This is a genomic window from Prevotella sp. 10(H), assembly GCF_000711235.1.
Lineage (GTDB): Bacteria > Bacteroidota > Bacteroidia > Bacteroidales > Dysgonomonadaceae > Dysgonomonas.
The window spans coordinates 634,388-749,730 of sequence record NZ_JOMI01000007.1 but is presented as its reverse complement, the minus strand read 5'-3'; the positions used below and the strand labels follow the sequence as shown (position 1 = coordinate 749,730).

Here is a 115,343-nt window from a genome sequence, read left to right as displayed (position 1 = left end):
GGATTAATAGTTCCGTCAGACTTATTATTACCGGTAATTGTTCCGCTGGCCGGAGTATAAGTTTGTAAAATATTATCCGGATCACTTACTTCTACTTTCCATTTTACATTTGTCTGAACCCCTAATCCATGTGTCTGATTAATGCCATGAAATGTTATCAGGGTATCCCTTGTAGTATTGACAGTAGCTGTTCCTATTTTCATAGCGTAATTTGTCTGGTTGAGTATTACGTCACTTGTTCCGCATTCCGACGTGAAAGACAATTTTGTTTCCTTCGAAAACCAAGGGCTTTCCCAAGTAACTTCGCTGGTTGTATTCATCATATCAGGAAGCAATTGCAAAGGAGTGGTGGCAGAAGGTAAAGTCGCAGGAAGCGGATTAGCTGTGAAATCGATAAGCCCCAGAGAACCATTAGTCAATTGCGATAATGTCGCCGTATTATTATCGGGCCCTACAGTTACATTAACTACTGTAGGTGAAAGCGGTCGCAAGTCCTTTCCACTTGGTAATTCTATAATAGTAGCATTTGGATCAAGCGTTACTCCGGGCAATACCACCTTACCTATTTTAGACCATCCTTTCTCCTCCCATACATAAACACCCTTGCCATGCATGCTACAGTTATCCACATGGAATACTACCAACCCCACGTGTGCGGGATCGATCGTGCTTTTATCAGTGGTGTATTCTGCTGTAGGTGTTACTCCGTCACTTTCGGCAAACATCGGATACAGGTTGGTAAAATCCGTCAGTTTCACACGCGGTAATCCAAGCCCTTTACTGGCATTAGGGCTACCATCATTGACATTAGGATATTCTTTCAGGTCTAACAAAGCACCTGCGTTTGCAGGCTCAGATATACCAATTGTAACCTGAGCCTTAGATCCTGTTGATAAAAAAAATAGAATAAAAAATAGTAATAAACTACAAGTTTTTTGTACACTGATTTTCATATTTTGAAGTGTTAAGATGTATGTATATTTTCAAAAATTGATACAGAGCTTTATGTTAATATGTGTCTGGGATTTTTAGTATGAATATTTGTCTTCTTAATAAAAAAGTTACTTGTTGACCGCAAGGTGTATATAGTATCGAGGGGCGAAATTAGATGATCGGAAAACAATATCAAAGGCTGTGGGATGTATGGCACAGAATCTGGGATACTTTATACAAATATGATTACAGACGGACATTTCAGCAGATTATATACTATTTACTGCTATCTGTATCGTACCTTTTCACAAGATGATATATGAACACTGTAAATATATTGTGAGATTAATCTGTCTTGACTTAAAAGGCAGATTATTTTATTAAGAAAATAGTAGGATAGATAAAATTGTAGTAAAGCCGATAAGGATTAAGAACATATAAAACGGAAAGCTGGTAAATTCAGATATCCAGTTTTTCTTTTATAGCTTTTGTATAAGATTTGGAAACAGGAACTTTTACGTCGATATTATTTAACGTTAGTTGATAGCCATGCGAATTGCCCCTAACATCGGCTATATTCGTAAGATTAACAATAAATGCCCTGTGGCAGCGTACAAACTGTGGATAAGGTTCTAATACTTCCGTTATCTGCTGCAATGTAGTACGTAAAGATTTTTGTTTGACTATATTTTCTTCCTTATAATATATAGAAACGTAGTTTCTTAAAACCTCAGCATATAATATATTATCAGCCGGAATAGTGAGTGAATCTTTCGTGCTTCCCGACAAAGAAATGATATCCTTATCATCTTCGTTATTATTTATGATTTCATTCTTTTTATCACTTAAAACAATATCATTCCGCTGATTCCTGCCTACCAAAAAAAATAGGAATGTAGGAACAGCTGCAACAAAAGAAGCTCTTGCATACCAGACAAACAACCTGTAAAAAGGATGCACATCCATTACTTTATTTTCCTTTACACTAAGAAAATAGACCAAAAAAGCACAAATGGGAGCTATAATAATTACTATTGAAAGAGGGATAGTCAAATACTTGCCGACAGTCCAATTGTCCGGATGGTAAAAGTTTTTAAAAATAAAAGGCAATCCGTACATTACAAACGAAACAACTATTATCGTAACAACTGTAAATATGAATACGATTGCATGCTCATGGTCAGACAGGCTTATCCCCAATGGCCTCAATACAATGGCTACAAGGAAAACCCATGCGGAAGAGATCACTACGACAAGCCATCTTCTGTGAATATATTGAAACGGCTGATTGAAAAATCGTATTAGTTTTCTGGCTTTTTCTGGCATACATATAATAGTAGGCAAACATCCTGCTATCTGATATTTATCATAAATTAGATAAAATACCTTGTTGCTTCGATATGCAAATTTTGTTCTGGTTTATGAATTAGTCCTCACTCAATACAAAGATAACATCAAATTTCGATTGAATCAGAGGTAAATGTCAATTGGGAATGAATGTGTAATAGAAAGGCATGTTTATGTAATTTTCCCTTAATTATGTAAACTGTTTATAATATAGTAAATAGATTTTTCAGTATCACTATATATTGGTATCACGATGAGGACATATACCTACATATGGTGATTGTAGAACATGCCGCCTAATACTACTTTTACGCCTGCAAAAACAACTTCAACAATGAATATCAAACGACCTGCGACTTACACATTTAGCTATTTCTTATTTTTATTTCTCTTCTTCGGAAGTTCTTTTCCTTCATTATATTCACAAAATACTGTAACAGGACGTGTTATCGATACACAAAAAAAGCCCGTCTATTCCGTGGCTGTATCTATAGAAGGTACTACTATTGGTGAATATACTAATGAACAAGGTGAATTTCTACTAACAAACGTACCTGCCGGAAATCGTACTGTTACAGTATCGGGACTGGGATTGAAAACTGTAAAAGCAAAAATAAATGTACTGTCGGGTAAAACTACTGTCATTCCTGACATTGAAATCAGCAATTCACTGGAACTTGACGAGGTTGTAGTTACTGGAAAAAGTGAAGCACGGCAAAAACAAGAACAGGCTTATGCCGTAAGCGTACTTGATTTGAAAAAATCATATAATACGGTTGCCCCGTTGAGTAAGATGCTGAGTAATGTTTCCAGTGTACGTATTCGTGAAGACGGCGGAGTAGGTTCGAATTATAATTTTAGCCTAAATGGATTTTCGGGTAATCAAGTTAAATTCTTTTTGGACGGCATACCAATGGATAACTTCGGTTCGTCTTTCAATCTGAGTAATATTTCCGTGAATATGGCCGAGCGTATCGAAGTATATAAAGGTGTCCTTCCTGTCAGCCTCGGGGCCGATGCTCTAGGAGGTGCCGTAAATATTATAAGCCGCAAGGATGCCAATTATCTCGATGCATCTTATTCTATCGGGTCATTCAACACACACAGGATTTCACTCAACGGAGCATATACCGATCTAAAAACAGGTTTTACTGTACGGGCAAATACTTTCTTCAATTATTCGGACAACGATTATAAAGTATTCGTACCGATAAAAGATTTGGAAAGCGGTAAAACAATTGAAGAAAAGTGGGTGAAACGTTTCCATGACGATTACAAATCGATGGGAATAAAATTCGAAACGGGAATTACCAATAAATCGTATGCAGATTATCTTTTGGCAGGCATCATATTATCAAAGAATGACAAGGATGTGCAGACGGGAGCAGTAATGGATGCTGTATACGGCGGGGTAAGAGCCAAAAGCGAATCGATGATACCATCTATACGCTACAAAAAAGAAGATTTGTTTGTGGAAGGACTATCTGCCTCGTTATATGGGGCATACAGTATGGTAAACTCATTCAGTATAGATACACTTGCACGCAATTATAATTGGCTGGGAGAATGGGCAGAAAAAAAAGCGAAAGGAGAAAGAGCATATACCGATTCGAAGATAAAAAACAGGGAATGGCTGGCCAATGCCAACCTAAGTTATATGATAGATAATCATCAGTCCGTTACACTCAATCATGTATTCTCTTCTCTCAACAGGAAAATCCACGATGCAGTAGACCCTGAAAATGAATCAAACAAAATTCCTCAGAAACTGACTAAAAATATTACCGGACTGGGCTGGCAGATAAAATATGACAGATGGAATGCAAATGTATTCGGAAAAATGTACACCACGAATAGTTCTACTTACAAGATAGAGAATCAATATTTGAGCAACCAAAGTCTGGAGAAATTGACAGACAGTAAAACCAATTTCGGCTACGGGGCAGCTTTTACATATTTCATTTTACCCAAACTACAAGGAAAACTATCTTATGAAAAGGCATACCGTTTGCCCGAAAGTTCAGAAATGTTCGGTGACGGCCTTGTTCAGCAACGCAATCCCGACCTGAAGCCCGAAAGCAGCAATAATGCCAATCTTGGCTTCATATTCGAGCAAATCTTTAAAGAACATACTCTCTATGTGGAGACTAATCTTATCTATAGGGATACAAAAGACTTCATTCTGAAAGATGTATCTACCGCCACAGCCGTTACCAGTTATAAGAATATGGGTAAAGTGCGCACAAAAGGTGTAGAAGGCGGATTAAAATATCAATTCAAAAGACTATTACAGGCTGGAGTAAACTTTACCTATCAGGATATTAAAGATGTGCAGAAATATGAAAAAAGAGAGGGTTCGTATGTAGGAAACGACGTGTTTGAAAATGTAAATTACAAACGTCGGATACCTAATATACCTTACATTTTCGGACATGGAGATATAGGGCTTCGCTTTCAGGACATTGCAATGAAAGATACCGAATTATCTCTGGATTATTCATTAAATTATGTATGGAAATATTATCTCTCATTTCCGGGAATGGGAGCAAAAGCCTCTAAGAAAGTTATTCCGGAGCAGACTTCGCATGACATATCCTTGGGATATACCATGCAGGGGGGAAAATACAGCGTAATAGTAGAATGTACCAATTTCACAGACACGAAACTATATGACAATTACAGATTGCAGAAACCGGGACGTGCATTCAATCTTAAATTGCGTTACTTTTTGAAATAAAACCATTTAGAAATTAGAATGATGAATAATAAATATATAAATAAAACACTTTTACTTGCTTTCTCTTGTTGCATAATGCTTTTCACAACATCATGCGACGAATTCGATGATAAAGGGGAAGATATACCGAACCGGCCCTATGTTTTGGCACTGGGTATAACAACCGGAACTACAACCGCTTACTATATTGTTACCACCGACGACCTTATGTCCGGTACTATAAATGCAGTGAATAAAGGTATCGAACAAAACGGATTCCATGACTATGAACAAGGTAACCAAACTATCTTTTGTGTGGGTGGACTAGGCGTTACCAACGCCACAGGAGTGGTAAGGGGAACTGACGGGTTGCTATATGAAAAAGATCAGTTCAGCTTCGATGAATCTTTGAGATTATTTTCGCAGATAGACAATCAGTCGATGCTTGGCATGGAAATACCGGATAATGCCGAAAGCGGTGACATGATAACATTTTATGAGGTAGATATCGACGGTATCTCGATATCCAAACGCACGAGCACACCTATAGCGCCTATTTCATCACTGGAATGGCCAAGCCCTACAGGACTATGCCGCAGTGGAGATAATATATATATGACCTATTTTCATATGAATCCAAAAGACTATGAAACAAAGTATACCGACACAGCATATGTAGCCGTTTACTCATATCCCGATATGACATTTAAAAAGTTGATGAAAGATACCCGTACAGGGCCTGCAGGTTCGTGGTATGCCCATAACGGCTTATTTAAAGATGAAACGGGAAATGTCTATATCATGTCTAATTCTTCCATTGCAAACGGTTTTTCACAGGCTACAAAGACGGCTGCTTTTCTGCGTATACCTGAGGGAACAACTGAATTTGACGATTACTATTTCGACTTTGAAGCCAAATCGGGAGGATTGAAACCAATACATATAAAATATATAGGCGACGATCTGCTATTTGCGGAAGTCAGTACTATAAAAAATATGACGGCAAAAGAACATCGCTGGAAAGATAATGACTTGAAGTGTTGCATTATCGACTTGAAGAATCAGACAGTAACGGATATAAAAGAAATACCTGTCCATAACGGAAATGGGGGACGCCGTTTCGCTGTTTTGGTAGACGATGGATATGTGTATGTACCTATAACAGAGAATTCCGGCAGGACTTTTATATATAAAGTAGACCCAAAAACAGCAACCGCTGAAAAAGGAGCGGGAGTTTTGACTAACTTTGTCGCCGGATTCTTCAAAGTAAAATAATAAAAATGCCGGTAAACAAAACGTTGCGGAAAATTTCGTTCGAACTTCATCTATGGCTGGGCTTACTATCTGGTATCGTGCTGTTTATTGTCTGCATAACGGGATGTATATATGCATTCAAGGACGAGATAAACGATTTTAACCAGCCATGGAAATTTATTTCGCCACAGGAAAAAGAAATCATAATGCCCACCCGTGTCCTCGAAATTTCAAACAATGAAATAAAGGATGCTACCCCTTCGGCAATTACATACGGTGAAGCATCGGATGCGGTCTTTGTAGATTATTTCAGTCCAAAAACAGGAATGAGTACGGTTTATATAAACCAGTATGACGGCCAAGTACTCAAAACCTTAGAAAAAAAGCCGGATGATTTCGACTTCTTCCGCTTTATTCTCTCCGGACATCGTACATTATGGCTACCGACTAATATAGGGAAACCTATTGTTGGATATGGTGTATTGATTTTTGTAATAACACTTATAACGGGCGTTATCTTATGGTGGCCGAAAAAATGGAATAAAAAAACAATAAAGAAGAATTTCACTTTCAGAAAAAATGCACCCTTATCCCGCATCAATTTCGATATTCATAATGTATTGGGAGGATATTCTGTTCCTATATTGTTGATACTTTCCCTTACCGGATTGATATGGAGTTTCAGCTGGTTCAGTGAGTCGGTCTATTACATTACATCAGGCGGAAAAGAATTGAAACCATATACTTTACCTAAATCCGACACTTTAAATATAAATAACCGTATTCTCGAACCGCTGGATAAGCTATATCTTCAATTACGAAACGATGAGCCTAATGCCACAACTTTCTATTTTGCCCTACCCCGAAAAAATGACGGAGTAATCCGAGTAAGCGTGGTTCACGAAAGAGGTTCATATTATAAAACCGACAACCTGTTTTTCGACCAATATACACTCAAGCCCTTAGAAGGTTCAGGCCCCTACGCAGGAAAGTATACAGAGGCATCCGCTGCAGATAAATTCCGAAGAATGAATCTGGAAATTCATGACGGCAGGATATTGGGTATTTGGGGTAAGATTCTGGCATTTTCAGCCAGCCTTATCGGGGCATCTCTGCCTGTGACCGGATTTATTATCTGGTACCGGAGAATAAAGAAAAAGCGTAAAAAGGCCTTAAAGCTATCATAAAGCTTCGAAAGGTAACTCGGCATCTTTTCTGTATCCTGTTGCATTAAAAGAAGCAATCAGTTCACCGGATTCGTTTGTTATATTGACTTCACAATTAGCGAGGCGATTATGTGAAAACACTTCCCGTGCTTCGGCATATAATACTCCTTTGCTCTCCGATTTAAAGAAATTGATATTAGACGTTATGGAAAATGTGAGCCGTGCATGACTGTTTGTTGCTACGGCAAAAGCAAGATCAGCCAGCGTAAAAATGGCGCCTCCCTGACACACGCCTCCTCCATTCAGATGTGACGGAGTTATCTCCATACAAGCTTTAGCATAACCGTTTCCTGCCTTCATTAATTTAACGCCTGCCTGTAATGCAAATTTATCTTTTTCAAAAAACTCGTATATTGTCATAGTCTCTTTATTTTGATCGCCACACAATAAAAGTGGTATTTTCCAATTCTTCTGACGGGTCGGTTCCGTATTCAGTTTTATTACGCTGTTGGTCGTAATACCAGCCATAGGCATTATTTGTTCCAACAAGATATATTGCCTCGCTTACACCTATGTCTATCAATGCCTGTGCAAAATCGTGGAACGATTCGGCACTTCGGCTCTCTATCATTACCACTTTTCCCGAACGGATAGCTAAAGCCCTGCGGATCGATTTATTCTTCGGATTATTCTCAATTAATTCTCCTTTATCTACGAGCGGATATTGACGGAAGAAATATCCTCCTTCTTCTATAGATTCCTGCAACAATGGTGTTTTATCTGCTACACCGATTGTAATTTCTCCGTTAATTACAGCACAGAAACCTTCTTTGGCCACGCCTCGTGACAAGCGTTTACCTGCTAAAACGAAGTCTCCTACAATATCTTGATTATCACCTCTTATATCTGCAGCCTGCGTAATAAAGACAATCGTAGAATCGGTTTTATCCTGTACTCCCACCGCCAGTGACATTTCGGCATGATGTGGAACATATACAAACATAGGAACGTCATTTACTGTCTCTTCCAGTACTTCGATATAGCTTCTGATTGTATCAGACTGTGAAATGCTATCCGTTTTGACAATAACCGTTTTAATAACCTTTTCCTTTACCGGTTCGAAATAGTATTCTTCAGTCGGTTTACGTAGCAGAAATACAAGCAGAATGATGATAGCCAATACAGCTAAGCATATACCCAGCACCAGCCATTTCCGATTCTTTTCTTTCGGGCTGTTATCTCCACCTTCTTTTGAGCCAAGAAAGTAGACTTCATTTTCTTTGTTTATATCTTTCTTGCTCATCTCTATAATTTTTTATTATTCAAACTTTCTTCCAGTACCATTTTCAGTGCTCTTAAAGCTTCTTTTGATGCCGAAAGAACAAATTTATCAGAGAAACTTATATCGGATAATATGATCTGCTGCCTCGACACACTCACATAATAAATATAATCTGCATTTATTATCAGGCTTTTTCCCAAACGGATAAACACTTGTGCTTCAGAGCCCAACTGCCTTTCAATCACCTTTTCGAACGTGCCCAGATTGAAAGAAAATACATGCTCTTCGCCATTGACAAGCACCATAGTAGAATAGTTTCCGTCGGATGAGATATAGGCTATCCTGTCTGGCGAAACCCTGACTAATTCATTGCTGTTTGTCAATACGAGATACTTTTGCATCTATTTAGTTTGTTTCGGATAAGCTACTAATATTTTTTCAGAAATAGGATTCTGTATTTCAATATTCATGAACCTGAAATTGTAGTCGGGAACCCATTCTTTCAGTACAGCAGGTATTTCAAAGAAATCCTTGCCCGTATGATAAAGGGAAATTAAAAGTACAGGCTTATCTCTTTTTATAGTTTCCTTTCCTCCTTGTATAGCTGAATATTCGGCACCCTCAATATCCATTTTGATAAGACCTACCTTCCGGTCTTTACATTCTTTGTCTATCGTTGTTATATGTATTTTTTCTTTAATGGAAGATGTGGCAGCAAGCGCATCATTGGTCGAACAACTGGACAATTGATCGGGATTAATATAAATATCTATATCCTCTTCCTTATCTCCCATTCCCCTATTTACTACAATGATTCTATCCGTATTATTCATACGTATTGTTTCTTTCAAATGTTCTGCATTCGCAGTAACAGGCTCGTATGCATAAACTTTTTCCGGTTTGTATTTTTTCAAAAGCATTATGGAAGTATCCCCCAGATAAGCACCTATATCCAGAAAGTCTTTACCGGCAATAAATCCATGAACATATGCAGGTAGATATTTTAAGCCATATTCATGTATATAAGTGTGCTCCTGAAACGAGTTGGAAGGCAAAAAATAATCATAGCCGTCCAAGGCAAGAGAATATCCATTTTCGACTTTTCGGGTTGCATCCTCAATAACTTTCTTTTTCTTTAAAATATCTTTATGTTGTTCGTTTGTTTTCAGATAATTGTAGCCCGGTATAACAGATTTGAGGCGGTTGTCGATAAACTGAACGATTTCACTCTCATCTTCTTTGGGATAAAAACTTGAAGGATTGAAATTGATATCTTTTTGAAAGCAATATTTCACGAAATCAACTGCAAGCGGATGCAATGCGCCTAATGCCATAAAATCATTCTTAGATTTATTGCGGCTGGCTTTTCGTTGAAGATACACAGAATACGCCGGGTTGAAAGGATGAAAAACCATAATTCGAAGCCATTTGGGAAAACGCATTTTTATCCGGTACAGTTTATCGGCATTCTCCTTTTCGGCTTGTGCACTATTTTGTTTTTCCTTGATTAAATCATCCAGCCTCTTGTGAATATATGCATTGTCGATGAGCATTCTGTATTTTGTTTTGTTAAAATGCAAATGTACTAACTTTGAGCAATTATAAGACACCTTATCGATCATTTTTATATTAAAATACACCCCGTCAGAGATTTTGAATTCACACCAAAAAAAACTATCTTTGGTCGAGTTTTGAAATAGCTATTAAAATCATATTACACGCATGTTCCCCGAAGATATCATCGACGAACCAGAGAATTTAGACAATGACGAACAAATACAGGACGAGGAATCCGGTAATGACGGCTCCCATTCCGATTATAAAGTTCCGGTAAAAGATACCGGAGACAATCAGCTACACCTTTCGGGCATGTTCCAGAACTGGTTTCTGGACTATGCTTCATACGTTATACTCGAGCGTGCCGTTCCTCATATATCGGACGGACTGAAGCCGGTACAACGCCGTATCATGCATTCCATGAAACGTATGGACGACGGCCGTTACAACAAGGTGGCTAACATCATCGGGCATACCATGCAGTTTCACCCGCACGGGGATGCTTCTATTGGGGATGCTTTGGTACAATTGGGACAAAAAGACTTGCTGGTAGACTGTCAGGGTAACTGGGGAAACGTATTTACAGGGGACGGTGCCGCTGCACCACGGTACATAGAAGCACGGCTATCTAAATTTGCACTGGAAGTACTATTTAATCCTAAGACAACCGAGTGGAAACCGTCATATGACGGACGTAACAAGGAACCGATTACGCTTCCCGTAAAATTCCCGTTATTACTTGCTCAGGGAGCCGAGGGTATTGCCGTAGGTCTTTCATCAAAAATACTTCCGCACAACTTCAACGAACTTTGCGATGCTGCCGTTGCACACCTGCAAGGCGAAGAATTCACATTATATCCCGATTTTCAGACAGGAGGATATATAGATGTCAGCAAATACAATGACGGTGAACGCGGCGGCTCTGTAAAGGTACGTGCAAAGATTTCGAAACTGGATAATAAAACACTTGTCATCAGCGATATTCCTTACGGAAGAACATCTTCATCGGTAGTAGAATCGATATTGAAAGCAAATGACAAGGGCAAAATAAAAATACGCAAGGTAGACGATATCACCGCACAGAACGTAGAAATACACGTACATCTGGCTCCGGGAGTATCATCTGACAAAACAATAGATGCGCTTTATGCATTCACCGATTGTGAGATAAGCATATCTCCGAATTGTTGCGTTATAGAGGATAACAAACCATATTTCCTTAATGTTAGCAGAATATTAAGGGATACAACCGAAAACACCCAAAGGCTGCTTCAACTCGAATTAGAAATACAAAAGAGTGAACTCGAAGAAAGCCTGCACTTCTCTTCTCTGGAAAAGATTTTTATCGAAGAGCGTATCTATAAAGATAAGGAGTTCGAAAATGCTTCCAGTATGGATATTGCAATAGAGCATATCGATAAACGGCTGACAAAATTCGCAAAATTATTCATCCGTGAAGTGACGCGAGAGGATATCCTCAAACTGATGGAAATAAAGATGGGACGCATTCTCAAATTTAATTCCGATAAGGCTGACGAGCTGATCGCCCGATATAAGGAAGAGATAGAAGAGATAAAACATAACATAGAAAATATTGTAGACTTCACTATTTCGTGGTATGTAATGCTGAAAGATAAATACGGCAAAAACTATCCACGCAAAACAGAAATCCGCAGCTTCGATACTATCGAAGCTACAAAGGTGGTAGAAGCTAACGAAAAGCTTTATATCAACCGCGAAGAAGGATTTATCGGCACAGCATTGAAAAAGGATGAGTTTGTCTGCAACTGCTCCAATATCGACGACATAATTATTTTCTATAAAGACGGAAAATATAAGATTGTGAAAGTTGCCGATAAGATGTTCGTAGGCAAGAATGTATTATATCTGAATGTATTCCGCCGAAACGATAACCGGACTATCTACAACGTAGTTTACCGCCATGGGAAACAAGGTCCCGACTATATAAAACGCTTTGCCGTGACGGGAATCACCCGCGACAAAGAATATGATGTTACACAAGGTAAAGAAGGCTCGAAAATCGTTTATTTCAGCGCAAACCCTAACGGGGAGGCCGAAACTATCCGCGTGATACTGAAACCGAAACCCCGTCAGAAAATACTTGTTTTCGAAAAGGATTTCAGCGACATAGCTATCAAAGGACGCCAGTCGATGGGTAATATTCTTACAAAGGCAGATGTGCATAAGATTTCATTGAAGCAAAAAGGAGGTTCTACCCTTGGTGGACGCAAAGTATGGTTCGATCAGGATGTGCTTCGCCTCAATTACGACGGACGCGGCAAATATCTCGGTGAATTCCAGAGCGACGAACAAATACTTGTTGTAAATCAGAATGGGGAATTCTATACATCCAATTTTGATTTGAGCAACCATTACGAATCGGGCATCATCTATATAGAAAAATTCAATGCTAATAAGAATTGGACAGCCGTACTCTTCGATGCCGACCAGAAGTTTATGTATATGAAACGCTTTACATTCGAAGCATCGGCTAAGAAACAAAACTTCTTGGGAGATAACCCTGAATCGAAGTTGAAATTACTGACGGATGTTGTTTATCCTCGCATTCAGGTTACATTTGGCGGACGTGACAGCTACCGTGAAGCATTGGAGATTGATGCTGATGAATTTATAGCAGTGAAAAGCTTCAAAGCCAAAGGTAAACGTCTTTCTACATTCGAAATCGGCGAAATAAAGGAATTGGAACCGCTTCGCTTCCCTGAACCGGAAGACGAAGAGGAAAAGAAATTTGAAGTGCAGATAGATGACGACGACGACGATGTGGATAACCGCCCTATCTCGGATATTATAGATGAAATTACTGGCCAGCAATCATTGTTTAAAGATGGTGATAAGGAGGATGAAGAGTAAATATATATTCCTGTTATTCAGCTTATTGTTTTGGGGTAATTTATTAGCTCAAAACAGAGTGGATACAGTATATATTTATAAAACAGACACAATAATAATAACACCTGTCTATTCTTCTTTTCCAGGCTTGGGTGCCTGCCCTCTCCCTGAATTAAAAACCAACAATGCTATTTCGGCATCGATAGGCTTCGCCAATATGTACGACACCTACCTGTCGCCCCTTGAATACAAAGGATTCTCTATTCACCTGATGTATGAACAGATGCGGCGGACAAGGTGGTTCAACTACAAATTCTACAAACAACAAGTCTTCGAACTCGACTTTTCCAAAGGCGATAATCCAGCCAAAAACGTTACAGAATATTGGGGGCTTCTCTCCTACCGCATCGGCGGGCATTACAGCCTGTACAATACCGATGCATTCCGGCTGGGAGTCGGCGGATTATGGGATATCAATGTGGGAGCGTTATATAACGAGCGTAACGGAAATAATCCAGCGACAGCGCGCGGATACACCAATCTCAACCTGTCGGCTATTGCCTCCTATAAATATAAACGGTTTGCAGTACGCTGGCAATTAGATACACCATTTATGGGGATGCTTTTCTCTCCGCGATACGGACAATCCTATTATGAAATTTCACTAGGTAATACGGTAGAAATAGTGAATTTCGCCTCGTTCCACAATCAGAGGGCATTGCGTAATTATCTATCCGTAGATATCCCGATAAACAAATATACTATACGTGTAGGCTATCTCGGCTCTTGGTATCAAACAAAAGTACACAATATACAAACACATCATTACACCAACAGCTTTGTTATCGGCTTCCCTATCGAGGGTGTCAAACGGTCACGGGAAAAGGCAGAAAACAACTATTGGAATAACCACTGACTATGGTTCTAAAAAAAGAAAAACTAGGGAATATTGCAATCGCAACCTCTTTGCTTATGCTACAATTCCCGATTGTTGGGATAATAAGAAACAGCTTTGAGTATACAGGCAGTGCAATTATCAGTGTAATCTTGTTTGGTATAGGCGCTTGTTCCTCTGTTATTCTATATAGGTATTGCCGATACAATTTGTTATGGAAAGAAGAAAGTATCTGTCGCAAGCCAATATGGATTTTACGCCTGTTCGGACTGATAACATTCATACTGGTTGCATATTGTCATTATTATATTTAATAATAAAATGTTCAGAGAAGTAAGACGACAAAACAGAATACTGGAAGATGAGGAACGAATCAAAGAATTGCTTCTGACTTCTGAATACGGATTTCTTAGCCTAGGCATTTCCGAAAATGGGTACAGCTATGGCATACCTCTCAATTATGCATACGATGAAGAGGAAAACATCCTTTATTTTCATTGTGCACCCGAAGGCGAAAAACTGGATATACTGAAAAAGCATAGCAAAGTTTCTTTTTGCATTGTCGGCGTCACGCAACCGATCCCGGATCAATTTTCTACAAAATATGAAAGTGTAATAGCTTTCGGTCGAGCCGATATAGAATTATCCGATGAAGAAAAACGGAAAGCCTTACGGCTCATTGTCAAAAAATACTCACCCGAATACGAGGAGATCGGAGAGAAATACATGGATAAATCGTGGGAACGGACTATGACTTTCAAGGTAACAATAGAACATCTTACTGCGAAAGCTAAATATTGATAATGAAATTTCATCATGCCTTTAACCTGTTTCGTACAGTAAGAAGCAGATTTCACACAGAGGATAGAAATGCATGATGATTATATATAAATTAGGTTTATTTTTGTATCAGCAGGCAGAGGCCTGCTTTAGGAATTAAGATAAAACAGATTGTGTAAAAGTAAATTATCGGAAAATATTTTTCCATTGCCTTTATTTTTGAGGAAAAGTGACTAGCTTTGCACAGTTTTTATTAAAATATTTCCTAACACAAAAATTTTTGTTTAAATTGCTGATTGTGAGTACATCTAATAATTCGTATTTTGTTAAGGCAATAATATTTGTCGCCTTATCTGTGGTAATCTTCTTAACATTCAAGTTTTTATTGCCAGACCGTCTTTTTTCGGACGAAGTAGGGGCTAATGAGAATATCCTGATGGATAGTATGGCACTAGCTGCCCAAAGCGATACTACGGCTGATGGAATAGTTCCTCTGCAAACAGACAGTACAATGTCAGGGGATACACTACAAATCGATGAGAACCTCGACCCCACTTTATCGATAGACGGCTATAAGAATCTAAAACGTTTCTATGCTAAACTTCGCAAACTCGAAGAAACAGGTACCGGAAAAATAAGAATTGCTTATTATGGTGATTCGATGAACGACGGCGACTATATAGTACAAGATGTACGCAGCGAGTTTCAGGAAAATTACGGGGGTGAAGGTGTCGGCTTTGTAGCCATATCATCATTATCAGCAGGCGCAAGAGCATCTGTATCGCATCAGTTTTCTAAAAACTGGTTTTCCCAATCGTTTGTAAAAGTAAAGAAACCACGACGTCCCTTTGGAATAGACGGGCAGGTATTCTTCGCTAATGATCCCGGACAGACATATTGGGTGAGATATAAGGCGCAATCGCAACCGCATTCGACTCAGTTGAATTCCCCTACTCTTCTTTACGGAAGAGGAAATAACAGTAATGCATATGTGACCATTGCTGCCGATAAAGATTCGGTGATAAGTAAAGGACTGAATCCTTCCAACTTAGTAAATACGCTGTCATTATCATCGCGAGATCCGAAATCGCTGCAGGTGAATTTTAATAAAGCTGACTCTATTCCTATCTATGGCTTTAACTTCGATAACGGAAAAGGTATACATGTAGATAATTTTTCTGTACGCAGCAACTCGGGACTACCTTTATCTATATTGAATCCGTCATTGATGAATGCGTTTGATAAAGTACTGAATTACGATCTTATAATCCTGCATTACGGAGCCAATGTATTAGGATATGGCTCGCTAAATTACAGTTGGTACGAAAAAAATATGACTACTGTCGTGAATAACCTGCATACATGTTTCCCTAACGCTGATATATTAATTATATCTACTGCCGACAGGGCATTGAAAATAGAAGGAACGATGCAGACCGACCCGGCTGTAGTACCATTAGCCAATGCGCAGAAGAATTACGCCCGCAAAACGGGATCGGGATATATTTCATTATATGAAGCAATGGGCGGAAAAGGCTCAATGGTAAACTGGGTTAATAACAAGATGGCCAATAAAGATTATACCCACTTTAACGGAAGCGGCTCCAAAAAGGTAGCTAAGCTTATATATGAAGAAATTGATAAAGGTTACACTAAATTTAAGACAAATCAGTAATAGAAAGATAACGGATTGATGAAGTTCATAACAAGAATAATACGTCTAAGTCTTATTATTCTCTTATTAATGCCCTCGCTGAATATACCGGCAAAATCTATCAAAAATAATAACGATATTTTTGATGGGAAGGGTGATATTTTCGCAAATCAGGCACTTTTATCAACCGTTTTTGAGAAGTTATATAATTTAGAAAATAACAAACAAGGAAAAATAAACATTGTGCATATAGGTGATTCTCACATACAAGCTGATTTTTTCACGAATGCTATCCGTGAAGCCCTCCAACTGAAATTCGGGAACGGCGGATTCGGGTTTACTTTTCCTTACAGACTGGTGAGAACTAACGGCACGAGTCGTGTGAAGTATATTTGCAATGCTTCGTGGCAAAGTCTGCTCAATGTATATCCGGTAGCTGATGTAGGCGTAGGATTGAGCGGAATAGCATTGTATACATCGGCTGAAGATTTTGTATTGCAATTATATACAGAGGAAGGTTACGAATTCAGTAATGTAAAAATAATATATCCCACTGTCGAGCCTCATTACAGAATGTCTGTTACTGCAGATCCACTCGAAGTTTCTTCCAGTGGTACAGTTACCGCTTCTACCATAGGCATGAGATATCACACGGTGAAAAGCGGGGAAGGTCTTTATGGCATTAGCCGTAAGTACGGCGTTACCATAACGCAGATAAAAAATGCAAACGGGTTGAAATCGAATCTTATTAAACCCAAGCAAAGGCTGAAAATACCTGTAAAAGCAGGGGCTAGAAGCACTAAGCTCGTACAAACTAAGGCCTCGACATCGAATATAGAGAAGGATAGTATTGATTATGTGAACTTGGAAACCAAACCTTATTATTCTTCATATACAAGTGATACGCTTCTCAACAGGATTACAATACTTCCCGCCGACAAACAGGCAATGTACAACCTTAACGGGTTTGTAATTGAAAACGACAAACCGGGTGTAATTTATCACTCGATAGGAGTTAATGGAGCAAAGCTATCTGACTATAACAAATATCCGTTATTTTTCGAGCAGCTTCCTATCCTGCAACCCGATTTGGTTATCCTGTCATTCGGTACAAATGAATCGTTCGGCAGGCTTTCTCAAACGGAATATATCTATCAGGTACAGGAGTTCATTGAGAACATCAAGAAATTAAATCCTTTTGCTACTGTCCTTGTAATGACCCCTCCTCCATCCATGTTTCGAAATCGTCGTATAAATACATATATTATCGATTACAGCGATGCCCTGATGGGTATGAATAATGTACCGGTATGGGATTTATATACCCGCATGGGGGGAGCATCGGGCATTGCTCCTAAAGGTCAGTATGCCCGTATGATAGCCCGTGATAAAGTCCATTATACAACCGGAGGATATCAGGCTCAGGGTGAACTTTTTGCTTCCGACTTCATTGACGCATACAATAACTATAAGAAGAATATAAAAATTGAAGACACCGTTGAACATAAGTGATTCATATCTTCCTGATTATATTGCCGGATTATTCAGTGATCTGAATATATCCTCATGGTTTATTTATAATCCGGAACATCCGTTATTGTTCAATAGCCCGCTATTTCTCGGTCTGTTCCTTGTTTTCTATGTTATTTATGTACTGACAAGAACGCAGAAGCATGATTTGTTCCGCAAGATATATGTCATCGTATTCTCTCTGTTTTTCTATTATAAAGCCGGAGGAAACTACTATATACTGCTGGTCATATGTGCGGTTGCTACCCATCTGCTTTCGAAGAAAATGTATGAAACGGAAAAGCAATCATCCCGCAAGTTATTACTGATCTTTATTATTATAGCCAATCTGGGAATGCTGTCGTATTATAAATATACGAACTTTCTTATCGATAATATAAACGCGATATTTAACGGTGATTTGTCATTCCAGAATATCATACTGCCTATTGGTATCTCTTTCTTCGTATTTGAGGCTATCAGCTATGCCGTAGATCTCTATCGTCGACAAATGGAACCGGCCAGATCGACGCTCGATTTCTGTTTCTATATCAGCTTTTTTCCTAAACTGGTGGCAGGCCCGATTATCAGGGCGAAAGACTTCCTGCCGCAGATGTATAAGAAGCTGCACCTGACACGCGAGGAGGCTAGTTCAGCTATATTTCTTATACTTATCGGATTGATTAAAAAGGCTGTGATATCGGATTATATCTCAACAAACTTTGTAGACCGCGTATTCGATTCACCGTTAAGCTATACATCGTTCGAAAATCTGATGGCTGTATATGGTTATACTTTACAGATATATTGTGACTTCTCGGGTTATTCCGATATGGCAATAGGACTTGCTCTATTGATGGGATTCACTATACCTCCCAATTTCCTCACTCCGTATAAATCGCAATCGATTACCGAATTCTGGCGGCGCTGGCATATTTCATTATCTTCTTGGCTGCGCGACTACTTGTATATCTCGTTAGGCGGAAACCGTAAAGGAAAAGTAAGAACTTATATTAACCTGTTCCTGACCATGCTCATCGGCGGTTTGTGGCACGGTGCATCATGGAAGTTCGTCATCTGGGGAGGGCTACATGGCGTTGTATTAGCTGGCGAACGTTTCTTCAAACAATACATAAAGGTACCCGATGACCGTATAACACGTATAATCTGCATATTTCTTACATTCCACTTTGTTGCATTTTGCTGGATATTCTTCCGTGCAGGCAGTTTCGAAGTTGCAGGCGATGTTATTACCAGCATCGGTGATCTGACATTTGCTCCGCACGACTGGTGGGTTGTACTGGAAGGTTACAAGAATGTATTTATACTGGTAGCTATCGGATTTATAATGCACTTCCTGCCTGAGAACTTTGTTAATAAGGTAAAAGCAGGATTCAACAGTAGTCCGCTTGGAGTGAAGGCAGTGATTGCCGGACTAGTTTTTTGGTTGGTATACGCTACAATGTCGAGCGGTCCTCAGCCGTTTATATACTTCCAGTTTTAAAGGTTAGGCTCAACTAATTGCAAATTCCTCATAATGCAAATATAGTCTGTAAATCATAAATTGTATATTTGCCTTATCACTCTAAACAAAACGCATTATGAAAAAAGAAGATATTGCAAATCATCTGATTGCATTGGAAACCGCAGCGCTTGAAGCATGGAATAATGGCAATCCTGACAAATTTCTGAATATATATGCACAGGATTTCACCTATTTCGACCCGCTCACCGAAAAGAGGATGGACGGCTTCGACTGGATAAAAGATTTTTATGAAGGCGCCAGAGGAAAAGTAAAAGTAGACAAATACGAAATGATAAATCCGGCAGTACAAGCTACAGAAAATATGGCTGTACTGACATATAACTTAATCTCACAAGTAGGCGATACTATTTACAGATGGAATTGCACGGAAGTTTACAGGCTGGAAGAGGATAATCAATGGAAAATTGTCCACAACCACTGGTCAATTACCGAATCGTTGAAAAAATAAAGATTGAGTGATTACTCTGCTGTAACATCGAACTCCCGTTCTAAATCTTCCAGTTCTTTCTTTATCTGTTCCAGTTTACGGATGACCTGCACTTTACAGGTTTCTTCATCCATTTTTAGATTGAGGGTTTGCCGCGCACCTTCGAGTGTCATACCTTTTACCTTAACCAGATTGTAGACAACTGCTATATTTTCAATATCTTCTTTTTTATACTGGCGCGTGCCTCCTTCAGTTTTACGAGGACGGATGGTATCGAATTCTTTTTCCCAAAAGCGAAGCAATGATCTGGCAACCCCGAAATGGTCGGCCACTTCCTTCAGGGAATAGTATAAACGGTTACTGTTTTCGAAATCGATTTTCATAAATATCAGTCCATTACCTGTCCGTGATTTGCAGCAATCTGCAGCATCTTATCATACTCTTCAGGCGATAAATCCATAAAATAATACTTTGCAGGATTATCAGGCACGCCTCTCACATGCACTTCATAGTGTAGATGCGGTCCGGTAGATTTTCCTGTGTTACCAACTTCGCCTATCTGCTCTCCGCGGGTTACCCGCTGCCCTACCCTCACTTTATAATCATTAAGATGTGCATATAAAGTCTCGTAGCCGAAGCCATGATCTATCGTTATACATTTCCCGTATCCCTGCTTCCAATCGGCAAGAGTGACTACTCCGTCTCCGGTCACATATACCGGAGTGCCTATATTTGCAGAAAAGTCCATACCTGCATGAAACCGTGCCGTACCATATATCGGGTCTACACGCGTACCATATCCGGAAGCTATCTGCTTCAGAAATTTCTCCGGCACAGGCTGTATACTCGGAATATGCCGTAGGCGATCGCGCTGATTCTTTGCAATATTAAGAACTTCGTCAAAAGAATTCGATTGTATATAAATCTGTTTGGCAATATAGTCAATCTTTTTGGAAGTCTGTATAATCATTTCAGAATTAGACAACTCCATAAGATAATCGTACCGCGCCGGAGCAGCTATTCCCGATGTCCGTATGGATGTAGGAATAGGATCGGCATGAAAAATTGCCCTGTAAAGATTATCGTCACGCTGTTGTATATCCCTGAGCACATTCGACATTTCGTCGGCCCGCTTCGACAATAATTCATACTGTGTACGTATAAGTTGTGTTTCTTTCTTCTGTGCCTCGCCCCAAGGAGTACCGACAAAATAAGCAAAAGCGATTAAAGCACCTATACCTACAACAATTCCCGATATCATATGACGCAGGACAGTAAACACTTTATCCTTCATGCTAGGATAAATTCTGTCATATGTAAGAGTTTGAGGGTTGTAACGGTAATATACTTTACGCTTCATTTTTAGCCATTCCCTGATATTTTACTTCGAGAGTTCGACAAAAGTAAAGTTTTTGAACTATTTTTGCAAATTGTTTATATTTAATTAATATGGCGACGGGGCGATGCCTTGCACGCGAATGATGAAACTAAAAAATTATAACTTGTAACTCGTTTACTTGTAACTTGTAACTAAAATGATGACTTCAAAAGAAATCCGTGACTCTTTCAAATCTTTCTTTGCTTCTAAAGGACACCAGATAGTACCGTCGGCTCCGATGGTAATAAAGGACGACCCCACGCTGATGTTTACCAATGCGGGTATGAACCAGTTTAAAGATATTATCTTAGGCAATGCACCTATTAAATACCCACGTGTAGCAGACTCGCAGAAATGTCTTCGCGTGAGCGGTAAGCACAACGACCTCGAAGAAGTGGGGCACGATACATACCACCATACAATGTTCGAAATGCTGGGCAACTGGTCTTTCGGCGATTATTTTAAGAAAGAAGCTATCGAATGGGCATGGGAATATCTTACGGAAGTTATCAAACTGGATAAAAACCGCCTGTATGTTACCGTCTTCGAAGGAAGCCCCGATGAAGGCTTATCGCGTGACGATGAAGCAGCAGGATACTGGGAGAAATACTTACCGAAAGACCGTATTATAAACGGAAGTAAAAAAGATAACTTCTGGGAAATGGGCGACACAGGCCCTTGCGGCCCTTGTTCGGAAATACATATAGACCTTCGCCCTGATCAAGAACGCTCAAAAGTAGATGGACTTACTCTCGTTAACGAAAGCCATCCGCAAGTGATAGAGATATGGAACCTTGTATTTATGCAATTCAACCGCAAGGCAGATAAATCGCTGGAGCCACTTCCGGCAAAGGTAATCGATACGGGCATGGGACTCGAGCGCCTATGTATGGCTGTACAGGGTAAACTTTCCAATTATGATACGGATGTTTTCCAGACTATTATTAAAGCAATCGGAGAACTGACAGGCAGCACTTACGGACAAGATGAGAAAAAGGATATCGCTATGCGCGTTATCGCCGACCATATCCGTACTATCGCATTCTCGATTACCGACGGGCAGTTACCGTCGAATGCCAAGGCCGGATATGTTATCCGCCGTATTCTTCGCCGTGCCGTTCGTTACGGATATACATTCCTCGGACAGCACAAAGCATTCATGTATAAACTAATCCCTGCGCTGATAGAAACAATGGGCGAGGCTTATCCCGAGCTCATACAACAGCAGACGCTGATTGAAAAAGTTATCAAGGAAGAAGAAGAATCATTTCTTCGCACACTCGATACAGGTATCAAACTGCTGGACAAACAGATAGCTGATACAAAAGCTAAAGGACAGACTCAACTTAACGGAACGGATGCTTTTACATTATACGATACATACGGTTTCCCGCTCGACCTTACGGAACTTATTCTACGTGAAAACAATATGACTGTCAACATCGACGGCTTCAATACGGAGATGCAGAAACAGAAAGAGCGTGCACGCAACGCTGCATCGGTAGAAACGGGCGATTGGGTGGTACTGAAAGAAGGTGACCCCAAATTTGTCGGTTATGACTTTACGGAATGCGAAACTGAAATACTCCGTTACCGCAAGGTAAAACAGAAGAATCATGAATTTTATCAGATAGTACTCAGCCTTACACCCTTCTATGCCGAAATGGGTGGACAGGTAGGCGACAGCGGCTGGCTGATATACGAAAATGAAAAGATTGAAATTACAGATACAAAACGTGAAAATAATCTGGCAGTTCATATGGCTAATAAGCTGCCTCAAGATGTGACTGTTACTTTCACAGCCCGTATAAATACTAAGAACCGGACGGCTACCGAGTGTAATCATACGGCAACGCATTTATTACATGAAGGACTGCGCGAAATACTGGGTAGCCATGTAGAGCAAAAAGGTTCGTTTGTATCTCCGAATGTGCTTCGTTTCGACTTCTCACATTTCCAGAAACTTACCGATAAGGAAATTCGTAAAGTGGAACGTTATGTTACATCTAAAATCCGCGAAGACATTTCACGCATAGAGATGCGTCACGTACCTATCTCCGAAGCAAAAGGAATGGGAGCCATGGCTCTGTTCGGAGAAAAATACGGCGATGATGTGCGTGTGATACGTTTCGGTGAATCGGTGGAGCTCTGCGGTGGAACACATATTTCTTCGACCGGAAGAATCGGCTCATTCCGCATCATCAATGAAAGTTCAATTGCTGCGGGTATACGCCGTATAGAGGCTATTACTGCCGAAGTGTGTGAAGATTATTTCTATACACAGCAGGATATCCTGAACGAAATGAAAAGCCTTTTAAATAACGCTCCCAACCTCGCCCAGACGCTTCGGAAATTCTTTGATGAAAATGCAGAGATGAAAAAACAGATGGAAGAGTATGTAAAGGAGAAGACAGCACTGTTAAAAGCTGCGTTAATAAAGAAAAAGCAGATTATCAACGGTATCGATGTATTTGTACTCAACAACTCCATTCCAGCCGAAGTAGTGAAAGACATTGCATTCCAGATAAAAGGACAATTCCCTGAAAATTCGGCATTTGTCGGTATTACCGATAGTGAGAATAAGCCATTACTCACATTAATGCTGAGCGACGACCTCGTGAAAGACCACGGACTAAATGCCTCGCAGATAGTGCGCGAAGCAGCCAAGCATATACAGGGCGGCGGTGGCGGACAGCCTCATTTTGCTACAGCAGGTGGCAAGAATGTGGAAGGCTTGTCAAATGCTTTACATGAGATACTGGAGAAGATAAAATAAAGGATATTCCATATATAATATTAAAAGAGTCGGCATTACTTGTCCGCTCTTTTTTTGCGTTTTACAGGTATATTTTTATCTATACAATGAAGCCAAAAGCTTATTGTTCTTTGAGTACAGTATTAATATTAGCAAATCAAAAACAGTGCAGAATCTGTTACTTTTGTTACTTTTTAACAGAGCATTTTTAATATATAAATATTGAAAACTAGATTAAAAATGCTAATGGCTAAAAGCTATTGGCTAATAGCTGAAAAACGTTACTTTTGTTACTTTTTAACTAAATATAGTTAAATTGTGTTTAGATTATCTTTCCTCTTGTAAAGGAGAAAGAGGCCGAAAGCAGTAAGTAAGCCATTGAATAACAATATCTCATACCCTACCTTATATTCATAGATACTAAATAAGGCATATTCTAAAAGGTAACTGAGAATCGGGGCAAGAATACATACTACAGGCACAAACTTGTCGCGGATACTTATCTTGGTGAATAACCCGAAAAAGAACAAGCCCAGCAACGGCCCGTATGTATAGGATGCTACTTTATATATAGTATCGAGGATATTATCCTGCTGTATATAATTTATAGCAAGAATAACGAGTAGGAATGCAACTGATACAAGGATATGCACTTTCTTACGGGTCTTCTTTGCTGTGACAGCATCCTCTTTCTTTATATCAAGTATATCCACACAAACGGATGTAGTAAGGGCAGTCAGAGCAGAATCGGCACTTGAGAAAGCTGCCGCAATGATACCTATCGTAAAGAAGATAAGTACAGGCAATCCCAGATATTCTGTAGCGAGGATAGGTAATATCTGATCGGAGTTTTCCGGTATCGCAATATTCATTTGCGCCATGAAGATAAACAGCAGGACGCCCAGCGAAAGGAAAAGGAAATTGATAGGAGCAAAAGCAAAGCCGTAAGTCACCATATTCTTCTGGGCATCTTTCAGGCTTTTGCAGGTAAGATTCTTCTGCATCATATCCTGATCGAGGCCTGTCATAACGATTGTGATGAATACTCCACTAAGGAACTGCTTGAAGAAGTTCTGCCGCGAAGCCCAGTTGTCAAATACAAAGATGCGGGAATGCTCGCTAGTACTGATTGCATCTATCATTTGCGGGAGGTTCATATCCATTTTAGTGGCAACCTGCCAGATGATAAGGATTACGCCCAGAATAAGACAGGAAGTTTGCAGGGTATCAGTCCAGATGATAGTCTTTATTCCACTGCGGAAAGTATAACCCCAGATAAGTAGTATAATGCCCGTCACCGTAACGTAAAAAGGAATACCCCACTGGTCGAAAACTAATGTCTGTAAAATCATAGCCACAAGATACAGTCGCGCGGCAGCACCGATTATCTTGGAAAGGATGAAGAACGAAGCTCCGGTCTTATAGGAATATAAGCCGAAACGTTTATCCAGATAGCCATATATCGTTGTCAGATTCAGCTTATAATAAAGAGGCAACAGTAAATAAGCGACAGTAAGATAGCCGAAGAAAAAGCCGAATACCATTTGCATATAGGTCATGTCGAACTTCCCTACCATACCGGGTACCGACACGAAAGTCACACCCGAAATGGAAGTACCGACCATAGCAATAGCTACGACAAACCAAGGCGACTGTCGGTTACCGAGAAAGAAAGCTTCATTGTCCGTATGCTTCTTACCGGCAAAATAAGAAATGAGGAGTAAGGTTGCAAAATAAGCTGCTATAATAATTAGAATAGAAGTTCCCATATATCAGTTAAATGTATATACATTCAGCGTTTTATTGGAATAGACCGGCTTTCTTTCTACCGTTCTGTCCCACGGTTTATCTATAACAATATAGTCATAATTCCCTTTGAGGGTATCAGTATCTACGAGCCTGAAATCTTCGAAGTCGATGAATATTCTATCGTATTTGGATTTGCTGTAATTATAACCACGCAGCATCATCTCAAACTTATGACTTTCGATATTCAGCCCACTAAGGATATAAAAAGTTTTACCTTCTTCTATATACTTTTCACTTACATCGTGAAAATCGATGTTAAAGCTTTCGTATTCTACAATGCTGTTTTTGAAATTGAAGAACAGGCCGACCTGTAATACTAAAAGAACAATAGTCAATACCAGTTTCGGAACTTTCTCAATATACGCCGATAAAGTTATTCCGATTAAAAACATGACAATAAATCCATAATAAATAAACGTCCGCGGAAAAGGTATTACCGAATGTATGGCCAAAAGAATCACAGGCGCTGCTCCGAACAGCATCCATAAAACCAATATATCCTTGTTCCTTTTAACCAATGCAATAACAAACGATACCACTATTATAAGCAAAGTAAGAGGAAGATACAAACCGAATATCTCATTAAACGTATTCCGGAAGAAAAGCGGGAATAAAGACAATACTCCCAAGCGATCGCCCGGTGTTATGGATAAAACACCAAATCCCTGATGTAATATTATCGGCATATAACAGAGTAATGTTGCAAATGTTATGAACAAATTGAATAATATCTGCTGCTTTATATTCTTATAGTTATATATTAGTATGAGTAAATTTAGTGTGAGGAACGGATATAGAAAGGAAGGCATTGTATAGAAACCGAGAATGTTACTGATAGAGAATATCACCCAATCTTTGTTCCGGCTGCCATACTTTATAATATTATAAGATGCATAAAGAGAAATAACAAAGAATAGAGTGACCAAAGCATATCCTCGCGACATGTAACTGTAATATACAGACATAAACAGCATGGATGCAATAGCTACAGAAAACAGTGCTACTTTAGCAGAGTAAAACCTTTTTACAAAGGAATATGCAATAATCCATGTGGATAAAGATACTATGATAGAGGAAATCCGTAGTTTAAAGAGAATATCGAAGAAAGGCAGATGCTTTGTTATGTGTGTGATTACGGAATGAAAAACATGATTGTTCGGATAAGGATATGAAGATATGCAATACAATATCGGATTGTTGGTAAAGTCTACATATGTCAACGCCTCATCGTAAGATATTGGGAGTACTATTGCGAAATATACGGAAGATATGAGGGGGGGTAATAATATTAGCAAGGCACAGGGGTCTTTCACATCTTTCCATATAGTACGGCAAGCTTTACCTATATAAGAGAAGAATGAGGAGAGATGAACATAAAACAAATTTATCTTTATAATAAGAAAGACTGACAAAATAGCAAAAAGAAGAAATATGGATATTAAAACGAAAAAGCCTGTTGATGATAGTGAATTCTCAATGAGAAAAAATTCTTTTAATGCCGGACTATCTTCATAACTTGATAAAAGGCCGGTTCTTATGAGTAGGAAAACAGAGATTAATGTGATGAAGAATATGGTGACTAATATCAGAAAGATATGTAAAGCTTTTTTCATTCCCTGTTTGGTTGCGAATAGTTATAGTAACTGCTATCTTTATTGTTTTATCGTTCAAAGATACGATATAAAAAAAATTTAATGGATTTCTGTTAGTACATTTTCAGAAAACTGACAAAAAGTCCGACGGATTTGTTAAAATTGCAATAAAGACTTTCATGTGGGTTAAAAGTGTTAAAAATTGGAGTCAACCCGTACTAAGTGTACAATTTTTGTGTTTAAATTTGAAATTAGAAATAAACAGGATAAAATAAATAATTAAAACATACTTGCATATGAAAAAATTTTGGAAAAATATTTCAACCTATGTTGTGGTTGCATTAGTAAGTATCGGGGCAACATACGGTATGTATAGCTTCATGGATCACCAGAAAGGCTACAGTACAGCCGATACTTATAATTACGGAAATGAATTTAACCAGAAGGGTGTACATCTTGCCAGTCTCACAGCTGACGGATACCCCGATTTTACAAAAGCAGCCGAGAGTTCAGTTCATGCTGTAGTACACATCAAATCGACAGTTAAGGCTCAATCCTCACAAGGTCGTCCGCGAATGATGGATCCGTTCGAATACTTCTTCGGATTCGGTGACCGTGGCGGACAAGATTACAGACAACCTCAGCCAAGTGTCGGTTTCGGTTCGGGTGTAATTATTTCGGAAGATGGTTTTATCATCACTAACAACCACGTGATAGATAAAGCCGACGAAATAGAAGTTACATTGAATGACAATAGTAAATACACAGCTAAACTTGTAGGCACAGACCCTCTAACAGATATTGCTTTACTTAAGGTTGAAGGAAAAGGCTTGCCATATATTCCTTTCGGAAACTCCGACAACCTTAAAGTAGGTGAATGGGTATTGGCTGTTGGTAATCCCTTCAACCTTACATCAACAGTTACTGCCGGTATTGTAAGTGCCAAAGGCCGCGGAAGAATCAGCGCAGGCGGAAGAAACGGTGTGGATATGAGTATCCAGTCTTACATACAGACAGATGCCGCTATCAATCGTGGTAATAGTGGTGGCGCTCTTGTAAACACAAATGGTGAGCTTGTAGGTATTAATACCGCTATCTATTCACAAACCGGAGATTTCTCTGGATATGGATTTGCTGTGCCTATCTCCATTGCCGGAAAAGTAGTAGCCGACATCAAGGAATACGGAACAGTTCAACGTGCAGTATTAGGTGTTCAGATAGGTGAAGTTTCAGTTGCTAAAGAAGCTGATCCGGAAAAGACTAAGAATCTTAAGATAAACGAAGGTGCATATGTTGGCGGATTTGCCGATATGAGTCCAGCAAAACAGGCCGGAATAGAAGAAGGTGACGTTATCACAGCAATAAACGGAGTGAAAGTAAGAACTGTAAGCGAATTGCAGGAACAGGTAAACAGATTCCGTCCGGGCGATAAGGTGAAAGTAGATGTAATGCGTGGTACAACAAGCAAGACATTCGACGTTACATTGAAAAATAATGCCGGAAGTACATCCGTAGTGAAAAAAGAAGACGGTATAGCTAGTGTGGGTGCTGCATTCAAAGACCTCACAGCTGAGAAGAAAAAATCGTTGGGTATCAGCTATGGTGTGGAAGTTGCGGGAGTAGATAATGCAGGCAAATTCCATAAAGAAGGAATTATGAAAGGATTTATTATCCAGAAGATCAATAATCAGCCTGTATCATCTGCGAGCGATGTGGAACGCATTATTACTACTACTGCCAATAGTCAGGATAAAGCATTGTTCGTCACAGGTATTACTCCTAACGGATCGAAGAAATATTATGCAGTCGATTTAAGCGAATGATATTAACTTAACTAATAAAAATAACGCTTAAGTAGTAAACATAGATACTTGCTTAAGCGTTATTTATATATAGAACTTGAATATGAACTTTATACTAATTATACCTAACAAGGAAATTCTATAATTGAGTATTATTAACTAAAGCCATCTGTTAATAAGCCCAAACGGATGGCGACGTATAGCAATTTTTTTACTATATTTGCAGACATTTTTGGGACATTATAACATATATATTTATATATGAGGCAGTTAAAGATTACAAAGTCAATTACAAATCGTGAGAGCGCATCTCTAGACAAGTATTTGCAAGAAATTGGTCGTGAAGATCTGATCACAGTCGAGGAAGAAGTAGAGTTGGCCCAAGCCATTAAAAAAGGCGACAGGGCTGCACTTGAAAAACTTACCAGAGCTAACCTCAGGTTTGTGGTATCTGTTGCAAAACAATATCAGAACCAAGGACTGAGCTTGCCCGACCTGATCAACGAGGGAAATCTGGGACTTATTAAAGCTGCAGAAAAATTCGACGAAACCAGAGGGTTTAAATTTATCAGTTACGCAGTATGGTGGATTCGCCAATCTATATTGCAGGCATTAGCAGAACAATCGCGTATTGTACGTCTTCCACTCAATCAAGTGGGCTCGCTGAACAAAATCAGCAAAGCCTTCTCCAAATTCGAGCAGGAAAACGAGCGCAAACCTTCTGCAGAGGAACTTGCCGAACAATTAGACATACCCGTTGATAAAATCGCCGATTCGCTGAAAGTTTCAGGACGACACATTTCGATGGACGCACCTTTCGTTGAAGGTGAAGACAACAGCTTGCTGGATGTACTTGTAAATGACGATGCCCCAATTGCTGACCGTACGTTGATAAACGAATCGCTCCAACAGGAGATCGAACGTGCATTATCGACACTGACAGAAAGAGAAAGTGAAATTATCAAAATGTTCTTCGGTATCGGATATCAGGAGATGACCCTCGAAGAAATCGGCGATAAATTCCAACTCACACGTGAACGTGTACGTCAGATAAAGGAAAAGGCAATCAAGCGTCTTCGTCAGAACTCACGAAGTAAATTATTAAAAAGCTACTTAGGTTAAAAGCTTTTAGCCTACAGTTTAAATGATAAAGAGAGCAGGAATATCTTGCTCTCTTTTTTGTTATTTAAATCCGTGGTAATTGCGGGCATAATTAAGATCGATAGTTCCCTGCTCTATTTGAACAACGATAGCTTCTATTGCAGCATCTTTATCATACGGGTCATATTTAGCTTTTAAGCTATTTCCGAAAAGTCCGGCAAAAGCATTATATACTCCGGCCTTAAGGCTTCCGACCAAGGCTTTTACTATATTATACGAAGAAGTATTACATTCTCTATCGACAAGCTTAACCAGTATCTTACCCTGATTTTTTGTCATCCTCTTCATTTTAGGCTTATACTCATCCATCATATATTTCTGAACGTCTTCCAGATACTTCTGCTTTGCTTTCTCATCAGGCATCGTCTGCATATATTCATATGTTTCGATGATAGAGTACGCTATCTTCTTTGCATAAGGATAGGCGATCTTAACATCGCGAACTAATTTGGAATACTCCTGTCTTTCTTTATTATTCTTAAACTTAATGGGAGCAAATATGTGAACAGGCTTTAGCTGCACCACAGCAATTGTATCACCTTCATATATAGCGGCAATATCTATATAAGTCTTTGGCTTCTCATCCTGCGACTTTACCGTCACCGAAAGAAGCAAAAGAAAACATATAACAGATAAAAGCCTCTTCATAATCATAGGGATAAAACATCCAAATATACTAGAAAAACGAACAGAGAGATTTATTTTAGGATAATTTATCAGAATAGGGATAATATTTTCATTTTTTCAAGAGAGGCTTTTACTATTTAAATCCTTTCAACTTAGAAAATTGCCTTATTCTTTTTGTATGGTAAGCAACTAGGATGCTCTTCGGATAAATAGTTTTTACTACCTCCACTATCCTTTTATCCAAATTTTCCCGGCGGGCCTGACGGTATATCCTCCTATTATTGTAGAAATCTTTGTGCGCTCTGATTACCTCTTTTGCATTTCTGTAATTACCTGTCAGAGTAAACTGAATAGCGGCGACGTAATCCAGAATCAAACGGATAATTATTACCCGTTTCAATCTCTGTTGCGGAAGGTTCTTATAGAGCATAATCAGGTTATTCCTGAAATTGAGGAAAGTCTTACGCGGACTTTCTTTTTTTAGTGTTGCTGCCCCTACATGGTAAACAGTGCTTTTCGGATAACACACAACTCTCCTACCACGACAATTCAACCGCCAACATAAATCGATTTCCTCCATATGGGCAAAAAATGAAGAATCAAAACCACCTGCACCGAAAAAGTCTTTGGAACGAATAAACAGGCAGGCACCCGTAGCCCAAAGTACATCTATCGGAGTATCATATTGTCCTTTATCATGTTCTACCTTCATAAATATCCGGCCACGACAAAAAGGATAACCGTACTTATCGATGAATCCTCCGGCAGCTCCGGCATATTCAAAATAAGATTTATTTCGCTGGGCTAATATTTTCGGCTGCGCAGCGGCAATATCTCTATTATTATCTAAATGTTCTATTACAGGAAAAAGCCAATTATCCGTAACTTCAACATCAGAATTAAGCAGTACGAAATATTCGGCATTAATATTTTCCAGTGCTTTATTATATCCTCCGGCAAAGCCATAGTTTTCAGGCAATTTAATAAGAGTAACCTGTGGATATTGGGCGTAAAGAAAAGATACGGAATCATCAGTCGAGCCATTATCAGCTACTACGATCTCCACATCTGAGTGTGTAGTATATCGTATCACATACGGCAGGAACTGTTCAAGTAATGTCTTACCGTTCCAATTGAGAATGACGACTGCTACTTTCTTCATTTATTCTGTTGCATTGCTTCTACCTGCTCGCGTGTCCGTTTCCAACGTTTGTGCGTCCAAAGCCAATAAGCCGGATTGCGGAGAATCGTTTTTTCCATAGCCCTGATATAAGTTTCAGTGATACTATTTTCCGGTTCATCTTTCGGCTTATCGGTAATCAGGCGAACTGTAGCTTTATAGTGTCCTCTTTTCCATTTCTCCATATCCAGATATATAACTGCAAAGCCTGTCTGTTTTGCAATGCGCTCTACCCCTGTAAATACAGGAGTTTCCTGATTAAGAAAAGGAGTCCAATAATGAATATTCCGCCACGCAGGAGTCTGGTCGGCCATAAAACCGATAAGAGTCTGCTTGCCTTCATTGCGCAATTTGACAATTGCACGCAGTGTATCCTGCTTGGAAATAGCAAGAGAACCGAAACGACTGCGTATTCGCAGGAATAAATCGTCCATTGCCTTATTCTTCAACGGCTTATATATTTCTCCCAAAATCTTATTTTCACCCTTAAAATTAAGGGTTATAGAAGGTATCCACTCCCAGTTGCAATAATGCCCGAGAAACATCAGCACGGAATTACCGTCTTTCATCAATTCTTTTATCTGTTCCACATTTTCAAACTGCATGCGCTTTTGCATCTCTTTATCAGAGATATGAAGCAGTTTGAGCGTTTCCACAAAGTAATCACAGAAATGATGATAGAATTCCCGTTCTATCTTTCTCCTTTCTTTTTCCGTTTTATCAGGGAAGCTGGCTTCAAGATTTTTCCGAACCACCTTCAGACGGTAACCGGCAATCTTATAAACAAAAAAGTAAAGAATATCAGAAAATACATAGAGTACACTGAATGGCAACAGCGCATGCATGTACATCCAAATAAACATTATATAATATAGCAATCTATTCATTATGCTTCTATGAGTGCTGTTTTTACTTTGTTAAACATACCGAGTCTAACTACCTTTATCTCATTCGCCTTATTTTCCTGATAGGGCGTTTCTATTTTAACGTAGTTTTCCGTAAATCCGTACATCATACTATCGTGCTGCGTATGTTCAAATAACACTTTGCGTTCAGTTCCCTGCTGTGACTGATAAAAAGCCTCCAGCTTCTTATCGGATAAATCCAATAAAGTTTTGCAACGCGCATGCTTTATTTTAGGGTCCACTTCATGTTCTATTTTCAATGCCTGCGTATTCGGACGTTCGGAATAAGTAAACACATGCAACTGTGAAAAATCAAGGCTTTCGAGGAATTGACGGGCTTCTTCAAAATATTCGTCTGTTTCACCTCTTGTGCCGACAATAACATCCACACCGATAAAGGCATCGGGCATAATGCGCTTAATCGTTTCCACCTTGTGACGAAACAATGCCGTATCGTAACGGCGACGCATCAGTTTGAGCACAGCATCGGAACCCGATTGTAGCGGAATATGAAAATGTGGAGCAAAGCGCTTCGACTTTGATACAAATTCTATTATCTCGTCCGTAAGCAGGTTAGGCTCAATGGAAGATATGCGGTAACGTTCTACGCCCTCAACATCATCAAGTGCTTTTATCAAATCGAAGAAATTCTCTCCGGTCGTTTTACCGAAATCGCCGATATTCACTCCCGTAAGTACAATCTCTTTACCACCTTTTGCTACGACTTCACGAGCTTGATTAACCATACTCTCTATTGTTCCGTTCCGGCTGCGTCCACGTGCAAACGGTATTGTACAGAACGAACAAAAATAATCGCAGCCATCCTGCACTTTCAGGAAGTAACGGGTACGATCGTCCTGCGAACAGGAAGGAACAAAAGATCTTATCTGATTTGTTTTTGTTGTATAAACCTGCCCCTTATCCTTTTTCTTTAGTTCGTCGAGATGCTCGATTATATCCAGCTTCTGCTCGGAACCCAATACAATGTCAACCCCGTCGATACCAGCAATGTCTTCCGGTTTGAGCTGTGCATAGCAGCCCGTCACTATTACATAGGCACCGGGATTATCCTTTATCATCTTGCGGACTGCCTGCCTACACTTCTTATCAGCAAGCTCAGTAACCGAACAGGTATTGACTACACAAATATCAGCTACCTCTCCCTGCCTGACCTTACGCACACCTACTTGCGACAACTGCCTACCTATAGCAGATGTTTCGGCAAAGTTGAGCTTACAACCTAAAGTGAGATAAGCCGCTTTTTTATTCTCGAATATTGAATTATCTATCATTGTATAAAAGAAAGACCAATTTAATTATAATGAACCAGATACCGTCAGTATATGAAGACCATATATATAAACGAATCTAAAAGAGTACAAAATTACAACAATTGTATCAATTTTAAAGATAAAATACTTGTAGAATATGAACCGACTACTTACTTTTGCACAAATCCATCCAAATTGAGCAATATTTATGATTAAACAAAACCTAATCGAATTATACTCCAATAGCTTTAAAAACAACTGGGATCTGAAAGGACTCTCCGATTATTCGGAACAAAAGACCTTATATTATAAAGACCTTGCTTACGAAATAGCCCGTGTACATATCATATTTGAAGAAGCCAAAATAAAGAAAGGTGATAAAATTGCACTTATCGGTAAAAATAATATCCCATGGTGCGTAACATATTTGTCGGCAATCACATATGGAGCAGTCATCGTTCCCATACTACAGGATTTCCATGCCGACAGTGTACAGCATATAATCAATCATTCGGAGGCAGTATTACTATTCTCCAGCAGTCAGATATGGGACTCGTTGGATGAAGATCACCTTCCTCGCGTAAGGGGTGCATTTTCTGTAAACGACAATAGATACAAATGCCTGTATGAGCAAAAGGGAGAGAAACTGTCTCTCATTACTGAGTCTTTGGACGAAAAAATGACAAAAAAATATCCTAACGGATATACCCGCGACGATATCAAATATGCCAAAGTTGACAACTCAGAGTTAGTACTGATAAATTATACATCAGGTACGACCGGATTCAGCAAAGGCGTGATGCTATCAGCCAATAATCTTGCCGGAAATCTTACGCATGCACATTATCTGAAGTTATTATTCAGGGGCCAGAATATCGTATCTTTCCTACCGCTGGCACATGCATATGGTTGTGCTTTCGAGTTCCTGTATTCACTTACCGAAGGCTCACACACGACACTTTTAGGGAAAGCTCCTTCGCCCAAAATACTATCAGAAGCTTTTGCTGAAATAAAACCGCACCTTATTATATCAGTACCTTTGGTAATAGAAAAGATATATAAGAAATCCATTCTACCGAAAATAGAAAAACCGGCCATAAAAATGGCGCTTAAAGTGCCTATTGTAAGGGATCAGATATATGCAAAAATACGGAAAGGAATGATGGACGGACTCGGCGGCAATTTCCATGAAGTAATTATTGGAGGAGCAGCCCTGAACAAAGAAGTGGAAGCATTCCTTTACAAAATAAAGTTCCCGTTTACAGTAGGCTATGGAATGACAGAATGTGCACCTCTTGTTTCCTATGACCACAACTATGATTTTATCCCGACCTCATGTGGCAAAATACTGGATAACATTATGGAAGTGAGGATTGATTCGGATGACCCATACAATACAGTTGGAGAAATACAGGTACGTGGCGAAAATGTTATGATGGGATACTATAAGAATGAAGAAGCTACGAAAAATGCATTCACTGCTGACGGTTGGCTCAGGACAGGTGATTTAGGCACAATCGATGAAAACAACAGGATATTTATACGTGGCCGCAGCAAAACCATGCTTTTAGGTCCGAACGGACAGAATATTTTCCCCGAGGAAATAGAAGCCAAAATGAATAATATGCCTTTTGTACTCGAAAGTCTTGCTGTAGAAAGAAACGGTAAACTGGTCGCACTTGTACACCCTGACTATGAAACGATGGATGCTGCACATGTAGAACAGGAAATGCTTCCCGCAATAATGGAGGAAAATAGGCGGAATCTAAATAAACAGCTGGCAAACTACGAAAACATATCGGCAATACAAATATATCCGAGCGAGTTTGAGAAAACTCCTAAAAAAAGCATAAAAAGGTATTTATATGAAAATTAAAATATTAAGCTAACGAAAACAGATTAAAAATAGAATTATAAAGCAAAGCAAATAAAAATACTAAAAAAAACATAATTATGCTATACAACATATTCGGAAATATGTATATCTTTGCATTGTGTTATTAAATAACGCATATACATTTACCGTTTAAGTTTTTAATAGAAAAGAAGAAAATGAAAAAATTAGTATTATTTGCTGTTGCTGTTATAGCAATTTCTTTCGCATCATGTGGTAACAAAGCTGCCGAAGAAGCTAAGGCTAAAGCTACAGCTGATTCTATCGCTGCCGTACAAGCTGCTCAGGAAGCAGAAGCTAAAGCAAAAGCTATGGAGGATTCTATTGCTGCTGCAACAAAGGCTATGGAAGATTCTATTGCTGCTACGACTAAGAAGTAATAATCCGAATCGACAGCAAAAGGTTACAAACCTGTATGAGCCATCTCATATAGGTTTTTTTATTAATATATACTCACCCTTTATGGACTAGGAGGATAGGTTTTCTGTTATATAGTTCAGCAAAAAACACTATCTTTGTATGTCGTAACAAGTAGAGGACACAAACAGACATAAATCATACTGAATGGAACCAGAGAAAGAGCATTGGGACATAATAATAAAACCTCGGGGTAGTAACTTCTCATTGAATTTTAAAGAAGTCTGGCAATATAAAGATTTGCTTCAAATGTATGTCCGCCGCGACATTGTTACCATATACAAGCAGACTGTACTCGGCCCTCTATGGTTTGTTATCCAACCGCTATTTACGACTGTGATGTATATGTTTGTATTCGGCAGTATAGCTAAAATCCCTACTGACGGACTACCTCAGTCATTGTTTTATCTGTCAGGAATATTATGCTGGTCTTACTTTGCCGATTGTCTGGGCAAAACATCCGGAACATTTATCAGTAATGCAGGCGTATTCAGTAAGGTTTATTTTCCCAGATTAGTGGTACCCATTTCAGCTATTATCTCTAATCTGATAAGATTTGGAATTCAACTAGCTGTATTTCTTAGTTTTTATTTTTATTACTTTTTCTCCGGAGCACCTATTGCGCCTAATCTTTATTTACTGTTATTTCCTTTATTGTTATTGATGCTGGCCGGACTGGCACTTGGCTTCGGCATTATTATTTCATCGGTAACCACCAAATATAGGGATATGGCTATATTTTTCGGATTTGTCACTTCTCTGTGGATGTATGCTACACCTGTTATATATCCATTATCAGTGATGAAAGAAAACTACGAAAAGTATATGTGGATAATACAGCTGAACCCCCTGACATCAATAGTAGAAGCGATGCGGTATGGCTTTATGGGTGAAGGCACATTCGATTGGTTCTGGCTTGCATACAGTTTCATATTTACAATAGCCGTAGTTATTATCGGCTCGTGGGTATTCAACAAAGTAGAAAGAAGCTTTGTTGATGTAGTATAACTTTGAATAAATAATTATATGTCCGATATAGCTATAAAATTTGACAATATATCTAAACAATACCGTCTGGGAGTAGTAGGTACAGGAACTATTACACATGACCTCAACAGATGGTGGTATACTGTTAGGGGAAAAGAAGACCCTTATCTGAAAATAGGGGAAGTAAACGACCGTTCTTCTAAGGCTAAAAGTAATTATGTATGGGCGCTACGGAATATAACCCTTGATGTAAAACAAGGTGAAGTACTTGGCATCATTGGTAAAAACGGCGCAGGCAAATCTACCTTACTTAAATTATTATCCCGCGTTACATCACCATCAACTGGTACTATAAAAGCAAAAGGACGTATAGCCTCCCTGCTGGAAGTAGGGACAGGTTTCCATCCGGAGATGACCGGAAAAGAGAACATCTTCATGAATGGCGCTATCATGGGGATGACTAAGTCCGAAATAAAGCGAAAGCTTGACGAAATAGTTAATTTTGCAGGAGTCGAAAAATATATCGACACTCCTGTCAAACGTTATTCGTCGGGGATGACTGTGCGCCTAGGTTTTGCCATTGCAGCACATTTAGAACCCGAGATACTCGTAGTGGATGAGGTATTGGCTGTAGGCGATGCCGAATTTCAGAAAAAAGCCATCGGTAAAATGAAAGAAGTCTCAAGCGGCGACGGAAGAACTGTGCTCTTTGTAAGCCATAATATGGCCTCTATCCGCAGGCTATGCACATCGGGCGTTTTCTTTGAGAATGGTACTGTTAAAGAAATCGGGGATATTGAAAAAATTACCGACTTATATATAAGGAGCAATGGCGGAGATAGCAGAAAAACATTTAGGCAGAAAGCTAATCCTCTTAAAGAAATTTCTATCACAGAAGTTTCAGTTTCGGCAGAAAACAAAAACGAAGACGATATTTACGACATCAACGATACTTTACGTATCAAGATAAAATATACAGTACACCGCGATATCAGGGGAACCAACCTGTCTTTTTCTTTGAATAAAGACGCAGCATTATTATTCAGGTCGTGGGATATAGATTCTGATAAAGACCTGTACGAAATGAGAAAAGCCGGAGATTACGAAACAGAGTTAGTTCTCCCTGATCTCCTCAATATTGGCACATATAGTATTACTATAGCCTGTGGCATTGTTGGTGTAGGCCCCATCCAGATATTAGAAGATATTATTGTATTTGATATAGATAATATTATTCAGGATGGTCTGACATTTGGTTATAGCAGAGGGGGAATGATAAGAACTTCAACCTCTTGGAATACAGAAAAGATAAAATAAATACATTTCCTTCTTAAACAAGAAAGGCATTATATGAATACAAGACTAAAGAAGTTATTGAAATATCCGTTAAAAATGGCTATTCAGAATCGGGTAGAAGAACTATCTCTTCCTCATATATTGCCTCATAAAGCAGTAAATACTGCAAAAAAAATCGTTCATTTTACAGCATTTACCTATGGAAATGCCGGAGATGCCATTCTACCTACAAATGTAAAAGACAGTGTCGAATTCGGCCTGCCATATGAATATGAATGGAAAGCTATACATGCTCATAAATTTGTAGATGAAAAAATCGTAAAACTCTGCAACAACAGTAATGGTATAATTATTGGGGGTGGAGGCCTCTTTCTAAAAGATACAAATCCCAACAATAATAGCGGATGGCAGTGGAACTGCTCTGTCGACCAATTAAAAAAGATTACGGTTCCCATTACTTTATTTTCAGTAGGATACAACAGATTCCGGGACCAAGCCGATTTCGAACCTATTTTTAAACAACACCTGAATTTACTCGCTGAAAAGAGTCTGTTCTTAGGGTTAAGAAATACAGGATCTATTAATAAAGTAACTGAATATTTAATACCCTCAAATCGTAACAAATTGAGATACCAGCCGTGTCCCACAACAATTATATCGCAGTTGTATCCGGGATTAATAGAAACTTTTCCAAAAGAAGAGGATAAATTCGTTGCCCTTAATTGCGCTTTTGACAGGAGCCGGCTACGCTATGGAGAGCATATTGGGGATAAACTGACATCGATAGCCCGAGTTATAAAAAAACTTAGTCTTGAGTATAAAATAAAATATTATGAACATGTAGGTACTGATAATTATTTTATTCCATTTCTCGATTCCTTTGGTATTAAATACGATCTTATTAAAATCGAATCTCCTTTAAATATAATACAAGAGTACTCTAAGCCCTCATTAGTAATAGGAATGAGAGGCCATTCCCAAATGATACCTTTTGGCTGTAAAACACCTATTTTATCTGTTATCTCCCACGAAAAAATGAAATGGTTTCTGGAAGATATAAATCATCCCGAGTGGGGATGTGAAATAACGAATCCGCACTTTGAATCCGATTTGTATGAAAAATCTATATATATGCTCAATAACAGAAATTCGGTTATAGAAGATATTAAAAGTATTCAAAAAGATCTTTTTAACATTACAATTAATAATGTCTTAGAAATCAGAAAAAACTATAATCTATGAAACCTACAATTATAGCAGAAATAGGTGGCAACCATAAAGGAGATATGGCTATCGCTAGAGAAATGATAATCACGGCTGCTACATTTTGTAAAGCCGACATCGTCAAATTTCAGAAAAGAAATGTAAAGGAGTTACTTACCGAGGAAGAGTATAATGCCCCACACCCAAACCCCTCCAATTCATATGGGCAGACATATGGCGCTCACCGTGAATTTCTGGAACTCGATCTCGTACAACATAAACAATTAAAGAAATGGTGTGAAGAATATGGTGTTATATATTCTACTTCAGTATGGGATCTTACTTCAGCAAAAGAAATAATCAGTATCAATCCTGAATTAATAAAGGTACCTTCTGCATGTAACCTGAACAAAGAACTGTTAGGCTATTTGTGCGACCATTTTAGCGGAGAGATACATTTGTCTTTTGGGATGACAACATTGGAAGAAGAAGAACTTATTGTACAATTCTTTGAAAAAAAGAACAGAGCAAAAGATCTTATCATATACAGCTGCACATCTGGATATCCCGTTCCTTTCGAGGACATATCGCTATTGGAAATAACACGATTGAAGCACCTGTTTGGCAACAGAGTCAAATCGGTAGGATTTTCAGGTCATCATTTAGGCATAGCAGTCGATTCTGCAGCTGTGGCACTAGGAGCAGAATGGATTGAAAGGCATTTCACTCTCGATCGCACATGGAAAGGCACCGACCATGCCGCCTCGTTAGAACCGGATGGATTACGCAAGCTCGTCAGGGATTGTAATGCCGTATACAAAGCTTTAACCTACAAAGAACAGCAAATTCTGGATATAGAGAAAGTACAGCGCGATAAGCTAAAGAAAAACCAAATAAAATGGTAATAAACAACCCAGAACATTATAGAAAGATGACTACTGTTGCATTTATACCAGTAAGAGGTGGTAGTAAATCCATTCCGCATAAAAACATAAAGCTTTTTTGTGGCAAGCCCCTTGTTTACTGGACGTTGAAATCATTAACAGATTCGCAAAAGATCGATAAAATCATTGTTGCCACTGATTCTGACGAAATAGAGGATACTATCAACAATTTCAATCTGGCAAAAGTAAATGTTTACAGACGCTTAACCAAGAATGCTACCGACACAGCCAGCACAGAAAGCGTAATGCTGGAATACCTGAAAAAGGGTGAACTTTCGGATGAGGATTACTTAATACTAGTTCAGGCAACGTCGCCTTTTACTCAAAAGGCCGATATCGAAGGAGGTATAGACATGATAGAGAAATCCGGCTATGACTCTGTTGTAAGCTGCGTCAGATTCAAACGCTTCTTATGGAACGAGAATGGCATTTCTAAAAACTATGACTATAATAATAGGCCCCGAAGGCAGGACTTTGAAGGCGAACTGATGGAAAATGGAGCTTTTTATATAAGTAAGGCAGGCAACATTATAAAATATAAAAACAGATTGTCGGGGAAAATTGGCATATACGAAATGTCGGAATTTACTGGTGTCGAAATAGATGAACCCAACGACTGGGACATTGCTGAAAACCTGATGCGAAAGCACATTCTAAATAAAGATATAAAGCCTCGCAGACATATAAAACTCTTCCTTACCGATGTAGACGGCGTTCTTACCGATGCAGGAATGTATTATTCGGAAAATGGAGATGAAATCAAGAAATTCAATACCAGAGATGGTATGGCCTTTGAATTATTGAGAAAAGCCGGGATTAAAACCGGGATTATAACTTCAGAAATCACTAAGATAGTTGAAGCTCGTGCAAGAAAAATGAAAGTTGATTATTTATACCAAGGCAAAAAAGAAGGAGGTAAATTACAGGCCGCTTTAGATATTTGTGAAAAAGAAAATATAACTTTACAGGAAGTTGCTTATATCGGCGACGATATTAATTGTTACGAATTACTATCGAACGTCGGATTGGCGGCTTGTCCTTCCGATGCCATAGAGAAAATTAAAAATATACCCGGTATGAAAATTCTGACTAAAAAAGGTGGGCAAGGCGCTGCAAGAGAATTTATTGATTACATATTAGACTTATAAAATGATCGATAAAATAAAATTTTGGTTAATACCCCAAGGCTGGCTCGATTTGTATAGAAAAATAAGATATGGAAATACGTTCTCTAGCCGGAATGAAACAGAATCAAAATATATAAAAGTTACAGACAAACAAAAACTTTCTTTATTAAAGAATAAACATAAAGGAGAAAGATGCTTTATTTTAGCTTCTGGACCTTCTATTAGCCGCCAAGATTTGACCAAGCTCCGAAACGAACATTGTATTGCAGTCAGCCAATTTTTCCTGCACCCGCAGATAGATATCATACAACCCGGATATCATTGTTTCGCACCTCAGCATGCACCATTCGATGACGAAACAAATAAAATAATATTCGATAATTACAAAAAACATTATACATTTCCCGTAAAAACTTTTATCGGCACTACCGATTTTCAGTATTCGTATTACAATTTTCTTAAAAGAAATCCGGATTATAAGGTTGATTCCTATTTCATAGACTATACAGGAAATACAGATATCGATGAAAATAACTATAATAATCCCGGCATATGGGATATAACCAAAAACCCTTTCTCGATAAGGACTGTTATATATGAAGCTATACAGGTTGCGGATTATATGGGATTCCGTGAAATATATTTACTTGGGGTAGACCACGATTACCTTAAAGATATTGACCGCACTACCAATCATCATTTTTATGATGAGGCTAGGAGTTTCAGTGATAATGACCATCTCAAAGCTATCACACTCGAAGACTGGTTTTTGATATATCATTCAAGGTGGAAGCATTACAGGTTGATGAAAAAATATCTGAATTCGAAAAATGTACAGATATTTAATGCCACTCCTGATAGTATGGTTGATGTATTTCCGAGAGTTTCTCTCGAGTCCGTAATTAATAGCTAACAATACAATGGGTATCAGAAGTTTTACATTTAAAATATTAAGAAAGATTATAAAGCCGGTAATAGAGGGGATATATAGCAACAACCCTCGCGTAACTGACCTGCTCAATAGTACGGATGATGATAATTTATTCTTCAATAGGAATAATCTATCAGAATCTGTTTTGAGTAGAAATGTAAAACTAACGCCTCCATATAAAATACAAGCTTCGACTATTGGGGAATACACTTATATATCGCAGAATTCGTTAATAATTAATACGACCATCGGCAAATTCTGTTCGATAGGACCCAATCTTGTTTGCGGATGGGGAATACACCCTACAAACGGCATATCTACGGCCCCCATGTTCTATTCTACACTAAAGCAAAATGGAATAACATTAAGCGATCAAGATAAGATAGAAGAATTAAAAAGTATAATAATAGGCAATGATGTTTTCATCGGCATGAATGTTTCGATATTAGATGGCGTCAATATAGGCGACGGAGCAATTGTCGGGGCTGGATGTGTGGTATCGAAAAATATTCCGCCATATGCAATCGCCGTAGGAAATCCGATGAAAATCCTCCATTATAGATTTGGAGAGGAAACAATCCGCAAAATGCTACATATCAAATGGTGGGATTGGAATTTTGAGGAGTTGAAAAATGTTGAAGAATTGTTTTTCGATATCGAAGATTTTGTAGGGAAATATTATAAAACACAATCAGAAGAGTGAAGCTATCCATCATAACAATAAATTACAACAATGCTACCGGGTTGAAAAAGACTATAGCAAGTATTGTAAATCAAAGTTTGAACGACTTTGAGTATATTATTATAGATGGAAATTCTACTGATGAAAGTCGGGCAATCATAAAAGAAAATCAGGGATTTATTACTGATTGGATAAGCGAACCCGACAATGGTGTTTACAATGCCATGAACAAAGGGTTTAGAAAAGCAAAGGGCGAATATATCCTGTTTCTTAACAGTGGTGATACTCTCCGACCAAATGCAAATCTTCATAGTATTGTAGAACAGCTGTCAGGTGAAGATATAATTTACTTCGATTTGGAGATATGCGATACAATAAATAACAATTCTTTCGTAAAAACCTACCCCGATTATATCGACTTCAAATATATGGTAGAAGACGGGCTTCCGCATATGGGCAGTTTTATTAAAAGAGAATTGCTATTAAAATATGGGGTATATAACGAGAACATGAAAATTGCCTCCGATTGGGCTTTCTTTATAGATGCCATATGCCTGCATAATTGCAAATATAAACACGTCGACGGTTGTTTTTCAACTTTCTATTTAGACGGAATGAGTTCCAATTCAAGCAATAGGAATATACTTATAGAGGAACGGGAAATACATATAGCACAATCATTTCCGTTATATAATTCCATATATAAAGATTGGTTGAATAAAAAGCAAGAATTATATAATCTAAAAACTTCTTCGAGTGTCAGATTCTTAAAAAAGATTGGATTGTTAAAATGGCTAAAACTCTGAATACATCAAATATAAAGCCTGTTATATCTATAATAGTTCCTTGCTATAATCAGGCCGAATATCTTCTGGAAACTCTGCAATCCGTTTTGGAGCAGGATTTTCAGGACTGGGAATGTATTATTGTAAATGACGGTTCACCTGATAATACGGAAGATGTTGCCAAAGAATGGCTAAGCAAAGACTCACGTTTTAAATATTTCAAAAAAGAAAACGGCGGGTTGTCCGATGCCCGTAACTTTGGTATCCAACAGGCCGTGGGTGAATATATACTCCCTCTTGATTCGGATGATAAAATAAGCGCTGAATATATTAAAGAAGCATTAGAGACTTTCAGCAACAATCCTGATGTAAAGGTTGTGTATAGTAACCTTATTCTCTTCGGAGCAAAGAACGAAAAGCTTATTCCTCCTCCGTTCGAATACAAGAAGCTTTTTACCCAGAATCTTATCTTCTGTTCGGCAATATACCGCCGAAGCGATTTTTTTAAAACCGAAGGCTATAATACGAATATGAAAGGAGGACTAGAAGACTGGGACTTCTGGTTTAGCTTTATCAAGGAAAACGACAAAGTTATCAAACTCGATAAATTCCATTTTTACTACCGGATTAAAGAGAATTCCATGCTCTCATCTTTGAATGAAGAGAAAAACGAGGAATTACTTCTCCAAATCTTTAAGAATCATGTACCTTTGTTCTTGGAATACACCAATCCGATGAGAGATCATATTGAGGCGACATATTACAAATGGGAAGCAAATCTCTATAAGAACTCCATCGAATATAAAATCGGGGATATAATTTGCTTTCCGGTAAAATTTTTAAAGAAAGTATTCCGAAAGAAATCTTCCTGAGATGAATCCGGTCGATACAAACTGTTATGAAAATAAACGTTATACTCATTACATATAATCACGCTGCATATATTCGTCAGACACTCGAAAGCATTCTGATGCAGAAGACTGTAAATGATGTAGAGATTATTGTGGCCGACGATTGCTCGACCGATAATACTATGAGTATAATAAAAGAATATGAAGATAATAGTCCATTTACGTTTACATACCTCCCAAAGGCCCATAATACCGGCTATATAAAAAACTATCAACAGGCATTTGCAGCTTGTACCGGAGAATACGTTGCCATTATGGAAGGCGACGACTATTGGTTAGAGCCGAATCACCTGCAAAATCATATCGACCATCTCGAAAGTCATTCTGAATGTTCAATGAGTTACAACAGACATATACGGTTGTTTGCAGACCAGAACAGACAAGAAATATTCGACTGGACTGCCGATAAAGACTATGAGTTGGTAACTACTGAACAACTGGCTACAGGCAACCGCATCGGCAACTTATCTTGCTGCGTTTTCAGAGGAAAATATATAAATACACTCGATGCCAAGCTGTTCGATATGGAAATAGCCGACTGGATGCTAGGCATGTATATGGGACAATTCGGACCGCTGATGTACCTGAAAGAAGTAACTACCGCATACCGTATTCACGACAGCGGACAATGGTCGGGAATGAGTGAAGGAGAACAGAGTATCAGGGTGATAGAACTGATAAATGAATACGACAAATATTTCGATTATAAATATACAGAGGCATTTACAAAACATAAACAAAGGCTCGAAATACTGCTTTACGGCGACAAATCAATAAAAGGCCGGATAAAAAGTATTACACCGGAGTTTATAAGAAGAATATACAGGAAAATTTAGACACGAAGATTATGAGCAAAAAAATAACGGTCACACAGCCCGCACTTCCACCTTTGGAAGAGTTTATCCCCTATCTGCAAAAGATTTGGGATAATAAGTGGTTGACTAATAACGGTCCTTTCCACGAACAGTTTGAAAAAGAACTTGCCGACTACCTCGGCGTAAAATATATTTCGGTCTTTTCAAACGGGACTCTGGCTCTGATAACTGCTCTGCAGGCTTTACGCATCACAGGTGAGGTGATTACAACACCTTTCAGTTTTGTGGCTACAACCCATTCTCTTTGGTGGAATAATATCAAGCCGGTATTTGTCGATATTGAAGACAAGCATTACAATATAGACCCTGAGAAAATAGAAGCTGCCATAACCCCTCAGACTACGGCCATTATGCCCGTACATGTATACGGCAACCCTTGCAACGTGGAAGAGATACAGCGCATAGCCGATATATACGGACTGCGGGTAATATATGATGCAGCCCATGCTTTTGCCGTGAAAAAAGACGGACAATCAGTAATGAACTGGGGTGATTTGTCGATACTCAGTTTCCATGCAACAAAGGTATACAATACAATCGAAGGCGGGGCAATTGTCTGTCAGGATGAAAAGACAAAACAACGCATCGACCTGCTTAAGAATTTCGGCTTCCGCAATGAAACGACCGTTATCGAGCCGGGTATCAATGCAAAGATGAATGAATTGCAGGCTGCTTACGGCTCGCTTCAACTGAAATATGTAGACAGCTATATAGCTAAGCGCCTTGAAATAGCCAAATTATATGACAGTTTATTAAAAGATATACCAGGATTTACGGTTATCGATAAAATGGAGAATGTTACACATACTTATCCATACTATCCGGTGCGTATCAATACGCAGGAATATGGTATGACCCGTGACGAACTCTATTTCAAACTGCAGGAATACAACATTTTCGGCCGCCGCTATTTCTATCCGCTTATAAGTGATTTCCCGACATATAAGGGATTGCCGTCGGCGAGTGCCAGCAACCTGCCGGTGGCTACGCAGGTAGCAAAAGAAATCGTTTGCCTACCTATGTATGCAAACCTCGAATTTGAAGACGTGGAAAGAGTTTGTGACCTGATTAAAAATAAGCCTTGGGAGAAATGAAACTGGGGATAATGCAGCCTTATTTTCTGCCGTATATCGGGTATTTTCAATTGCTGAATGCAGTTGACAAGTATGTAATATACGACAATATACAATATACGAAAAAGGGCTGGATTAACCGAAATCGGATTTTACAAAATGGTAAAGACTTAATGATAAGCATTCCATTGGAAAAGGATTCTGATTATCTGGATGTGAAAGACCGTTTCGTTTCGGCGGGTTTTGATAAAAAGAAGCTACTGAACCAAATACGGGAAGCATACCGCAAAACGCCATATTATAATGAGGTTATGCCTATAATAGGGGATATAATTAATTACGAAGAGAATAATCTTTTTTTATACATCTACAATTCAGTACAGAAAGTATGCGGATACCTCGGTATCGATACTGAAATTATAATATCATCTACTATAGATATCGAACATTCGCTAAAAGGACAGGAAAAAGTTTTAGCTTTATGCAAGGAACTAAAAGCCAGCGATTACTATAATGCAATTGGAGGACAAGAATTATACTCACCGGAAGATTTCAGGAGAGAAAATATAAATCTGCATTTTCTTTCGACAAATCCGATTGAATATAAGCAGTTTTCAAACGAGTTTGTTCCGTGGCTTTCCATTCTGGATGTGATGATGTTCAATACTTTGGATGAAATAAAGAAGATGTTAGATAATTATAAACTAATAAGCCCCCTGACCCCCAAGGGGGAAATATCCTCCCCTTCGGGGAGGCAAGGAGGGGCCAATATATGAAAGAAATAGGCGGATACTTCGAACTCCAGTTACGCAAGGGGGAGCATTACCACAAAGGTGCTGTGCAGTTGAATACGGCGCGTAACTGCCTTGAATATATATTGAGGGCAAAGAAGTACAAAAAGATATATATCCCATACCTCAACTCGGAAGTGATATGGGAACCTATGAAGAAGCTGGGTATTGAATATGAATTCTATTCCGTAGATTTCAGGATCAACCCTATATTCGATAAAGAACTGGTGTCCGACGAAGTTTTTCTGTATTCCGATATATATGGCATAAAGTTCAATACGGTAGGAAATCTTGTAAAACGCTTTGGCAAGCAATTGATTGTAGACAATACACATGCTTTTTACTCGGAACCATTTGACGGTATAGATACAATATATTCTCCTCGTAAGTTCTTCGGCTTACCCGACGGGGCATATCTCTATACGGATATATTGCTGGACGATGACTTCGAGCAGGATATGTCTATCCCTCATATGACACATCTGATGAAGCGGATAGAATATGGAAGTGCCAGCGCCGCATATCAGGATTATCTCGATTATTGTGCCAGTCTGGTAGGTCAGCCGATAAAAAGAATGTCTAATCTGGCAAGTGCCTTATTGGCAAATATCGATTATGAAAATCTGAAGCAGCGGCAGATAAATAATTTTAGATACCTGCATTCTGTTTTAGGAAAAGATAATATCTATCAATTCGATAACTTTCCGGAAGATACCTGTCCGCTCAGCTATATGCTCTATTCGGAAGATGCAAATCTGAGGAAAAGGCTTATAGACAATAAGATTTATGTATCGACTTACTGGAAAGAAACGCTGAATCTGGTTGAAAAAGATTCGGCAGAATACAGGATTGTAAATTACCTGTTACCTTTGCCTTGCGACCATAGATATGATGAGGAAGATATGAAGAGGATTATAGATGTGATTCGTTCTTAAGGATTACATTATAAGAGCCCAAAAGAGTATAAGCAATACAATCAAGGCGCAGGCAAATATAGCAGAAACTAAAGCCGTAAATTGCAGATTTTTAGATCTTGTATTTTTATCTCTCTTTTTCATACTCTAAATATAATAAAAATATAGAAGAAAACCTATGGATAAGTATGCTTAATTGAAGGATGAACGATAGAAAAGATATAATGGTGTCCGTTTCCATGATTACATACAATCATGAGAAATTCATTGCCGAAGCAATCGAAAGTGTAGTGATGCAGAAAACTACCTTCCCTTTCGAACTGGTCATCGGCGAGGATTGCAGTACCGATAATACACGGGCCATATGTATCGAATATCAGAAGAAGTATCCAGAAATTATTAAGTTGAGATTGCCCGAAACCAATCAGGGTATGATGCTCAACTGGATTAATAATATAAACTACGGGCAGGGGAAATACACCGCCCTCTGCGACGGCGACGACTTCTGGACAGACCCTTGCAAGTTGCAGAAGCAGGTCGATTTCATGGAAGCCAATCCCGATTTTGCCATGTGTTCCCATAAAGTACATACACTGATGTGTGGTGTATTGGATGAAAACATAGAAATGGAACGGGATATACTTACCACGGAAGACCTTATCAGCAAAGACTGGGGATTACTCACGGCCTCAATCTTTTTCCGTAAGGATGCCCATAATACACCCGACTGGTATTTTACGGTGAAGAATGGCGATTATGCGCTGCAACTTATTGTATCGTTGTCAGGTAAAATAAAATTCCTGCCTGAATATATGGCAGTTTACAGGCAGCATCTGGGTGGAATGTCGTCTACATTGAAGCCGCTGAACCAAACCGCATGGATGGTATACTTATTGCATGAGTTTGATAAGTATACAAGCCATAAGTATAGAAAGACAATTATCGGACGGATAAAAAGGATGTACCGCATACAGATCTATTATGCCAAGGGCTATAGCTTGCGTAAAGCAGCGGCCATACTCGCTTTGTACCGTAAACTGGTATTTATCAGTCCGTTCTTAATAGAATCGAGAAGAAAGTAATTGAGAGTGGAATATTTAATTCTCAATTGACTTGTAACTCGTAACTTGTAACTCGTAACTAAAAAATGAAACTGTCTATTATTACCATAAACCTCAATGATGAAGCAGGGCTGCAAAAGACAATCGACAGCGTTGTTTCTCAAACATTTACCGATTATGAATTTATCATCATCGACGGCAAGTCTACCGACGGAAGCGTAGACCTTGTCCGCAAATATGAGGATAAGATATCCTATTGGGTAAGTGAAAAAGACAGCGGCATATACAATGCCCAGAATAAGGGCATTAAACAGGCTAAAGGCGAATATCTCTTCTTCCTCAATTCAGGCGATGCCCTATATGAGAAAGATACATTGGAGAAAGTCTTTGCCGGTGACCCGCACGACCCGTTTATCTGTGGCAGTTTCTATATGGAAAAAGGCGGTGAACTTGAAGCAGATACTTCATATAAATATAGGGATTGGCATCTGGCTATCTATGAATTGTTCTCGGGATTCCTTTGCCACCAGGCATTTTTCATTCACCGCAGTAACTTCGACAAATTCGGATTATACGATGAATCATTTAGAGTTATTGCCGACTGGAAGCTATTCTTTCAGGGAATAGCGATAGAACAACTACCTGTGAAATATGTAGATACTTTCATTGTCATTTATAACATGGAAGGTTTCAGCACTCAAATAGGCGGCAGTGTTATCTACCCCGAAAAGCTAAGGGTATGCCGCGAATTACTCAACGAAAGCGCCGTAAAGAAACTGGAACGGCTTTACTTCCTCGAGCAGAATGGCTTCGTTACCGATATTATGAAGTCCAAAAAGTGGATTTACAATGGATTCCGTGCATTCTGTAAAATTGGCCGTTTCTTTGGCTTTGTAAAAGGTTAGATTATTACCCTCAATTCTTCGTTAGGTACATTTGCCGAGCGTATCCGCCATTCCTGTGTATACAGATTATTGGCGCGATTCCCTATATTCTTTACAAAGCCCAACGGAATATCTTTATATGTCAGAAGAATATATCCTTTAGGCTGGTCAGATAATACAAGCGCTTCTTTCCGAAGATAAGTAATAGCAGTTTTCCAGTCTACATCATAAGTCGGAAAAGCACCTGTATTTAGATGATTACTCAATACGAGTGACTGATTAGGGATAAAATCTTTCCCTTTAAACTCTCCGAGGCAAATCCCTTCCGATATGATATTGAGATGTGATTTCAATAGAAATAAATCATGATATAGCTTTGTTGGAAATGCAAACCATGAATCTCCTTTCGGATAAAAAGTAAACTGTTCCTTGTCAGACATATAACTTTTATAAGATGCTGGTAAATCTGCCTTGCTGTATTTCTCCTTATTATTCCTGTTCTTTTTTGAAATTTTTGCATCATCCTCTTCCTCTTTCTTCCTCAACACTGCCATAAAGAACCCCTCGCCTATTGTCTTATGAGGGAAAAAGCGATACGCAGGCATATCTTCCATAAATGAGGGGCTTATCCCCCACTCTTCCTTCGTATCAACAGGCAGAACTTCCGCGCCCAACTCATCACGAATCCACTGCACATTCTCTTCATTCTCTTCCAGATTGTAGGTACAGGTACTGTATATTAATATTCCGTCAGGCTTCAAGGCAGGCCATATATCAGCCAGAATCCGCTGCTGCCGTTCCTTACATAGTTTTACATTCTCTACCGACCATTCCGATATGGCACCCTCATCCTTGCGGAACATACCTTCTCCCGAACATGGTGCATCGACTAGAATAATATCAAAAAATCCTTTCAACTTACCAATATTTGCAGGATCGTTATTTGTTACAACCACATTCGGATTCCCCCATTTAGTCATATTCTCCGCTAAGATATTTGCCCGTGAACGGATGACCTCATTAGAAACAAGTAGGCTGTCTTCACTCAATAAATCAGCTATTAAAGTAGACTTACCACCGGGAGCCGCACATAAATCAAGTACTTTTACATCCCCTTTTATATATTGTTTTATAGCCTGCCCGACAAACATAGAGGATGCTTCCTGCACATAATAATATCCTGCATGAAACAATGGGTCGAACGTAAATTGTGGCCTTTTCTCCATATAATAGGCACTATCACTCCACAGAACGTTGTCTGTAGGTGCTATCCGATTGGTATTGTTCTTCCTTTTATTCAGACGGATACTTACCGGAGCATCACTATCTAATGCTGCAAGGAAGTTTTCCCATTCATCTTTCAGAAGAGGCTGTGTACGCATTATAAAATCGGCAGGTAAATTCATTTAATATTATTTTGAATACAAAATTAAGACAAAATACACATCATCAGCTAACAATATTGAACGTTTTCGTTAAACAATGAGCAGAAGCAAAATAAATTTTGATTATGCCATTGCGAGAAAACGACTAATGTAATTGAATGAATAAGTAAAACAATGCACTGTCAGTAATATTTTTCATATTTTTGTTATTGATTTCAACTCAATATATATAATGATAAAGAAAACGCTGATTGATGAAAAGAACATATTCATTGTTCTGGCTATATATGCTTTCGTGCTGCTTTTCTTCTGTTCATTGATGTCGCCTCTCTATCCGTTTAATGACTGGTCGGATATAAATCTGTACTTCAATATCGGTAAAGCTATATTCCACGGACAAACGCTATATACTGAAGTGTTCGACCATAAAGGCCTGCTAATCTTCGTTATTTACGGATTAGGTTCTCTTATTTCATCCGATTCATTTATTGGGATGTACTTTATCGAATCCCTCGCTTGGGTCTTTATGATATTCGGGGCATACCTTATTGCACGCTTATACCTCGATAAGGCTTATGCATTCATTGTGGCACTTTTCTTTCCGGTACTTATGCTTTCCCATTCATCGGAAGGCGGTTCGGCAGAAGAGTTTATTGTATTATTCGAAGTCGTCAGCTTATACTTATTTATCCGTTATTTTAAGGATAAACACACTTCGGTTCATAAGCCGTCCTGGATGCTTGTACACGGTATGATGTGTACTATTGTGCTCTTAATAAAGATAAACCTTGTCGTATTCTGGTTCTTTCCGCTACTGGCCGTCCTCATTAATCTACTGGTAAAAAAGGAATATAAGAACCTGTTTCATAATATCCTTACATTTATTGCCGGAGTAATGATAGTTATATTGCCCGTCATTCTCTATTTCTGGCTCAACAATGCCCTCTCATATGCATGGGATACTTATATAGTACTGAATAAGACGTATGCACGTCTGGGCGATTTCAGTCGCATCATGGAAAACCTGATTGTCCGTTTCTATCAACGCCTGAAATACGACAACTACGAATTCCTTATCATCCTTATCGGTGCTATCTATTTTCCTGTAAGATATATAGGAAACATATGGGGAAAAATAGGACTGATACTATCCTTTGCAGCTTTGTATATCGTAATATTTATGCCTGCCAACTATGTATTCTACTATTCCATTCCTTACTATATCTTTTGCATAACGGGAATTATAGCTATCCTCGATATTGTCAGCCGATATCAGAAATTACAGTCGCGTTGGTATGTATTTCTTCCTCTTTTTCTAGTCGCTCTTAGTTGTGGAATTGCCACAAAAGGCTTTTTCGGAAAATCCAAAGAGGTAATTTTCAGGGAAAAGGCAAAAGATGATACCGTATTATACAAGTTTTATAATGTAATAGCTAAAGAAAAGAACCCTACTCTGATGATACTTGGACTGGATGCCACAACAGGCATTTTCACCAAAGCCAATATTATGCCGACTGTCAAATACTTTATCTCCCCTAACCTGCCGTATGATATCTATCCCGATATGCGCGACGAGCAAACCCGGTATATCAGGGAGAAGAAAGTACAGTTCGTCATTTTATCCGGTGGCTCATTCAGCTACGATTATTATATGGAACTGCCCGTATTGCAGGAAAATTACGACTTGGTGAGCACATTCGAAGAGAATGGCAGATCAACTTACTTTTTATATAAACGAAAAGACTGACAAACAATATGCAACCATCCCTTTACCTTATTCCGGTAACATTAGGCGAAACAAGCCTCGAAAGTGTATTGCCCTCATACAATAAGGATATTATTCTGCAAATTAAGCACTTCATCGTTGAAAATATCCGTTCTGCACGTCGTTTCTTAAAGAAAGTAGACAGTAACATTAATATTGATGAACTGACATTCTATGAGCTTAATAAGCATACAAAGCCGGAGCAAATAGAAAGCTACCTTCAACCAATGTTAAATGGGCTTCACGTCGGCATCATCTCCGAAGCCGGATGCCCTGCGGTTGCTGATCCGGGAAGCGATATCGTAGCTATTGCCCAAAGAAAGAACTATAAGGTGGTTCCGCTGGTTGGCCCGTCATCTATACTTTTATCCCTTATGGCATCGGGCTTCAACGGACAAAGCTTTGCTTTTCAGGGTTATCTGCCTGTGGACGGACAGGAACGTGTGAAAAAGATCAAACAACTGGAACACTTTATTCACCATGATAACCAGACGCAGATATTTATTGAAACTCCTTACCGTAACCAAAAGCTGGCGGAGGATATTATAAAGCATTGTACTCCTTCTACTAAGCTATGCATTGCCATGAACCTTACCTTAAAGGATGAGTATATCAAAACATTGTCTGTAAAGCAATGGGCAAAGCAATTACCTGATATGGCAAAACAGCTTTGTATATTCTTACTCTATAAATAAATTTACATTTATTAAGAATATATTGTTAAAAGGTAACAAAAGTAACGGATTTTTCAGCTATTCGTTCGTATCACCGATTTCTTTATCCAATAATTGAATTATAGAATCAATCAATCCTCCAACCTGAGTAAAAAAGAGAAATTGGTCAGATGATATCTGCGCAGTTTTTGTATAGATATAGACTGCCTCTTTTTTCTCCATAGCAGTATCAAAATATTTAACCGGATCAATTTCATAAACTTTTGCTTTTTCCTTATCATCATTATAAGTGCCCCTATAATTATCCTGAATCCTTGTGAGCCAGAAATAGCAACTACTTAAGTTGAGTAGCAAATCTTTATTCGGCATTTTTTGTATCACTTCCGAATTTTGAAAAATCTCCCACGCCGTAGTAGTCAGTTCGTGCTGTGGAAATCTTGTGGCAACAAAATAATAGTAATTTAATGTATCTTGCGGAATTGATTCCCATTTATCTTTCGATTCAAGGATCTTACCATATACACGTGAGTCTTCTTGCATGAGTTTTCGTATATCTTCGACCCACACTTTATTTCGGTGCAATTCGCTACTTAATAATGTAAGCATCTCCTTTGTTTTCTTCTTTTCTTCATAGTTTTGCCATAATGTATTTCCACCGAAAGTAATCAGAATACCCAGAATAACACCCAAAAAATTAGGAAAGAATCCGTCCCATGACATCTTACAAAATACTTCTTTTATTTTTTTCATAATATCAGTCTAAATTGAAACAAAGTCTAAATATATTCTTTTTATTTCTTATCGGTCATAAAAATAAAAATTCATTTATATATAGATAAATATATAGTCCCATTATACTAAAGAAAGCAAATCGCATATTTTATTAAACTTTTTATCACCAAAACTTGCCAATTAAAATATTTTGACATATTTTTGTCACCATAAATAATAAAAAGAAACTCCAATACCATTTTTCTAATCAAAAAGAAATAATAAAGAAATCTTTAACATCTTTAAATATTTTTGATTATGAAAATTTCAGATTTAAGTAAAAAAGTTTGTTCGTTTATCATTTTATTCATTTCATTTCCTGTCATTTATACGAATGCCCAGTCGACCCTCGAAGTCGATTTAGGCGCAGACCTCGTCAGTTCATATGTATGGCGTGGTGTTAAACAGGCAGGAGCCAGTGTACAGCCGTCATTAAGCGCCAGTATAAACGGCTTTTCGCTAAGTGCATGGGGTTCGACAGACTTTACCGGAAACGATGGTAAAAAAGAAGTCGATTTTACCGCAGCATTCGAAAACAGCGGGTTCAAAATTGCAGTCACCGATTACTGGTGGGACGGCGAAGGTGCTCATCGTTACTTCAGCTATCCGCAAGACGGAAATAGCGGGCATATGCTGGAGGGCACAATCGGTTATACATTCCCCGACTCATTTCCGCTAAGCATTACATGGAATACTTTCTTCCTCGGAAAAGGTAATAAAAAAGCAGACGGCGACAACAGCTACTCTACTTACATCGAATTGGCCTATCCCTTCTCAGTAAAAGGCGTGGACATGGGGATAGCAACGGGATTCAGTCCGTGGGAAAATGCTACGCTGGGTATAGGTAAAGGTTTTAAGGTTACCTCTGTCATGCTCAATGCATCGAAAAGTATAAAAATAACAGACTCTTTTTCACTTCCCATTTTTGCTAATATAATAGCCAATCCGGCTGTTGAAGATATACATTTCGTATTCGGAATATCAATCCGTCAATAATCAGCAGAGAGTAACAGCCTTCTAAGCTGTGGGTCATAATTACTAAACAAATACTCTATAATTCTAAAAATTTTCAGTATGAAAAAAATCGAAGCGATTATCCGCAAATCAAAGTTCAATGAAGTTCGTTGCGCCCTGCACGAAGCAGACATAGATTTCTTGTCGTGGTGGGATGTTAAAGGTCAGGGCAGTGCCCGCCAAGGGTTAATATTCAGAGGCATAGCATACGATGTAAATGCTATCGACCGCATCTTTATTTCTTTCGTAGTGAGGAATATGAATGTTGAAAAATCAATTGATGCCATTTTAAAATCGGCATATACAGGAGAAAGCGGCGATGGAAGAATCTTTGTTTCCAGCATCGAACAATCCATACGTATACGGACAGGCGACCACGGAGACGAATCGCTGTACGACAAAGAAGACGAAAAATAAAGAGTTTGATTATAAGATTAAATTAGGTAAAAATAAAAGATATGAAACGAAGATTTACAACATATATTATTCCTTTATTATGCATGTTACTTTTTCTTCCCGTTGCCGCCTTCGGGCAAGAATCAGCAGCCGTCGAGCAAACTGCTACCCTCGATTCAGGAAATACGGCATGGATGATTGTCGCCACCATACTGGTGATGCTAATGACAGTACCGGGGCTGGCACTTTTCTATGGCGGACTGGTCAGGCAGAAAAACGTGTTGAGTATAATAATGCAATGCCTCTTCATCACAGGTGTTATCAGTATATTATGGATAGCTTTCGGATACAGTTGGGTATTCGGTACAAGTTTTATGGAGTCTGATAACACCTTGGGGGCAATTATCGGTGGATTCGATAAAGTATTTCTATGTAGTTTATCGCTCGACAAACTCACAACCGGAAATATACCGGAAATACTATTCGCCGTATTCCAGTGCATGTTTGCAGTAATTACGCCTGCTCTTATTATCGGCGCCTTTGCCGAGAGGATTAAATTTTCAGGTTACGTAGTGTTCATCATACTTTGGTCGATTATTGTTTACAACCCGATGGCTCATTGGGTATGGGGTGGCGGATGGCTTCAGGAAATGGGAGCAATCGACTTTGCCGGTGGTACTGTGGTGCATATCAATGCCGGTGTTTCGGCGCTTGTAATGGCAATTATGCTCGGACGACGCAAAGGATACAGGACAATAGGTCATCCGTTCACACCTCACAATATACCTTTTGTATTTATCGGCACAGCTTTGTTATGGTTAGGATGGTTCGGCTTCAATGCAGGAAGCGGATTGGCAGCCGACGGACTGGCGGCAAATGCTTTCCTCGTCACACACCTTGCTACCTGTGTTGCTGCCGTAGTATGGATGTCGATAGAATGGATCATGTATAAGAAACCGACAATAGTAGGCTTCTGTACGGGGGCGGTAGCCGGACTTGTTGCTATTACACCTGCTGCAGGAACAGCCGATGTGCTCGGAGCATTTGCGATAGGAGGAATCTCTGCACTAGTCTGCTTCTTCATGGTCGCTTATGTAAAATGTAAATTGAAATACGATGATTCGCTGGATGCATTCGGCGTTCATGGTGTAGGAGGAATAGTAGGCTCGCTACTTACAGGCGTATTTGCAACGCAGGCCGTTACAGGAACCGATGGTGTACAGGGAGCACTATATGGCGACTGGAACCAACTGTGGATACAAACCATAGCAACGGTGGCTGCTATAATTTACAGTGCGGTACTTACCTTTATCCTGTTCTATATTGTTAACAAGACAATCGGGCTCAGGGTATCGAAGGAAGATGAATCTGTCGGGCTCGATATCTCACAGCACGGAGAGTTTGCCTATAGTGAAAACGAGTAATAAGCAGATAATATTAAAATAAAAACGGGGTATAAGCAATGATCTTATTCCCCATTTTCTTTTATCTAAACAAAAATCATTTCTCAAATTTTTTCATATCTTCCTGTAAGTCCTCATCCCATTTGTCAGTAGGTAATGCAGTATACAATTCGATAAGGTTGCCTTCAGTATCTCTAAGGTGTACGGTACGCATACCCCAACCTGTCATATCTGTAGGCTTGTTTACAAACTCCACTCCTTTCGCCGAAAGTTCCTCATACTTTTTATCTACATCGTCCACTTCGAGTACTATGGCGATCTTTTCCCTGCTATTTGCGGGAAGATCCTGCTCTTTATTACCGACAGCCTCAGCCATAATATCAGACGGGAAAATTGCAATGCCTTCGCCACTACCCACGTCGAAACTGGCATATACTCCTCCTATTTCACCCCATATTACCTTAAGTCCCAGCTTTTCGGAATAAAACCTGAAAGATTCGTCGAAGTCTTTTACTAATAATCTGATACCGTTCAATTTCATAAATAGTATATTTAGTTGTTAATTACTATTACAAAAATATGCAATATAAGATTATTACTTGTGTAAAAAAACGACATTTATAATCATTTCAATCCTATAACGACTCGTGTCAAATGGTCTTCTTCGGGAGTTTCAGGCCCGTTATAGTAATACTCGTAGCATGTGCCACTACTTTTATATCCGTTTTCTTTTATCCAGTTATCCATTTCTGCATACAGTGGAATCATATCTTCATATCTGCCCCGGTACATGCAGAAAATAACATTGCTCTCCGGTTCAGTCATAAACTTTATCTCGTCTTTTTCCGGCAATGGTTTGGATATAGGAAAGCCTATAATAGCTTCAATATTGCTTTCATCCATATTTTCATAGTCCGGAAAAGAGACAAAAGGAAGATCAGTCAATAATTCTCCTTGTTCTTTCAGGTACGTTCCGATTTTCATGAAACTGCTTCCGATGAGAGGGCCAAGTCCGGCAACATCTGTTTTTTCTCTTATATACAAAACCGGTCTTTCCCTTTGTTTCAGCATTTCGATATTGGTTACTCTAGGCATAATAAATCCTCCTTATATTTTTAGTTTTTAAATAATTATTTCTCTTTTGAAACAAATGCGGGAAGCTGATCTTTGGATAACGTTTTCTCCATTGTCTTTGTGTTCACATTCCAATAGCTCGGAATATGTACAAAGCGCAGTTTCCCGTTTTCCAGATAAAACCTTATGTCGGCATCGAACGCCACAGCCCTGTAGCTATCTGCATCTGATGTATTATCACGATAAAGCAGTTGTTGTTCTTTCCACTTTAATTCACCATCTGTCAGCATCACATCGTAAACTCCATAGACAACAGCTTCCATCGTATGATCTCTTACGGTTGCTGACAGCAGCCTCATTACGCCTGTCATCTGCCCGCTGCTTCTTCGTTCTGCCAGTTCGTAATGATATACTCCCGCTCCTGTATAATCCCTTACCAGATCTCCTTTATCACCGGCCTCATCCCGTGTATATATTTGCTCTTCGGTTACTACGGTCATATTAAACTGAAAGCCGTTTTCGGTAACAGCCAGATCGGAAAAAATCATTTTATCGGAATAAATTCCTTGCAGTTTACCTTCTTCCAGTAAATAGGACAATTCGTCGGTAACCAGTTGTTTGCCTAATACATTATTCCTTATAAATTCTATAATTTTATCTTTCATATCGATAATCTGATAATATCAATTTGTTTTTCTAAATTCATTACTTATTTTTTCCACAGGTATATAAACTTCCGTTATTAATTCTTCCGGACGGGCTTCCAGCGGAGTATTAATATAAACTTCGAACGAAAATGTATTTCTCAGTTGGTAATCGCTTACAGGCAGCCATTCCAGATAAATATCGTGATATAGTTTATATAAATCACTATACGCACCTTTATAACGAAAAACAGCATAAAGCCCTTGCGGAATTTGCATTATTCCAAAGCGTCCATTTGCTTTTACATCTTCACAGATAGTCATTCCGATATAAAATCGGCATTGCCTGATCGGAGTAATCGTAGGATCATCGAAGCTGATGCTAACAAATTTACTATAATCATTTTTCAGATTATTACGGTCAACATAGCTCATTAATCTCTGCCATACGCTACGATACCTTGATTCGAAACGGTATGCATCACGAATATTAATATATATAATATCCATCTGTTCAATCTTTACAATACGCGGTATCAACTTTGGCTTTCCGGCATATGGTCTATTATCCGCTGCCACAAGCCCATTCGTTTGACTGCGATAAACCGACGGCGATACACCGAAATGATTTTTGAATGCCCGCGATAAAGTATATACACTATTATAAGAAGTCAGCTCGGTAATTCGGGTAATAGACATATTGGTTGTCAAAAGCTTATGGGCTACATATTCAAGCCGTAAACGCTGGATATATTCTCCGGTATTTTCTCCTGTGATAGCCCTGAATATACGATGAAAATGAAATTCAGAAAGACAGGCTATACCTGATAGCACCTTCAAATCGAGCGCATCGAATAAATGCCCGTTGATATAAGCCGTCACATTATTTATTGCCTGATGATACGTATCTGCCGTTTCACTTTTTCGCCGCCATCTTTTCAATTTCGGAAGCCTTTTCCTCAATAATTCGCCAATCTCTTTTTTAGACAGTTCGCTTTTAGCATAATTATTAAACTCATCCGAATATTTAATCCATATATCAATCATTTCATCCATAGACACATCGACAATATACTCCCCGTCTTTGAGACAATAATAACAATACTCGTCACTTTTCGAAGAATCATTATTAGTCCCCAGCCAGTCGGGGTTATTTAACGGCATTCCGCAACTCTGGCAGTATCTTTTATCCATAGATTATACGATTTTCTGTATTAGCAAAAATAGTAATAGTTTCTAATACGATATTTAGCAAAAATTGCTAATTACATACAAATAAAAAAGCCCCGTGAAATCTAATTCACGAGGCCACTCAATATAGTTATTTTCTCAGATAATCTTTTCCAGATATTCAGCCATTTCAGCCTGTATCTTTTTCGCTTCGGCAGTTGCAGCAAAAGCAAAATCACGCGTATTGTCTGCATAAATAATAGCACGGGAAGAGTTTACAAGAAGTCCGCATTGCGAATTCATTCCGTATTTTACCACTTCTTCGAGGCTGCCACCCTGCGCTCCCACACCAGGAACGAGCAGAAAATGATTTGGTGCAATCTTACGGATATCACTGAACATCTCTCCCTGAGTGGCTCCCACAACGTACATCAGTTGTTCGTCTGTAGCCCACTCCTGTGATTTCCTTATTACTTTTTCAAACAATCGTTCTCCTGTTTTATCTTCCGTTAACTGGAAATCTGCCGAGCCCTTATTTGATGTAAGAGCAAGGAGTATAACCCATTTATTCGGATACTTTATAAAAGGTTTTACGCTGTCTTCACCCATATACGGGGCAACAGTAACTGCACCGGCTTTGATATGCTCGAAAGCTGAAGCTGCATACATTTCCGACGTATTTCCAATATCTCCGCGCTTTGCATCCAATATTATGAACTGGTCGGAATATTTGGTACGGATATATTCTATAGTCTTCTCCAAAGCCAGAATGCCTTTTATACCCAGACTTTCATAAAAGGCTGCATTCGGCTTATAAGCGACACAATATTTAGCTGTAGCATCTATTATAGCCTTATTGAAAGCATATATAGGATCTTCTTCTTCCAGAAGGTGAGAAGGAATTTTCTTTATGTCGGTATCTAATCCTACACATAGGAATGATTTCTTTTTCTTTATATTTTCAAATAGTTGCTGCTTTGTCATAACTCACTCTCTTTTAGTCTTTCTGTATTTTCTGCTATGATTAACTGATCTATTATCGGCTGTATGTCGCCGTCCATTACTCCCGCCAGATTATAAAGAGTAAGGTTGATACGGTGGTCGGTTACACGTCCTTGCGGATAATTATATGTCCTGATTTTTGCCGAACGGTCACCTGTCGATACCATTGTTTTACGTTTCGAAGCTATCGATGCCTGATATTTCGATAATTCGATATCGTATAGTTTCGTGCGTAGCATCTGCATGGCCAATTCGCGGTTAGCCAACTGCGAACGCGCCTGTTGGCACACAACCACGATACCGGAGGGCTTGTGCGTCAGTTGCACCTTAGTTTCTACTTTATTTACATTCTGACCTCCTGCACCACTCGAACGGGCTGTCTGCATTTCTATATCTGCAGGGTTGATCTCTACATCCACCTCCTCGGCCTCAGGCAAAACGGCTACTGTTGCAGCAGATGTATGTACACGTCCCTGTGTTTCGGTAGCAGGCACACGCTGAACGCGATGTACGCCCGATTCATATTTAAGAATACCGTAAATACCATCACCCGAAACCGTAAATATAATTTCCTTGTATCCTCCCGATGTTCCTTCAGTAAGGCTGGTAACTTCCGTTTTCCATCCTTTCTGCTCGCAATATTTCATATACATGCGATAGAGGTCTCCGGCAAATATGGCAGCTTCATCGCCACCTGTACCGCCACGGATCTCTACTATGGCATCCTTGCTATCTTCAGGGTCGGCAGGAACAAGTAAAAATTTTATCTCTTCTTCAAGTTTTGGTAAACGCTCATTGGCCGCTTCCATTTCTTCTTTCGCCATTTCGCGAAGTTCGGCATCATTTTCTGTATCGAAGATGACCTTTGCTTCTTCTATATTTGTCAGCAACTGCCTGTATTCATTGCGTGCATTGTATATCTTCTCCAGATCGCGATATTCCTTATTCAGCTTCACATATCGCTTCATATCAGCTATCACGGCAGGGTCGGTTATCAGTTTGCCGATTTCTTCGAAACGGATAACCAACGTATCAAGTTTTTCCAACAAAGATTGTTGACTCATAACGGTTTTATGTATCTCTTTTAAATTCGGGAACAAAGGTAATTAAAAAAAGGGTAAAATGGGTAGTAAGATTGTCCTTGCTCATAAAAAACAGAAAGTCCGCGAAATCACCTTCGCAGACTTCCCAACCTTAACACAAACTTTACAAAACTACACAATAGAGCTGATTGCAGCCTGATAATTTGGTTCATTAGTAATTTTCAGGAACCAACTCTGTGTACGATATATTTCTTTTGGAATTCAAGACCGGATAGGGGTTTATTCAACCTAAAAATTATCTGTCTCTATTATTCCGTATTTTTTATAAAATTATTTTATGTAAAAGCAATAGTCAATCGATGTAATCTTAGGCGAAGTAGTTACCATATGTCTTCTACATCTTACTTTTAATAATATAGCTGCTATTGATCTTTATACTTTTTACGTAAACAAAGATAGCAAATATTACACATTGGCAATAGATTTTATCTATTTTTTTTAAAATTTTATCTTTTCTTATAAATTTATTTTAACTCATCTCGCAGGTATTCAGCAGTAAAGCTATTCTTTACTTTAATTACCTCTTCCGGCTTTCCTGTTGCCACAACTGTGCCTCCGCCCACTCCGCCGTCCGGCCCCATGTCGATAATATAATCTGCACTCTTTATTATATCCTGATTATGTTCTATGACGATTATCGTATTACCTCTGTCAACAAGTTTATTTAAAACACCAAGCAACACGCGTATATCTTCGAAATGAAGTCCGGTAGTCGGTTCATCCAAAATGTATATGGTATTGCCGGTATCGACGCGTGCAAGCTCCGATGCCAGTTTTATCCGTTGCGATTCTCCACCCGACAGGGTTGTAGACGGCTGTCCCAGTTTGAGATAACCCAAGCCAACTTCCTGCAATACTTTTACTTTATGTAAAATAGTAGGTACATTTTCGAAAAATTCAACGGCCATATTTATTGTCATATCCAACACATCGGCTATCGATTTTCCTTTGAAACGAACCTCTAACGTTTCCCTGTTGTAGCGTTTCCCGTGACATTCTTCACACTGTACGTATACATCGGGAAGGAAGTTCATCGCTATGGTTTTATACCCGTTCCCTCCGCACACTTCGCATCTGCCGCCTTTCACATTGAAGGAGAAGCGTCCCGGTTTATATCCTCTTATCTTAGATTCGGGAAGACCGACAAAAAGATTACGAATATCAGAAAATACTCCTGTGTAAGTAGCCGGATTGGAACGCGGCGTGCGACCGATAGGCGACTGGTCTACACTAATTACTTTATCCACATTGTCTATCCCATCCAGAGACTTATAAGGAAGAGGATCTGTTAACGACCTGTAGAGGTGTTGACTAAGTATCGGCTGTAACGTTCCGTTAATCAAACTCGATTTTCCACTACCCGAAACGCCCGTTACACAAATGAAAGTATTTAAAGGGAAGGTCACTGATACATTCTTGAGGTTATGTCCGGTAGCGCCTTTTATTGTTATTTTCTTGCCGTTGCCTTTTCTTCTTTTCTTAGGCACTTCAATTTTTAGGCGGCCGTTCAGATAATCGGCAGTCATTGTATGTGCATCCAGCATTTCTTTGGGTGTGCCTGCAAATACAACCTTACCTCCACGGCGTCCCGCATAAGGACCAAGGTCGACAACATAATCAGCATCGAGCATTATATCTTTGTCATGCTCTACTACAATGACCGAATTACCGGAATCGCGCAGCTTCTTCAACGAATCGATCAAACGGTTATTGTCCCGCTGATGTAGTCCGATACTCGGTTCATCCAGTATATATAATACATTTACCAATTGTGAGCCTATCTGGGTCGCCAGCCTTATACGCTGGCTTTCTCCTCCCGAAAGCGTAACCGATGCCCGGTTCAGTGACAAATAATTCAAACCGACATCGAGAAGGAAAGATAAACGTGAAACGATTTCTTTCTTTATCTCCGCAGCAATCACCTTCTGTCGTTCCGAAATATTTACATCCATATCCTGTATCCATTCATACAGGCGCTGGATATCCATTTCGGCAAGTTCGGCAATATTTTTTCCGTTTATTTTATAATGAAGGGCTTCTTTATTGAGTCGCTGACCGTTACATTCGGGACAAACATCAGTTTTAATAAACTGTTCAGCCCATTTCTGAGCCGATGCAGAAGAGTCACTATCCTGCTGCATCTCGATATATTTAGTTACTCCTTCAAAAGCAACCACATAATTGGATGTACCCAACGATTCATTTTTTATCTGTAAACGTTCATCGGTTCCGAACATGATGTCATCTAAAGCTTCCTGTGGGATATCCTTTATCGGAGTCTTTATAGATACGCCATGTTTCTCACAAATAGCTTCTATCTGCCAGAAAAACAGTGAATTTTTATATTTGCCCAAAGGCGCTATTCCTCCTGCATATATACTGAGTTGCGGCTTCGGTACAATCTTATCCATATCGATCTGATTGACAACACCCAGACCCTTACATCTCGGACAGGCACCATGAGGCGAATTGAACGAAAAGGTATGCGGAGCCGGCTCACTGTATGACAGTCCGGTAGTAGGACACATCAATTGGCGGCTGAAATGGCGCACTTCGTCCGTTTCCACTTCCTGAATCATAATCAGTCCGTCGCCTTGCTTCATAGCAGTACGTAAGCTATTTTTAAGATTATCGGCAAACTTATTGGATACCATTAGTTTGTCGATCAATATTTCAACACTGTGCATCTTATAACGGTCGAGCCGCATACCGGGAAGTATCTCGCGAATAGCCCCGTCGACACGTACTGTGAGATATCCTTTCTTACTGATCTGCTCGAAAAGTTCTTTATAATGCCCTTTACGGTTACGAACTACCGGAGCCAGTAGATATATCTTTTTACCGATATAACGCTCCATTATAAGCTCAAGAATCTGCTCCTCGGTATATTTCACCATTTTTTCGCCTGTGAGGTATGAATAAGCTTCACCCGCACGTGCGTAAAGCAGACGCAAGAAATCATATATCTCGGTGGTAGTACCTACTGTAGAACGCGGATTCCTGTTTGTAGTCTTCTGTTCGATCGAAATAACCGGACTGAGACCTGTTATCTTATCCACATCGGGCCGTTCCATATTGCCCAGAAAATTGCGGGCATATGCCGAAAAAGTTTCTATATAACGACGCTGGCCTTCGGCGAAAATCGTATCGAATGCCAGTGATGATTTTCCACTGCCACTCAAACCCGTAATTACAACAAGCGAATCGCGGGGAATCTCAACATCTATATTTTTCAGGTTGTGAACGCGTGCTCCATACACGCTTATCGTCTCTTTAGTTTCCTGTGTATTTGTTTCCATTAAAATTAAAATGCTCCTTCTTTCTTGATAACATTTTTAGTTCTGATAAATCCATGCCCTGTTATGCACTTTTACTCTTTCTCCTTTTTTGTAGTACAAAGATTCCTGTGTCGGCAAAAGGATTGTATATGCACTCTGACTCTTTGCTGAAATAGTAAGTTTCCTGTCACGAAGCCATGAATTGAAATCCTTTAGTTGTGCATAAGTAAGACCGTTTTGTTTAGCAAACGCTGCTAAATCGGGAATTGTTTGTGTAACTTCCGTTTTTGTGAATTCTATCGGTTTATATAAATCGTTTTCAGTGAGTACGAAACCATATTTTGCAGGTTCTTCCAGTATTTGCTTTATGGCCAGCATACGGTAATAGTAACGGGTAGTTTCGTTAACCAGCCAAAGATCGAGGCTATCGTCTGCCTGTTGCTTTTCCAGCTCGGTACTGATACGTCCCTGCCCTGCATTATACGAAAGCGCCACGCTCGCCCAGCTACCGTATTTAGCATATGCTTCTTTGAAATAGCGGCATGCTGCCTCCGTAGATTTCTCTATTGAATATCTTTCATCTACTTCCGGTGAAACTTCCAATCCGTAATTAGGTGCAGTTTTCGGCATAAACTGCCATAAACCTGCTGCACCTGCTGATGATACCGCTCTGTGATCGAGACTGCTTTCTATTACAGCTAAATATTTAAAATCATCGGGAATCCCGTTTTCTTTCAAGATCGGTTCTATCAGAGGAAAATATCTGTTTGCTTTCTTTATCAGAAGCAATGTAGTAGAATGAAGATAGGTGAAGCCGTTTATTTCACGGTCGTAGCGCTCGTGCAAATCATATCTGTCCAGCACAAGTTCTTCTCCTGCAAATGTGACTTTGTGAGGTACTTCGATCGACTTTGTCATCGACAATACATAGGGTGCCTTAGACTGCACCTCTTCCTGACTGTTGTTCGCCAGCAAAAGGAATGCAGCGAAGCACAGAGAAAAAGCGGACACAAAATATATAATATATTTTTTCATTTAATTAATTAGCCTGGATTTTAAATAGATAATAACTATCAAAGGTACGGTTTTATTTTCAGAAAATAAATATTATGCAGTTAATGCGTTTATGTATATTCATAAAAAAAGTAAATGTCAGAAATATCAAATTCATATATTCCCGACATTAAACAATATTCTTTACGCCTTACAGAAATTGTCCTTTCCAGACAAAATATCCGGAATCCGAAAAATCAATATTATCAACGTTTTTTTCAAAGATTCCAAAAACAGAAGAACCCGAACCAGTCATAGAAGCATATAAAGCTCCGCGATGGTACAATTTATCTTTAATATTCTTTATTTCAGGATATTTCGCAAATACGCTTTTTTCAAAGTCATTGATCATTAGCTCCCGCCATTCTGTAACCGGACGTTTGATAATTTCTTTTAACGATAAACCCGGCTGCTGTGGCTTTATCTCGGCAAAAGCATCTTTAGTAGGTACATGTATATCAGGCTTTACCAGAATTATATGATATCCTTTTAACGATAATTCAATATTCTGAAATTTCTCTCCAACTCCCTCTGCAAAAACAGGTTTGTTGTAAATAAAAAACGGGCAGTCGGCTCCCAGCTGAACGGCCAGTGCAGCCAATTCCTCATCTGAAGTTCCCAATTGAAAGCTGTCATTGATAAGTTTCAACATAAAGGAGGCATCCGCAGAGCCACCCCCAAGACCTGCGCCGAAAGGTATTTTTTTAAGGAGATGAACCTCAAGAAAAGGAAAGTCGTATTTTGTCCGCATGAGTCTTAAAGCCTTCATCACCAGATTATCTTCTGATGCGGAATCTATTTTAATACCTGCTTCGATAAATACATCTTTCTCCAACCCTTCTTTAATTACTATTTCAAGAGCATCTTTTATATCGATCGGATAAAATATAGTCTCCAAATTGTGATATCCGTCAGGACGTTTGGAAATGATATTCAATCCTAAGTTTATTTTGGCATTGGGAAAACAGATCATATTTTTGAATTACAAATTATAAGTTACAAGTTACGAGTTACAAGCTTTTGGCATATCTACTGCCAGCTTGTAACTCGCAACTGTCCACAGAGGACAAAGTAACTTATAACTGATTTATACCAGTTTCTTTATCAAAGCTTCCTTATCACCGTAAATATAATCGATAACAGGCACTTCTATCATCGTATATGCTCCCGGCTGCTGCTTCATACTTGCACGCGCCGAAGCCACAAGCACCTGAGCAGTAAGCGCAGGGTTGTTTATCTTCATATTGAAGTCCAGAAGCTGGTTCTGAGTATCACCTGAAACACCTTTACGCACCATATTCACGCCGTGTCCCATATCTTTGAGGTCATCCACAGATTCTACCTGCATAACATGTGTTTCATCATGGGCGAAATAGTCATCAGCTTTTATAGCGGCAGCTACATCGGCAAATTTATGCCCTTCTTCTACTTCAATATATACCATACGACGATGAATTCCTGTACCAACAGGTATAGTCATAGAAAGGGCTGCTTTCACTCCTTTTATAGCTTTCACTGCAACAGTGTGCCCCATACTCATACCCGGACCGAAATTAGTATATGTAATGCCTTTAGGCGCCATAAATTCGAACATGGAACGAACGATAGAATCTGTTCCCGGATCCCATCCTGCCGAGATGATAGATACCGCCTTATATTCCTTAGCCACAGCATCCAAAGATCTACGCAGATCGACAATTCCTCCATGAATATCGTAACTGTCGACAGTATTAATACCCATAGCCAGACATTTCTTTGCGTATTCTTCTACACGGCGTGTAGGCGTGCAAAGGATGGCCACATCTACATTCTCGAGCTCGTCAACTCCTGCTACTACATTATATTTTTTTAGTTCGTACGGAACACTGGTCGGGTCGCGGCGGACGATACCAGCTACTTCAAAATCGGGCGATGAAAGAATCGCATCCAATACATATTGTCCGATATTTCCGTATCCGACAATTGCTGCTCTGATTTTTTTCATTGAGTTTTATTTTAGTTTTAAGTTTTAAAAAATATGATAATTAGTTCTTAATTTTATTCTAATGTTACTTCTTTCATAAAATTGTACAGCCATTCCATAGCCTCGAAGTCTTCTTTCATCAGGTTGGCAAAATCAGCAGAGAATAATTCTTCCCCTACAGGTCTTCTTTTGCTTACCCATATACCTTTGCGGTGCATCCATGGTTGAAAATATTCAGGTAGATCGTTCGGTATGGGGCGTTTATATTCCTCACCGTTTATTTCATACCCCCTATCCAGTACAGCTTTTTGCGTTACACGTTGAAATTCTTCGGCATCATAAGTTATTTCCTCCCTGAAAGCATCCATTACTTTTTTCTTCGGCTGGAAAAGACCGAGTCCGAGCGCATACCCCTCACCGGATATTTCAAGATAATAACCCGGGTAATCTTTCCAGATATCGTTTGTTACGGGTATCTGGAACGCCATCCACATAAAATCTTTATAAGGGTCTTTGTTTTTTGAAAAACGAATATCCCTGTATATTCTCGACAAGCAACGGTGCGGCCGTAATTCGAATGCAGGGTCGATATTATACATGGTCGGCGACAAGGTCGTTACCAATGCTTTCAAAGGATTAAGTACCACCTTTTCGTATATATGTTTATGGGCGTCGAACCATTCTTTATAATTATTCTCTTTCAGGTCGTTGAAGAACCTGAAAGTTTCGGGAGTAAAGCCCTTAAATACCTCTGTCTTTGCCATATAGTTTCATTTTATACATAAAAAAAGGATAACAAATCTATAAAGAAAAAGATTGTTATCCTACTATTTTATTTATGTAATAGTCATCATTTTGCTAACTGTCGGATTACTTCCATTATCTCACCGCCAATATCTTCGGCCTCTTTCATACTATGCGCTTCGGAGTATACGCGGATAATAGGTTCGGTATTCGACTTACGAAGATGTACCCATTTGTCGGGAAAATCAATCTTTACACCGTCGATATCGGTTACATCATACTGGATGAACTTTTCTTTTACAGTTTTGAGTATACCGTCAACATCGAGCCCCGGTGTAAGTTCAACCTTTTGTTTAGCGATAAAGTATTGCGGATAAGAAGCCCGTATTTCGCTTACTTTCTTCTTTTCGTGCGCCATATGCGACAGGAATAGGGCGATACCCACCAATGCATCTCGTCCGTAATGGCTTGCCGGATATATGATCCCGCCATTACCTTCGCCTCCTATAACGGCATCAGTTGCTTTCATCTGAGTAGTTACATTCACTTCTCCTACTGCTGCAGCATTGTATTCACAGCCGTATCTGCGGGTAACATCGCGCAATGCACGACTCGAACTCAAGTTCGAAACAGTATTGCCCGGTGTATGTTTCAATACATAATCGGCTACCGCTACCAGCGTATATTCTTCTCCGAACATATCGCCGTTTTCGGAAATAATCGCCAGACGGTCGACATCCGGGTCAACTACGAAACCGACATCCGACGATGTTGTTTTCATCATGTCGGATATATCTTTCAGATGTTCGGGTAGTGGTTCAGGATTGTGTGGAAATTCCCCGTTAGGTGTGCAATACAATTCGTTGATTTTGTTTACACCTAAAGCTTTCAGCAACTTAGGCAGAACAATTCCACCAACTGAATTGACGCAATCGATAGCCACTTCAAAATCTGCTGCTTTAATTGCCTCAACATCTACAAGTTCAAGGCCTAAGACAGCCTGAATATGTTTATCAGTATAATCTTTTTCTTTTACTTTTCCTAAATGGTCGACATGTGCAAAAAGAAACTCTTCGCTTTCTGCAATTTTAAGGACTTCTTCTCCTTCTTTTGCATTCAGGAATTCGCCTTTTTCATTCAGCAGCTTCAATGCATTCCATTGTTTCGGATTATGGCTGGCGGTAAGGATAATACCCCCGGCAGCATTTTCCATAGCTACGGCCAGTTCGGTTGTCGGGGTGGTAGCCAAACCGATATTTACCACGTCGAAACCCATACCCATCAGTGTACCGACAACAATCTGCTCCATCATCTTACCCGAAATGCGGGCATCTCGTCCTACGACAATCGCATTCGAACTGTTTTTTACATTTTCCCTTATAAAGGCTGCATATGCCGATACGAATTTTACAGTATCGAGCGGATTGAGGCCTTCCCCGGCTCTACCGCCGATAGTACCCCTGATTCCTGAAATGGATTTAATTAAGGTCATTTGTATTTTGTTTTCTATTCTTCGGTTGCTTCAGGCTCATCTACAATAAAATTGTAAATCAAACGCTTATAGAAGAACGGTATATAACTTCTTTGCTGTTCTGTAGACCCGCTTGCAAAGGGTACGATAAGACTTACCTCTGCTTTGTTGCCCAAGCCTTGCTCGAGCGGCAATACACATGCAGGAGACAAGAAGTAATACATCTGTGTAGCAGCAGTAGAGGCTGTCGAATTACCGGTATAAGTAGACGGGCTACCATATTTGAATGTCATTAAATATCCCTGAAAATTATTACTGGCTACAGTGTCATTTTCATTCAGCAAGTTAAGAATAGTTTCGTAATTCAGATATACATCCGTTTTTCCTTTCACGGGACGTGTTTCATCTCCCGGATCGATAACCCGGATGTATACGCCCGTATTAGGATCGAGATAATATTCATTTTCGGCAAACTTATGATCTGCCGGATATGTGCCTCTGGTTGTTATTCTATTGTCGTTTATAAAACGTTCAATCCCTTTTTTCTCTTTTTTCAGCTTATCTGCGTATGTTTCTCCGCCACATGCTGAAAAAGCGAGAGCCAAACCAACGAAAACAAATATTATACTAATAATCTTCTTCATGTATTTTTTATTTAGTCGTATATAGCTTATTTCTTTTTTAATAAATCGGCATATTCGGGCAATGCATTTTCAAATATGGCTATCGCCTCATCCATTGTCCCGTAAAACTCGCCTCCGGCAGCATTCAGGTGCCCTCCCCCATTATAACATTGCGCGGCAAACTTATTACTAGGGAATGTTTCCTGTGAACGAAACGAAATTTTTATCATTTCATTGTCTTCACGGATAAAAACTGAAAAAATAATTCCCTTTATATTTAGTGGCAGATTGGCAAAACCTTCGGTATCACCTTTCTTTACATGGAACTTGTTCTGCTCTTCATTAGTCAACCAAATCAATGCAGTCCGGTATTCGGGATATATTTTCATCTTCTCCGACAGGGTAAAACCCAACATCCTGTAACGGTCTTCGGAGTAGTTATGATATACATTCGAATATATCTGGTCTTTATTTATACCTTTTTTCAATAGTTCGCCGATAATATAATAAATCTCCGCACTGTTAGAATTGTAAGTAAATGCTCCCGTATCGGTCATCATTCCGGTATAAATAGCCGTTGCACTTTCATAACTCATCGCCTCAAAATCACCCATACGGCAAATAAGGCGGAATATCAATTCACTTGTCGATGATATTTCAGGATAAGAAATCATCACATCACAAAAGTCAGATGGCTCGGGATGATGATCTATCAGCACTTTTTTTGCTTTCGACGCCTCGATAAGCGGGCCTAGATGGAATGCTCTTTTAGGTATATTAAAATCGAGACAAAATATAAGTTCAGCCTCTGCTATCAATTTCTGTGCAAATTCAGGATATTTCTCATAATCGAGTATCTCTTTTGCTCCGGGAATCCATTTCAGGAAATCGGGAAAAGAATTGGGTACAATTACATTTACGTTATTGCCCAAATCGTTCAGATAATGATATAACCCCAAAGACGAACCGATGGCATCGCCGTCGGGCGATACATGCGTTACAATAACAATCTTTTCATATTTGTCGAGTAGTTCTTCTACCGCTGTTATCTTCTGGCTCGCTATTATCTTTGAAATCATTTAATTACTCTTTCTCTTAAAATCCTGTTCATTGCAGGCACAAAAATACTAAAAAAACGGACTTGAAGCATCATTTTCGGGTATATTCATATCGATTAAGATTCAATTTTTGACATTCTTTAGAATATATTGAGGTTATTAAGAATGTGTACTATGAGAATAGACAAAACTGAAAATAATGCTGCAATCAACCCCTTTGCCTGCTTATAAATCATAAAAACAAGCAACCCTATTATAAATACATATATAAATATCATATCGGCAAAGGATATCTTCATCTCATTTATAAGGGCAAAAGGCAGGCTTTCGAAAAAACGGATAATTGTAGTCATAACCTGCACCAATATCTGAAGTATTTTTACCGGCAGGTAATAAAAATAGTAACTCCACTCTGCAAAAATCAACGTTAATAACCTTGCCAGAGCAATTCCGGCTACCGAATAAGTAATAAGAGTGACCAATGGTACTATCAAAAGATTCGTCACAAAGAAATAAGTAGGGAATGTGCCGAAATAATACAAACACAATGGAAATGTGGCAAGCTGCGCAACTACCGACAAGGTAAACATTTGCCATATATTTCGAAGTAATTTATTATCTATCTTGAGCAAAGATGATGCTTTCGGCTGCAAATATAGAATGGAAAGCACCGACACAAAACTTAGCTGAAACCCGATATCAAATAATGTAAAAGGATTTATCAGCAGAATAAAGAACGCAGCGATAAACAGCGCATGCATAGAAAAACTTTTCCGCCCGAAAATTTCCCCCGCACAAAAGACTGTAAGCATTCCACTAGCCCGCACGACCGAGGGCGGTAAACCTGTGATGAAAGCATAAACCCAGAGCAGCAAAATAATAAATACAGGCTTCAGCCAATAATATTTTGTGCCCTTGCGAATAAAACTTAACAGAAAGCTTATCATCAGATAGATTATCCCAACGTGCAAACCGCTGACCGAAAGTACATGTACCGTACCTGTAGTCCTGAATCCTTGCTTTATATCATCGGTCAGATCGTTCTGATACCCGAGCGTCAAAGCTGAGAGAATACTATATTCGGTATCGGTAAAATCCAACGATTTATAAAAGTCCATTATATGCTGCCGGCAACGCAATGCGGTATATTTAAGCGAGGATGAAACCCCTCCCGCCGATTGCCACGAATGGTTAGGTAAATAGACAGAACCGATAAAGCCCTGATCGTACATATAACGAACATAATCGAAATCTCCTATATTCTGAAACTCCTGTATCTTTCCCCGAAAATTAATTATTTCTCCGGGTTGAAGCCTGTGCACATTAAGTGAATCCCGTTGCAGATAGCAGACAACCTGCTTATCTTCATCCGGCAGGTATACCCTGTAGGCTGTTGTTTTTTGCTTCTCCTGCGGCGTATCGGTTATTATTCCTGTATAATCTTCTATCTCATCGGAAAGAGTAAATGAAGATTTTTCCTGCCGGAAAGTAGTCGATACCATTCCGACACCGATCAGAAAAAAAGCGGCTCCAACGCCAAAAAGCCAGCGCCAGCTAAATTCTTTATCTTCGGGTATGAAGTATGAAAAAAGCATAACCGATAATCCTGTAAGAAAAAAGGCTATGCTCAAATATGCTGTCTGAAAATAATATTGTAATAATATTCCAGCTACAAGCGGAAACAGGAAGAACAGAAAAGGTAATTTAGAGAACGGATTCTTCATGCCCGCAAATCAAAATATTACGCGAGACTTTTCAATTTATGTATCATCTCCGTCGGGTCAGGGTCAGCAAAGACTGCGTTACCTGCGACAAGCACATCGGCGCCTGCATCCACCAATAGCTTGCCCGTTTCGAGGTTCACTCCACCGTCTACTTCTATCAGTGTGTGCAGATTTCTCTTCAAAATCATTTCTTTTAGCCGGGCAACTTTTGTAAGGGTATGCTCGATAAATCTCTGGCCCCCAAATCCCGGGTTAACAGACATCAACAACACCATATCCACATCCTGCAGAATATCCTCGAGCAACGAAACCGGTGTATGCGGATTCAGCGTCACCCCTGCTTTCATCCCTGCATCATGGATTGCAGATACCGTACGGTGCAGATGTGTGCAGGCCTCGTAATGCACATTCATCATATATGCGCCTGCGTCCTTTACTTCATTGATATATTTATCAGGATTGACTATCATCAGATGTACATCCAACGGTTTCTTCGCTATTTTACTGATTTGTTTTATGATAGGGAAACCAAACGAAATATTAGGTACGAATGTCCCATCCATTACATCGCAGTGAAACCAGTCGGCCTCGCTGTTATCGATCATTTCTATATCAGCCTGAAGATTCAGGAAGTTTGCCGAAAGAAGGGAAGGCGCTATTTTGTGAGCCATGTCTTTTTAATTATAAGATATGAGTTATAAATTATGAATGTAAATATAGTAAAAAAAGAGACGGGTAGAAACTGACAGCCCTGAATTTGACATTCTATGTATTTCTTGCTTATAAAAAAATAAAAAAATCTTCCTATCTATTGTTTTATTAAAAATATACTCTACATTTGTAGAACAAATATTCAAAATGTAGAACAATGAAGTTATCCAAGACAGAAGAGCAACTGATGGAATATATATGGAATCTGGGCAAAGCATTCACTAAAAATATAATGGATTGCTACCCCGAACCCAAACCGGCGATAACAACAGTCGCAACCTTATTAAAGAGAATACATGAGAAAGGTTTTATTTCGTATAAGTTATATGGAAATTCGAGAGAGTATTATCCGTTGATTTCGAAAGAAGATTATTTTTCAAAATATGTAAACGGTATAATAAAGAACTTCTTCGGCGATTCGGCTCTCCAGTTTGCGTCTTTTTTCACCAAAACCAGTGACCTGTCTGCATCCGAACTGGAAGACCTGAAAAAAATTATAGAACAGGAAATTAAAAAGAAAAAGTTATGATTATATATCTTTTAAAAATGACCCTATGCGCATCATTGTCGCTTCTTGCATATCATTTCTTTCTGGAAAAAGAAAAAATGCATCGCTTCAAAAGGATATTCTTATTGGGTAGCCTTATATTTTCTATTACTATTCCTCTTGTAGAAATAGAGGTTGGCTCAAGCATACCAGCTATAATTGAACCGATAGTAGTCGGATCCGAACCGGAAAATATAGCTCAAGAAGCTTATATAGCTACTAATAAAGCACAAATTACAGCTTCCGGCGAACGGGGCATAGTCAATCCCAAATATCTGACCCTGATTACATATATTGCTGTATGTCTGCTTTTATTGACTAGGTTTTGTACAAATATCTACAGGCTTATATCTTCTGTAAAGAAATGCGAGAAGCTGGATTATTTCGGGACAAAGCTTGTTTTGACAGAAAGGGCAACAGTTCCATACAGTTTTCTCAACTATATATTCATAGATAAAGAAGAATTCCAAAACAGAAATATTGAAGAAGAAATACTGCTTCATGAGCATACACATGCAATGCAAAAACATTCAATAGACATCCTCTTCGTTGAATTATTATCTGTTATTTTCTGGTTCAATCCGGTAGTATATTGGTATAAAAATAAGATAAAACTTAACCACGAGTTCTTAGCCGATGAAAATGTAATATTGAAATGTAATGATATATCTGCCTATCAGTTGATGCTAATTGACAAAATAGGCGAAAAAAATAAATTGACTCTGGCCAGCAATTTTAATTATTTAATAACTAAAAAGCGACTAATAATGATGAAGAAAATAACATCTAAAAAGAAAATTATATGCAAAAAAGTTATGACTATTCCGCTGTTTCTGATTGCATTCTGCATTTTTTCAGCAAAAACGACAGCCGGAGGATTTGAAATCCTGACCAAAATATCCATCGAGATACAGGATAAAAAGATTATTCCGGAAAGTGGTATTTCGCAGGAGGAACTAAATGAATACAAACGTATTGTCGATAAATATAAAGAATCTCATGTTGGAACTAAAGTAGAATGGAAATCATTCGATTTGACAGACGAAGATTGGAAACGCTTGTATCCTCTATATTTACGAATGACGAAAGAACAACGCGGAACAGTAGATATTCACTTCAACGGCCCTCTGAATGCTATTAAGTTAAGAAGTCCCAATAAGGATGAATGGAAAGCATGTATAAGAGCCGAGAATCAGATCTGGCTGGATGGGAAAAAGGTAGACACATCCGAGTTCACTAATTACAGCCGTCAGAATATCGTTTTCTTTCTTTATCGATGGGCAAAAAAAGAGGGAGGTATCTCAAAATCATATTTATGGACAAAAAAAGGGTATGATGCATATTTGGAAAAGAATAAAAACGGAATCTCCGAAGTTGACCTACTGGAAATAAAACCATTTTCCATGTTCATGATAAAGAGAGATACTAGTGACGGAAAACGACTTTATATGTCGAGGCTAGGTGATTATTAATAAGGAGACAAAATTATTGTATCTCGATTTTTCAAGTAATTACTTAGGTGAAGAATAGCCTGAGCCCGGAAGAAGAGGGAAAATACCATGTCTCTCCAGACTTAGGCTATTCAACAAAAAAAGTACAAGCCATTATAACTTGTACTTTATCTTTCATTTTTATCCGGACTTAATTTATACAAAGTCCATTTATCATATCCGGCAAAGCCTTTTCAACATGATGTACCCGTGCAAATTGTCTTAAAAAGTCTAATGTCTTTTCGGAAGGTGCGACAACCTTCTCTTCTTTTTTATCAGCACGATGATAGTGTTTAGGAGTAAAGATTTTCTTCATAGGCGATTTCCGTTTCTTTTAGTTGTATAATTGAAACGCCGGTATGAAAATCTTATTGTCTACAATCTCATTTTTAACATTTTAAGATTAGTTACAAGTTACTTCGTCCTATGGGCAGTCACGAGTTACAGAGTTAATTAATTATTCATTGTCAACTATTTCAACTCATTCTATTTTTGTAATCTTCGTAAGTAAATTCCCTGTATATTTCCAGTTGATTATCCTTATTCCATAGGGCAATAGCCGGATGAGATATACCGTTAAACATCGTGGTTTTGACAATAGTATAATGTATCATATCTTCGAAAATAATCGTATCTCCTATCAGAAGCGGTTCATCGAAAGACCATTCTCCTACGAAGTCACCACTCAGGCAACTGCTTCCACCCATTCTGTAAGTCGGAAGTCCTTCTATCGGCTCGTGATATGCCCCGCGAATACGCGGCTTGTAGGGCATTTCGAGGCAATCGGGCATATGGCAGGCAAACGATACATCGAGTATAGCCGTCTTTACTCCGCCATTATCAACAATATCCACCACATTAGAAACCAATATTCCGGTTTGCCATGCAAACGCGCTGCCCGGCTCCATTATTAATTCCAGATTCGGATACTTTTCCTTAAAAGATAATAACAATTTGATAAGATGTTCCACGTCATAGTCTTCGCGTGTCATCAAATGACCGCCACCCATATTCAACCATTTCGCCTGCTTGAGAAGATGTCCGAATTTCTTTTCTACCTGTTCCAATGTTTTCTCCAAATCATATGAAGATGATTCACATAAAGAATGGAAATGTAACCCTTCGATACCTTCCGGCAATTGCTCCCCGAAATGGGAAGACGGAACCCCTAACCGTGAATCGGGCATAGCCGGATTATATAAATCCGTTTCCACAACTGAATATTCGGGATTGATACGGATACCGCAGGATATCTTTTTCCCATACTTCAATGTTTCCGGATAAAAACGTTCGTATTGAGAAAGCGAATTGAATGTAATATGGCTGCTGTATTTCATAAATACAGGAAATTTTTCATGCGTATAGGCTGGGGAAAAAGTATGAGCAAGGCTCCCCATTTCTTCATAGGCCAGTTGCGCTTCATATATCGAACTGGCTGTGGAATACGGAATATACTCACGAATGATAGGAAAGGATTTCCACATGGCAAATGCTTTGAATGCCAGTATTATATTCACTCCGGCTCTTTCTTTTACCGACTTGATAAGCGAAAGGTTTTTCCTAAGTAATTCCTCTTCCATGACAAAGCATGGGGACGGAACTTTATTTATTTCTATCATCAATTATTCTTATTTACTTTTTGCTTGCAAAGGTCGTTATTTTTATCGAACTATAAATATCTGACCTTATAATATAGATGAAATAATAACATTTTGCCAAGCATGAATGTTGATTTCCGGTTTAGATTTTTATCTATATTACAGAATTACATATCGAGCGTTCTTTGATTTTTTTAATTTATAAAATTCAGAAATTCGTTACTTTTGTTACTTTTTAACCAAATATAGTTAATTAATGTAAATAATTATGATTACCCTCCGTTTTATCATTGGCACATCGGCATATTTGCTAATTGATACATTGATTTCCGTTACTTTTGTTACTTTTTAACCTTATATACTTAAGAAGTGTGAAATATATTCAGAGAATTATTCGTTATTTATAATAGCGAAAATCATTTTTTAGTATATTTGGGAAGCGAAATCAAACTTAGGACACAAACACACTTTAACATGAAAACCAAAACTTTGAAATTTGCATTTTTCATTAGTAGTGCACTTTTCGTTTTTACAAGCATTGCAGCCCAAACCGGATACACTGAAATTTACCCTAATTACAGGGTGGAGATCAGTAATGAAAGATTGGATGTAAATCAATACAACAGTAAATTTAAAGGGTCGATGCTGGACTATACCGAAACCAGACATGACGGCACGCAGATTCAGGTGAAATCGTATCAGAAAAATTCGAATTTCGAGGTCTACGAAAGGCCTGCACATCCGGCCATACATACTGTATATAAAGAATTTTATGCCGACGGACGTCTGAAACAAAAAGGAGTACTCCTTCCCTACCAGGTAAAAATAGGAAAATGGATAAGATGTGACAACAGAGGTAATTGTTCGATAACCGACCATGAAAACAGACCCGACACATACGGATACAACAAGATACTGCAATATCTCGAAAGTGAAGGCATCTATCATAAAACGGGCGGCACTACATGGAAATGTACTTTTTGGTATACTCCCGCCAGCTATACATGGGGTGTACGTATAGACAAAAACGGGAAGCAATATAAAATGCTGAACTTCGACAGCCGCGGAGAAAGGGAAATAAGAGAATACGACTTAACTGAATACACAAATAAAGTACCCGTATACAAGTCTTTCAATCAATAAGGAAATCAAAGGGGAGATAAAAAACTATTCGTTAACTTTGCTGTTTAAAAGGATATAGCATATTCGAAATGAAGAAATATTATCTTCCGCTTCCCGACCGGGAAATGGAAACAGTGATACTGGCGAATGGCGAATTCCCTTCCCATTCTGTTCCGTTGGCGATATTAAACAATAGCAAATATCTTGTTTGCTGTGACGGTGCAATCGACAACCTGATCAAAACCGGAAGGATTCCGGATGCCATTGCAGGCGACTGCGATTCCTTGTCGAAGGAAAACGCGGTAAGGTTTAAAGATATCATTCACCGCAATCCTGATCAGGAGACAAATGACCTCACTAAATCCGTACAATTCTGTATAGAACAAGGCAGAAAGAATATTTGCATCTTAGGTGCTACAGGAAAGAGGGAAGATCACACGATAGCTAATGTAAGTCTTTTGTGGGAGTACATGAAAGAAGTAAATGTAGAAATGATTACTGACTACGGAGTGTTTGTGGCTATAGATTCAGATTCGGTATTCGAAAGTAAGGAAGGACAGCAGGTTTCTCTATTCTCGATAGACAACAAGCCCATTACCTTAAAGCATGTGAAATTTCCTGTGAATGACCATGTGTTTACTAACTGGTGGCAAGCTACCCTAAATGAGGCTACCGGCAATGAATTTTTGGTAGAAACCAGTGGCCGGACTATTGTTTACAGAGCTTTCTGATCAGCCCTATTTAATAAATAGTGACTTTATATCTGTTCTTCTGCACCAGCATATTATGGCTACCAGTAGAACAACCATAACATGATTTATATCGGAAGCTATACTTTTACCTATAAATATAGAACCCGAATAATCCGGATAATGCCACGGAAAGATCTTATCGGAAAGAGGGATATCCAGATTCAGATACTTATTCAATATAGAGGGTAAAAGATCCACAATATCGGGAAATATGCAGCCTGCAAATGACAAAAAGGCGAACAATCGGTATCCGGATTTTATAAAGTATATAAATGCAGCGATAAGCAAGAGACTGATTCCCGCATCTACCTTAGCCGATAATGGATAGCAATGAGGCAAATAGTCCAATATTCCATGAATGATAACGCCAGCTACGAATGCGCAGCCTCCATATAAAATCCGGCCTTTGGCAGTCTGCATATTCGGTATGCTCACCAATGTTGCAACCGCGCCAACACCTGTTGCTACATGGAATATCACATTCATAATCAGCTTTGCTCTTTAGCCTTGTAGGCCATAGCATAAAAACGGATTTGCTTTATCATCGATACCAGACCATTCGAGCGTGTAGGACTGAGGTTTTCCTGCAATCCTATTTTCTCGATAAAGTAAAGGTCGGCATTAATTATTTCATCAGGAGTACGGTTCGACAATACTTTTATTAATAAGGCGATAATACCTTTTACTATGACTGCATCACTTTCTGCCTTGAATACGATTTTGCCGTCGATATATTCGGCCTGCAGCCACACACGGCTCTGACAACCCGCTATCAGATTGTCTTCCGTTTTAAATTTAGCATCCAGTTTGTCGAGAGAATTACCGAGTTCGATTAATAATGAATAACGATCCATCCAATCGTCGAACATTGAGAATTCCTCTATTATTTCGTCCTGTACTTCGTTTATTGTCCCCATTTTTATTTCTCGTTATAAATAACTTCTAATACCGTTTGTCCCACAGCAGTTAATGTTTCCTTGCTGACATTCCTCATATCGTCCTGCTGTGTATGCCAGTAAGAAGCAAAGCCATGATCCGATTCCAGATCATATTGGATTATATCTATACTCGGAATCCGCCGTATTTGGTTTACAGGAACATGATCGTCAGTAATCATACCGCCGTCCTTTCCTATAAAGTATTTACCGTAACCCATTTTACCTGCTGTACTCCATACTTTTTCGACAACATTGGCTGCATACTCTTTCGAATAAGCTTCTTTATAAAACTTCGCATCTATACCGCCTACCATATCCAGTAAGATTCCATACTTTGCTTTATAATCTTTTACATGCGGATTGTTAGCCCAATATTGTGATCCGAGGCACCACCACTTATCGCTAAAGTCTGCTTTCGTCTTAAATACCGGAGTACCGTAATCCTCTGCGTCGAAGAATATAATGTCTATACCTACTTCCGGTGCTTTCGACTGAACTATTCGTGCCACTTCTAAAAGGACGCCCACACCGCTGCCTCCGTCATTTGCTCCGAGCAGAGGCTTATTATAATTAGCCTTGTCGGCATCCCTATCTGAATAAGGACGTGTATCCCAATGTGCGAATAAAAGCACTCGTATTGCTTTATCTAATCCATACGATCCGATAATATTACGCGCATTCAGTTTTGTTCCGTCATAAGCCGTTACAACCATCTTCTGCTCCTGTACATCTGCGCCAAAGCGTTTCAGTTCCGAAACCAGATAATCACCACAGGCAACATGTTGCTGTGTATTCGGTACGCGTGGCCCGAATGCTACTTGCTTATCAACATAGGCATATGCACTATCTCCGTTAAAATCGGGCGATATTTTCTGGTATGCTTCTATCGGCTTGCTTGTCGATGTCTTGTTATTACATGCACATGCAATCAACGTCAGCATGGAGCAAATGGCAATGATATTCTTAACGGTCATATTGTTTTTGTTAAAAGTATGGATTGCAAAGATATAGATTAGTTGCGAGTTATAGTAGCCTGCTACCAATTTTTTCGATAAAGCCTTAACGAAATAAAGTACTTGCAATCCATACTATTTACAGAAATATTTATCTATATACTGAATGATATTTAAACAAGTAAGGACTGTTTATTGTTATCCTTATGAATAAATAATTAAAAATAATTTATACAAACTACGATTATGGAAAATGATAAAACTTACCAATCTCACGAAGATTTTGAAGGATACGAAGAAGCAAGAAAAGATAAGGATTCTGCTTTTCCTAAACAAGTTAGCGACAAGGAAGTAGAAGCCGCTAATGACTGGATAAATCCAGACGAAAATACAAAAGACAGGGGATAACCGCAGGTAATCCCCAATTTGCTCTTATATCGTAAGTTCCGATAAAGAAGACACTATATATTTGTGTGGAAAACGCAAAAATTCATCTTTTAGAGTGGCACCTGTCGTTACTGCTATAAAATCGACATTAGCAGCTTCTGCTGTTTTGGCATCGATAATGCTGTCGCCTAAATAAAGTACCTTATCTGCAGGCATATTAAGATGTTGAATTGCTAAGAGCAACCCTTCGGGATTTGGTTTTGTATACTTAACATCTTCAATACCGATTATTACATTGAAATAAGAGATTGCATCTTTACTTACCAGAAATTCCCTGATCATATGGCTTTGTTTGGTTGATACAATGCCTGTGAGTTTGCCTGACTGCTTCAGATTTGTTACAAACGGTAAAGACGCATCATAGAATACAGTATTAGCATTCATTACCTTATATGCTTCTTCTACATACTCATATTTTAGTGTTGTTAAGATATCTGCATCAGTAAGTCCTGTGAGTTGAGAGAAAGAGTCTTCCAATGTCATTCCTATGGTTCTTTTTATTGAATCATCGGAAATATTGATATAACTATGGCGGTTGAGAATCTTACGGAAGCAATAAACAATACCTTTTGAAGAATCGGCCAAGGTGTAGTCAAAATCGAAGATAAAAGCGGAGTAGGATTGAAGTAAAAGAGTCATAAGTGCAACTTTTAAGTTAAAATTGCACACAAAGATACTAAATGAAGAAATAAAAAAGGCTACATTTCTGCAGCCTTTTAAATAGTCGAGTATATTTTTTATGCATCGATATTTGCATAAGTCGCATTCTCTTCGATAAACTCACGGCGCGGAGCAACGTCTTCGCCCATAAGCATTGAGAAGATATGATCGGCCTCTGCTGCATTCTCAATTGTTACCTGACGCAATGTACGGTGATCCGGATTCATGGTTGTATCCCAAAGCTGGATAGCATTCATTTCTCCAAGACCTTTGTATCGTTGGGTATGTATCGAGTTCTCGTCACCATCACCATACTTGTCGATAAATGCACGACGCTGTCTGTCATCCCAGCAATACTCTTCTACCTTCCCTTTCTTACATAAGTAAAGCGGTGGAGTAGCAATATAAACATAACCTTTCTCCAAGAGGGCTTTCATATGGCGGAAGAAGAATGTAAGAATCAGTGTGGCAATGTGGCTTCCGTCCACATCGGCATCGGTCATGATCACTACTTTGTGGTAACGGAGTTTCTCAAGATTAAGCTCTTTAGAGTCCTCTTCAGTTCCTATCGTTACACCAAGTGCCGTATAGATATTCTTGATTTCGTCGCTCTCAAGTACTTTGTGAGGCATTGCTTTTTCCACATTCAGTATCTTACCTCTCAACGGAAGAATAGCCTGAAACATACGGTCGCGGCCTTGTTTTGCCGTTCCACCTGCAGAATCCCCTTCGACAAGGAAAATCTCGCAGCTTTCAGCATCTTTACTCGAGCAGTCGGCCAGTTTCCCCGGAAGTCCGCCACCTGTTAATGGAGACTTACGCTGTACCATTTCGCGTGCTTTACGTGCTGCAGCACGAGCAGTAGCGGCAAGGATTACTTTCTCTACAATAGTCTTGGCCTCCTTCGGATGCTCTTCGAGATAATGCCCCAAAGCTTCACCTACAGCCTGATCGACAGCACCGATAACCTCGTTGTTACCCAACTTGGTTTTCGTCTGGCCTTCGAACTGAGGTTCGGCAACCTTGATCGAAACCACTGCAGTAAGGCCTTCGCGGAAGTCATCACCGCTGATTTCTATCTTCACCTTTTCGAGCATCTTCGTGTCGTCCGCATACTTCTTCAATGTACGCGATAAGGCACGACGGAATCCTGTAAGGTGAGTACCTCCCTCTATTGTATGTATATTGTTTACATAAGAATAAACATTCTCATTATAAGACGTATTGTATGTCATTGCCACTTCTACAGGAGTTCCCTGCTTTTCGGTAACAATATGTATCACATCGTCTATCAGTGCTTCTTTCGAAGCGTCTATATAGCGGACAAATTCTTCGAGCCCTTTTTCTGAATAGAATACATCGGAACGATATGTCCCGTCTTCTTTCTTCTGACGTTCGTCAGTCAGTGAAAGAGTCACGCCTGCATTCAGAAATGCAAGTTCGCGAAGGCGCGAAGCCAATGTGTCGTATTTATATTCTGTTACGGTAAATATCGTATCGTCCGGCTTGAAAGAGATGATCGTACCCGAATCATTGGTAGCGCCCTGCTTTTCTACACCTGTTAAAGGTTTCCCGCAAGAATACTCCTGCGTATATATAAATCCTTGTTTATGAACTTCGGCTTTCAGAAAAGTAGAAAGCGCATTTACACATGATACACCCACTCCATGAAGTCCTCCGGAAACCTTATATGTTCCTTTATCGAATTTACCTCCGGCATGCAACACTGTCAATACTACTTCGAGTGCCGACTTCTTTTCCTTTTCCATGATATCTACCGGAATACCACGGCCGTTATCTTTAACAGATATAGAGTTGTCCTCGTGTATTGTAACTTTGATATCGTTACAAAAACCAGCCAAAGCTTCATCTATGGAATTATCTACTACTTCATACACCAAATGATGTAATCCTTTTTCACTTATATCACCGATATACATCGCAGGTCTTTTTCTTACAGCCTCCAAGCCTTCAAGCACTTGGATGTTCTGAGCAGAATAAGACTCGCTCGCAATTTTTTGTTTCTCAGTCATACTATATATTTTGCTGTTTTTGAGGCGGATATCCACCCATTGTTTTGCGTTCAAAAATCTAACAAATATACGAATTTTTATCGGGAAAAACAAGAAAAATGAGTATGCTTTTCCCTTCCTTAAAATACCATCGGATGTGCCTGATATTAACGTAAATATTTGCTTATTCAGTATTCTTTCGTTTCTTTGTAAGTAGAGAATAAAACACTAAATCTAATATCCATGAAAAAACACATCTTTCTCCTTAACTTTATCATTTTCCTTTCATTGATTATCAGCGGTTGCTCGAGCGATGACAAAACAGTAGAGCCTAAAGTACCCGAAACACTTACAGTCGATAAACCCGTACTCTCATTTGAAGCCAAAGGAGGCAAACAAAGCTTCTCCATTAAATCGAATGCAAAGTGGGAAATATTGCCTGAAAACAAAGAGTGGTTTAAAGTGAGCCCTCTAAAAGGTGAAGGAGATATGACAATAGAAGTGGAAGTGATAGAAAACAAGGATGATATCCCTCTTTCTACGAAACTTACCATAAAGGGAAACACTAAGACTGCCTCTGTTGAAATAAAGCAGGACGAAGCTATATTACCTCCACCTGAAGGATTCCACTTTCCGTTGCTAACCATAAACACTGAGAACAGAGAGCCGATCATTGTGAAAGAAAAATATCTGAATGCAACTATCACGCTTGAGTCCAGAGATGAGAAAGGAGAAGTTACAGAAAAACTTTTCGAAGCAGAAACTGAAATTAAGGGACGCGGTAATAGCACATGGGGAATGGAAAAGAAGCCGTACAGGCTTAAACTGAATAAATCCTCCGAAATATTAGGCATGCCGAAAAGTAAGCATTGGGTATTATTGGCCAATTATTCTGACAAGACATTACTTCGTAACGAACTTGCTTTTGAAATCAGCCGTCGTATGGAATATCCATATACTCCGCGTGCAAAATATGTAGACGTAATACTCAATGGAGATTATATTGGCAATTATATGTTATGTGAACATATAAGAATAGATAAGAACAGGGTGAACATAGCAGAAATGGAAGCCACGGATACAAATGTCAGTGGTGGATATTTACTGGAAATTGACGAACGTGAAAGCGAACCTGTCTTTTTCAAAACAAGAGAAGCCGATATGACCTTTTGTGTTAACAGACCGGAAGATATTCCTCAAAATCAGAAGGATTACATCTCAGCCCATATACAGAAACTTGAAGATGCACTATATGGTAAAAGCGGTAATCCAATAGATGAATTACCAAAATACCTCGATCTGAAATCATTTATCGATAATCTGTTAATAAATGAAATATCGAAGAATGTAGACGGTAATCTCCGCTTAAGCACATTTGTATATAAAGACCGTGATAATGATGTAGTATATTTCGGTCCGGTTTGGGATTATGATATTGCATTCGGGAATGTCGATTATAATGGTTGTGAAACAGTTAATGGGTGGTATACTATGAACGCCGATTGGTACAAAGAATTTGTATCTCATCCGGAATTTATGCAAAAGATAAGAGACCGTTGGAGTGTATTACGGGGTGGAGAATTAAACGACCTAAATCCGTATATTGATGATTTAGCCAAACAAATGGAAGTCTCTCAAATAGTGAATTTCAGACGCTGGCGTATATTAAACAAACATGTATGGCCTAATAACGTAGTTACTGGAAGTTATAAGGGAGAGATAGACTATCTTAAAGACTGGTTGAAAAAGAGAATAGAATGGATGGATCAACAGTTAAAGTAACTATAATGAATATCATTGAATAAAAGAAAGGGAGAGTATTTTTATACTCTCCCTTTCTTTATATATTACCATCTCTTTATGAACTTATTAATAATTTTCTTGACCCTTAATACAAACTTCAATTCCTTATATTTCTTATCATCGATAAAGCCGTATTTATGTTTTATCCTATAATAGTCCGCATAAAAATCAAAGTAAGAAGAGGATATGCCGCCTAAACGGAAATTAGAAATTACAACATCAACTTCCTGAAGTTCCACTCCCTGGCTTGCACATCTGCAGATGAAATCATAATCGGCTAAGACTTTAACAGAAAGATCAAAAGCACCGAATTTTTCGTATACTGCCTTTGCCACGAAAAAAGTCGAGTGCGGTAGCACGCTCTCGGATATATATGCGGCACCACGGCGTTGGACATTAAATATTTTGTCATCTTTCCATACGCGCTCTATACCATATATCATGCAGTTCGAACGGTTCGTTTTTCCATCAGAGAATTTATTCCACATCATTTCTAAAGCATTATCTTCATACCAATCGTCAGAATTAGTAATGCCTATAAGCTCTCCTTTTGCAAGAGAGATACCCTTATTCATTGCATCATATACACCCTTATCAGCCTCACTGATAATCCTTACATCGACACCTTTAGCCTGAAAACGGGGAATATAGCTCTTTATCTTTTCTATTGTCCCGTCTTTCGAAAGTCCGTCTATTATTATATATTCAAAATCGGAAAAGGTCTGGCGCAACAAGGCTTCAATTGTTCCCTGAATAGTATTTTCTGAATTATATGTAGGTGTTATAATGGAAATTTTCGGCATAATATGCTTTATTAAAGATCTACAAAGATAACCATCTTTTCATATATCTTCTAGCATTCGCTTTTACAATTAATTCAGGTTCAAAGAATCTAATTTCAATGAAAAATAAAAAACAAAAAATAACATTTTTTAATAAAACAAAATCTAAATATCCTTGTTATTAAGTTATGAAATGTCGTGTGACATGAATCCTTCAATTGGTCATAAGATCAATTTCTTTCTCATTTCACTAAGCTGCTCGGCTTGCCATTAAATAAAGGTGGGATGAAGACTAAATTTTTATTATTTTTATTATTGTCCGTAGTAATTTACGGATGTAGCAGTGATGATGTGGATATCTCGAAGCAATGTTTCTCCATTTCTTCAAAAGATATCGCGGATAATTCATTAGTTAATGGAGGAGAATACAAAATTGTAGATGCTCGGGGTAATACTGTTCAGACATATACCCTCGACAATGGAACCATTGAAATTAATAATTTCCCCGGAGGAATTTTTACTATAGAAGAAGTAAAATCTCCTAAAGGATATATCAGCGAAGAGAAAAAAAAGAAAGTTGAACTATTCGGTTCTTTACAACCGACTGTGGTGTTTTATTACCTGAATGAAGATTCAAGAGAATTGCCGGAGACTCAGCCTTTAAAATTTTATGGACCAGTTAATCATCAATCTAAATTATTAGGTGAATATACTGCCCGAAAAATTGGAGAGTATTATTGGGTCGATCAAAATTTCAGTCATGTAGTTCCATGGGGTGGTGATTTTGAGAATTCACATCCTATCACTCAGGCATTACTGGACAGGTATGTCGAACGAATTCGAATAGATCCGGCACAATATCAGCTGGAGGACATAGCTGATTTCGAAAAATATTATGGACGTCATTACAGCTACCCAAGCGTATTGTATATGAATCAACATGGAAAGATGTATGATCAATACGGTCAGGTAGCAGAAGGCTGGAAACTTCCTGCACAGGAAGATTACAGACAGCTGTTTGCCATGTGCCCGTTCAATACATCTTACGACCGGATACATGACAGGCTCAATGAACGGGATGTACGATTTGCATTAAGTGCAAAGAACGGAGAAAATCCTATGGCATTCGATATTGCGAATCCAAGTGCCGGACAATTCAAGACATATTGGTTTGACGGATATAATACGAACATGTATAAATTCAATCTGATGCCCGGAGGAGCACGTCTGAATGGTGACGGCGCATGGTGTAACGGGTTGGGACCAAACAACGGCTGCTATAGCGATGGAAAAAAAGGTGATATCTACCATTTATTTTATACGGCTATGTTTGCAGTAGTCAGGCCTGATGATCCATTAAGGATTCAAGCTATCATCTTGCACGACTATGTAGATACTGCACCATTGACGTCTTACCATTTATTGAATGTCCGCTGGTGCAGAAGATTAACGGATTTCGAACTCGGATATAAATTATATATAAACAACGAACAGACAGACATAAAAAAATTAGGGTTGAACGACCCTGTACCTCAGGGATATGTAGAACTTCCAAACGGTTATACGCGCGGATTCTATGTACAGTATATATTGAACAATCCTACACCTAGCGTTACAGTAAAGGATATTGTTCATTATGCACGAAATGTTGAAGATCACTATGTATATAACAACCGCCAAAACCAAAATATTATTTTCTAATCTGTAATTGTAAGTTAAGCTAAGAGCCACAAAAGGATACACCTTTTGTGGCTTATTATTTAGAAGGAAACAAAGATTGCTTATATTTACATTCTTTTTAGAAATATATAAAATGGCGAATACATTAATTGTACGGTATCACCGAATTGGTGATGCTTTAATAGTTTTACCGTTGATTGCTGCAGTAGCGGCTAAATATCCCGACGATACATTCACTGTATTGACAAACGAAAGATTTGTGACCTTTAAAGATGTTATGCCGTCAAATGTTATACTAAAGCCTATGATTTCTAAAAAGTCAAAAGGCATTTTGAGAGGCCTTACATTCTCTTTAAAAAAGCGTCTCTTTTCTCTAAAAATGGAATCTTTCATATCATCTTTCGATAAAATAGCACTTTTGCAATACGACGTTATCGAGCAAAAAATGTATCACAAGGTCTTAAATAGTAAAAGAAATATCCAAATAGCTATCACAGACGAAAATATATTTATGTCGGAAGACAGAATCCTGAATAAATGCAATGACGGAATAACAATGATCGGATTGCATAAAAAAACTTTTTCTGAACTAGGGTATATAGGAATAAATCCAACATTCAATACAGATAAAATAAAAAACAGAAACTTTACGAAATTATTTAGTCAACTCAATATCAATACAGAAAAGAAACTTATCGCAATATCACCTTTTTCGAGAGAAAAAACCAAAATATATCCATTAGATAAAATTGAAAAGATAATATCCCATTTTGGTAATGATGATGAATACCAGGTCCTGATATTTGGAGGAGGAAATAAAGAAAAGAAAGTGGCAGACAGATGGGTAGAAAAATATCCTTCGTTACGATCTCTTATAGATTGCATCTCCTTCGATCAGGAAACAACTATTCTGGCGAAATGCAATATTGCACTCACCATGGATTCGGCCAATTTACATTTAGCTGCGTTATTAAATATTCCTATAGTGTCTGTATGGGGAGCTACAACACCCGAAAACGGATATTATTTAATAAACCCGGATAAGGATTTTGCTATTATTAAAAGATTAGATTGCCAACCTTGTTCCATTTTCGGAAATAAACCTTGTTATAATCCTAAAATATATGACTGTCTGGATATAGAACCTGAATTAATAATTGAGAAAATGAAGGAATTGCTTCCCCCACTAAAAATTGACCTTCGAGAAGCGTAATCTATATAGATTAACTCAATCATATAAAATCGTTGAAAATATTTACCTATAAATATCCCCCAACGAAAGAGTCCCCTTATGATTCATATCACATAAGAGGACTCTCGATTTAAAACGGCGGTGACCTACTCTCCCGCTTTCGCAGTACCATCGGCACGACCGGGCTTAACTTCTCTGTTCGGAATGGGAAGAGGTGGAACCCCGGTGTTATAACCACCTGAATAACATGCAATTAATAATTATCAATGAACAATTAATAATTATCAATCGTGTATGTTAACACGATGTAAAAGAGTAAGTAAAGGTTCGATTATGATTATCTGTTCAAACCGTTGTTTTGTCCTGGGCTGCTAGCTAATGGCTTTGGGCTATAAGCTAACAGCTCCTTTTAGAAAGCGTCCGGGCAATTAGTACTACTCGGCTATGACATTGCTGCCTTTACACCTGTAGCCTATCTAGGTCGTAGTCTACAACCACCCTTAATGGATATCTTATCTTGAGGCCGGCTTCGTACTTAGATGCTTTCAGCACTTATCCGATCCGCACTTAGCTACCCGGCGATGCTCCTGGCGGAACAACCGGTGAACCAGGGGTGCGTCCAACACGGTCCTCTCGTACTAGTGTCAGATCCCCGCAAATATCCCGCGCCCACGATAGATAGAGACCGAACTGTCTCACGACGTTCTGAACCCAGCTCGCGTGCCACTTTAATGGGCGAACAGCCCAACCCTTGGGACCTGCTCCAGCCCCAGGATGTGACGAGCCGACATCGAGGTGCCAAACCATTCCGTCGATATGAGCTCTTGGGAATGATCAGCCTGTTATCCCCGGAGTACCTTTTATCCTTTGAGCGATGGCCATTCCATACTGAAACCACCGGATCACTATGCTCTAGTTTCCTACCTGTTCGGCTTGTGAGCCTCTCAGTCAAGCGTGCTTATACCATTACACTCTGCCGACGGTTACCAATCGTCGTGAGCACACCTTTAGAAGCCTCCGTTACTCTTTTGGAGGCGACCACCCCAGTCAAACTACCCACCATACACTGTTCCCGCAACTGCGGGTTAGACGTCAAACAATCAAAGGGCCGTATTTCAAGGGTGGCTCCACAAACACTGGCGTGCCTGCTTCACGGCCTCCGGCCTATCCTACACATCAAGTGCCCAACGTCAATGTAAAGCTATAGTAAAGGTTCACGGGGTCTTTTCGTCCCATCGCGGGTAATCGGCATCTTCACCGATACTACAATTTCACCGAGATCACAGTTGAGACAGTGAGAAGATCATTACACCATTCGTGCAGGTCGGAACTTACCCGACAAGGAATTTCGCTACCTTAGGACCGTTATAGTTACGGCCGCCGTTTACTGGGGCTTCAATTCAAAGCTTCTGACCCGAAAGCCATGACTTCTCCTCTTAACCTTCCAGCACCGGGCAGGTGTCAGACTGTATACTTCTTCTTTCAAATTTGCACAGCCATGTGTTTTTGTTAAACAGTTGCCTTCTCCTATTCTCTGCGGCCGACCTTTCAGCCGGCACCCTTTATCCCGAAGTTACAGGGTCATTTTGCCTAATTCCTTAACTGTGAATCGCTCGAGCGCCTTAGTATTTTCAACCCGACTACGTGTGTCCGTTTGTGGTACGGGTGCTAGACAGATTAGCGTTTAGCGGTTTTTCTAGGCAGTCTGTTTACCTGTATTATCTACGCTCCCGAAGGATTGTAGTACTATCAGTTTCAACTCTCCCGGCGGATTTGCCTACCGGAATCAACGTCTACTTCCTTTAACCAAGTAATCCGTCACTTGGCAACAGTGTCACTCCTGCGTCCCCACTTCACTCTGTATAACAGTACCGGAATATTAACCGGTTCGTCCATCGGCTTCGCCGTTCGGCTACACCTTAGGGCCCGACTTACCCTGATCCGATTAGCGTTGATCAGGAAACCTTAGTCTTTCGGCGAGGAGGTTTCTCACCTCCTTTATCGTTACTTATACCTACATTTGCTTTTCCACACGCTCCAGTAAAGCTTACGCTTTGCCTTCAAGGCGGAGTGGAATGCTCCCCTACCGATAATATTTTATCCCATAGCTTCGGTAACATGTTTATGCCCGATTATTATCCACGCACGACCACTCGACTAGTGAGCTGTTACGCACTCTTTAAATGAATGGCTGCTTCCAAGCCAACATCCTAGCTGTCTTGGTAGTCATACTTCGTTAATTCAACTGAACATGTATTTGGGGACCTTAGCTGATGGTCTGGGTTCTTTCCCTCTCGGACATGGACCTTAGCACCCATGCCCTCACTCCCGGTAATCACTTATGCCCATTCGGAGTTTATCTGGACTTGATAGGCGGCGAAGCCCTCGCATCCAATCAGTCGCTCTACCTGACATAAGTTATAAGCCGAGGCTGCACCTAAATGCATTTCGGGGAGTACGAGCTATCTCCAAGTTTGATTAGCCTTTCACCCCTACCCTCAGGTCATCCGAAAGCTTTTCAACGCTTACCGGTTCGGTCCTCCAGTTAGTGTTACCTAACCTTCAACCTGCCCAAGGGTAGATCACTTGGTTTCGCGTCTACTCCTACTGACTAAAATCGCCCTGTTAAGACTTGCTTTCGCTTCGGCTCGGAACTTCCTAGTTCTTAACCTTGCCAGTAAGAGTAACTCGTAGGTTCATTATGCAAAAGGCACGCCGTCACACTTACGTGCTCCGACCGCTTGTAGGCACATGGTTTCAGGGTCTGTTTCACTCCTCTGTTCGAGGTGCTTTTCACCTTTCCCTCACGGTACTGGTTCACTATCGGTCTCTCAGGAGTATTTAGCCTTACGGGATGGTCCCCGCAGATTCACACAGGATTTCTCGTGTCCCGCGCTACTCAGGATACTGCTAGGCTTACTGTCGGAGTCGTATACGGGATTGTCACCCTCTGTGATCGTTTTTTCCAAAACGTTCTACTTCCAACAGGTCGTGCCACGACGCAGTCCTACAACCCCAATAATGCCTAAACATTATTGGTTTGGGCTCTTCCCGGTTCGCTCGCCACTACTTCGGGAATCATTTTTATTTTCTTTTCCTCCGGGTACTTAGATGTTTCAGTTCCCCGGGTTAGCTCACTGATTAATCAGTGTAGTAACTTCTTCAGTTACTGGGTTGCCCCATTCGGAGATCCGGGGATCAAAAGTTATTTGCACTTCCCCCCAGCTTTTCGCAGCTTATCACGTCCTTCTTCGCCTCTGAGAGCCTAGGCATCCCCCATGTGCCCTTTCCTACTTTCTTTATTCTTTTTTCAAAACAGTTACAAGTTACAGGTTACAGGTTACAAGTACTGATACTTGTTAGCTGTTAACTGCAAGCTGTTAACTGGTTTGTGGGTTTGAGAAGATTATTTCTAATCTTTTCTTTACTTGCTCTTGTTTTACATCATGTCAAAGATCTTCTTTTTAGTTACAAGTTACGGGTTACAAGTTACGAGTGATAATACTCTTTATTCATAATCCTTAATTCATAATTAAATCTGTGGAGAATAACGGATTCGAACCGTTGACCCCCTGCGTGCAAGGCAGGTGCTCTAGCCAGCTGAGCTAATCCCCCGTTTGTCAATTAGCTAATTGGTACATTTGCTAATTGCGATGCTATCGCATCGCGGTAGTCCCAGGCAGATTTGAACTGCCGACCTCTACATTATCAGTGTAGCGCTCTAACCAACTGAGCTATAGGACTGGCTTTACTTTCTCCCTGAAACTGAGCTGTCAGCTTCCTGGTTTCTCTTGTCAGTTAGCAGTTAACAGTTAGCAGTCATCAGTAATTTTAAATACTGGTAACTTATAACTGGTAACTCGTAACTGAGTTATATTTTTATAACAACTTCGACAGAGTGCAATACTTTCTAAAGTATTACCTTTTCGGACAGGTCTCCAGAAAGGAGGTGTTCCAGCCGCACCTTCCGGTACGGCTACCTTGTTACGACTTAGCCCCAGTCACCGGTTTTACCCTAGGACGCTCCTTGCGGTTACGCACTTCAGATACCCCCAGCTTCCATGGCTTGACGGGCGGTGTGTACAAGGCCCGGGAACGTATTCACCGCGCCATGGCTGATGCGCGATTACTAGCGAATCCAGCTTCACGGAGTCGAGTTGCAGACTCCGATCCGAACTGGGAGTGGCTTTGGAGATTGGCATCCGGTCGCCCGGTAGCTGCCCTTTGTACCACCCATTGTAACACGTGTGTCGCCCCGGACGTAAGGGCCGTGCTGATTTGACGTCATCCACACCTTCCTCGCAGCTTACGCCGGCAGTCTTATTAGAGTCCTCAGCTTGACCTGTTAGTAACTAATAATGTGGGTTGCGCTCGTTATGGCACTTAAGCCGACACCTCACGGCACGAGCTGACGACAACCATGCAGCACCTACACAGAAGCCATTGCTGGCTAACAAATTTCTTCGTTATTCTTCTGCATTTCAAGCCCGGGTAAGGTTCCTCGCGTATCATCGAATTAAACCACATGTTCCTCCGCTTGTGCGGGCCCCCGTCAATTCCTTTGAGTTTCACCGTTGCCGGCGTACTCCCCAGGTGGATTACTTATCGCTTTCGCTTAGTCACATACGGTATATCGCATACAACTAGTAATCATCGTTTACGGCGTGGACTACCAGGGTATCTAATCCTGTTTGATCCCCACGCTTTCGTGCATGAGCGTCAGTTATGGCTTAGTAAGCTGCCTACGCAATCGGAGTTCCTCGTTATATCTAAGCATGTCACCGCTACACAACGAATTCCGCCTACTTCATCCACACTCAAGGCTACCAGTTTCAACGGCAGTGTTCAGGTTGAGCCTGAAAATTTCACCGCTGACTTAATAGCCCGCCTGCGCACCCTTTAAACCCAATAAATCCGGATAACGCTCGCATCCTCCGTATTACCGCGGCTGCTGGCACGGAGTTAGCCGATGCTTATTCATAGGGTACATGCAATAGCTTACGCGTAAGCCTTTTTATTCCCCTATAAAAGAAGTTTACAACCCATAAGGCAGTCTTCCTTCACGCGATTTGGCTGGTTCAGGCTCTCGCCCATTGACCAATATTCCTCACTGCTGCCTCCCGTAGGAGTCTGGTCCGTGTCTCAGTTCCAGTGTGGGGGATAAACCTCTCAGTTCCCCTATCCATCGTTGCTTTGGTGAGCCGTTACCTCACCAACTGGCTAATGGAACGCATGCCCATCTACAACCGATAAATCTTTAACAAATATTCCCAGGCGGGACCCCTGTTTTATGCGGTATTAGTCCGGATTTCTCCGGGTTATGCCCCTGTTGTAGGTAGGTTGCATACGCGTTACTCACCCGTGCGCCGGTCGCCATCTAAAGTATTGCTACTCTTATGCTGCCCCTCGACTTGCATGTGTTAGGCCTATCGCTAGCGTTCATCCTGAGCCAGGATCAAACTCTTCTTTGTATATTTTCTTTTTTATACCTTCTGATCCTGTCCTCTTTCATTAAACTTATATCCTAAATCTAATTGACGGTAATACCCTGATACTATCTCTAGTAGGTTGTTGTTAATTATTAATTGTTAATTATTAATTGTTAATTATTAATTAACAAGCTTGTACTACACTCTATCTTCTGTTGTCATTTTATCAAAGATCGCTTTTTTAAATTCACTTTTCCCCGTTTCCGGCCCACCCTTTGGTGGTAAAGCGGGTGCAAAAGTAGAAAACATTACCTTACACTCCAAATATTATTAGAACTTTTTTTACCTTTATTTGTTACCTCAATTTCTTTGTGATAACTCAATATACATTATTACAATGTGTTATAAAACATAATTTGGAGAAATAAATTTATCGTCCTATGCCAAATTCATATGTCAGTTTAAATGCAAGGCCATGATAAGTAGGCTTTACTTTTATCCTTTCTTTTGGTTCTTCTTCCGACCATTCATAGTATTTTGCATACTGAAGAGAGTAAACCAATCCTAAGTTTAAAGCTCTTTTGCCTTTCTTTGTCAGACTAACTCCTAAAGACGTGCTGAAATAAACACCCTGCCCCATTGCAACAGAGTACCCAAACTTAACATCCCAAAAAGGCGTCGTATTCTCATCAAGAAAATTGATACGGGGATTTATAAATATAGGTAAAGACGAATCTTTATTATTAAGAGTGAGGCTGTAGGCAGTGCCTATACCGGTATAAAAAATAGGATTGAACTGGAAACCTAACGAAGTACCCCATTCCAATCTGTGATTCTTAGGTTTCCCGATACCTTGTATATAAGCATAGTCGAGAAATACACGAAAACCTCTGATCTCCCTATTCCAAATCCTTTCGCGACGCTTTGGCCTCGGTACACTGAACGGATCAAAATATTCATCGGGATCAGCACTTTTTGCTGCATTGATTATTACAGGCTGGTCTGTCAACATGGGCATCGGTACATTTCCTTTCGGTTCGGGCATTTGCCTAAGAATATCACTCTGAGGCGATTGTTCCGGAATAAGATTCTGAACAGGATCGGAAGACAGACCGGATAAAGAAGCATTACTTGATTGTCTTTTTGTATTACGGGCATTAGAGGGATTACTCTCTGCATATCCGTTTACATCTTTATTAGAATTCTCTTCTGCAGCTTTTGAAATACTTCCCTTTTCTATCTTTTTTATATCGCCTTGCTGGTAAATCTGTATTTTATCTTTTTGGGAGATACTATCGGTTGTTTTTACAGTAAGTGTTCCTAGTTCACTTTTAACAACAAGTCCTTTTAATACCTTTCCATTTTTTAGATAAATAATATCCAGCTTATCGACCCTTATGGAATCCTGAGCATGTATAAATAAGGTAAAACTGATAATGAAGATAGAAAACAGGAATTCTCTTTTCATATTCATATTTTATTTAATGGCATTTCAACAAAACAGTCCGGAACAGACCTTAAATTTAACTATTATACGTAAATATATATATCTTTATTATATACCACGTCATAATATATCATATTTTATAAAATCCTGCACGTTCACATTTGATTATAATTAATATCTTTGTTCCGTAGAATAAGACTTAGAACATAATATATAATAAACTGACATAATACATGAAAACGTTTCCTTTTTCGAAATTCACAATCCTCGCTATTGCTTTGGTTGCATTTATATCTTGTAAAGACAAAAAGCCTGAATTTACCATCGAAGGAAAAATCAGCAATGCCGACACTACCATATTATACCTTGAAAGAAGATCGCTGACAGAAACGACAATTCTGGATTCGGTAAAACTGGATAGTGAAGGTAATTTCAGATTCACCAAAGCCAGCCTTGAATATCCCGAGTTTTATTTGTTGAAGCTGAAAAACCAAACGATCAACTTAGCCGTAGATTCGACAGAAACCATAACAGTAAATGCACCGGCGGCGACTTTTGCATTGGATTATACAGTAGAAGGTTCGAACGGATCGATAAAGATAAAAGATATCGTTCTGGCACAAAACAAATTAAGCAATACTTTTTCCGATCTGAAAAAGAAGTATGATAGCAAATCCATATCGCAGGATAAATATGTTGCAGATGTTCAGGAAGCTGTAAATGAATATAAAAACAAAGCAAAAGACCTTATATACTCCGATTACAGAAGTCCAGCTGCTTATTTTGCTTTATTCCAGAAAGTAGACAGTTATCTTATATTCGACCCGTATGATAAAAAGGACATAGCGGCTTTCCAGGCTATAGCGACAGTATGGGATACACAATATCCTAAATCGCCGCGGACAGAAAACCTGAAGAATTTTACGTTGAATGCATTGATGGAAATTCGTAAAATGGCTAATGAAGAAGCAGCAATAAACAAAATAACTGCAACAGAAGTAACAGACCACGCAACATATTATGATATCACATTACCGGATATGCAAAATAAGAAAGTTAGCCTGTCGTCTTTAAAAGGCAAGGTAGTAATCCTTGACTTCACAGCATATCAGACCGACTTTGCCCCGGCTCATAATATATTACTGAATAAGGTATATGAAAAGCATAAAGGAAATGTTGCAATCTATCAGGTTTCGGTAGATACAGACGTGCATGCATGGCAGAACAGTGCTGTAAATCTTCCTTGGGTATGCGTAAGAGATGACAAGTATTTAGCTTCGGATATTTTGATGAAATATAATGTTCAGGGTCTTCCTACAACTTTCCTGATTAACAAAAAAGGGGAGATAGCTAAAAGACTTTTATCCACAGACGATTTGTCTGCAGAAGTGCAAAAATTATTGTAAAAGTATCGGAAAATATTTTGATAATATAGAAATTATATACTATCTTTGTTTGTAACGATTTTAAAAGGAAAAGGAGTTCTGGCCTATACGGCAAGGATTCTTTTTCTTTTTGTTACTTTAAAAACAACAGAAAATTTATAGTCATTAACTAATTTAATCTTTAATTACCATGGCTGTCACTTACATGACCGAAGAGGGTTACAAAAAGTTGAAAGAAGAGATTAACACGCTGGAAACCGTGGACAGACCTGCTATATCGAAACAGATAGCAGAAGCCCGCGACAAAGGGGATTTGTCGGAAAATGCTGAATACGATGCGGCCAAAGAGGCTCAGGGGCTGCTGGAAGCAAAAATTGCCCAGTTGAAAAATCTGATGGCGAATGCACGCCTGATAAATGAAGATGCTATAGGAACCGACTTTGTACAGATACTTAACAAAGTTACTATACGTAATACAAAGAATAACCAACAAATGACCTACACACTTGTTGCTGAGAGTGAAGCTAATCTGAAAGAAAATAAGATTGCAGTAAGCACACCTGTAGCACAAGGACTGATGGGTAAGAAAGTAGGTGATATTGCCGAAATAAAAGTTCCTTCGGGGCTGATGAGTTTCGAAATCATGAATATTTCACTCTGATAACGGATGGCAAGTATTTTCAGTAGAATAGTTGCAGGTGAGATTCCGTCATACAAGGTTGCAGAAGACGATAAGTTTTTTGCTTTCCTCGATATCAACCCGATGACAAAAGGGCATACACTCGTTATACCCAAACAGGAAACAGACTATATATTCGATCTGGATGATGCTACACTCGGCGAAATGAATATTTTCGCTAAGAAAGTAGCTAAAGCGATCGAAAATGCTGTCCCATGTCAACGTATAGGATTGATGGTCGTTGGAATGGAAGTTCCTCATGCACATATACATCTGATTCCTATTAATAAAGAATCGGATATGATATTATCAAATCCGAGAGTAAAACTGCAACAATCCGAATTTGAAGAGATTGCTCAAAAAATAAAGGCGCATATTTAAGGATATCGCCATAAGAGAAAAGAGGTGCCAAAAGCATCTCTTTTTTTATTTCCGATATTTCCATTCTACTATAAATATATAGGATAAATCAGACAAACAAATACTCATGTTTTTGTGTTGTAATAAGAAGTGAATATCTATATAGTTTTATTATGATAGACGGAAGAGAATTAAGAAAAGGAAATATAGTAAGGCGGCTTGTTCATTTACCGATAGGATACAACAGGCCTATGCTGCCTTTTACCGAAATTACGGAAGTAAAAAGCGGTTATGTGGAAACTACATTCGGTACGGATAAATATAGTGAGATAGCCCCGATACAATTATCAAAAGATATACTGTTGCGGTCGGGAGGAAAAAGAATATCCGACAAGGAAATCCTGTTTAGTGAAAACAAGGCAGACACACCGAATTTCTATATTCTGATGGATTCGGATAAGTTTTATTTCAGTAAAGAAAACGGGGAAAAATTAAGTATAGCAATAGCCTCACTGCATCAATTTCAGAACCTGTATTATGATATTACGGGTAATGAAGTAAAGATCATTTTATAATAATCCCTAAAATACTCTTCAAACAGATATAGCGCTTATTTGATTTTACTATACTTCTTTATCCAGTCTAATAACAAAAGGCATCCCGGGCCGCCTACGGCTCCATGATCGAAACCCTGCACTTCATACATTGTCACTTCCTTGTTTCCAAGTGATTTCAGAATAGCCTCCATGTGTAAATTCTCTTCATAGCGGGCTGTCATCTCCAGATGTCGGTCACCCGAAATAAGTAATGTCGGCGGAACTCCTGCACGAGCCTGATTCAACGGTGCATATTTGTCGATTATGGGTATATTTTGTGGTATGTTACGTTCTTTCCGGATTGTATAATGCGTATTGGTTTGTCCGCTTATCGGTACTAATGCCTTAATCTTATCGGCATCGACACCGTATTTTTGCATATAGCTTTTATCAAGTCCCACCATTAGCGTAAGATATCCTCCTGCCGAATGTCCCGACACATATATATCATTTACACTGCCCCCGTAAGATGCTATATTTTTAAAGACCCATGCTACGGAAGCTGCGGCATCGTTGATATAAGCAGGGTTTTGAGCTTTTGGGCTAAGGCGATAATTAACGGCAACTACAGCAATGCCTTTTTCTTTCAGTTCATTTGGTATATGCTTACCTCCGACCTCTAATCCTCCGCCATGAAACCAAACAACTACCGGAAAATCTTTCTTACCGACAGGATAATATATATCCAGTTTACACCGTTCTTTGCGGTATGCATCCGTTTCAGAAGTAGATATGTACGGTATATCCTGTTTCAGTTCATATTTATCTTGTGCGACTAATACAACAGAACATATCAGAAAGAAAGTAATAAGAAAGCTACGCATAATGGAATGATTTTAATTTAACAGTCCGCTAAATTAGAAATTATTTTGCAATTCCACCACCTAAAGCCTTATATAAAGCAACAACGGAGGTCAATTCATTACGTATTGCAGTATTAAGCGCAATCTCTGCATCGAACAACTGGCGTTGAGCATCAAGCACGTCTATATAGTTAATATAACCATTTATATACTGCAATTTAGCCAGTTCATGATATGACTTTGCCGAATTATAAAGAGCTTCCTGCGAACGGTATACTTCTTTCATCTTATTATAAGTCACTATCGAGTTATTGACCTCTTTGAAGGCTTCCAAGACCGATTTTTCATAAGTATATACTTCCTGTTCGTAAGCCGCTTTTGCAGCTTCATGACGGGCTTTATTCTTTCCCATATTGAAAATTGGGCCTGTCAGCACTCCTGAGATAAACCAAGTCGGGCTTTTCAGAAAATTAGCCAGTTCGTCATTCTCTGCCCCAAGCCTTCCGGTCAACCGCAATGTAGGAAACATATCCGTATAAGCAATACCGACCTGTGCATTTGCTTCAATCAGTTTCTGCTCTGCCTGTATCATATCAGGGCGACGCTTCAGTAGTGAGGAAGGTAGATCGACAGGCAGGCTTTTCGGAATCAGTTGATGATCGATATCCTCTCCTCCCCTTCTTATTGTACCCGAAGGAAATTCACCAACGAGCACGAACAAGTCATTTTCTTTCAACTTTATCTCATTTTCCAAGTCAGGGATAAGCGTTTCAGTACGGGCAAGCTCTACTAGACTCTGACGATACGGAATCTCGGATGTCAACCCTCCTTCGAAACGTAGTTTGGCAAAACGTACCCCTTCACGGCGGGCTTCCAATGTTTGTTTTACAATCTCCAGTTCTCTATCCAATGCTTTCAGTTCGAAGTAAGACTGCGCTACCTGCGCAATAATCGTCAAACGTAATGCCCGTTGAGCCTCTACTGTCTGCAAATACGCAGCCACACCTGCTTCATTTGCCCAACGAAGATTACCCCAGATATCAAGCTCCCACGATACATTCAGGTTTGCGCGGACTTCAGGGTCGTAGGTTTTATTATTCCCTCCATAATCCAAAGATTCTCTTTGTCCCGCGACTTCTCCTCCTATTTCAGGGAAAAGATTAGCAAAGGATATCCGTTTGTTCGCTGCCATTTCTTTTATACGGGCGACGGCAACCAGCATATCTTTATTATGGAGAAGTGCATTATCGATCAAGCTTTGCAATACGGTATCCGTATACAACGTACTCCAACCGATATCCGAAATATCTCCGGTCGACATATTACCGCTATCGAAAGTTTGCGGGATACTCATTTCGGGTTGTTTATATTTCTGTCCTATTTTACAGGAAGATAGGACTATAAACATTACCAATATATATTTGAGTTTACTCATTTTCATTCTTTCTTAAAAACCTTTTAACTTTCAGATATTTAGGGAACTTAAATTCAGGAATTCTTAGTTTTTCCTTTGCCTTATACACCATTACAAAGAAGAACGGAACCAGAATAATACCGAATGTAATAGCCACAATCATACCGAAAAATACACCTGTACCGATAGAATGCCTGCTTGCCGACCCCGGCCCTGTGGCAATTACCATCGGCAGCATACCTAGAACGAAAGCCAAAGATGTCATCAATATAGGGCGGAAACGGAGTTTAGCGGCCTGCATGGCTGCAAATATCGGCTGCATACCTGCATCTACCTGCTCTTTGGCAAATTCGACTATCAATATAGCATTTTTGGCTGCCAGACCAATAAGCGCCACCAAGCCTATCTGGAAATAAATATCATTATCCAATCCTAAGACCCATATACCCAGAAAAGCACCGAGTGCCGCTACCGGCAAAGACAATAAAACCGAAATAGGAACTGTCCAGCTTTCGTACAATGCCGCCAGAAACAGGAAGACAAATAAGAATACCAATCCGAGTACAACTCCTGTTTGTCCGCTGGCTTTCTGTTCCTGAAACGATAGACCACTCCATGCAACACCGATATTATCGGGCAGATGTTCTTCGGCTATGCGTTCTATTTCGTTCATAGCCTGTCCAGAGCTGTGCCCTGATGATGGGGTTACCTGCAATGAAGCAGAAGTATACATATTAAATCGTGAAATATTACCCGGCCCTGTAGTATAACTGGTTTTACCTAAAGCTGTCAGAGGCACCATTTCGCCGCTCTTTGTCCTGACGTAAAACAAGTTGATATCGCTTGCCGTAGCACGGTACGACTGGTCGGCCTGAATATATACTTTATATATACGGTTAAACATATTAAAGTCATTCACATAAACCGAACCCAGATATGCTTTCATTGTAGAAAAAATATCTGACATAGGCACGCCAAGAAGCATGGCCTGATCCCTGTCAACATCGAAATACAACTGAGGAATTTCCGACTGTAATGATGAAGATACATTCGATATCAGCTTCGATTTATCGGCATAATATAAAAATGTATCTGTAGCTGCCACCAGATCGTCCCACTTGGCATCTGACCTCGCCTGCAATTTCATTTCCACACCTCCGGCAGAACCTAAGCCGGGAATAGCAGGCGGACGGGTGACGAAAGCCCTTATCTCAGGGTAATTATAAAATTCTTTCTGAACATCGCGCATTATTTCGTCGACACTTCTTTTGCGTTTTCCCCACGATTTGAGAATTACAGTCAGTGTAGTACGTCCCTGATTCGTTCCCACACGCGGACTCGAACCGGTTACATTCTGGACATATTCTACATCTTCAAGACTGTCCAGATATCCGATAGCCCTGTCGCTGACTGTACGTATACGTTCGAGTGTCGTTCCTTCGGGCATCTCGAGTTCAACGGTGAAAAAGCCCTGATCTTCCTGTGGAATAAAACTGGTAGGAACAACCTTATTGAGTACAAAAATGAAAACCAACACCATGCCGAATCCGGCTAAAATACGGCGTGGGTTACTAATGATTTTCATCAATATATTAGCATATTTGGTATTTCCTTTTGCCAGCCAGCTATTTATCTTACGGAAAACGACGTTCTTCTTTTTACCCTCTTCCTGCGGACGAAGTATCAAAGCGCACATAGCCGGACTAAGCGTCAGTGCAACGACTGCCGATATCAGAACAGATACAACGATTGTTACCGAAAACTGCCTATATAATGACCCCGTGATACCATCGAGAAAACTTACCGGAACAAATACTGCCGCTAAGACTAATGATGTTGCAATCAATGCTCCTGCCAGCTGGTTCATTGCTAAATGGGTTGCTTCCCGTGCCCCTATCTTCTTTTCTTCCATGATACGCTCAACATTCTCGACGACAACAATCGCGTCATCGACGACAATACCGATAGATAATACCAAACCTAAGAGAGTAAGCATATTCAATGAGAATCCCATTGCCAGCATAAACCCGAATGTACCTATAAGTGATATTGGCACAGCAACTATAGGTATCAATGATGCACGCCAATTCTGCAAAGAGAGGAATACAACTACGATAACAAGAAATAATGCTTCGAACAGCGTCTTATATACTTCATGGATAGACTCTGATATATATTCCGTCATATCGAAAGGCGTCAAATAATCAAGCCCTTCGGGAAAGTCTTTCTTTATCTGTACCATTGCAGTTTTCACCTGATCAGCCACCTCCATGGCATTTGCCCCCGGAAGCATGAAGACACTCAGCATAGTAGCATATTTTCCGTTCAGTCCGCTCTCGGTATTATATGAAGATGCCTCAAGCGAAACACGGGCTACATCGCGCATACGGATGAAAGAGCCGTCATTGTTAGCTCTTACAACTATATCCTCGAACTGACTTACTGTAGATAAACGTCCTTGTGCGGTAATAGGCATTGCAACATCTACATCTATAATCGGTTGCTTACCAAGTTCTCCGGCTGCTGACTCACGGTTCTGATCCTTTAAGGCATCCTGTAAATCCTTTACCGTTAGTCCGAAACTTGCCAGACGGTCGGGATATACCCATATCTGCATGCCATAATAACGGCTACCGACATTCGATACACGCCCTACGCCCGGAATACGCCGGATAACATCCAATATGTTGATTGTAGCATAGTTGCTCAGATATATCTCATCATATTTCGGGTCGTCGGAAATCAGGGCAATTGTCAGTAGTTGTCCGGGAGTTTGTTTTTCTACCGTAATACCATTTTGCAGAACTTCCGCAGGCAAACGGCTCTCTGCTAGTTTTACCCTATTTTGTATTTCAACCGCTGCTAAATCTGCATTTGTGCTCACATCGAATGTAACCGTAATGGATAAGCCTCCTGAGTTGGAACTGCTGGATTCCATATATATCATTCCGGGGGTTCCGTTCAACTCCTGCTCTATCGGGGTTGCCACTGCTTGCGAAACAGTAGTGGCACTGGCTCCGGGATAAGATGCTCCGATCTTAACCACAGGGGGCGTAATCTGCGGGTATTGCTCTATAGGCAATAACACCAGACCTATAATACCAATTATAACGATCAGCAAAGAAAGTACGGTAGATAAAACAGGCCTCTCTATAAAAAATCCGGGCTTCATTTATTTATCCTCCTTATTCGTTTCCCTATCCTTTTCCTGATCTATTATTTTCTGCTCTTCCTCACGTGTACGCGGGATAGCTTTTTGTCCGTGGGTAAGCTTCTGATAACCTTCTACTACAATATTTTCATTGACTGTCAGTCCGCGGGTTACCACAATCTGGTTTTCCTGCTCCGGTCCGGTTTCAATGAAACGTTTCTCAACTATACTATCGGGACGGACAACATATATAAATGCTCCGCCCTTTTCTATCGAAATAGCCTTACGGGGGGCAACGACTACATTTTCCAATACATCAAGTAACAGTTTTACACGGGTAAACTGTCCGGGCAAAAGCACCTGATTCGGATTGGGCAATTCGGCACGTACTCCAAATGTTCCTGTCTTGGGGTCTACTAAAGGAGAAGCAAAATCGACTACGCCTTTTTCACTGTAAACCGAGTTATCAGCTAAAGTAACAGTAACTGTCGGTTGCCATGAACGTGTCGTATCCAGTTCGCCCAAATGTACATTCCGCCGCTGGCTACGAAGATAATCCAGTGAAGTCAGTTTAAAATCGACTACTACCGTATCGCGTTTAACAACTGTTGCTAATAAGGATTTGGAATTACCAACCAATGTACCTATATCCACATATTTCTCACTTATATAGCCGGACAAAGGGGAACGGACGACTGTGTAACTCAATTCGAGCTCGGCCTGTTCCAAATCCGCTTTGGCCATTGCCACATCAGCCTTTGCCATATTCAGGGCGGCAACAGCGTTATCGAGGTCTAAACGGCTGGCAGCATTCAGATTGTATAAAGGTTCTATACGTGCCAAGTCGCTTTCGGCTTTCAGTTCCTGTGCCTCATCCCTTTTCAGTTGGGCTTTTGCCTTTTCTACTCTTGCTTTATAAGGCTTGTTGTTGATATAAAACAATGGTTCGTTGATCTTTACTTCTTTCCCTTCGCTGAATGTGGCCTTTTCCAAAAAACCTTCTACCCGAGCATGTATTTCTACATTGCGGGAAGCCTTTATCAGTCCTACATATTCTCCGAAAATCTCAATATTATCGGTTCGCACCGGCTCCACTTCCACTATGGGAGAATCTACTGAGGGTTCTTTACATGCACTGAAAAGAAATGTGCATAGTAAAGTGATCGCTAAAGTACATCTAATGTTATTCATATATAATAAGTTGCAGCATGTCTTTGGGGGACAAACAATTTTACTTTCACTTATAACGCCAGGTCTCCTATTAAAGAAAGTGCCCAGGCATTGTTTTATAAGAACACTTTCTCCTTACGAATTGTTTTTATTTTCTAAATTAACTAAAAGACGATGCAAATGTATGTATTAACATTGGGTTTTAACTAAAATCTAGTGTAAATAAAAATGATGAAATGATAAAAGGATTTAAAAACCGGATAAAAAGAATCATTCTCTCAGATTTATTTGCAATCGGATACATTATACGATAGGTTATAATACATAAATGACAATATGTCATATAATGGGTAATTTATATAATGGCTTAGTTTTTGATTAACAATAGAAGATAATATTTCGTATATATCCACTAAATGTGAAAGAATAATTAAAGACGATTTAGAATGTATTAGTTTTAAATTAGTTAGATTTAACTTTATACTGTTAAGTTTTCACGCATATTCGAAATAGAATCTAAATAATGTTAGGCAATTTGTTGAATATGAAACCTGATATTATTTTTGCAAATGAATAAAAAGGAGACAATAAAATGCAAGCGACACGAAAGAAGACAATGATAGTTCGCACTATTAAAAATTTCTACGATAACAAACTTTTAAAAATTATCACAAGATAATCTCATTATCAAAATGGGTAACCCATATATTCTCAAAGCTTTGTCTTGAGTAATATCCCATTTCCACCACTATTATTTATAAACAACAACTTAGTATGCTTCTTAAAGCATGCTGAGCAAACAAATTACACTTTAAAGAGTTCAAATTATGATCATTAGAAACAAAAACTTCGCGAAAAATCTTTCCGGCGTTTTACTTCTTGCAGCTGCGATGGTGGGTTGTTCCAACTCTGACGAGCTGTATGAAAGCGGAAGTACAGACAACGAAATTCTACTGACTAGCAAAGTAAGCTTTGCCAAGTCAACTTATGACACTATGCTACACGACGGGAACAAAGTCGGCTTCTATGTTACTGAATGGACAAATGCTTCTACTCCGGGCGATCCTACTGCAACCAATCTGTACAGCAACGTTTTGCTCACATCTGATGGAAAAGGAAACTTCGAATATGATACGAAGATGTATTATCCGCTTAGCGGCAACAAGGTAGACTTCTATGCCTATCATCCATATCAGTCGACAAAACCGGCCGATATAACCGATATTCCTTTTAGTATTGTTGAAGACCAAACCTCTCTTACTGACTATCTTGCTTCAGACTTACTGTGGACTAAAAAGGACGAGGTAAGTAAGAGCAATAAGAAAGTACCTATCGAGTTTAAGCATAAACTGACTAAACTTGAATTTACCATAAAGAAAGGTAATGGTACAGACTTACAAAATCTCAGCAGTGTAGAAGTCCTGAATGTATTGCCGGAAACCTCTCTCAACCTAACAAATGGTTCTATTGCCAGAGCTACGGGCACACCTGTCAATGTAACTGCTTTGGGCATAAAAGGTACTACAGAAAATGAACTGACCGGCGGTGAAGCTATTATCGTCCCTCAGGCAATAACAGGCGGCTCTAAGTTGCTTCAGATATCTGTAGGCGACGTTAAGTTCTCTTACGCTCCCAAAGACGCAACCACTTTCGAATCGGGTAAGAAATACAACTATATCATCACTATAAATATGGGCGGTATAGAAGTAACCTCAACGATTTCGAACTGGGCTGACGGCGGCTCTACTTCCGGTGAAGGAAACATGGATTAATCAAGCATTCCGGACCTAACATATTACATATAATAATAGCTCTTGTTTCGATTATAATTAAACACTATTTATTGAGTTCTACTTTTTATTCTACCTAAGGAAACGGAGCTATTATTTTTTACGATTAAAGACTTTCTTAAACCTTATTATGCAGGGAACATTCATTTGTTTCCTGCATTTTTTTAGAATAGCCCTTTACTTTCATTCATACCAATATTTAGTTATATTTGTAGACAACTTAATAACTTCAATATAAAACAAGTACGTTATGAAGAAAGCTGTCATCATACTCTTCGCCTTTTTATTCTCAATCGGATTATCTCATGCTCAGGAGAAACAAACCGCTAAGAAAGGAAAACCCGAAATAACTCTCTGTGAAGTAGCCCATAACTTCGGTAAAATAGAGAAGAGCAAAAAACTTGTAACCCACGACTTCATATTAAAGAATACAGGCGACGCACCTCTTATTGTCCAGCGTGTAATCACCGGATGCGGATGTGCCAAAGCCGACTATCCGAATGCTCCGATATTACCGGGAAAAGAAGGTAAAATTACCATTAAATATGAAACTACCACAACCGGTGTATTCAATAAGACAATGACCGTCTTTTCCAATGCAGAAGCTGTAAAGACACTAAATGTCAAAGGTGAAATTATTGATAAATAATATCTTATTCGTAACTGTAGGTATCAAGCAACTTAAACATAGCTTCTTTGTCACCGGGTAGCAAATACCACTTGTTATCGAATTTAGCTTTATTCAACTCTTTCCAGATCGATATCCAGCTGTTTTCATCCTGTGTCTTACCACGGTAATGCAGACTCAGCATATAATCGGGCGCAACCATCTTTACCATAATACCGCTATTATTCCAGGCTGTATCATTTACAAACTGAGTCAGATAACCTATTACTTTTTCCCTGTCTGCCTTTTCAATCTCTCTTTTCCCTTCGCTGTCTGGGAACATAAGTATCATTGAATCGACAGAGGCAAAGTCGAGGTTTAACTTCATTGTATCTACGGCAGTTTTTAAATCTCCATTATCTGATTTCGTATTATTCTGAGCCGAATTACATGCATTAAAGGCGAGTATACCTAATATACAAACAGGTAATATGGCTTTCATTATTCTATTTACTTTCATCGTTATCTTATTTACTTGTCATTATTTTCAAAACCAGCTTATCGGTTTCCTGCATTCCTACAGCGCCTATACTGGTCAGATTTTCAATCGTCTTATCCACATCATCGTCCACAATACCTTCCATAGACGATACCACCTTATGCTCCATGGCCATGATAGCCGAAAGCACTGCTGTAGAAACCCCGCTGGATATTTTAAGTGCGCAACTGGGCTTTGCCCCGTCGCAAATCATCCCCGTGATATTGCCGACCATATTCTTTACGGCAAAAGTTACCTGACTGTAATCTCCGCCCATAAGGTGCGTTATTCCGCAACTGGCGCCTGTAGCCGCTGCCACGCAACCGCAAAGAGCGGAAAGCCGTCCGAGTTTCTGTTTAATATAAACCACCGTAAGATGACTGAGTATCAAAGCTCTTATAAGTTCTTCCTCGCTGCAATTGGTATCCTCCGCAAAAGTTAAAACCGGAAGCGTTGCCGTAATCCCCTGATTACCACTACCCGAATTACTCATCACGGGTATCATCGCCCCGTCCATACGAGCATCACAAGCCGCTGCCGTATACGACAGCATATGCGAAAGCATCGAATCGCCGAAAATCTTCTTTCCTAAAGTTCCGGTCACCGTTTTGGCTACATTATGCCCGTAACTTCCTTCATTCGACAGCTTCGAAGCCTCGCGGTTGATTTCAGCAGCATCGAGTATAAAGCGTATACATTCTATTTCGACCGTCGTAGAGAATTCGTATACTTTAGAGAAAGTAAGAAGTATCTCTTCGTTACAACAAGTATCGTCGCTGCAAAGTTCTTTATCACAGGTAACATCCCCGTTTTTAGCGATGTAAGAAAAATTGGTATGCGTTCCTCTGATAACAGCCACCGCTTCATCATTGCCCAGAATACAATGTGTTTCGATATAAAGATTTTCTTCAATATCTTCTTTCAATGCTATTTCGATGCGTTTTTCAGCTATATATTGCTTGCCCTTTTCCACATCCTCAGGAGTGAGGTCTTTCAATACCTGAAGGCAATATTCGCTTTTCCCGATAAGTGCGCCTAAAGCTACAGCAATAGGAAGACCTACCATTTTTGTTCCGGGTATTCCAACTCCCATTGCATTTTTCAACACATTGGCGCTAAGTAATACTTTAATTTTTTCAGGTAGCCGCCCGAGCGTCTCCGTAGCCTTAGCTACACATAATGATACGGCAACAGGCTCCGTGCATCCGATAGCGGGAACTACCTCTCTTTTTATCAAATTGACAATTTGCTCTTTTTCCGACAAATTCATCATAGTTTTTTCATCTATTACAGGTTATATACACAAAGGTATTCAATTTATGGTGTCATTAATTCAAAAGGTAACAAAAGTAACACTTTTCAGCTGTTAGCTGATAGCTTTTAGCCATTAGCCTTTTTGCTCCGCCATACTGAGAGTATACTAAAATCCCTCTTTAGCATTTCACATCTGTTAACCATATTTAGTTAAAAGGTAACGAAAGTAACGGATTATAGCTATTAGCTGATAGTTTTTAGCCGTTAGTTTTCATTCAAAAAGTAACAAAAGTAACAATATTCAAATGATTACTCTGTAACTTGTAACTGTCCGCAGGGCGAAGTAACTTGTAACTATTATTTATTTCAAAGAACTAAAAGCTATCAGCTATCAGCTAACAGCTAACAGCTACCTCTATATAGATAAACATATAAATGAACTATGCAGTATATTACATGATTAATGTAATCACCCTCTTTTTCTTACCAATACACAGAACAAACAATAAATTGATTACTTTTGTGTTTTATTATTATAATAATAAGACGTCGATTATACGTGTCACAAAATAAAACGGTATGTACGCTTTTTCTGCTGATTAGTGTACTGTTAGTCATTATATTAGGGTCGTGTTCTAACCAAAAGAATACTTCCGTGACACGCTTTTACCATTCCGTAAACACTCGCTACAATATTCATTTCAATGCGAATGAGGCCTATAAAGAAACTTTAAAGAACCGTAGTCTGAATCAGGAAGACAATTTTTCGCAGATGCTGTATGTCTTTCCCGACAATTCCGATTCGGCTGCAATGCAGGTTCCCGGAGGTGATTTTACTACTACTATCGACAAAACGACCAAAGCAATAAAACTCCATTCGATAAAAGCTAAGCCACGCCGCGACCCTAAACGCCGCAACGATGAAAAATATCAGGCATGGCTGCAGCAAAAAGAATATACGCCGTTTATGGATCAAGTATGGCTTCTGCTCGCAAAAGCGGAGTTTCACGAAGCAAATTACCTGCGGGCGATAACTACTTTCATGTATATTACCAAAATATACAGTTCCAATCCGGATATTGTAGCCGAATGCCAGTTGTGGATAAGCCGTGCATATACCGAAATGGGCTGGATGTACGAAGCGGGAAACATTCTTCACAAAATGGAAATTGCAGGCGGTGCTCCCGAAAGTCAGCAGGCTCTTTACTCGACTGTAAAAGCTAATTATTTGATAAGAACAAATGAGTATGCCGAAGCTGTTCCTTTTCTGGAATATGCCATAAAAAAGGAAAAAGACAGGCATCAGAAATTACGGCTCAAATATCTTTTAGGGCAGATTTATGCAGAAACGGGAGATAAGGTAAATGCCAATAAGGCTTTTGCTTCGGTGCAGGGAATGAATACCCCTTACAACTTTACATTCAATGCAAAACTGCAGCAACTTCAACTCGACCCGTCCAAAAAAAGGGAAGATATCATCTCATCTCTCAACCGCATGGCTAAAAGTTCTAAGAATGAAGAATACAGGGATCAGATATATAATGCGATAGGAAATACTTACCTACAATATCAGGATACGACAAAAGCCATTGAAAATTACAAAAAAGCGATAGAAGAAAGTGTCCGTAATGGCTTTGACAAAGCAATGGCGCAGGTTTCGTTAGGCGATATATATTTCAACCGCCGCGAGTTTATTCCTGCACAGCCTAATTATTCGGAAGCACTGCCTCTATTGAAAAAATCGAATCCCGATTATCCGCGTGTGGCTTTCCGTTCCGAAGTTCTCGACGAACTAGTTATCCATGTAAGAACGGTACATGAGCAGGATAGCCTGCAATACATCGCACAGTTACCCGAAGAGGAAAGGCTGGAAATTATAAATAATAAAATAGAAGAACTCAGGAAAGAAGAAGAGGAAAAACTCAAAGCCGAAGAACGGCTACGGCTCGAAGAAGAACGGGAAGAAAGAATCACGAGCTGGAGCCAGTTGGAATCGGCCTCACACCTCGACCCTACGTTTAACCAACCTGTTCAAATCCCCCAGCAGGGAGAAGCCAACCAATTCTATTTCTACAATGAACAATCAGTTGCGCAGGGAAAAATAGCATTCCGCAGACAATGGGGCAACCGCAAACTCGAAGACGACTGGCGCAGAAGAAGCAAGTCGGGAATATCTGCACTGGACGATTGGGATAGTGCTAACCAGTCCGATTCTATTTATGTGGAGGAATCGGATATAGGTTTGGAAGATATGGAAAATCAGGCTGTAATCGATGATATATATTCCGTTGACTATTACTTACAGCAACTGCCGTTTACAGAAGAAGCAATTCAGGAGTCGAACGACCTGATAGAGAACGCCCTGTTCAATATGGGAAAAATCTACAAAGACAGGCTGGCAGATATGCCTCTGGCTATTGAAACTTTCAATACGGATATAAGCCGCTTCCCGGACACACCTAATCTGGAAGAAATATATTATCAGTTATTGCTGATTTACATGCAGACAGGCGACCGCGATATGCT

General features: G+C 39.4%; 97 protein-coding genes, 2 tRNA genes and 3 rRNA genes (2 of these 102 running past the window's edge). 50 read left to right on the top strand and 52 right to left on the bottom strand.

The features are described from left to right. Positions 1 to 953: the 5' end (the start) of an FISUMP domain-containing protein gene (locus tag K348_RS0114690; RefSeq protein WP_029906033.1), read on the bottom strand. 1,063 nt of this gene lie to the left of the window's left edge; only the first 953 of its 2,016 coding nucleotides appear in the window; its start codon is at positions 951 to 953; its stop codon lies beyond the left edge, outside the window. A 439-nt stretch (positions 954 to 1,392) separates the two neighbouring features. Further along, entirely contained in the window at positions 1,393 to 2,259 is an 867-nt protein-coding gene (locus K348_RS0114685) for a LytTR family DNA-binding domain-containing protein (protein WP_029906032.1), read from the bottom strand. Between the two features lie 355 nt (positions 2,260 to 2,614). Between K348_RS0114685 and K348_RS0114680 the strand changes: the two genes are divergently transcribed. Genes K348_RS0114680 through K348_RS0114670 form a run of 3 tightly spaced genes read left to right on the top strand, consistent with a single transcriptional unit; the run spans position 2,615 to position 7,437 of the window. Further along, entirely contained in the window at positions 2,615 to 5,017 is a 2,403-nt protein-coding gene (locus K348_RS0114680) for a TonB-dependent receptor (protein ID WP_051697937.1), read from the top strand. Positions 5,018 to 5,038: 21 nt separating this feature from the next. Beyond that, positions 5,039 to 6,271 (top strand): DUF4374 domain-containing protein, encoded by a 1,233-nt coding sequence (locus K348_RS0114675; RefSeq protein ID WP_029906030.1) that lies wholly within the window; start codon positions 5,039 to 5,041, stop codon positions 6,269 to 6,271. A 5-nt stretch (positions 6,272 to 6,276) separates the two neighbouring features. Continuing rightward, the gene (locus K348_RS0114670) at positions 6,277 to 7,437 is read left to right on the top strand and encodes a PepSY domain-containing protein (protein ID WP_029906029.1); all 1,161 of its coding nucleotides are present in this window, start codon (positions 6,277 to 6,279) and stop codon (positions 7,435 to 7,437) included. On the opposite strand, the gene K348_RS0114665 is transcribed toward K348_RS0114670, so the two are convergent. Genes K348_RS0114665 through K348_RS0114650 form a run of 4 tightly spaced genes read right to left on the bottom strand, consistent with a single transcriptional unit; the run spans position 7,432 to position 10,251 of the window. After that, positions 7,432 to 7,836, bottom strand: a complete 405-nt coding sequence (locus K348_RS0114665) for a PaaI family thioesterase (protein WP_029906028.1) — start codon at positions 7,834 to 7,836, stop codon at positions 7,432 to 7,434. The two genes, K348_RS0114670 and K348_RS0114665, sit on opposite strands and share 6 nt — an antisense overlap. A gap of 7 nt (positions 7,837 to 7,843) precedes the next feature. After that, positions 7,844 to 8,719 carry a hypothetical protein gene (locus K348_RS0114660; RefSeq protein WP_029906027.1) on the bottom strand — a complete coding sequence of 292 codons (876 nt, stop codon included), beginning with the start codon at positions 8,717 to 8,719 and terminating at the stop codon, positions 7,844 to 7,846. Between the two features lie 2 nt (positions 8,720 to 8,721). Then, positions 8,722 to 9,099, bottom strand: a complete 378-nt coding sequence (locus tag K348_RS0114655) for a LytTR family transcriptional regulator DNA-binding domain-containing protein (protein ID WP_029906026.1) — start codon at positions 9,097 to 9,099, stop codon at positions 8,722 to 8,724. Further along, positions 9,100 to 10,251, bottom strand: a complete 1,152-nt coding sequence (locus K348_RS0114650; protein ID WP_029906024.1) for an FkbM family methyltransferase — start codon at positions 10,249 to 10,251, stop codon at positions 9,100 to 9,102. Between the two features lie 169 nt (positions 10,252 to 10,420). Between K348_RS0114650 and K348_RS0114645 the strand changes: the two genes are divergently transcribed. The 7 genes from K348_RS0114645 to K348_RS0114615 all read left to right on the top strand — a co-directional run bounded on the left by K348_RS0114645 (position 10,421) and on the right by K348_RS0114615 (position 19,958). Next, the gene (locus K348_RS0114645; protein WP_029906022.1) at positions 10,421 to 13,147 is read left to right on the top strand and encodes a DNA gyrase/topoisomerase IV subunit A; all 2,727 of its coding nucleotides are present in this window, start codon (positions 10,421 to 10,423) and stop codon (positions 13,145 to 13,147) included. After that, positions 13,137 to 14,042 (top strand): DUF3316 domain-containing protein, encoded by a 906-nt coding sequence (locus K348_RS0114640; protein ID WP_081852586.1) that lies wholly within the window; start codon positions 13,137 to 13,139, stop codon positions 14,040 to 14,042. The genes K348_RS0114645 and K348_RS0114640 overlap by 11 nt, the downstream gene beginning before the upstream one ends. 300 nt (positions 14,043 to 14,342) lie before the next feature. Next, positions 14,343 to 14,822 (top strand): pyridoxamine 5'-phosphate oxidase family protein, encoded by a 480-nt coding sequence (locus tag K348_RS0114635; RefSeq protein ID WP_029906018.1) that lies wholly within the window; start codon positions 14,343 to 14,345, stop codon positions 14,820 to 14,822. 277 nt (positions 14,823 to 15,099) lie between these two features. Continuing rightward, a complete protein-coding gene (locus K348_RS0114630) occupies positions 15,100 to 16,476 on the top strand; it encodes a hypothetical protein (protein ID WP_231496795.1) in 1,377 nt (458 codons plus the stop codon). An 18-nt stretch (positions 16,477 to 16,494) separates the two neighbouring features. After that, positions 16,495 to 17,967 carry a LysM peptidoglycan-binding domain-containing protein gene (locus tag K348_RS0114625; RefSeq protein WP_029906014.1) on the top strand — a complete coding sequence of 491 codons (1,473 nt, stop codon included), beginning with the start codon at positions 16,495 to 16,497 and terminating at the stop codon, positions 17,965 to 17,967. Between the two features lie 19 nt (positions 17,968 to 17,986). Continuing rightward, entirely contained in the window at positions 17,987 to 19,468 is a 1,482-nt protein-coding gene (locus K348_RS0114620) for an MBOAT family protein (protein ID WP_051697934.1), read from the top strand. Positions 19,469 to 19,565: 97 nt separating this feature from the next. Continuing rightward, positions 19,566 to 19,958, top strand: a complete 393-nt coding sequence (locus K348_RS0114615) for a DUF4440 domain-containing protein (protein WP_029906010.1) — start codon at positions 19,566 to 19,568, stop codon at positions 19,956 to 19,958. Between the two features lie 11 nt (positions 19,959 to 19,969). Here K348_RS0114615 and K348_RS0114610 read toward each other — a convergent pair whose 3' ends face one another. After that, a complete protein-coding gene (locus K348_RS0114610) occupies positions 19,970 to 20,320 on the bottom strand; it encodes a MerR family transcriptional regulator (RefSeq protein WP_029906007.1) in 351 nt (116 codons plus the stop codon). Between the two features lie 5 nt (positions 20,321 to 20,325). Continuing rightward, on the bottom strand, positions 20,326 to 21,297 hold the full coding sequence (locus K348_RS0114605; RefSeq protein ID WP_029906005.1) for a M23 family metallopeptidase: 972 nt from the start codon (positions 21,295 to 21,297) through the stop codon (positions 20,326 to 20,328). Positions 21,298 to 21,472: 175 nt separating this feature from the next. Between K348_RS0114605 and alaS the strand changes: the two genes are divergently transcribed. Beyond that, positions 21,473 to 24,091: an alanine--tRNA ligase gene (gene alaS, locus K348_RS0114600; RefSeq protein WP_029906003.1), complete on the top strand. Its 2,619-nt coding sequence runs from the start codon at positions 21,473 to 21,475 to the stop codon at positions 24,089 to 24,091. Positions 24,092 to 24,381: 290 nt separating this feature from the next. Here alaS and K348_RS0114595 read toward each other — a convergent pair whose 3' ends face one another. Next, complete coding sequence (locus K348_RS0114595; RefSeq protein WP_029906000.1) at positions 24,382 to 25,839, bottom strand: sodium:solute symporter; 1,458 nt, start codon at positions 25,837 to 25,839, stop codon at positions 24,382 to 24,384. A 3-nt stretch (positions 25,840 to 25,842) separates the two neighbouring features. Further along, positions 25,843 to 27,492, bottom strand: a complete 1,650-nt coding sequence (locus K348_RS0114590; RefSeq protein WP_081852584.1) for a glycosyltransferase family 39 protein — start codon at positions 27,490 to 27,492, stop codon at positions 25,843 to 25,845. A 275-nt stretch (positions 27,493 to 27,767) separates the two neighbouring features. On the opposite strand from K348_RS0114590, the gene K348_RS0114585 reads away from it, so the two are divergent. Together K348_RS0114585 and K348_RS0114580 are read left to right on the top strand one after the other, a co-directional pair. Beyond that, positions 27,768 to 29,294 (top strand): Do family serine endopeptidase, encoded by a 1,527-nt coding sequence (locus K348_RS0114585; RefSeq protein ID WP_029905996.1) that lies wholly within the window; start codon positions 27,768 to 27,770, stop codon positions 29,292 to 29,294. A gap of 240 nt (positions 29,295 to 29,534) precedes the next feature. Beyond that, positions 29,535 to 30,395, top strand: a complete 861-nt coding sequence (locus K348_RS0114580) for an RNA polymerase sigma factor RpoD/SigA (protein WP_006797564.1) — start codon at positions 29,535 to 29,537, stop codon at positions 30,393 to 30,395. A gap of 60 nt (positions 30,396 to 30,455) precedes the next feature. Here the strand turns inward: K348_RS0114580 and K348_RS0114575 are convergent, their stop codons facing one another. The 4 genes from K348_RS0114575 to mtaB form a co-directional block, all read right to left on the bottom strand. Further along, a complete protein-coding gene (locus K348_RS0114575) occupies positions 30,456 to 31,082 on the bottom strand; it encodes a DUF4294 domain-containing protein (RefSeq protein ID WP_029905993.1) in 627 nt (208 codons plus the stop codon). Positions 31,083 to 31,194: 112 nt separating this feature from the next. Then, complete coding sequence (locus tag K348_RS0114570) at positions 31,195 to 32,223, bottom strand: glycosyltransferase family 2 protein (protein WP_029905991.1); 1,029 nt, start codon at positions 32,221 to 32,223, stop codon at positions 31,195 to 31,197. Next, on the bottom strand, positions 32,220 to 33,128 hold the full coding sequence (locus K348_RS0114565) for a lysophospholipid acyltransferase family protein (RefSeq protein ID WP_029905989.1): 909 nt from the start codon (positions 33,126 to 33,128) through the stop codon (positions 32,220 to 32,222). The genes K348_RS0114570 and K348_RS0114565 overlap by 4 nt, the downstream gene beginning before the upstream one ends. Next, positions 33,128 to 34,438: a tRNA (N(6)-L-threonylcarbamoyladenosine(37)-C(2))-methylthiotransferase MtaB gene (gene mtaB / locus K348_RS0114560; RefSeq protein ID WP_029905987.1), complete on the bottom strand. Its 1,311-nt coding sequence runs from the start codon at positions 34,436 to 34,438 to the stop codon at positions 33,128 to 33,130. The genes K348_RS0114565 and mtaB overlap by 1 nt, the downstream gene beginning before the upstream one ends. Positions 34,439 to 34,625: 187 nt before the next feature. Here mtaB and K348_RS0114550 point away from each other — a divergent pair, with 187 nt between their 5' ends. The 17 genes from K348_RS0114550 to K348_RS0114470 all read left to right on the top strand — a co-directional run bounded on the left by K348_RS0114550 (position 34,626) and on the right by K348_RS0114470 (position 51,213). Next, positions 34,626 to 36,293 (top strand): AMP-binding protein, encoded by a 1,668-nt coding sequence (locus K348_RS0114550; RefSeq protein WP_029905986.1) that lies wholly within the window; start codon positions 34,626 to 34,628, stop codon positions 36,291 to 36,293. A gap of 176 nt (positions 36,294 to 36,469) precedes the next feature. Then, entirely contained in the window at positions 36,470 to 36,691 is a 222-nt protein-coding gene (locus K348_RS0114545) for a hypothetical protein (protein WP_029905984.1), read from the top strand. A 184-nt stretch (positions 36,692 to 36,875) separates the two neighbouring features. Beyond that, positions 36,876 to 37,736, top strand: coding sequence for an ABC transporter permease (locus tag K348_RS0114540; protein WP_029905982.1), 861 nt, complete (start codon positions 36,876 to 36,878; stop codon positions 37,734 to 37,736). 18 nt (positions 37,737 to 37,754) lie between these two features. Beyond that, positions 37,755 to 39,032, top strand: coding sequence for an ABC transporter ATP-binding protein (locus K348_RS0114535; protein WP_029905980.1), 1,278 nt, complete (start codon positions 37,755 to 37,757; stop codon positions 39,030 to 39,032). Between the two features lie 33 nt (positions 39,033 to 39,065). Then, the gene (locus K348_RS0114530) at positions 39,066 to 40,253 is read left to right on the top strand and encodes a polysaccharide pyruvyl transferase family protein (protein WP_051697903.1); all 1,188 of its coding nucleotides are present in this window, start codon (positions 39,066 to 39,068) and stop codon (positions 40,251 to 40,253) included. Further along, positions 40,250 to 41,119, top strand: coding sequence for an N-acetylneuraminate synthase family protein (locus K348_RS0114525; RefSeq protein ID WP_029905977.1), 870 nt, complete (start codon positions 40,250 to 40,252; stop codon positions 41,117 to 41,119). Before K348_RS0114530 ends, K348_RS0114525 begins: the two co-directional genes overlap by 4 nt. Beyond that, on the top strand, positions 41,113 to 42,306 hold the full coding sequence (locus K348_RS0114520) for an acylneuraminate cytidylyltransferase (protein ID WP_231496794.1): 1,194 nt from the start codon (positions 41,113 to 41,115) through the stop codon (positions 42,304 to 42,306). Before K348_RS0114525 ends, K348_RS0114520 begins: the two co-directional genes overlap by 7 nt. Positions 42,307 to 42,520: 214 nt before the next feature. Next, positions 42,521 to 43,198: a hypothetical protein gene (locus K348_RS0114515; RefSeq protein ID WP_156032899.1), complete on the top strand. Its 678-nt coding sequence runs from the start codon at positions 42,521 to 42,523 to the stop codon at positions 43,196 to 43,198. 7 nt (positions 43,199 to 43,205) lie between these two features. Beyond that, a complete protein-coding gene (locus tag K348_RS0114510; RefSeq protein ID WP_081852582.1) occupies positions 43,206 to 43,919 on the top strand; it encodes a CatB-related O-acetyltransferase in 714 nt (237 codons plus the stop codon). Next, on the top strand, positions 43,916 to 44,704 hold the full coding sequence (locus tag K348_RS0114505; RefSeq protein ID WP_029905970.1) for a glycosyltransferase family 2 protein: 789 nt from the start codon (positions 43,916 to 43,918) through the stop codon (positions 44,702 to 44,704). Before K348_RS0114510 ends, K348_RS0114505 begins: the two co-directional genes overlap by 4 nt. Beyond that, positions 44,689 to 45,555 carry a glycosyltransferase family A protein gene (locus K348_RS0114500; RefSeq protein ID WP_051697901.1) on the top strand — a complete coding sequence of 289 codons (867 nt, stop codon included), beginning with the start codon at positions 44,689 to 44,691 and terminating at the stop codon, positions 45,553 to 45,555. The genes K348_RS0114505 and K348_RS0114500 overlap by 16 nt, the downstream gene beginning before the upstream one ends. A gap of 26 nt (positions 45,556 to 45,581) precedes the next feature. Further along, a complete protein-coding gene (locus tag K348_RS0114495) occupies positions 45,582 to 46,430 on the top strand; it encodes a glycosyltransferase (RefSeq protein WP_029905966.1) in 849 nt (282 codons plus the stop codon). A gap of 11 nt (positions 46,431 to 46,441) precedes the next feature. After that, positions 46,442 to 47,563, top strand: coding sequence for a DegT/DnrJ/EryC1/StrS aminotransferase family protein (locus tag K348_RS0114490; RefSeq protein ID WP_029905964.1), 1,122 nt, complete (start codon positions 46,442 to 46,444; stop codon positions 47,561 to 47,563). After that, a complete protein-coding gene (locus tag K348_RS0114485) occupies positions 47,560 to 48,318 on the top strand; it encodes a WbqC family protein (protein ID WP_029905962.1) in 759 nt (252 codons plus the stop codon). The genes K348_RS0114490 and K348_RS0114485 overlap by 4 nt, the downstream gene beginning before the upstream one ends. Further along, the gene (locus tag K348_RS0114480) at positions 48,315 to 49,268 is read left to right on the top strand and encodes a hypothetical protein (RefSeq protein ID WP_029905959.1); all 954 of its coding nucleotides are present in this window, start codon (positions 48,315 to 48,317) and stop codon (positions 49,266 to 49,268) included. Before K348_RS0114485 ends, K348_RS0114480 begins: the two co-directional genes overlap by 4 nt. Positions 49,269 to 49,450: 182 nt before the next feature. Then, positions 49,451 to 50,329, top strand: a complete 879-nt coding sequence (locus K348_RS0114475; RefSeq protein ID WP_231496793.1) for a glycosyltransferase — start codon at positions 49,451 to 49,453, stop codon at positions 50,327 to 50,329. A 65-nt stretch (positions 50,330 to 50,394) separates the two neighbouring features. Beyond that, on the top strand, positions 50,395 to 51,213 hold the full coding sequence (locus K348_RS0114470; RefSeq protein ID WP_029905955.1) for a glycosyltransferase family 2 protein: 819 nt from the start codon (positions 50,395 to 50,397) through the stop codon (positions 51,211 to 51,213). On the opposite strand, the gene K348_RS0114465 is transcribed toward K348_RS0114470, so the two are convergent. Then, on the bottom strand, positions 51,210 to 52,598 hold the full coding sequence (locus K348_RS0114465; protein ID WP_029905953.1) for an rRNA cytosine-C5-methyltransferase: 1,389 nt from the start codon (positions 52,596 to 52,598) through the stop codon (positions 51,210 to 51,212). The genes K348_RS0114470 and K348_RS0114465 overlap by 4 nt on opposite strands. Positions 52,599 to 52,809: 211 nt before the next feature. On the opposite strand from K348_RS0114465, the gene K348_RS0114460 reads away from it, so the two are divergent. Both K348_RS0114460 and K348_RS0114455 read left to right on the top strand, forming a co-directional pair. Next, on the top strand, positions 52,810 to 54,324 hold the full coding sequence (locus tag K348_RS0114460; protein ID WP_029905951.1) for a glycosyltransferase family 39 protein: 1,515 nt from the start codon (positions 52,810 to 52,812) through the stop codon (positions 54,322 to 54,324). An 8-nt stretch (positions 54,325 to 54,332) separates the two neighbouring features. Next, the gene (locus K348_RS0114455; RefSeq protein ID WP_029905950.1) at positions 54,333 to 55,037 is read left to right on the top strand and encodes an SAM-dependent methyltransferase; all 705 of its coding nucleotides are present in this window, start codon (positions 54,333 to 54,335) and stop codon (positions 55,035 to 55,037) included. A 57-nt stretch (positions 55,038 to 55,094) separates the two neighbouring features. Here K348_RS0114455 and K348_RS0114450 read toward each other — a convergent pair whose 3' ends face one another. Then, the gene (locus K348_RS0114450; protein WP_029905947.1) at positions 55,095 to 55,766 is read right to left on the bottom strand and encodes a hypothetical protein; all 672 of its coding nucleotides are present in this window, start codon (positions 55,764 to 55,766) and stop codon (positions 55,095 to 55,097) included. 279 nt (positions 55,767 to 56,045) lie between these two features. On the opposite strand from K348_RS0114450, the gene K348_RS0114445 reads away from it, so the two are divergent. The 3 genes from K348_RS0114445 (at position 56,046) to K348_RS0114435 (ending at position 58,621) form a co-directional block, all read left to right on the top strand. Further along, entirely contained in the window at positions 56,046 to 56,783 is a 738-nt protein-coding gene (locus K348_RS0114445; RefSeq protein ID WP_029905946.1) for a TorF family putative porin, read from the top strand. Between the two features lie 78 nt (positions 56,784 to 56,861). Beyond that, positions 56,862 to 57,218: a P-II family nitrogen regulator gene (locus tag K348_RS0114440; protein WP_029905944.1), complete on the top strand. Its 357-nt coding sequence runs from the start codon at positions 56,862 to 56,864 to the stop codon at positions 57,216 to 57,218. 41 nt (positions 57,219 to 57,259) lie between these two features. Then, the gene (locus K348_RS0114435; RefSeq protein WP_029905941.1) at positions 57,260 to 58,621 is read left to right on the top strand and encodes an ammonium transporter; all 1,362 of its coding nucleotides are present in this window, start codon (positions 57,260 to 57,262) and stop codon (positions 58,619 to 58,621) included. A 76-nt stretch (positions 58,622 to 58,697) separates the two neighbouring features. On the opposite strand, the gene K348_RS0114430 is transcribed toward K348_RS0114435, so the two are convergent. The 16 genes from K348_RS0114430 to rpe form a co-directional block, all read right to left on the bottom strand. Beyond that, positions 58,698 to 59,141, bottom strand: coding sequence for a VOC family protein (locus K348_RS0114430; protein ID WP_029905940.1), 444 nt, complete (start codon positions 59,139 to 59,141; stop codon positions 58,698 to 58,700). Positions 59,142 to 59,224: 83 nt separating this feature from the next. Then, entirely contained in the window at positions 59,225 to 59,695 is a 471-nt protein-coding gene (locus K348_RS0114425; protein ID WP_029905938.1) for a GyrI-like domain-containing protein, read from the bottom strand. A gap of 35 nt (positions 59,696 to 59,730) precedes the next feature. After that, positions 59,731 to 60,339: a hypothetical protein gene (locus K348_RS0114420; protein WP_029905936.1), complete on the bottom strand. Its 609-nt coding sequence runs from the start codon at positions 60,337 to 60,339 to the stop codon at positions 59,731 to 59,733. 18 nt (positions 60,340 to 60,357) lie between these two features. After that, positions 60,358 to 61,512, bottom strand: coding sequence for a GyrI-like domain-containing protein (locus K348_RS0114415; protein ID WP_029905934.1), 1,155 nt, complete (start codon positions 61,510 to 61,512; stop codon positions 60,358 to 60,360). Between the two features lie 135 nt (positions 61,513 to 61,647). Continuing rightward, positions 61,648 to 62,472, bottom strand: a complete 825-nt coding sequence (pyrF, locus tag K348_RS0114410; RefSeq protein WP_029905932.1) for an orotidine-5'-phosphate decarboxylase — start codon at positions 62,470 to 62,472, stop codon at positions 61,648 to 61,650. Next, entirely contained in the window at positions 62,469 to 63,554 is a 1,086-nt protein-coding gene (prfA, locus tag K348_RS0114405; protein WP_029905930.1) for a peptide chain release factor 1, read from the bottom strand. The genes pyrF and prfA overlap by 4 nt, the downstream gene beginning before the upstream one ends. Positions 63,555 to 64,057: 503 nt before the next feature. Beyond that, on the bottom strand, positions 64,058 to 66,892 hold the full coding sequence (uvrA, locus tag K348_RS0114400; RefSeq protein ID WP_029905928.1) for an excinuclease ABC subunit UvrA: 2,835 nt from the start codon (positions 66,890 to 66,892) through the stop codon (positions 64,058 to 64,060). Positions 66,893 to 66,928: 36 nt separating this feature from the next. Beyond that, complete coding sequence (locus K348_RS0114395; protein ID WP_029905927.1) at positions 66,929 to 67,906, bottom strand: lytic transglycosylase domain-containing protein; 978 nt, start codon at positions 67,904 to 67,906, stop codon at positions 66,929 to 66,931. A gap of 169 nt (positions 67,907 to 68,075) precedes the next feature. Continuing rightward, positions 68,076 to 68,897, bottom strand: a complete 822-nt coding sequence (gene ispE, locus K348_RS0114390; RefSeq protein WP_029905925.1) for a 4-(cytidine 5'-diphospho)-2-C-methyl-D-erythritol kinase — start codon at positions 68,895 to 68,897, stop codon at positions 68,076 to 68,078. A gap of 114 nt (positions 68,898 to 69,011) precedes the next feature. Beyond that, positions 69,012 to 69,908: a diaminopimelate dehydrogenase gene (locus tag K348_RS0114385; RefSeq protein ID WP_029905923.1), complete on the bottom strand. Its 897-nt coding sequence runs from the start codon at positions 69,906 to 69,908 to the stop codon at positions 69,012 to 69,014. Positions 69,909 to 69,961: 53 nt separating this feature from the next. Beyond that, positions 69,962 to 70,651: a DUF2461 domain-containing protein gene (locus K348_RS0114380; protein ID WP_029905921.1), complete on the bottom strand. Its 690-nt coding sequence runs from the start codon at positions 70,649 to 70,651 to the stop codon at positions 69,962 to 69,964. A gap of 86 nt (positions 70,652 to 70,737) precedes the next feature. Beyond that, complete coding sequence (glmM, locus tag K348_RS0114375; protein WP_029905919.1) at positions 70,738 to 72,123, bottom strand: phosphoglucosamine mutase; 1,386 nt, start codon at positions 72,121 to 72,123, stop codon at positions 70,738 to 70,740. A gap of 14 nt (positions 72,124 to 72,137) precedes the next feature. Beyond that, on the bottom strand, positions 72,138 to 72,746 hold the full coding sequence (locus tag K348_RS0114370) for a DUF4827 family protein (protein ID WP_029905917.1): 609 nt from the start codon (positions 72,744 to 72,746) through the stop codon (positions 72,138 to 72,140). Positions 72,747 to 72,772: 26 nt separating this feature from the next. Continuing rightward, positions 72,773 to 73,804 (bottom strand): bifunctional oligoribonuclease/PAP phosphatase NrnA, encoded by a 1,032-nt coding sequence (locus K348_RS0114365; protein WP_029905915.1) that lies wholly within the window; start codon positions 73,802 to 73,804, stop codon positions 72,773 to 72,775. 119 nt (positions 73,805 to 73,923) lie between these two features. Beyond that, positions 73,924 to 75,507, bottom strand: coding sequence for a ComEC/Rec2 family competence protein (locus K348_RS0114360; protein WP_029905913.1), 1,584 nt, complete (start codon positions 75,505 to 75,507; stop codon positions 73,924 to 73,926). Between the two features lie 17 nt (positions 75,508 to 75,524). Then, a complete protein-coding gene (gene rpe, locus K348_RS0114355; protein ID WP_029905911.1) occupies positions 75,525 to 76,178 on the bottom strand; it encodes a ribulose-phosphate 3-epimerase in 654 nt (217 codons plus the stop codon). A gap of 197 nt (positions 76,179 to 76,375) precedes the next feature. Here rpe and K348_RS0114350 point away from each other — a divergent pair, with 197 nt between their 5' ends. Then, a complete protein-coding gene (locus tag K348_RS0114350; protein WP_029905909.1) occupies positions 76,376 to 76,747 on the top strand; it encodes a BlaI/MecI/CopY family transcriptional regulator in 372 nt (123 codons plus the stop codon). Beyond that, positions 76,744 to 78,237, top strand: coding sequence for a M56 family metallopeptidase (locus K348_RS18850; protein ID WP_051697899.1), 1,494 nt, complete (start codon positions 76,744 to 76,746; stop codon positions 78,235 to 78,237). The genes K348_RS0114350 and K348_RS18850 overlap by 4 nt, the downstream gene beginning before the upstream one ends. 169 nt (positions 78,238 to 78,406) lie before the next feature. Here K348_RS18850 and K348_RS19315 read toward each other — a convergent pair whose 3' ends face one another. Both K348_RS19315 and nspC read right to left on the bottom strand, forming a co-directional pair. Next, on the bottom strand, positions 78,407 to 78,571 hold the full coding sequence (locus K348_RS19315) for a hypothetical protein (protein ID WP_197027672.1): 165 nt from the start codon (positions 78,569 to 78,571) through the stop codon (positions 78,407 to 78,409). Between the two features lie 160 nt (positions 78,572 to 78,731). Next, complete coding sequence (nspC, locus tag K348_RS0114335; RefSeq protein ID WP_029905907.1) at positions 78,732 to 79,874, bottom strand: carboxynorspermidine decarboxylase; 1,143 nt, start codon at positions 79,872 to 79,874, stop codon at positions 78,732 to 78,734. Between the two features lie 453 nt (positions 79,875 to 80,327). Between nspC and K348_RS0114330 the strand changes: the two genes are divergently transcribed. Together K348_RS0114330 and K348_RS0114325 are read left to right on the top strand one after the other, a co-directional pair. Beyond that, on the top strand, positions 80,328 to 80,996 hold the full coding sequence (locus K348_RS0114330) for a hypothetical protein (RefSeq protein WP_156032898.1): 669 nt from the start codon (positions 80,328 to 80,330) through the stop codon (positions 80,994 to 80,996). A gap of 68 nt (positions 80,997 to 81,064) precedes the next feature. Continuing rightward, positions 81,065 to 81,706, top strand: coding sequence for a thiamine diphosphokinase (locus K348_RS0114325; protein ID WP_029905902.1), 642 nt, complete (start codon positions 81,065 to 81,067; stop codon positions 81,704 to 81,706). Between the two features lie 6 nt (positions 81,707 to 81,712). On the opposite strand, the gene K348_RS0114320 is transcribed toward K348_RS0114325, so the two are convergent. The 3 genes from K348_RS0114320 to K348_RS0114310 are packed head-to-tail and all read right to left on the bottom strand — an operon-like array spanning position 81,713 to position 83,639. After that, the gene (locus K348_RS0114320; RefSeq protein WP_029905900.1) at positions 81,713 to 82,213 is read right to left on the bottom strand and encodes a hypothetical protein; all 501 of its coding nucleotides are present in this window, start codon (positions 82,211 to 82,213) and stop codon (positions 81,713 to 81,715) included. Between the two features lie 2 nt (positions 82,214 to 82,215). Then, complete coding sequence (locus K348_RS0114315; RefSeq protein WP_029905898.1) at positions 82,216 to 82,644, bottom strand: SufE family protein; 429 nt, start codon at positions 82,642 to 82,644, stop codon at positions 82,216 to 82,218. Positions 82,645 to 82,646: 2 nt separating this feature from the next. Further along, a complete protein-coding gene (locus K348_RS0114310) occupies positions 82,647 to 83,639 on the bottom strand; it encodes a M28 family peptidase (protein ID WP_029905896.1) in 993 nt (330 codons plus the stop codon). A 225-nt stretch (positions 83,640 to 83,864) separates the two neighbouring features. Here K348_RS0114310 and K348_RS19310 point away from each other — a divergent pair, with 225 nt between their 5' ends. Further along, entirely contained in the window at positions 83,865 to 84,026 is a 162-nt protein-coding gene (locus K348_RS19310; RefSeq protein WP_197027671.1) for a hypothetical protein, read from the top strand. A 24-nt stretch (positions 84,027 to 84,050) separates the two neighbouring features. Here the strand turns inward: K348_RS19310 and K348_RS0114300 are convergent, their stop codons facing one another. Both K348_RS0114300 and gyrB read right to left on the bottom strand, forming a co-directional pair. After that, positions 84,051 to 84,704, bottom strand: coding sequence for an HAD family hydrolase (locus K348_RS0114300; RefSeq protein ID WP_029905893.1), 654 nt, complete (start codon positions 84,702 to 84,704; stop codon positions 84,051 to 84,053). A 98-nt stretch (positions 84,705 to 84,802) separates the two neighbouring features. Further along, positions 84,803 to 86,758 carry a DNA topoisomerase (ATP-hydrolyzing) subunit B gene (gene gyrB, locus K348_RS0114295; protein ID WP_029905892.1) on the bottom strand — a complete coding sequence of 652 codons (1,956 nt, stop codon included), beginning with the start codon at positions 86,756 to 86,758 and terminating at the stop codon, positions 84,803 to 84,805. Positions 86,759 to 86,980: 222 nt separating this feature from the next. Between gyrB and K348_RS0114290 the strand changes: the two genes are divergently transcribed. After that, a complete protein-coding gene (locus K348_RS0114290) occupies positions 86,981 to 88,519 on the top strand; it encodes a CotH kinase family protein (protein ID WP_029905884.1) in 1,539 nt (512 codons plus the stop codon). 65 nt (positions 88,520 to 88,584) lie between these two features. Here K348_RS0114290 and K348_RS0114285 read toward each other — a convergent pair whose 3' ends face one another. After that, complete coding sequence (locus tag K348_RS0114285; protein ID WP_029905882.1) at positions 88,585 to 89,343, bottom strand: glycosyltransferase family 2 protein; 759 nt, start codon at positions 89,341 to 89,343, stop codon at positions 88,585 to 88,587. A 264-nt stretch (positions 89,344 to 89,607) separates the two neighbouring features. Here K348_RS0114285 and K348_RS0114280 point away from each other — a divergent pair, with 264 nt between their 5' ends. Next, the gene (locus K348_RS0114280; protein WP_029905880.1) at positions 89,608 to 91,023 is read left to right on the top strand and encodes a collagen binding domain-containing protein; all 1,416 of its coding nucleotides are present in this window, start codon (positions 89,608 to 89,610) and stop codon (positions 91,021 to 91,023) included. A 112-nt stretch (positions 91,024 to 91,135) separates the two neighbouring features. Beyond that, on the top strand, positions 91,136 to 92,215 hold the full coding sequence (locus K348_RS0114275) for a glycosyltransferase family 9 protein (RefSeq protein ID WP_156032897.1): 1,080 nt from the start codon (positions 91,136 to 91,138) through the stop codon (positions 92,213 to 92,215). Between the two features lie 112 nt (positions 92,216 to 92,327). Here K348_RS0114275 and rrf read toward each other — a convergent pair. The 6 genes from rrf to K348_RS0114245 form a co-directional block, all read right to left on the bottom strand. Further along, positions 92,328 to 92,436 (bottom strand): 5S ribosomal RNA (rrf, locus tag K348_RS0114270). A 166-nt stretch (positions 92,437 to 92,602) separates the two neighbouring features. Beyond that, positions 92,603 to 95,494: ribosomal RNA gene (locus tag K348_RS0114265) — 23S ribosomal RNA — on the bottom strand. 241 nt (positions 95,495 to 95,735) lie between these two features. Further along, a tRNA-Ala gene (locus K348_RS0114260) sits at positions 95,736 to 95,809 on the bottom strand. A 55-nt stretch (positions 95,810 to 95,864) separates the two neighbouring features. Next, positions 95,865 to 95,938: transfer RNA gene (locus K348_RS0114255), tRNA-Ile, on the bottom strand. A gap of 198 nt (positions 95,939 to 96,136) precedes the next feature. Then, positions 96,137 to 97,665: ribosomal RNA gene (locus K348_RS0114250) — 16S ribosomal RNA — on the bottom strand. The 16S, 23S and 5S rRNA genes sit together here with 2 tRNA genes alongside, the layout of an rRNA operon. Before the next feature lie 388 nt (positions 97,666 to 98,053). After that, positions 98,054 to 99,091 carry a hypothetical protein gene (locus K348_RS0114245; protein WP_156032896.1) on the bottom strand — a complete coding sequence of 346 codons (1,038 nt, stop codon included), beginning with the start codon at positions 99,089 to 99,091 and terminating at the stop codon, positions 98,054 to 98,056. Between the two features lie 212 nt (positions 99,092 to 99,303). On the opposite strand from K348_RS0114245, the gene K348_RS0114240 reads away from it, so the two are divergent. The 4 genes from K348_RS0114240 to K348_RS0114225 all read left to right on the top strand — a co-directional run bounded on the left by K348_RS0114240 (position 99,304) and on the right by K348_RS0114225 (position 102,069). Next, entirely contained in the window at positions 99,304 to 100,476 is a 1,173-nt protein-coding gene (locus K348_RS0114240) for a TlpA disulfide reductase family protein (protein ID WP_029905874.1), read from the top strand. Positions 100,477 to 100,645: 169 nt separating this feature from the next. Beyond that, entirely contained in the window at positions 100,646 to 101,116 is a 471-nt protein-coding gene (gene greA, locus K348_RS0114235) for a transcription elongation factor GreA (RefSeq protein ID WP_029905871.1), read from the top strand. Between the two features lie 6 nt (positions 101,117 to 101,122). Beyond that, positions 101,123 to 101,515 (top strand): HIT family protein, encoded by a 393-nt coding sequence (locus K348_RS0114230; protein WP_029905869.1) that lies wholly within the window; start codon positions 101,123 to 101,125, stop codon positions 101,513 to 101,515. A 152-nt stretch (positions 101,516 to 101,667) separates the two neighbouring features. Beyond that, on the top strand, positions 101,668 to 102,069 hold the full coding sequence (locus K348_RS0114225) for a hypothetical protein (RefSeq protein WP_029905867.1): 402 nt from the start codon (positions 101,668 to 101,670) through the stop codon (positions 102,067 to 102,069). 35 nt (positions 102,070 to 102,104) lie between these two features. On the opposite strand, the gene K348_RS0114220 is transcribed toward K348_RS0114225, so the two are convergent. Genes K348_RS0114220 through K348_RS0114205 form a run of 4 tightly spaced genes read right to left on the bottom strand, consistent with a single transcriptional unit; the run spans position 102,105 to position 108,649 of the window. Then, the gene (locus K348_RS0114220; RefSeq protein ID WP_029905865.1) at positions 102,105 to 102,914 is read right to left on the bottom strand and encodes an alpha/beta hydrolase; all 810 of its coding nucleotides are present in this window, start codon (positions 102,912 to 102,914) and stop codon (positions 102,105 to 102,107) included. A 40-nt stretch (positions 102,915 to 102,954) separates the two neighbouring features. Then, entirely contained in the window at positions 102,955 to 104,328 is a 1,374-nt protein-coding gene (locus K348_RS0114215; protein ID WP_029905864.1) for an efflux transporter outer membrane subunit, read from the bottom strand. After that, entirely contained in the window at positions 104,321 to 107,479 is a 3,159-nt protein-coding gene (locus K348_RS0114210) for an efflux RND transporter permease subunit (protein ID WP_029905863.1), read from the bottom strand. Before K348_RS0114210 ends, K348_RS0114215 begins: the two co-directional genes overlap by 8 nt. Next, positions 107,480 to 108,649 (bottom strand): efflux RND transporter periplasmic adaptor subunit, encoded by a 1,170-nt coding sequence (locus tag K348_RS0114205; protein ID WP_029905861.1) that lies wholly within the window; start codon positions 108,647 to 108,649, stop codon positions 107,480 to 107,482. An 806-nt stretch (positions 108,650 to 109,455) separates the two neighbouring features. Here K348_RS0114205 and K348_RS0114200 point away from each other — a divergent pair. Both K348_RS0114200 and K348_RS0114195 read left to right on the top strand, forming a co-directional pair. Continuing rightward, the gene (locus K348_RS0114200; RefSeq protein WP_029905859.1) at positions 109,456 to 110,400 is read left to right on the top strand and encodes a fimbrillin family protein; all 945 of its coding nucleotides are present in this window, start codon (positions 109,456 to 109,458) and stop codon (positions 110,398 to 110,400) included. Positions 110,401 to 110,668: 268 nt separating this feature from the next. Then, a complete protein-coding gene (locus K348_RS0114195) occupies positions 110,669 to 111,067 on the top strand; it encodes a DUF1573 domain-containing protein (protein WP_029905857.1) in 399 nt (132 codons plus the stop codon). A gap of 4 nt (positions 111,068 to 111,071) precedes the next feature. Here K348_RS0114195 and K348_RS0114190 read toward each other — a convergent pair whose 3' ends face one another. Next, positions 111,072 to 111,545 (bottom strand): hypothetical protein, encoded by a 474-nt coding sequence (locus K348_RS0114190; protein WP_029905856.1) that lies wholly within the window; start codon positions 111,543 to 111,545, stop codon positions 111,072 to 111,074. A gap of 7 nt (positions 111,546 to 111,552) precedes the next feature. Beyond that, a complete protein-coding gene (locus K348_RS0114185; protein WP_029905854.1) occupies positions 111,553 to 112,833 on the bottom strand; it encodes an L-serine ammonia-lyase, iron-sulfur-dependent, subunit alpha in 1,281 nt (426 codons plus the stop codon). Between the two features lie 639 nt (positions 112,834 to 113,472). Here K348_RS0114185 and K348_RS0114180 point away from each other — a divergent pair. Continuing rightward, a protein-coding gene (locus K348_RS0114180; protein ID WP_231496792.1) for a hypothetical protein crosses the window boundary here: on the top strand, positions 113,473 to 115,343 show its 5' portion. The gene runs 1,669 nt beyond the window's last position; 1,871 of the gene's 3,540 nt are visible here — the first part of the coding sequence; it begins with the start codon at positions 113,473 to 113,475; its stop codon lies off the right edge, out of view.

Coding starts and splice junctions, on each gene's coding strand:
- K348_RS0114685 (WP_029906032.1), bottom strand. CDS start 2,259: ATGCCAGAAAAAGCCAGAAAACTAATACGATTTTTCAATCAGCCGTTT.
- K348_RS0114680 (WP_051697937.1), top strand. CDS start 2,615: ATGAATATCAAACGACCTGCGACTTACACATTTAGCTATTTCTTATTT.
- K348_RS0114675 (WP_029906030.1), top strand. CDS start 5,039: ATGAATAATAAATATATAAATAAAACACTTTTACTTGCTTTCTCTTGT.
- K348_RS0114670 (WP_029906029.1), top strand. CDS start 6,277: ATGCCGGTAAACAAAACGTTGCGGAAAATTTCGTTCGAACTTCATCTA.
- K348_RS0114665 (WP_029906028.1), bottom strand. CDS start 7,836: ATGACAATATACGAGTTTTTTGAAAAAGATAAATTTGCATTACAGGCA.
- K348_RS0114660 (WP_029906027.1), bottom strand. CDS start 8,719: ATGAGCAAGAAAGATATAAACAAAGAAAATGAAGTCTACTTTCTTGGC.
- K348_RS0114655 (WP_029906026.1), bottom strand. CDS start 9,099: ATGCAAAAGTATCTCGTATTGACAAACAGCAATGAATTAGTCAGGGTT.
- K348_RS0114650 (WP_029906024.1), bottom strand. CDS start 10,251: ATGCTCATCGACAATGCATATATTCACAAGAGGCTGGATGATTTAATC.
- K348_RS0114645 (WP_029906022.1), top strand. CDS start 10,421: ATGTTCCCCGAAGATATCATCGACGAACCAGAGAATTTAGACAATGAC.
- K348_RS0114640 (WP_081852586.1), top strand. CDS start 13,137: ATGAAGAGTAAATATATATTCCTGTTATTCAGCTTATTGTTTTGGGGT.
- K348_RS0114635 (WP_029906018.1), top strand. CDS start 14,343: ATGTTCAGAGAAGTAAGACGACAAAACAGAATACTGGAAGATGAGGAA.
- K348_RS0114625 (WP_029906014.1), top strand. CDS start 16,495: ATGAAGTTCATAACAAGAATAATACGTCTAAGTCTTATTATTCTCTTA.
- K348_RS0114615 (WP_029906010.1), top strand. CDS start 19,566: ATGAAAAAAGAAGATATTGCAAATCATCTGATTGCATTGGAAACCGCA.
- K348_RS0114610 (WP_029906007.1), bottom strand. CDS start 20,320: ATGAAAATCGATTTCGAAAACAGTAACCGTTTATACTATTCCCTGAAG.
- K348_RS0114605 (WP_029906005.1), bottom strand. CDS start 21,297: ATGAAGCGTAAAGTATATTACCGTTACAACCCTCAAACTCTTACATAT.
- alaS (WP_029906003.1), top strand. CDS start 21,473: ATGATGACTTCAAAAGAAATCCGTGACTCTTTCAAATCTTTCTTTGCT.
- K348_RS0114595 (WP_029906000.1), bottom strand. CDS start 25,839: ATGGGAACTTCTATTCTAATTATTATAGCAGCTTATTTTGCAACCTTA.
- K348_RS0114590 (WP_081852584.1), bottom strand. CDS start 27,492: ATGAAAAAAGCTTTACATATCTTTCTGATATTAGTCACCATATTCTTC.
- K348_RS0114585 (WP_029905996.1), top strand. CDS start 27,768: ATGAAAAAATTTTGGAAAAATATTTCAACCTATGTTGTGGTTGCATTA.
- K348_RS0114580 (WP_006797564.1), top strand. CDS start 29,535: ATGAGGCAGTTAAAGATTACAAAGTCAATTACAAATCGTGAGAGCGCA.
- K348_RS0114575 (WP_029905993.1), bottom strand. CDS start 31,082: ATGAAGAGGCTTTTATCTGTTATATGTTTTCTTTTGCTTCTTTCGGTG.
- K348_RS0114570 (WP_029905991.1), bottom strand. CDS start 32,223: ATGAAGAAAGTAGCAGTCGTCATTCTCAATTGGAACGGTAAGACATTA.
- K348_RS0114565 (WP_029905989.1), bottom strand. CDS start 33,128: ATGAATAGATTGCTATATTATATAATGTTTATTTGGATGTACATGCAT.
- mtaB (WP_029905987.1), bottom strand. CDS start 34,438: ATGATAGATAATTCAATATTCGAGAATAAAAAAGCGGCTTATCTCACT.
- K348_RS0114550 (WP_029905986.1), top strand. CDS start 34,626: ATGATTAAACAAAACCTAATCGAATTATACTCCAATAGCTTTAAAAAC.
- K348_RS0114545 (WP_029905984.1), top strand. CDS start 36,470: ATGAAAAAATTAGTATTATTTGCTGTTGCTGTTATAGCAATTTCTTTC.
- K348_RS0114540 (WP_029905982.1), top strand. CDS start 36,876: ATGGAACCAGAGAAAGAGCATTGGGACATAATAATAAAACCTCGGGGT.
- K348_RS0114535 (WP_029905980.1), top strand. CDS start 37,755: ATGTCCGATATAGCTATAAAATTTGACAATATATCTAAACAATACCGT.
- K348_RS0114530 (WP_051697903.1), top strand. CDS start 39,066: ATGAATACAAGACTAAAGAAGTTATTGAAATATCCGTTAAAAATGGCT.
- K348_RS0114525 (WP_029905977.1), top strand. CDS start 40,250: ATGAAACCTACAATTATAGCAGAAATAGGTGGCAACCATAAAGGAGAT.
- K348_RS0114520 (WP_231496794.1), top strand. CDS start 41,113: ATGGTAATAAACAACCCAGAACATTATAGAAAGATGACTACTGTTGCA.
- K348_RS0114510 (WP_081852582.1), top strand. CDS start 43,206: ATGGGTATCAGAAGTTTTACATTTAAAATATTAAGAAAGATTATAAAG.
- K348_RS0114500 (WP_051697901.1), top strand. CDS start 44,689: ATGGCTAAAACTCTGAATACATCAAATATAAAGCCTGTTATATCTATA.
- K348_RS0114495 (WP_029905966.1), top strand. CDS start 45,582: ATGAAAATAAACGTTATACTCATTACATATAATCACGCTGCATATATT.
- K348_RS0114490 (WP_029905964.1), top strand. CDS start 46,442: ATGAGCAAAAAAATAACGGTCACACAGCCCGCACTTCCACCTTTGGAA.
- K348_RS0114485 (WP_029905962.1), top strand. CDS start 47,560: ATGAAACTGGGGATAATGCAGCCTTATTTTCTGCCGTATATCGGGTAT.
- K348_RS0114480 (WP_029905959.1), top strand. CDS start 48,315: ATGAAAGAAATAGGCGGATACTTCGAACTCCAGTTACGCAAGGGGGAG.
- K348_RS0114475 (WP_231496793.1), top strand. CDS start 49,451: ATGAACGATAGAAAAGATATAATGGTGTCCGTTTCCATGATTACATAC.
- K348_RS0114470 (WP_029905955.1), top strand. CDS start 50,395: ATGAAACTGTCTATTATTACCATAAACCTCAATGATGAAGCAGGGCTG.
- K348_RS0114465 (WP_029905953.1), bottom strand. CDS start 52,598: ATGAATTTACCTGCCGATTTTATAATGCGTACACAGCCTCTTCTGAAA.
- K348_RS0114460 (WP_029905951.1), top strand. CDS start 52,810: ATGATAAAGAAAACGCTGATTGATGAAAAGAACATATTCATTGTTCTG.
- K348_RS0114455 (WP_029905950.1), top strand. CDS start 54,333: ATGCAACCATCCCTTTACCTTATTCCGGTAACATTAGGCGAAACAAGC.
- K348_RS0114450 (WP_029905947.1), bottom strand. CDS start 55,766: ATGAAAAAAATAAAAGAAGTATTTTGTAAGATGTCATGGGACGGATTC.
- K348_RS0114445 (WP_029905946.1), top strand. CDS start 56,046: ATGAAAATTTCAGATTTAAGTAAAAAAGTTTGTTCGTTTATCATTTTA.
- K348_RS0114440 (WP_029905944.1), top strand. CDS start 56,862: ATGAAAAAAATCGAAGCGATTATCCGCAAATCAAAGTTCAATGAAGTT.
- K348_RS0114435 (WP_029905941.1), top strand. CDS start 57,260: ATGAAACGAAGATTTACAACATATATTATTCCTTTATTATGCATGTTA.
- K348_RS0114430 (WP_029905940.1), bottom strand. CDS start 59,141: ATGAAATTGAACGGTATCAGATTATTAGTAAAAGACTTCGACGAATCT.
- K348_RS0114425 (WP_029905938.1), bottom strand. CDS start 59,695: ATGCCTAGAGTAACCAATATCGAAATGCTGAAACAAAGGGAAAGACCG.
- K348_RS0114420 (WP_029905936.1), bottom strand. CDS start 60,339: ATGAAAGATAAAATTATAGAATTTATAAGGAATAATGTATTAGGCAAA.
- K348_RS0114415 (WP_029905934.1), bottom strand. CDS start 61,512: ATGGATAAAAGATACTGCCAGAGTTGCGGAATGCCGTTAAATAACCCC.
- pyrF (WP_029905932.1), bottom strand. CDS start 62,472: ATGACAAAGCAGCAACTATTTGAAAATATAAAGAAAAAGAAATCATTC.
- prfA (WP_029905930.1), bottom strand. CDS start 63,554: ATGAGTCAACAATCTTTGTTGGAAAAACTTGATACGTTGGTTATCCGT.
- uvrA (WP_029905928.1), bottom strand. CDS start 66,892: ATGGAAACAAATACACAGGAAACTAAAGAGACGATAAGCGTGTATGGA.
- K348_RS0114395 (WP_029905927.1), bottom strand. CDS start 67,906: ATGAAAAAATATATTATATATTTTGTGTCCGCTTTTTCTCTGTGCTTC.
- ispE (WP_029905925.1), bottom strand. CDS start 68,897: ATGATCTGTTTTCCCAATGCCAAAATAAACTTAGGATTGAATATCATT.
- K348_RS0114385 (WP_029905923.1), bottom strand. CDS start 69,908: ATGAAAAAAATCAGAGCAGCAATTGTCGGATACGGAAATATCGGACAA.
- K348_RS0114380 (WP_029905921.1), bottom strand. CDS start 70,651: ATGGCAAAGACAGAGGTATTTAAGGGCTTTACTCCCGAAACTTTCAGG.
- glmM (WP_029905919.1), bottom strand. CDS start 72,123: ATGACCTTAATTAAATCCATTTCAGGAATCAGGGGTACTATCGGCGGT.
- K348_RS0114370 (WP_029905917.1), bottom strand. CDS start 72,746: ATGAAGAAGATTATTAGTATAATATTTGTTTTCGTTGGTTTGGCTCTC.
- K348_RS0114365 (WP_029905915.1), bottom strand. CDS start 73,804: ATGATTTCAAAGATAATAGCGAGCCAGAAGATAACAGCGGTAGAAGAA.
- K348_RS0114360 (WP_029905913.1), bottom strand. CDS start 75,507: ATGAAGAATCCGTTCTCTAAATTACCTTTTCTGTTCTTCCTGTTTCCG.
- rpe (WP_029905911.1), bottom strand. CDS start 76,178: ATGGCTCACAAAATAGCGCCTTCCCTTCTTTCGGCAAACTTCCTGAAT.
- K348_RS0114350 (WP_029905909.1), top strand. CDS start 76,376: ATGAAGTTATCCAAGACAGAAGAGCAACTGATGGAATATATATGGAAT.
- K348_RS18850 (WP_051697899.1), top strand. CDS start 76,744: ATGATTATATATCTTTTAAAAATGACCCTATGCGCATCATTGTCGCTT.
- K348_RS19315 (WP_197027672.1), bottom strand. CDS start 78,571: ATGAAGAAAATCTTTACTCCTAAACACTATCATCGTGCTGATAAAAAA.
- nspC (WP_029905907.1), bottom strand. CDS start 79,874: ATGATAGAAATAAATAAAGTTCCGTCCCCATGCTTTGTCATGGAAGAG.
- K348_RS0114330 (WP_156032898.1), top strand. CDS start 80,328: ATGAAAACCAAAACTTTGAAATTTGCATTTTTCATTAGTAGTGCACTT.
- K348_RS0114325 (WP_029905902.1), top strand. CDS start 81,065: ATGAAGAAATATTATCTTCCGCTTCCCGACCGGGAAATGGAAACAGTG.
- K348_RS0114320 (WP_029905900.1), bottom strand. CDS start 82,213: ATGAATGTGATATTCCATGTAGCAACAGGTGTTGGCGCGGTTGCAACA.
- K348_RS0114315 (WP_029905898.1), bottom strand. CDS start 82,644: ATGGGGACAATAAACGAAGTACAGGACGAAATAATAGAGGAATTCTCA.
- K348_RS0114310 (WP_029905896.1), bottom strand. CDS start 83,639: ATGACCGTTAAGAATATCATTGCCATTTGCTCCATGCTGACGTTGATT.
- K348_RS19310 (WP_197027671.1), top strand. CDS start 83,865: ATGGAAAATGATAAAACTTACCAATCTCACGAAGATTTTGAAGGATAC.
- K348_RS0114300 (WP_029905893.1), bottom strand. CDS start 84,704: ATGACTCTTTTACTTCAATCCTACTCCGCTTTTATCTTCGATTTTGAC.
- gyrB (WP_029905892.1), bottom strand. CDS start 86,758: ATGACTGAGAAACAAAAAATTGCGAGCGAGTCTTATTCTGCTCAGAAC.
- K348_RS0114290 (WP_029905884.1), top strand. CDS start 86,981: ATGAAAAAACACATCTTTCTCCTTAACTTTATCATTTTCCTTTCATTG.
- K348_RS0114285 (WP_029905882.1), bottom strand. CDS start 89,343: ATGCCGAAAATTTCCATTATAACACCTACATATAATTCAGAAAATACT.
- K348_RS0114280 (WP_029905880.1), top strand. CDS start 89,608: ATGAAGACTAAATTTTTATTATTTTTATTATTGTCCGTAGTAATTTAC.
- K348_RS0114275 (WP_156032897.1), top strand. CDS start 91,136: ATGGCGAATACATTAATTGTACGGTATCACCGAATTGGTGATGCTTTA.
- K348_RS0114245 (WP_156032896.1), bottom strand. CDS start 99,091: ATGAAAAGAGAATTCCTGTTTTCTATCTTCATTATCAGTTTTACCTTA.
- K348_RS0114240 (WP_029905874.1), top strand. CDS start 99,304: ATGAAAACGTTTCCTTTTTCGAAATTCACAATCCTCGCTATTGCTTTG.
- greA (WP_029905871.1), top strand. CDS start 100,646: ATGGCTGTCACTTACATGACCGAAGAGGGTTACAAAAAGTTGAAAGAA.
- K348_RS0114230 (WP_029905869.1), top strand. CDS start 101,123: ATGGCAAGTATTTTCAGTAGAATAGTTGCAGGTGAGATTCCGTCATAC.
- K348_RS0114225 (WP_029905867.1), top strand. CDS start 101,668: ATGATAGACGGAAGAGAATTAAGAAAAGGAAATATAGTAAGGCGGCTT.
- K348_RS0114220 (WP_029905865.1), bottom strand. CDS start 102,914: ATGCGTAGCTTTCTTATTACTTTCTTTCTGATATGTTCTGTTGTATTA.
- K348_RS0114215 (WP_029905864.1), bottom strand. CDS start 104,328: ATGAGTAAACTCAAATATATATTGGTAATGTTTATAGTCCTATCTTCC.
- K348_RS0114210 (WP_029905863.1), bottom strand. CDS start 107,479: ATGAAGCCCGGATTTTTTATAGAGAGGCCTGTTTTATCTACCGTACTT.
- K348_RS0114205 (WP_029905861.1), bottom strand. CDS start 108,649: ATGAATAACATTAGATGTACTTTAGCGATCACTTTACTATGCACATTT.
- K348_RS0114200 (WP_029905859.1), top strand. CDS start 109,456: ATGATCATTAGAAACAAAAACTTCGCGAAAAATCTTTCCGGCGTTTTA.
- K348_RS0114195 (WP_029905857.1), top strand. CDS start 110,669: ATGAAGAAAGCTGTCATCATACTCTTCGCCTTTTTATTCTCAATCGGA.
- K348_RS0114190 (WP_029905856.1), bottom strand. CDS start 111,545: ATGAAAGTAAATAGAATAATGAAAGCCATATTACCTGTTTGTATATTA.
- K348_RS0114185 (WP_029905854.1), bottom strand. CDS start 112,833: ATGAATTTGTCGGAAAAAGAGCAAATTGTCAATTTGATAAAAAGAGAG.